Origin of the sequence: Actinoallomurus sp. NPDC050550, from assembly GCF_040655075.1 — a bacterium.
In the GTDB taxonomy this organism is placed as follows: Bacteria; Actinomycetota; Actinomycetes; order Streptosporangiales; family Streptosporangiaceae; genus Actinoallomurus.
In genome coordinates this window covers 1-111,317 of the sequence record NZ_JBFAJC010000027.1, presented here as the reverse complement: position 1 = coordinate 111,317, position 111,317 = coordinate 1, and the positions used below count along the sequence as shown (strand labels likewise).

117 protein-coding genes and 1 pseudogene are annotated in these 111,317 nt (G+C 70.8%); 70 read left to right on the top strand and 48 right to left on the bottom strand.

Translation table 11 applies throughout. From position 1 onward, the window contains the following. Positions 1–53 precede the first annotated feature (53 nt). The 3 genes from AB0I04_RS32045 to AB0I04_RS32035 all read left to right on the top strand — a co-directional run bounded on the left by AB0I04_RS32045 (position 54) and on the right by AB0I04_RS32035 (position 2,351). Positions 54–704, top strand: coding sequence for a Type 1 glutamine amidotransferase-like domain-containing protein (locus AB0I04_RS32045; RefSeq protein ID WP_360892812.1), 651 nt, complete (start codon positions 54–56; stop codon positions 702–704). Positions 705–820: 116 nt separating this feature from the next. Further along, on the top strand, positions 821–1,903 hold the full coding sequence (locus AB0I04_RS32040; protein ID WP_360892809.1) for a DUF6745 domain-containing protein: 1,083 nt from the start codon (positions 821–823) through the stop codon (positions 1,901–1,903). Between the two features lie 10 nt (positions 1,904–1,913). Then, positions 1,914–2,351, top strand: coding sequence for a hypothetical protein (locus tag AB0I04_RS32035; protein ID WP_360892806.1), 438 nt, complete (start codon positions 1,914–1,916; stop codon positions 2,349–2,351). Between the two features lie 20 nt (positions 2,352–2,371). Here the strand turns inward: AB0I04_RS32035 and AB0I04_RS32030 are convergent, their stop codons facing one another. The 9 genes from AB0I04_RS32030 to AB0I04_RS31990 form a co-directional block, all read right to left on the bottom strand. After that, on the bottom strand, positions 2,372–2,536 hold the full coding sequence (locus AB0I04_RS32030) for a hypothetical protein (RefSeq protein WP_360892804.1): 165 nt from the start codon (positions 2,534–2,536) through the stop codon (positions 2,372–2,374). 56 nt (positions 2,537–2,592) lie between these two features. Further along, positions 2,593–2,964 (bottom strand): hypothetical protein, encoded by a 372-nt coding sequence (locus AB0I04_RS32025; protein WP_360892801.1) that lies wholly within the window; start codon positions 2,962–2,964, stop codon positions 2,593–2,595. Positions 2,965–3,003: 39 nt separating this feature from the next. Further along, positions 3,004–3,717 (bottom strand): SDR family oxidoreductase, encoded by a 714-nt coding sequence (locus AB0I04_RS32020; RefSeq protein ID WP_360892799.1) that lies wholly within the window; start codon positions 3,715–3,717, stop codon positions 3,004–3,006. A 235-nt stretch (positions 3,718–3,952) separates the two neighbouring features. Next, positions 3,953–4,318 carry a hypothetical protein gene (locus AB0I04_RS32015; RefSeq protein WP_360892796.1) on the bottom strand — a complete coding sequence of 122 codons (366 nt, stop codon included), beginning with the start codon at positions 4,316–4,318 and terminating at the stop codon, positions 3,953–3,955. A gap of 137 nt (positions 4,319–4,455) precedes the next feature. Then, a complete protein-coding gene (locus AB0I04_RS32010; protein ID WP_360892793.1) occupies positions 4,456–5,625 on the bottom strand; it encodes a lipid-transfer protein in 1,170 nt (389 codons plus the stop codon). Then, positions 5,622–6,950 (bottom strand): OB-fold domain-containing protein, encoded by a 1,329-nt coding sequence (locus AB0I04_RS32005; RefSeq protein WP_360892790.1) that lies wholly within the window; start codon positions 6,948–6,950, stop codon positions 5,622–5,624. Before AB0I04_RS32005 ends, AB0I04_RS32010 begins: the two co-directional genes overlap by 4 nt. A 10-nt stretch (positions 6,951–6,960) precedes the next feature. After that, a complete protein-coding gene (locus AB0I04_RS32000) occupies positions 6,961–8,133 on the bottom strand; it encodes an acyl-CoA dehydrogenase family protein (protein ID WP_360892787.1) in 1,173 nt (390 codons plus the stop codon). Further along, positions 8,133–9,197: an acyl-CoA dehydrogenase family protein gene (locus AB0I04_RS31995; RefSeq protein ID WP_360892784.1), complete on the bottom strand. Its 1,065-nt coding sequence runs from the start codon at positions 9,195–9,197 to the stop codon at positions 8,133–8,135. Before AB0I04_RS31995 ends, AB0I04_RS32000 begins: the two co-directional genes overlap by 1 nt. Before the next feature lie 10 nt (positions 9,198–9,207). Continuing rightward, a complete protein-coding gene (locus AB0I04_RS31990) occupies positions 9,208–11,016 on the bottom strand; it encodes an AMP-binding protein (protein WP_360892781.1) in 1,809 nt (602 codons plus the stop codon). 232 nt (positions 11,017–11,248) lie between these two features. On the opposite strand from AB0I04_RS31990, the gene AB0I04_RS31985 reads away from it, so the two are divergent. After that, complete coding sequence (locus tag AB0I04_RS31985; RefSeq protein WP_360892778.1) at positions 11,249–11,842, top strand: TetR family transcriptional regulator; 594 nt, start codon at positions 11,249–11,251, stop codon at positions 11,840–11,842. Positions 11,843–11,896: 54 nt separating this feature from the next. On the opposite strand, the gene AB0I04_RS31980 is transcribed toward AB0I04_RS31985, so the two are convergent. From AB0I04_RS31980 to AB0I04_RS31970, 3 genes are all read right to left on the bottom strand, one after another. Then, a complete protein-coding gene (locus AB0I04_RS31980; protein WP_360892776.1) occupies positions 11,897–12,019 on the bottom strand; it encodes a hypothetical protein in 123 nt (40 codons plus the stop codon). Positions 12,020–12,121: 102 nt separating this feature from the next. Further along, the gene (locus AB0I04_RS31975) at positions 12,122–16,798 is read right to left on the bottom strand and encodes an HAD-IC family P-type ATPase (protein ID WP_360892773.1); all 4,677 of its coding nucleotides are present in this window, start codon (positions 16,796–16,798) and stop codon (positions 12,122–12,124) included. Positions 16,799–17,113: 315 nt separating this feature from the next. Next, positions 17,114–17,629, bottom strand: coding sequence for a hypothetical protein (locus tag AB0I04_RS31970; RefSeq protein WP_360892770.1), 516 nt, complete (start codon positions 17,627–17,629; stop codon positions 17,114–17,116). Between the two features lie 464 nt (positions 17,630–18,093). On the opposite strand from AB0I04_RS31970, the gene AB0I04_RS31965 reads away from it, so the two are divergent. After that, a complete protein-coding gene (locus AB0I04_RS31965; protein ID WP_360892768.1) occupies positions 18,094–18,441 on the top strand; it encodes a DUF202 domain-containing protein in 348 nt (115 codons plus the stop codon). Continuing rightward, positions 18,438–18,704: a DUF202 domain-containing protein gene (locus tag AB0I04_RS31960; protein ID WP_360892765.1), complete on the top strand. Its 267-nt coding sequence runs from the start codon at positions 18,438–18,440 to the stop codon at positions 18,702–18,704. Before AB0I04_RS31965 ends, AB0I04_RS31960 begins: the two co-directional genes overlap by 4 nt. 33 nt (positions 18,705–18,737) lie before the next feature. Here AB0I04_RS31960 and AB0I04_RS31955 read toward each other — a convergent pair whose 3' ends face one another. Then, a complete protein-coding gene (locus AB0I04_RS31955) occupies positions 18,738–19,250 on the bottom strand; it encodes an ATP-binding protein (RefSeq protein ID WP_360892762.1) in 513 nt (170 codons plus the stop codon). Positions 19,251–19,437: 187 nt separating this feature from the next. On the opposite strand from AB0I04_RS31955, the gene AB0I04_RS31950 reads away from it, so the two are divergent. From AB0I04_RS31950 to AB0I04_RS31905, 10 genes are all read left to right on the top strand, one after another. Then, positions 19,438–20,304 carry a helix-turn-helix transcriptional regulator gene (locus tag AB0I04_RS31950; protein ID WP_360892759.1) on the top strand — a complete coding sequence of 289 codons (867 nt, stop codon included), beginning with the start codon at positions 19,438–19,440 and terminating at the stop codon, positions 20,302–20,304. Further along, positions 20,305–20,544: a DUF397 domain-containing protein gene (locus tag AB0I04_RS31945; RefSeq protein WP_360892757.1), complete on the top strand. Its 240-nt coding sequence runs from the start codon at positions 20,305–20,307 to the stop codon at positions 20,542–20,544. Between the two features lie 205 nt (positions 20,545–20,749). Then, positions 20,750–21,946 (top strand): steroid 3-ketoacyl-CoA thiolase, encoded by a 1,197-nt coding sequence (locus tag AB0I04_RS31940; protein ID WP_360892754.1) that lies wholly within the window; start codon positions 20,750–20,752, stop codon positions 21,944–21,946. Between the two features lie 284 nt (positions 21,947–22,230). Continuing rightward, positions 22,231–23,451, top strand: a complete 1,221-nt coding sequence (locus AB0I04_RS31935) for a cytochrome P450 (protein ID WP_360892752.1) — start codon at positions 22,231–22,233, stop codon at positions 23,449–23,451. A gap of 92 nt (positions 23,452–23,543) precedes the next feature. After that, on the top strand, positions 23,544–24,431 hold the full coding sequence (locus AB0I04_RS31930; protein WP_360892749.1) for an SDR family NAD(P)-dependent oxidoreductase: 888 nt from the start codon (positions 23,544–23,546) through the stop codon (positions 24,429–24,431). A gap of 13 nt (positions 24,432–24,444) precedes the next feature. Continuing rightward, the gene (locus AB0I04_RS31925) at positions 24,445–25,131 is read left to right on the top strand and encodes a hypothetical protein (RefSeq protein WP_360892746.1); all 687 of its coding nucleotides are present in this window, start codon (positions 24,445–24,447) and stop codon (positions 25,129–25,131) included. After that, the gene (locus tag AB0I04_RS31920; RefSeq protein ID WP_360892885.1) at positions 25,026–25,646 is read left to right on the top strand and encodes a cytochrome P450; all 621 of its coding nucleotides are present in this window, start codon (positions 25,026–25,028) and stop codon (positions 25,644–25,646) included. Before AB0I04_RS31925 ends, AB0I04_RS31920 begins: the two co-directional genes overlap by 106 nt. A gap of 128 nt (positions 25,647–25,774) precedes the next feature. After that, positions 25,775–27,040 (top strand): glycosyltransferase family 4 protein, encoded by a 1,266-nt coding sequence (locus AB0I04_RS31915; protein WP_360892743.1) that lies wholly within the window; start codon positions 25,775–25,777, stop codon positions 27,038–27,040. A 2-nt stretch (positions 27,041–27,042) separates the two neighbouring features. Beyond that, entirely contained in the window at positions 27,043–27,798 is a 756-nt protein-coding gene (locus tag AB0I04_RS31910) for a methyltransferase domain-containing protein (RefSeq protein WP_360892882.1), read from the top strand. Further along, positions 27,785–28,888 (top strand): prenyltransferase, encoded by a 1,104-nt coding sequence (locus AB0I04_RS31905; protein WP_360892740.1) that lies wholly within the window; start codon positions 27,785–27,787, stop codon positions 28,886–28,888. Before AB0I04_RS31910 ends, AB0I04_RS31905 begins: the two co-directional genes overlap by 14 nt. A 41-nt stretch (positions 28,889–28,929) precedes the next feature. On the opposite strand, the gene AB0I04_RS31900 is transcribed toward AB0I04_RS31905, so the two are convergent. Further along, positions 28,930–29,412: a hypothetical protein gene (locus AB0I04_RS31900; RefSeq protein ID WP_360892737.1), complete on the bottom strand. Its 483-nt coding sequence runs from the start codon at positions 29,410–29,412 to the stop codon at positions 28,930–28,932. Next, the gene (locus AB0I04_RS31895) at positions 29,409–29,900 is read right to left on the bottom strand and encodes an RNA polymerase sigma factor (protein ID WP_360892734.1); all 492 of its coding nucleotides are present in this window, start codon (positions 29,898–29,900) and stop codon (positions 29,409–29,411) included. Before AB0I04_RS31895 ends, AB0I04_RS31900 begins: the two co-directional genes overlap by 4 nt. Positions 29,901–29,981: 81 nt before the next feature. Here AB0I04_RS31895 and AB0I04_RS31890 point away from each other — a divergent pair, with 81 nt between their 5' ends. Beyond that, positions 29,982–31,154, top strand: a complete 1,173-nt coding sequence (locus AB0I04_RS31890) for an FAD-dependent oxidoreductase (RefSeq protein ID WP_360892731.1) — start codon at positions 29,982–29,984, stop codon at positions 31,152–31,154. Positions 31,155–31,173: 19 nt separating this feature from the next. Here the strand turns inward: AB0I04_RS31890 and AB0I04_RS31885 are convergent, their stop codons facing one another. After that, positions 31,174–32,058 carry an alpha/beta hydrolase gene (locus AB0I04_RS31885; RefSeq protein ID WP_360892728.1) on the bottom strand — a complete coding sequence of 295 codons (885 nt, stop codon included), beginning with the start codon at positions 32,056–32,058 and terminating at the stop codon, positions 31,174–31,176. 11 nt (positions 32,059–32,069) lie between these two features. After that, complete coding sequence (locus tag AB0I04_RS31880; RefSeq protein WP_360892725.1) at positions 32,070–32,501, bottom strand: hypothetical protein; 432 nt, start codon at positions 32,499–32,501, stop codon at positions 32,070–32,072. Between the two features lie 351 nt (positions 32,502–32,852). On the opposite strand from AB0I04_RS31880, the pseudogene AB0I04_RS31875 reads away from it, so the two are divergent. From AB0I04_RS31875 to AB0I04_RS31860, 4 genes and pseudogenes are all read left to right on the top strand, one after another. Next, a pseudogene (locus AB0I04_RS31875) lies at positions 32,853–33,224 on the top strand (ATP-binding cassette domain-containing protein); the annotation flags it as partial. Between the two features lie 94 nt (positions 33,225–33,318). After that, on the top strand, positions 33,319–33,765 hold the full coding sequence (locus tag AB0I04_RS31870) for a hypothetical protein (RefSeq protein ID WP_360892896.1): 447 nt from the start codon (positions 33,319–33,321) through the stop codon (positions 33,763–33,765). A gap of 49 nt (positions 33,766–33,814) precedes the next feature. Then, entirely contained in the window at positions 33,815–34,141 is a 327-nt protein-coding gene (locus AB0I04_RS31865; protein ID WP_360892722.1) for a hypothetical protein, read from the top strand. Next, complete coding sequence (locus AB0I04_RS31860) at positions 34,138–34,836, top strand: hypothetical protein (protein WP_360892719.1); 699 nt, start codon at positions 34,138–34,140, stop codon at positions 34,834–34,836. The genes AB0I04_RS31865 and AB0I04_RS31860 overlap by 4 nt, the downstream gene beginning before the upstream one ends. A gap of 28 nt (positions 34,837–34,864) precedes the next feature. On the opposite strand, the gene AB0I04_RS31855 is transcribed toward AB0I04_RS31860, so the two are convergent. Further along, positions 34,865–35,047 (bottom strand): hypothetical protein, encoded by a 183-nt coding sequence (locus AB0I04_RS31855; protein ID WP_360892717.1) that lies wholly within the window; start codon positions 35,045–35,047, stop codon positions 34,865–34,867. 8 nt (positions 35,048–35,055) lie between these two features. Here AB0I04_RS31855 and AB0I04_RS31850 point away from each other — a divergent pair, with 8 nt between their 5' ends. Together AB0I04_RS31850 and AB0I04_RS31845 are read left to right on the top strand one after the other, a co-directional pair. After that, positions 35,056–35,598 carry an NADAR family protein gene (locus tag AB0I04_RS31850; RefSeq protein ID WP_360892714.1) on the top strand — a complete coding sequence of 181 codons (543 nt, stop codon included), beginning with the start codon at positions 35,056–35,058 and terminating at the stop codon, positions 35,596–35,598. Between the two features lie 135 nt (positions 35,599–35,733). Beyond that, positions 35,734–37,962 carry an MDR family MFS transporter gene (locus AB0I04_RS31845; RefSeq protein ID WP_360892711.1) on the top strand — a complete coding sequence of 743 codons (2,229 nt, stop codon included), beginning with the start codon at positions 35,734–35,736 and terminating at the stop codon, positions 37,960–37,962. A gap of 3 nt (positions 37,963–37,965) precedes the next feature. On the opposite strand, the gene AB0I04_RS31840 is transcribed toward AB0I04_RS31845, so the two are convergent. After that, positions 37,966–38,583 (bottom strand): class I SAM-dependent methyltransferase, encoded by a 618-nt coding sequence (locus AB0I04_RS31840; protein WP_360892879.1) that lies wholly within the window; start codon positions 38,581–38,583, stop codon positions 37,966–37,968. Positions 38,584–38,780: 197 nt separating this feature from the next. On the opposite strand from AB0I04_RS31840, the gene AB0I04_RS31835 reads away from it, so the two are divergent. From AB0I04_RS31835 to AB0I04_RS31790, 10 genes are all read left to right on the top strand, one after another. After that, on the top strand, positions 38,781–39,782 hold the full coding sequence (locus tag AB0I04_RS31835) for a LacI family DNA-binding transcriptional regulator (protein ID WP_360892708.1): 1,002 nt from the start codon (positions 38,781–38,783) through the stop codon (positions 39,780–39,782). Continuing rightward, positions 39,779–41,275 (top strand): sugar ABC transporter ATP-binding protein, encoded by a 1,497-nt coding sequence (locus AB0I04_RS31830; RefSeq protein ID WP_360892705.1) that lies wholly within the window; start codon positions 39,779–39,781, stop codon positions 41,273–41,275. Before AB0I04_RS31835 ends, AB0I04_RS31830 begins: the two co-directional genes overlap by 4 nt. Next, entirely contained in the window at positions 41,272–42,231 is a 960-nt protein-coding gene (locus AB0I04_RS31825) for an ABC transporter permease (protein ID WP_360892702.1), read from the top strand. The genes AB0I04_RS31830 and AB0I04_RS31825 overlap by 4 nt, the downstream gene beginning before the upstream one ends. A 24-nt stretch (positions 42,232–42,255) precedes the next feature. Next, positions 42,256–43,203: a substrate-binding domain-containing protein gene (locus AB0I04_RS31820; protein ID WP_360892699.1), complete on the top strand. Its 948-nt coding sequence runs from the start codon at positions 42,256–42,258 to the stop codon at positions 43,201–43,203. Further along, positions 43,203–44,087, top strand: coding sequence for a ribokinase (locus tag AB0I04_RS31815; RefSeq protein WP_360892696.1), 885 nt, complete (start codon positions 43,203–43,205; stop codon positions 44,085–44,087). Before AB0I04_RS31820 ends, AB0I04_RS31815 begins: the two co-directional genes overlap by 1 nt. Next, positions 44,084–44,473: a D-ribose pyranase gene (gene rbsD, locus AB0I04_RS31810; RefSeq protein ID WP_360892694.1), complete on the top strand. Its 390-nt coding sequence runs from the start codon at positions 44,084–44,086 to the stop codon at positions 44,471–44,473. The genes AB0I04_RS31815 and rbsD overlap by 4 nt, the downstream gene beginning before the upstream one ends. Positions 44,474–44,610: 137 nt before the next feature. After that, complete coding sequence (locus AB0I04_RS31805) at positions 44,611–45,039, top strand: pyridoxamine 5'-phosphate oxidase family protein (RefSeq protein WP_360892691.1); 429 nt, start codon at positions 44,611–44,613, stop codon at positions 45,037–45,039. 11 nt (positions 45,040–45,050) lie between these two features. Further along, complete coding sequence (locus AB0I04_RS31800) at positions 45,051–45,242, top strand: ferredoxin (protein ID WP_252809494.1); 192 nt, start codon at positions 45,051–45,053, stop codon at positions 45,240–45,242. Between the two features lie 95 nt (positions 45,243–45,337). After that, on the top strand, positions 45,338–46,420 hold the full coding sequence (locus AB0I04_RS31795) for a Zn-dependent alcohol dehydrogenase (RefSeq protein ID WP_360892688.1): 1,083 nt from the start codon (positions 45,338–45,340) through the stop codon (positions 46,418–46,420). Between the two features lie 298 nt (positions 46,421–46,718). After that, on the top strand, positions 46,719–46,895 hold the full coding sequence (locus tag AB0I04_RS31790) for a hypothetical protein (protein ID WP_360892686.1): 177 nt from the start codon (positions 46,719–46,721) through the stop codon (positions 46,893–46,895). 89 nt (positions 46,896–46,984) lie between these two features. On the opposite strand, the gene AB0I04_RS31785 is transcribed toward AB0I04_RS31790, so the two are convergent. Further along, positions 46,985–49,768 (bottom strand): hypothetical protein, encoded by a 2,784-nt coding sequence (locus AB0I04_RS31785; RefSeq protein WP_360892683.1) that lies wholly within the window; start codon positions 49,766–49,768, stop codon positions 46,985–46,987. 222 nt (positions 49,769–49,990) lie between these two features. Here AB0I04_RS31785 and AB0I04_RS31780 point away from each other — a divergent pair, with 222 nt between their 5' ends. Then, the gene (locus tag AB0I04_RS31780; protein ID WP_360892680.1) at positions 49,991–50,377 is read left to right on the top strand and encodes an SCO5389 family protein; all 387 of its coding nucleotides are present in this window, start codon (positions 49,991–49,993) and stop codon (positions 50,375–50,377) included. 65 nt (positions 50,378–50,442) lie between these two features. On the opposite strand, the gene AB0I04_RS31775 is transcribed toward AB0I04_RS31780, so the two are convergent. Together AB0I04_RS31775 and AB0I04_RS31770 are read right to left on the bottom strand one after the other, a co-directional pair. Beyond that, on the bottom strand, positions 50,443–51,183 hold the full coding sequence (locus AB0I04_RS31775) for a L,D-transpeptidase family protein (protein WP_360892677.1): 741 nt from the start codon (positions 51,181–51,183) through the stop codon (positions 50,443–50,445). Positions 51,184–51,360: 177 nt separating this feature from the next. Further along, positions 51,361–51,948 carry a DUF1707 domain-containing protein gene (locus tag AB0I04_RS31770; RefSeq protein WP_360892674.1) on the bottom strand — a complete coding sequence of 196 codons (588 nt, stop codon included), beginning with the start codon at positions 51,946–51,948 and terminating at the stop codon, positions 51,361–51,363. Between the two features lie 202 nt (positions 51,949–52,150). Between AB0I04_RS31770 and AB0I04_RS31765 the strand changes: the two genes are divergently transcribed. From AB0I04_RS31765 to AB0I04_RS31755, 3 genes are all read left to right on the top strand, one after another. Next, a complete protein-coding gene (locus AB0I04_RS31765) occupies positions 52,151–54,013 on the top strand; it encodes an FAD/NAD(P)-binding protein (RefSeq protein WP_360892671.1) in 1,863 nt (620 codons plus the stop codon). 156 nt (positions 54,014–54,169) lie between these two features. Next, a complete protein-coding gene (locus AB0I04_RS31760) occupies positions 54,170–55,411 on the top strand; it encodes a putative PEP-binding protein (protein ID WP_360892668.1) in 1,242 nt (413 codons plus the stop codon). Between the two features lie 93 nt (positions 55,412–55,504). Beyond that, positions 55,505–56,176, top strand: a complete 672-nt coding sequence (locus AB0I04_RS31755) for a cupin domain-containing protein (protein ID WP_360892665.1) — start codon at positions 55,505–55,507, stop codon at positions 56,174–56,176. A 156-nt stretch (positions 56,177–56,332) separates the two neighbouring features. Here AB0I04_RS31755 and AB0I04_RS31750 read toward each other — a convergent pair whose 3' ends face one another. The 3 genes from AB0I04_RS31750 to AB0I04_RS31740 form a co-directional block, all read right to left on the bottom strand. After that, positions 56,333–57,232: an SDR family NAD(P)-dependent oxidoreductase gene (locus tag AB0I04_RS31750; RefSeq protein WP_360892662.1), complete on the bottom strand. Its 900-nt coding sequence runs from the start codon at positions 57,230–57,232 to the stop codon at positions 56,333–56,335. A gap of 161 nt (positions 57,233–57,393) precedes the next feature. Beyond that, entirely contained in the window at positions 57,394–57,555 is a 162-nt protein-coding gene (locus tag AB0I04_RS31745) for a hypothetical protein (RefSeq protein WP_360892660.1), read from the bottom strand. 61 nt (positions 57,556–57,616) lie between these two features. Next, a complete protein-coding gene (locus AB0I04_RS31740; RefSeq protein WP_360892657.1) occupies positions 57,617–58,285 on the bottom strand; it encodes a DedA family protein in 669 nt (222 codons plus the stop codon). A gap of 121 nt (positions 58,286–58,406) precedes the next feature. Between AB0I04_RS31740 and AB0I04_RS31735 the strand changes: the two genes are divergently transcribed. The 5 genes from AB0I04_RS31735 (at position 58,407) to AB0I04_RS31715 (ending at position 65,451) form a co-directional block, all read left to right on the top strand. After that, complete coding sequence (locus AB0I04_RS31735) at positions 58,407–59,447, top strand: serpin family protein (RefSeq protein WP_360892654.1); 1,041 nt, start codon at positions 58,407–58,409, stop codon at positions 59,445–59,447. Positions 59,448–59,730: 283 nt separating this feature from the next. After that, positions 59,731–63,399: a multifunctional oxoglutarate decarboxylase/oxoglutarate dehydrogenase thiamine pyrophosphate-binding subunit/dihydrolipoyllysine-residue succinyltransferase subunit gene (locus AB0I04_RS31730; protein WP_360892651.1), complete on the top strand. Its 3,669-nt coding sequence runs from the start codon at positions 59,731–59,733 to the stop codon at positions 63,397–63,399. A gap of 144 nt (positions 63,400–63,543) precedes the next feature. Next, complete coding sequence (locus AB0I04_RS31725; RefSeq protein WP_360892648.1) at positions 63,544–63,723, top strand: DUF6104 family protein; 180 nt, start codon at positions 63,544–63,546, stop codon at positions 63,721–63,723. 127 nt (positions 63,724–63,850) lie between these two features. Next, entirely contained in the window at positions 63,851–64,657 is an 807-nt protein-coding gene (locus AB0I04_RS31720; protein ID WP_360892645.1) for a DUF4097 family beta strand repeat-containing protein, read from the top strand. Between the two features lie 74 nt (positions 64,658–64,731). Then, entirely contained in the window at positions 64,732–65,451 is a 720-nt protein-coding gene (locus AB0I04_RS31715) for a PadR family transcriptional regulator (protein ID WP_360892642.1), read from the top strand. Positions 65,452–65,464: 13 nt separating this feature from the next. Here the strand turns inward: AB0I04_RS31715 and AB0I04_RS31710 are convergent, their stop codons facing one another. The 3 genes from AB0I04_RS31710 to AB0I04_RS31700 form a co-directional block, all read right to left on the bottom strand. Next, positions 65,465–66,433 (bottom strand): zinc-binding dehydrogenase, encoded by a 969-nt coding sequence (locus AB0I04_RS31710; RefSeq protein ID WP_360892639.1) that lies wholly within the window; start codon positions 66,431–66,433, stop codon positions 65,465–65,467. Positions 66,434–66,478: 45 nt separating this feature from the next. Beyond that, complete coding sequence (locus AB0I04_RS31705) at positions 66,479–66,775, bottom strand: hypothetical protein (RefSeq protein ID WP_360892636.1); 297 nt, start codon at positions 66,773–66,775, stop codon at positions 66,479–66,481. Positions 66,776–66,935: 160 nt separating this feature from the next. Further along, positions 66,936–68,120: an NADP-dependent malic enzyme gene (locus AB0I04_RS31700; protein ID WP_360892633.1), complete on the bottom strand. Its 1,185-nt coding sequence runs from the start codon at positions 68,118–68,120 to the stop codon at positions 66,936–66,938. A gap of 299 nt (positions 68,121–68,419) precedes the next feature. Between AB0I04_RS31700 and AB0I04_RS31695 the strand changes: the two genes are divergently transcribed. From AB0I04_RS31695 to AB0I04_RS31680, 4 genes are all read left to right on the top strand, one after another. Then, positions 68,420–69,280 carry an ABC transporter substrate-binding protein gene (locus AB0I04_RS31695; RefSeq protein ID WP_360892630.1) on the top strand — a complete coding sequence of 287 codons (861 nt, stop codon included), beginning with the start codon at positions 68,420–68,422 and terminating at the stop codon, positions 69,278–69,280. Positions 69,281–69,455: 175 nt separating this feature from the next. Further along, complete coding sequence (locus AB0I04_RS31690; RefSeq protein ID WP_360892627.1) at positions 69,456–70,319, top strand: ABC transporter substrate-binding protein; 864 nt, start codon at positions 69,456–69,458, stop codon at positions 70,317–70,319. Beyond that, positions 70,312–71,277 (top strand): amino acid ABC transporter permease, encoded by a 966-nt coding sequence (locus AB0I04_RS31685; RefSeq protein WP_360892624.1) that lies wholly within the window; start codon positions 70,312–70,314, stop codon positions 71,275–71,277. Before AB0I04_RS31690 ends, AB0I04_RS31685 begins: the two co-directional genes overlap by 8 nt. Continuing rightward, the gene (locus AB0I04_RS31680; RefSeq protein ID WP_360892621.1) at positions 71,274–72,056 is read left to right on the top strand and encodes an amino acid ABC transporter ATP-binding protein; all 783 of its coding nucleotides are present in this window, start codon (positions 71,274–71,276) and stop codon (positions 72,054–72,056) included. The genes AB0I04_RS31685 and AB0I04_RS31680 overlap by 4 nt, the downstream gene beginning before the upstream one ends. Positions 72,057–72,063: 7 nt before the next feature. On the opposite strand, the gene sodX is transcribed toward AB0I04_RS31680, so the two are convergent. Continuing rightward, entirely contained in the window at positions 72,064–72,405 is a 342-nt protein-coding gene (gene sodX, locus AB0I04_RS31675) for a nickel-type superoxide dismutase maturation protease (protein ID WP_360892618.1), read from the bottom strand. Positions 72,406–72,493: 88 nt separating this feature from the next. Here sodX and sodN point away from each other — a divergent pair, with 88 nt between their 5' ends. The 3 genes from sodN (at position 72,494) to AB0I04_RS31660 (ending at position 74,621) form a co-directional block, all read left to right on the top strand. Further along, a complete protein-coding gene (sodN, locus tag AB0I04_RS31670) occupies positions 72,494–72,895 on the top strand; it encodes a superoxide dismutase, Ni (protein WP_360892615.1) in 402 nt (133 codons plus the stop codon). A gap of 441 nt (positions 72,896–73,336) precedes the next feature. Then, positions 73,337–73,756 (top strand): anti-sigma factor, encoded by a 420-nt coding sequence (locus tag AB0I04_RS31665; protein ID WP_360892613.1) that lies wholly within the window; start codon positions 73,337–73,339, stop codon positions 73,754–73,756. 67 nt (positions 73,757–73,823) lie between these two features. Then, positions 73,824–74,621 carry an RNA polymerase sigma factor SigF gene (locus AB0I04_RS31660; protein ID WP_360892610.1) on the top strand — a complete coding sequence of 266 codons (798 nt, stop codon included), beginning with the start codon at positions 73,824–73,826 and terminating at the stop codon, positions 74,619–74,621. Between the two features lie 52 nt (positions 74,622–74,673). On the opposite strand, the gene AB0I04_RS31655 is transcribed toward AB0I04_RS31660, so the two are convergent. Continuing rightward, positions 74,674–75,051, bottom strand: a complete 378-nt coding sequence (locus AB0I04_RS31655) for a hypothetical protein (protein WP_360892607.1) — start codon at positions 75,049–75,051, stop codon at positions 74,674–74,676. An 84-nt stretch (positions 75,052–75,135) separates the two neighbouring features. Here AB0I04_RS31655 and AB0I04_RS31650 point away from each other — a divergent pair, with 84 nt between their 5' ends. Further along, positions 75,136–76,062 carry a diacylglycerol kinase family protein gene (locus AB0I04_RS31650; protein WP_360892604.1) on the top strand — a complete coding sequence of 309 codons (927 nt, stop codon included), beginning with the start codon at positions 75,136–75,138 and terminating at the stop codon, positions 76,060–76,062. 259 nt (positions 76,063–76,321) lie between these two features. After that, a complete protein-coding gene (locus AB0I04_RS31645; RefSeq protein ID WP_360892601.1) occupies positions 76,322–76,576 on the top strand; it encodes a WhiB family transcriptional regulator in 255 nt (84 codons plus the stop codon). A 123-nt stretch (positions 76,577–76,699) separates the two neighbouring features. On the opposite strand, the gene AB0I04_RS31640 is transcribed toward AB0I04_RS31645, so the two are convergent. Beyond that, positions 76,700–78,202, bottom strand: coding sequence for a histidine kinase N-terminal domain-containing protein (locus AB0I04_RS31640; protein ID WP_360892598.1), 1,503 nt, complete (start codon positions 78,200–78,202; stop codon positions 76,700–76,702). A gap of 38 nt (positions 78,203–78,240) precedes the next feature. Between AB0I04_RS31640 and AB0I04_RS31635 the strand changes: the two genes are divergently transcribed. The 4 genes from AB0I04_RS31635 to bioD all read left to right on the top strand — a co-directional run bounded on the left by AB0I04_RS31635 (position 78,241) and on the right by bioD (position 81,807). Beyond that, positions 78,241–79,407 (top strand): 8-amino-7-oxononanoate synthase, encoded by a 1,167-nt coding sequence (locus tag AB0I04_RS31635; protein WP_360892595.1) that lies wholly within the window; start codon positions 78,241–78,243, stop codon positions 79,405–79,407. Between the two features lie 15 nt (positions 79,408–79,422). Continuing rightward, complete coding sequence (locus AB0I04_RS31630) at positions 79,423–80,175, top strand: GntR family transcriptional regulator (RefSeq protein WP_360892592.1); 753 nt, start codon at positions 79,423–79,425, stop codon at positions 80,173–80,175. A gap of 107 nt (positions 80,176–80,282) precedes the next feature. After that, a complete protein-coding gene (locus AB0I04_RS31625; RefSeq protein ID WP_360892589.1) occupies positions 80,283–80,945 on the top strand; it encodes a Uma2 family endonuclease in 663 nt (220 codons plus the stop codon). A gap of 124 nt (positions 80,946–81,069) precedes the next feature. Next, positions 81,070–81,807, top strand: coding sequence for a dethiobiotin synthase (gene bioD / locus AB0I04_RS31620; protein ID WP_360892586.1), 738 nt, complete (start codon positions 81,070–81,072; stop codon positions 81,805–81,807). Between the two features lie 87 nt (positions 81,808–81,894). Here the strand turns inward: bioD and AB0I04_RS31615 are convergent, their stop codons facing one another. Then, the gene (locus tag AB0I04_RS31615; RefSeq protein ID WP_360892583.1) at positions 81,895–82,263 is read right to left on the bottom strand and encodes a DoxX family protein; all 369 of its coding nucleotides are present in this window, start codon (positions 82,261–82,263) and stop codon (positions 81,895–81,897) included. A gap of 172 nt (positions 82,264–82,435) precedes the next feature. Then, positions 82,436–82,918 (bottom strand): carboxymuconolactone decarboxylase family protein, encoded by a 483-nt coding sequence (locus tag AB0I04_RS31610; protein ID WP_360892581.1) that lies wholly within the window; start codon positions 82,916–82,918, stop codon positions 82,436–82,438. 310 nt (positions 82,919–83,228) lie between these two features. On the opposite strand from AB0I04_RS31610, the gene AB0I04_RS31605 reads away from it, so the two are divergent. After that, the gene (locus AB0I04_RS31605; RefSeq protein ID WP_360892578.1) at positions 83,229–83,999 is read left to right on the top strand and encodes a hypothetical protein; all 771 of its coding nucleotides are present in this window, start codon (positions 83,229–83,231) and stop codon (positions 83,997–83,999) included. Between the two features lie 322 nt (positions 84,000–84,321). On the opposite strand, the gene AB0I04_RS31600 is transcribed toward AB0I04_RS31605, so the two are convergent. After that, complete coding sequence (locus tag AB0I04_RS31600) at positions 84,322–86,379, bottom strand: transglycosylase domain-containing protein (RefSeq protein WP_360892575.1); 2,058 nt, start codon at positions 86,377–86,379, stop codon at positions 84,322–84,324. Between the two features lie 120 nt (positions 86,380–86,499). Here AB0I04_RS31600 and AB0I04_RS31595 point away from each other — a divergent pair, with 120 nt between their 5' ends. The 7 genes from AB0I04_RS31595 to AB0I04_RS31565 all read left to right on the top strand — a co-directional run bounded on the left by AB0I04_RS31595 (position 86,500) and on the right by AB0I04_RS31565 (position 92,774). Further along, positions 86,500–87,174, top strand: a complete 675-nt coding sequence (locus AB0I04_RS31595; RefSeq protein WP_360892572.1) for a response regulator transcription factor — start codon at positions 86,500–86,502, stop codon at positions 87,172–87,174. Further along, the gene (locus AB0I04_RS31590; protein ID WP_360892570.1) at positions 87,171–88,541 is read left to right on the top strand and encodes a HAMP domain-containing sensor histidine kinase; all 1,371 of its coding nucleotides are present in this window, start codon (positions 87,171–87,173) and stop codon (positions 88,539–88,541) included. Before AB0I04_RS31595 ends, AB0I04_RS31590 begins: the two co-directional genes overlap by 4 nt. Then, positions 88,538–89,221, top strand: a complete 684-nt coding sequence (locus AB0I04_RS31585) for a hypothetical protein (protein ID WP_360892568.1) — start codon at positions 88,538–88,540, stop codon at positions 89,219–89,221. Before AB0I04_RS31590 ends, AB0I04_RS31585 begins: the two co-directional genes overlap by 4 nt. A gap of 115 nt (positions 89,222–89,336) precedes the next feature. Further along, the gene (locus AB0I04_RS31580; protein WP_360892565.1) at positions 89,337–89,603 is read left to right on the top strand and encodes a DUF3311 domain-containing protein; all 267 of its coding nucleotides are present in this window, start codon (positions 89,337–89,339) and stop codon (positions 89,601–89,603) included. Between the two features lie 7 nt (positions 89,604–89,610). Then, positions 89,611–91,230, top strand: coding sequence for a monocarboxylate uptake permease MctP (gene mctP, locus AB0I04_RS31575; protein ID WP_360892562.1), 1,620 nt, complete (start codon positions 89,611–89,613; stop codon positions 91,228–91,230). Positions 91,231–91,309: 79 nt separating this feature from the next. Next, entirely contained in the window at positions 91,310–91,861 is a 552-nt protein-coding gene (locus AB0I04_RS31570) for a GNAT family N-acetyltransferase (protein WP_360892559.1), read from the top strand. Between the two features lie 190 nt (positions 91,862–92,051). Further along, positions 92,052–92,774 (top strand): hypothetical protein, encoded by a 723-nt coding sequence (locus tag AB0I04_RS31565; RefSeq protein ID WP_360892556.1) that lies wholly within the window; start codon positions 92,052–92,054, stop codon positions 92,772–92,774. Positions 92,775–92,832: 58 nt separating this feature from the next. Here AB0I04_RS31565 and AB0I04_RS31560 read toward each other — a convergent pair whose 3' ends face one another. From AB0I04_RS31560 to AB0I04_RS31535, 6 genes are all read right to left on the bottom strand, one after another. Further along, entirely contained in the window at positions 92,833–93,045 is a 213-nt protein-coding gene (locus AB0I04_RS31560) for a biotin/lipoyl-binding carrier protein (RefSeq protein WP_360892553.1), read from the bottom strand. 103 nt (positions 93,046–93,148) lie between these two features. Continuing rightward, the gene (locus AB0I04_RS31555; RefSeq protein ID WP_360892550.1) at positions 93,149–94,480 is read right to left on the bottom strand and encodes a biotin carboxylase N-terminal domain-containing protein; all 1,332 of its coding nucleotides are present in this window, start codon (positions 94,478–94,480) and stop codon (positions 93,149–93,151) included. 95 nt (positions 94,481–94,575) lie between these two features. Continuing rightward, positions 94,576–95,847: an HD domain-containing phosphohydrolase gene (locus AB0I04_RS31550; RefSeq protein WP_360892547.1), complete on the bottom strand. Its 1,272-nt coding sequence runs from the start codon at positions 95,845–95,847 to the stop codon at positions 94,576–94,578. Between the two features lie 139 nt (positions 95,848–95,986). Then, positions 95,987–97,327, bottom strand: a complete 1,341-nt coding sequence (locus AB0I04_RS31545) for an HD-GYP domain-containing protein (RefSeq protein WP_360892544.1) — start codon at positions 97,325–97,327, stop codon at positions 95,987–95,989. Positions 97,328–97,554: 227 nt separating this feature from the next. Continuing rightward, complete coding sequence (gene rsrA / locus AB0I04_RS31540) at positions 97,555–97,821, bottom strand: mycothiol system anti-sigma-R factor (protein ID WP_360892541.1); 267 nt, start codon at positions 97,819–97,821, stop codon at positions 97,555–97,557. Continuing rightward, positions 97,818–98,537, bottom strand: coding sequence for a sigma-70 family RNA polymerase sigma factor (locus tag AB0I04_RS31535; RefSeq protein ID WP_360892877.1), 720 nt, complete (start codon positions 98,535–98,537; stop codon positions 97,818–97,820). The genes rsrA and AB0I04_RS31535 overlap by 4 nt, the downstream gene beginning before the upstream one ends. A 145-nt stretch (positions 98,538–98,682) precedes the next feature. Here AB0I04_RS31535 and AB0I04_RS31530 point away from each other — a divergent pair, with 145 nt between their 5' ends. Next, complete coding sequence (locus tag AB0I04_RS31530) at positions 98,683–99,444, top strand: methyltransferase domain-containing protein (RefSeq protein ID WP_360892538.1); 762 nt, start codon at positions 98,683–98,685, stop codon at positions 99,442–99,444. 61 nt (positions 99,445–99,505) lie between these two features. On the opposite strand, the gene AB0I04_RS31525 is transcribed toward AB0I04_RS31530, so the two are convergent. Beyond that, a complete protein-coding gene (locus tag AB0I04_RS31525) occupies positions 99,506–99,838 on the bottom strand; it encodes a TraR/DksA family transcriptional regulator (RefSeq protein WP_360892535.1) in 333 nt (110 codons plus the stop codon). A 21-nt stretch (positions 99,839–99,859) separates the two neighbouring features. After that, the gene (locus AB0I04_RS31520) at positions 99,860–100,654 is read right to left on the bottom strand and encodes an SOS response-associated peptidase (protein WP_360892533.1); all 795 of its coding nucleotides are present in this window, start codon (positions 100,652–100,654) and stop codon (positions 99,860–99,862) included. Positions 100,655–100,760: 106 nt separating this feature from the next. Between AB0I04_RS31520 and AB0I04_RS31515 the strand changes: the two genes are divergently transcribed. Further along, on the top strand, positions 100,761–101,318 hold the full coding sequence (locus AB0I04_RS31515; RefSeq protein ID WP_360892530.1) for a DoxX family membrane protein: 558 nt from the start codon (positions 100,761–100,763) through the stop codon (positions 101,316–101,318). A 9-nt stretch (positions 101,319–101,327) separates the two neighbouring features. Here AB0I04_RS31515 and AB0I04_RS31510 read toward each other — a convergent pair whose 3' ends face one another. Next, positions 101,328–102,056 carry an ATP-binding cassette domain-containing protein gene (locus tag AB0I04_RS31510; RefSeq protein WP_360892527.1) on the bottom strand — a complete coding sequence of 243 codons (729 nt, stop codon included), beginning with the start codon at positions 102,054–102,056 and terminating at the stop codon, positions 101,328–101,330. 279 nt (positions 102,057–102,335) lie between these two features. On the opposite strand from AB0I04_RS31510, the gene aroA reads away from it, so the two are divergent. Together aroA and rsgA are read left to right on the top strand one after the other, a co-directional pair. Beyond that, a complete protein-coding gene (aroA, locus tag AB0I04_RS31505; protein ID WP_360892524.1) occupies positions 102,336–103,592 on the top strand; it encodes a 3-phosphoshikimate 1-carboxyvinyltransferase in 1,257 nt (418 codons plus the stop codon). Positions 103,593–103,595: 3 nt separating this feature from the next. Further along, positions 103,596–104,627, top strand: coding sequence for a ribosome small subunit-dependent GTPase A (rsgA, locus tag AB0I04_RS31500; protein WP_360892521.1), 1,032 nt, complete (start codon positions 103,596–103,598; stop codon positions 104,625–104,627). Positions 104,628–104,641: 14 nt separating this feature from the next. Here rsgA and AB0I04_RS31495 read toward each other — a convergent pair whose 3' ends face one another. Beyond that, positions 104,642–105,397: an SDR family oxidoreductase gene (locus AB0I04_RS31495; RefSeq protein ID WP_360892518.1), complete on the bottom strand. Its 756-nt coding sequence runs from the start codon at positions 105,395–105,397 to the stop codon at positions 104,642–104,644. Between the two features lie 152 nt (positions 105,398–105,549). Here AB0I04_RS31495 and AB0I04_RS31490 point away from each other — a divergent pair, with 152 nt between their 5' ends. After that, positions 105,550–106,395, top strand: coding sequence for a helix-turn-helix transcriptional regulator (locus tag AB0I04_RS31490; protein WP_360892515.1), 846 nt, complete (start codon positions 105,550–105,552; stop codon positions 106,393–106,395). Positions 106,396–106,417: 22 nt separating this feature from the next. Here the strand turns inward: AB0I04_RS31490 and AB0I04_RS31485 are convergent, their stop codons facing one another. Further along, a complete protein-coding gene (locus tag AB0I04_RS31485) occupies positions 106,418–107,113 on the bottom strand; it encodes an HAD family hydrolase (RefSeq protein ID WP_360892512.1) in 696 nt (231 codons plus the stop codon). A gap of 70 nt (positions 107,114–107,183) precedes the next feature. On the opposite strand from AB0I04_RS31485, the gene hisN reads away from it, so the two are divergent. Further along, the gene (gene hisN, locus AB0I04_RS31480; RefSeq protein ID WP_360892509.1) at positions 107,184–107,987 is read left to right on the top strand and encodes a histidinol-phosphatase; all 804 of its coding nucleotides are present in this window, start codon (positions 107,184–107,186) and stop codon (positions 107,985–107,987) included. Positions 107,988–108,062: 75 nt separating this feature from the next. Here the strand turns inward: hisN and AB0I04_RS31475 are convergent, their stop codons facing one another. Further along, positions 108,063–108,695, bottom strand: coding sequence for a LysE family translocator (locus AB0I04_RS31475; RefSeq protein WP_360892506.1), 633 nt, complete (start codon positions 108,693–108,695; stop codon positions 108,063–108,065). A 161-nt stretch (positions 108,696–108,856) separates the two neighbouring features. On the opposite strand from AB0I04_RS31475, the gene AB0I04_RS31470 reads away from it, so the two are divergent. Beyond that, on the top strand, positions 108,857–109,045 hold the full coding sequence (locus tag AB0I04_RS31470; RefSeq protein ID WP_360892503.1) for a hypothetical protein: 189 nt from the start codon (positions 108,857–108,859) through the stop codon (positions 109,043–109,045). Positions 109,046–109,141: 96 nt separating this feature from the next. On the opposite strand, the gene AB0I04_RS31465 is transcribed toward AB0I04_RS31470, so the two are convergent. Both AB0I04_RS31465 and AB0I04_RS31460 read right to left on the bottom strand, forming a co-directional pair. After that, a complete protein-coding gene (locus AB0I04_RS31465; protein ID WP_360892500.1) occupies positions 109,142–110,176 on the bottom strand; it encodes a glycoside hydrolase family 43 protein in 1,035 nt (344 codons plus the stop codon). Between the two features lie 610 nt (positions 110,177–110,786). Further along, complete coding sequence (locus AB0I04_RS31460; RefSeq protein ID WP_345439621.1) at positions 110,787–110,966, bottom strand: DUF397 domain-containing protein; 180 nt, start codon at positions 110,964–110,966, stop codon at positions 110,787–110,789. Positions 110,967–111,317: the final 351 nt, after the last annotated feature.

Genomic DNA, 111,317 nt, shown 5'->3' with positions numbered 1-111,317 from the left:
ACGGGTTGCATCATTGAGGTGATCATCCGACCGCGACATCGAACGGGTGCCTGATGCGCATGTACCTGTCCTCATTCCGTCTGGGCGACCACCCGGAGCGCCTGCGCGCTTTGCTCGGTGACTCCGGACCAACGGACATCGCGGTGATCGCCAACGCGATGGACGCCCAGCCCGACAACGAACGCCGGGCAGGCGTCCGTCGGGAGATCGGCGCGTTGGCCGCGCTGGGATTGCAGCCGGTCGAACTCGATCTCCGCGAGTTCTTCGACCAGCGTGAAGACGACGTCGCGGCGGCACTCGCCCGGTACCCCTCCGTGTGGGTACGGGGCGGGAACGTCTTCATGCTCCGCCACGCCCTCGCCCGTAGCGGCGCGGACACCGCGTTGACCGACCTCCTGCGACGCGACGCGGTGGTGTACGCCGGGTACAGCGCCGGAGCCTGCGTGCTCGCGCCGAGCCTGCGCGGCCTGGAGCACTGCGACGACCCGCAGGTCGTTCCCGGCACCTACGGCGAACCGGTGACCTGGGCGGGACTCGGCGTCCTCGACCACGCCATCGTTCCGCACGTCGACTCCCCCGATCACCCCGAGAGCGAGGCACTGAACGCGGTCGCGGCGTCGTACCGTGCGGACGGCGTCCCGCACCAGGCACTACGCGACGGACAGGTCCTTGTAATCGATGGCGACGACGCGCACGTTCACTGAGGGGCCCCGGCCGCCGCAGCTGACGGCCGGTGGGCGGCCGGCGGGTGGACAGGGGCGCGGTCGATCTGTCACTCTTCAAACATGATCGTTGGAAAGGCGGACGCCGCCTTCATCGGGTGAGCGCGCTGTCGCAGCGGGAAGCTGCCGAAATCCGCGAAGAATGGCTGGGCCGGCTTCTGTCGACGTCGCCCGCCGACCGTCCGGCCGCAGAGGCCGCCATCTCCGAGCTCTACCGCCTGATCGGGCTCGATCCGCCACGGTTCCACTGGGTGTCCTCGCCCGTCGCAGCCCTGACGACGGTTCCGCCGGGAGTTCGTCCCCGGCGTTGCGAGGCGATCGAGAATCTGTCCGAATGGCCCGTACCCTCGCGGATCAAACAGGTCAGGGGGCGATTGCGCCGTGACCTCGACGAACGCTTCCGGTGGACCGACCGATCGACGTACCAGCTGACCTATCGGGCCGTCCAGCTGTCGCTCCGGCAATCCGTCGGCAGGTCACTCGACCTGGCGCTGGGAGCGGCGCACGACTCACGGGACTACCTCAGTAGTCCCTGGCACGACCTGCGGGACGTCTCCTGGGTCGCCCACTATGAGGCGCTGCGCCGCGTGACCGGAACGGTCTTCACGCTTGAGCAGAGACGGCAGGTCGAGCTCTGGAAGACCGTGGCCGGCTCCTGCGGATGGTGGTGGCCGCGCGAAGACGTCTGCGTCGTCGCGGAGCGGCCCGTGGCCCTGCACACCGAGGTCTGGGGTAATGAGGGCGAGGTCCGGCTGCACTGTGCGGACGGCCCGGCCGTGCGGTACGCGGACGGCTGGGACGTGTACGCCTGGCACGGGATGCGGGTGCCCGCCTGGGTCGTCGCGAATCCGACCGTCGCGCGGATCGCCGCCGAGACGAATGTCGAGGTCCGTCGGTGCGCGACCGAGCGCCTGGGCTGGTCCGCCTACATCGACCAGGCCGGGCTGCGCCTGATCGCGACCGCGCCGGACCCGGGGAATCCCGGCTCCGAACTACGGCTGTACGACCTGCGCAGCGACACCCGGGTGCTCCTCGCGGTCAACGGGTCCGTGGAACGCGACGGGCGGCGGCGCAGGTACGGGCTGACCGTGCCCGGTTTCCTCGACGATCCGATCGCCGCCGCCGGCTGGACGTACGGGCTGTCCGCCGAGCAGTACTCCCTCCTTCTTCGACGAACCTGAGGTGATCTCCATGACCGTGACGCTTGCTTCCCTGTCCCAGCAGACCGGACTCGCCGTACTCGACCATCTCGAGACGTCGGTGACCATCCCCGTCGTCGACGGGCTACAGGCCCAGGGCGACCTCATCGTCATTCCCTTCTCCATGGTCGCGGCGGCCATACGCTACTGGCCGGACCCCGCCTGGGCCGATGTGCCGGCCGAGGGTGTCGAGTTGCTGCGCGGCGAGGCCGGCGGCAATCCGCACACGCTCGTGGCCGACCCGGGCACCTGCCGCTGGACCACACGCGTCTTCGACTCCGACGGGCTGGCGATCGGCGTATTCGAAACGTCGGCCGTCGCCTACCTGCTGCATCCGGAGCACGGCGCCACCGGCTGCGCGCCCGGGACGTACGTCGTCCGGCGGCAGCGTGAGCGCGAGGGACGCCGGAGCCGCCTCGTGGCGGACTGACCCGCCTCGAGCCGGATCGATCAGCCTCCGACGGTGGTGGCTTCGCGGAGAGGGTCGTCCGGGGTCAGGACCACCTGCGGCTTGGGCGGCGTCTCCTGTACCGCGACGGTGTCCTGAAGACGCACGCGCGGCGGCAGTGTCGCCCACCGCCCGGCGCCGGGCCGGTCGCCCTGATCGTCGCTCATGGGCCCAGCATGTGGCAGCGCCCGCGCCATGTCCATTGGCGCGGGCGCGACAGATTTCAATCAACCTGGTCGAGGCGGGAGACCTGGTAGTGGGTGATGTACCAGTCGCCTTCCGAGCGCTTCAGCAGTACGCCGAGGTTGACGCTCAGCGTGGGCCGGTCGGTGAACGAGAAGTCGACGGCCAGGTATCCGAGCACGAGGTCGCCGGAAAGACGTCTGCTCTCCAGAATGCGATACGCGGCCGACAGGCCGAGGGGCTGGGATTCGTAGTAGTCGGCGACGCCCTGCCTTCCGACGCTGTACGGGTGCAGCCCCTGGAAGATCGCGTCTTCGGTGAAGAGGGAGGCGACCCGATGCGGCTCATGGGCGTCGACGCCCGACTTCCACTGGTCGAGGACGCCGCGCAGGATCGTTTCGATGTCAGTCATGCCGTCCGTCACGGTTCTCCTGTGGAAACAGACCGGGGTTCAGTGTCCCGCGCTCACGCCGCCGTCGACGTGGAGGATCTCGCCGGTGACGAACGGGGCGTTCTCCAAGTAGATCACCGCGTCCACGATGTCGCTCTGCTCGCCCATCCGGCCGACGGGTTGCAGGGCGGCGAGGGCCCCGTGGGTCTGCTCGGGATGCATCGGGGTCTTGATGGTGCCCGGCGAGACGGCGTTGGCGCGGATGCCGCGGGTGGCGTACTCGATGGCGAGGGACTTGGTGGCGGACTGCAGCCCGCCCTTGGTCAGTGAGGCCAGCACGGAGGGGACGCGGGAGTCGGCGTTGTCGACCAGGCTGGTGGTGATGTTGACGATGTGACCGCCACCCTGGGCGAGCATGCGCTCGACGGCCAGCTGGGTGATCCAGAAGAAGCCGGCGAGGTTCACACCGGTCACGGCGGCGTAGTCGTCCTGGGTGTAGTCGGTGAAGGGCTTGGCGACGAAGATTCCCGCGTTGTTGACGAGGGTGTCGACGCGGCCGAACCGCTCCACAGCGGCGGCGATGACGCGCTCGGCGGTGGCCGGGTCGCCGATGTCGCCCTGGACGGTCAGGATGCCCGCCTCGTCGGAGGGGGCGATGGTGCGCGAGGTGGCGACGACGGCGTAACCGAGCTTGCGGTACGCGCCGACGAGGCCGGCGCCGATGCCCTGTCCCGCGCCGGTGATGATGGCGACCTTCTGGTCCTGAGAGCTCATGATGATCTTCTTTGAGGTAAGGGAATGGATTCCGTGACCGACGCGAGCGATTCCAAGCCGACCGGTCATCTATTCGGAACGTAGGCGGCCGCGCAGGACGAAGTCAAAGGTCAGAGGACCTTTTGGCGGGACTGGTTTCCTCGCAGCTGAGAGGCCTGGCCTTCCAGCGCACGTCACCTATCTCCCGGCCGTGGCCGTCGGTCCCGGCAGAGGACGCCGGGACCGAGCCGAGACGTCAATGGCGCTTGGCCATGGCGCATCCGGCGGAGAAGCCGGAGGGATAGCCGGCCGCGAAGCCCTCGCGGAAGGCGGCGACGCCGGTGGTCGTCTTCTGCCGCTGCGCCGCGATGCCCACAGTGCGGCAGGCCTTCTTGCCGTCGGCGAATCCCTCGGAGTAGCCCTGCCGGAATCCGGCGGCGTACGGCTCGCGGGCGTGTTTCTCGTGCTCGGGTTTCGGCTTCACCGCGGTATTCCGCTGGGCGATCGCCGATGCTGCGTGCGCCGATCCGGTTTGCGCCGATGCCTGCGGAGCCTCAACTGTCCCCATGATCAGACCGGTGCCCAGGACGGGCGTCAGCAGAAGCGGAGCGATGTGACGCATCGAGCCTTCCCCCCGTTGATGAATAAAAGCAGCTATCTCCACTCAAGGCAGTAAGAAGGCGCAGGAACAATGCAATTGCCGTTAATAGCGGGCAATGTAAGATTTACCGCGAAATGCGGTTTCAGCAGCGCGAACACTCACGACCGGCCGAGGATCAGGCCGCTCGTCGGGACGCCCGTTCCGGCGGTCACGATGACGTGCTCGACCCCGGCGACCTGGTTGACCGAGGTGCCGCGGACCTGGCGTACGGCCTCGGCGATGCCGTTCATGCCGTGGATGTACGCCTCGCCGAGCTGGCCGCCGTTCGGGTTGACCGGCAGGCGCCCGTCCAACTCGATGCCGCCGTCCGCGACGAAGTCCTTCGCCTCCCCGCGCCCGCAGAAACCCAGCTCCTCAAGCTGTACGAGGACGAACGGCGTGAAGTGGTCGTACAGGATCGCCGTCCGCACGTCGTCCGGCCCGATCCCGGCCTGCCGCCAGAGCGTGTCCCCCACCCGGCCCATCGCGGGCAGGGTCGTCAGGTCCGTCTCGTAGTACCCGAACATCATCATCTGGTTCGGCCCCGCGCCCTGCGCGGCCGCTCTGACCACGGCGGGCGGGTGGGGCAGGTCGCGGGCGCGTTCGGCGCTCGTCACGACGATCGCGACGCCGCCGTCGGACTCCTGGCAGCAGTCGAGCAGGTGCAGGGGCTCGACGACCCATCGGCTGGCCTGGTGGTCGTCGAGGGTGATCGGCCGCTCGTGGAACCACGCCTTGGGGTTGGTCGCCGCGTGGCGGCGCATGGCGACCGCCACCCGGCCGAAGTCCTCGCTGGTCACGCCGTACTCGTGCATGTAGCGCCGGGCGTACATCGCCACCCAGGCGGCCGGGGTGGCGAAACCGTACGGCAGGTGAAAGGAGAACTCCAGATCGGTGGACGTGGCGGCGTGCTCCGAGCGGGGCGCGGCCTGGCCGAAGCGGTGCCCGGACCGTTCGTTGAACGCCCGGTAGCACACGACCGTCCGGGCCTGCCCGGTCGCCACCGCCATCGCCGCGTGGGCGACGGTGCCGCAGGCCGCGCCGCCGCCGTACTCGACGCGGGAGAAGAAGGACAGACCGGGGATGCCCAGCTCCCGGGCCACCGCGATCTCGGAGTTGGTGTCCGACGAGAACGTCACCAGGCCGTCGACGTCGGACGGCGTCAGCCCGGCGTCCTTGATCGCGTCGATGCACGCCTCGGCGGCGAGCTGGAGCTCCGAGCGCCCCGACTCCTTGGAGAACTCGGTCGCCCCGATCCCGGCGATCGCCGCCTTACCGGAGATCGTCATGCTCGCTCCTTGAGTCGTACGGTCGCGATGGCGTGGTCGCCGAGGCTCACCGCGCCGCGTACCTCGACGGTGCGGTCGTCGACGACGCGGCCGGTCATCGTCAGCGTGTCACCGGCGTACGCGGGGACGCCGAGCCGTACGGAGATGCCCTCCAGGACGGCGTCCGGCAGGCCCTCCAGGACGTAGCGCTGGACCAGGCCGATGGTGGTCAGGATGTTGAGGAAGATGTCCTTCGACCCCTGGGCCCGGGCGAGGGCGGTGTCGTGGTGGACCGGCGTGAAGTCGCGGGTGGCCAGGGCTGTGGAGATGACGAAGGTCGGCGTCAGCTCAACGCTCAGCCCCGGCAGGCCGTCGGCGGCCTCCGCGGCCGGTTCCGGCGCGGCCTTCGACGCCGACGCTGCCGAAGTCGACGCCCCGGACGCCGACGCCGCCGAAGCCGCAGGCGCTCCCGCCGGGCGCCACTGGGGCAGCGTCAGCTCGTCGTCCATCTCCTGGAAGATCAGCTCGACGGGCATGCCGACGCGTACCTGGCCGGGCGGGCAGTCGAGGAGGTTGCCGACCATGCGGACGCCCTCCTCCAGGTCGACGAGGGCGACGACGAACGGCGGCTCGTGCCCGGGGACCGGCGGGTGGTGGTGGACGACGTAGCTGTGGAGCGTGCCACGGCCGCTCGCCGCGACGTGGTCGCGTTTGGTCGCGTGGCAGCTCGGGCACATCGGGCCGGGCGGGTGGCGCAGCCGCCCGCACTCGGCGCAACGCTGGATGCGCAGCTCGCCCTCGCGTACGCCGTCCCAGAAGAAGCGCGTGTCGAGGCCGACGGCGGGCCGCAGCGGGTGGCGTCCCTTCGCCGCGCCCCTCACGCGGGGACGGAACTTCAGCACCCGGAACATCATCTCGGCGACGCGCTCGTCCCCGGAGTACCAGGCCTGGTACCAGGTGACGAAGTAGCCCTCGCCGAGGCCGGTGCGCTTCGGCCCGGTCACGCCCGCGAACCTCATGGTCGAGCGCAGCCGTTCGCCGTGCCGCAGGTACCGGTCGTACGTCTGCTCGCAGTTGGTCGCGACGACGCCGGTGAACCCGGACTCGTTCAGCAGCGTCAGGGGGCGGTCCGCGATCGACGCGGGCTTGTCCCGGTCCAGGCCCGGCATCGACCAGACCTGGATCATCGCCGGGGGCGCGGTCGCCGCCCAGCGGTCGCCGCGGTCGCCGAGCGCCTGGGTCCAGTTGCGGATCATGGCGGCGTTCACCGGGTCCGGGCAGGGGGACGCGGGGCTCTCCCCCGCGGCGGTCAGCTCCTCGGCGAGGGCCATCAACTGGTCGTGCAAAGTGACTCCTTCACCGGGGGGCGCGCGGCAGGCCGAGGCCGATCATCGCGATGAGCTCCCGCTGGATCTCGTTGACGCCGCCGCCGAAGGTCAGCACGATCGCGCCCTTGACCCCGTGGTCGAGGCGGTCGATGAAGTCGCGGGTCTCCTCGTCGCCGGGGTCGCCGTAGCGGGCGAGCGCCTCGCCGACGACGCGGCCGACGTCCTGCATCCGCTCCGACCCGTAGATCTTGGTGGCGGACGCGTCGGGCGCGCCGAGCCAGCCGAGGTCCATGTTGGCGGCGACCTGCCAGTTGAGGAGCTCGTTGACGCGCAGGTACGCGTGGACCTGCGCGACCGCGCGCCGTACGTCGGGCTGTTCGATGAGCGGCCGGCCGTCGCGGCCCTTCTTGGTGCGGGCCCAGCGGACGAAGCGGTCGTAGGTGTGCCCGATGTTCCCGGCCGGGCCGAGGGTGACCCGCTCGTGGTTGAGCTGGTTGACGATGAGGTTCCAGCCCTTGTTCTCCTCGCCGACGAGCAGGTCGGCGGGGACCTTGACGTCCTGGTAGTAGGTGGAGTTCGTGTGGTGGCGGCCGTCCATGGTGACGATCGGCGTCCACGAGAAGCCGGGGTCCTTGCAGTCGACGATGAGCATCGAGATGCCCTTGTGCTTCTTGGCCTCCGGGTCGGTGCGCGCGGCCAGCCAGACGTAGTCGGCGTAGTGCGCGCCCGAGGTGAAGATCTTCTGGCCGTTGACGATGTAGTGGTCGCCGTCCCGGACCGCCGTGGTGCGCAGCGCGGCCAGGTCGGTGCCGGCGCCGGGCTCGCTGTAGCCGATCGCGAAGTGGCACTCCCCGGCGAGGATGCCGGGCAGGAACCTCTTCTTCTGCTCCTCGGTCCCGAACTGCACGAGCGTCGGCGCGACCGTGTTCAGCGTGATGATCGGGTACGGCACCTCGGCGCGGGCGATCTCGTTGGCGAAGATCTGCTGCTCGACGTGGCCGAAGCCGCGGCCGCCGTACTCCTTGGGCAGCGCGATGCCGAGCATGCCGTCGCGGCCGAGCCGTCGGCAGTGCGCCATGTACGAGGTGCCGAACGGATCGTCGGCGATCCCCTCGCGCTGGTCGGGGGTCAGGCAGGAGGCGAAGTACTCGCGCAGCTCGGCGCGGAGCGTCTTCTGCTCGTCGGTCAGGTCGATGAACATCAGGCCACCAGAGCTCCAATCGCGTCGAGCTGCGCCTCGGCGCCGCCCAGCAGGTGGGCGTGGTGCTTGGCCCACGCGAAGTACCGGTGCAGCGGGTAGGTCACGTCCAGGCCGAGCCCGCCGTGCAGGTGCTGGCAGGTGTAGAAGGCCTTCAGCGCCGGGTCGCACACGTTGTACGCGGCGACGGCGAGGACCTCGGCGGCGTCGTCGTACCCCTCCGCGAGCCGCCACGCGCCCGCCCACACCGCCACGTCCAGGGCGCGCTTGGCGATGTAGACGTCGCCGATCTGCATGGTGACGGCCTGGAACTCGGCGAGGGGCCGGTCGAACTGCTCGCGGGTCTTGACGTGCTCGGTGGTGAGCGTGAGGGCGGCGTCGAGCACGCCGGAGACGATCGCGACCGCACCGGCGGTGGCGTACCCCGTGAGGGTGCCGTACGCCCCGGCGTCCAGCAGCGCGTCCGCGCCGACCCGTACGCCCTCCAGGCCGATCCGGGACAGGGGCTCGCCGGTGGCCGACGGCTGCGGGGCGATCGTCAGCTGCCCGGGCTCGACGAGGAAGACGCCGATCCCGTCCACGAGACGCGCCGGAACGAGGATGACGTCGGCCTGCCCGGCGTACGGGACGAAGGTCTTGACCCCGTCGAGGACGTACGCGTCGCCGTCGCGGCGCGCGGTCGTCGTGAGGCCGGAGCCCGGCTCGCGGAAGGCGACGCCGAGGACGGAACCGCCGTCCGCGAAGCCGGCGAGCCGGTCCGCGCGGCCGTGCCGGGCGAGCGTCATCGCCGCGACGAGGGAGGAGTACGCGGGGACCGGGGCGACGCGCGCGCCGATCTCCCGCAGGACGACCGCGAACTCCACCGCCCCCAGCCCGGCGCCGCCCAGGTCCTCGGGCAGGCAGGCGCCGAGCAGCCCGGCGTCGGCGAGGGCCTTCCACAGCGCCGTGTCGTACGGCGCGCCGGATCTCTCGTGCGCCTCCAGGCGCTCGGTCGTGACCTCGCGTTCGAGCAGGCCGGCCGCGAGGTCCCGCAGCTCCCGCGCATTCTCGTCCAGGTCGAAGTCCATTATCCCCTTCTCACTCCGTGGCGCCGGAGGGCCACAGGCGTCCCCGGCCCCGGCTCTCGAACTCGGCGCGCAGCCGGTCGACGTCCTCGGCGGTCATGCGGCGGAACCGCGGCTCCCGGCCGGGCCGCCACCACACCGGGTCGGAGGTGTTCCAGGCCTCCGCCGCGAGCGCGCGCTTGACGACCTTGTTGGAGGCCGTGCACGGGAGCTGGTCGGCGACCCGGACGTAGCGCGGCGTCCACTTGGCACCCAGGTCCGCACGGCCGCGCAGGAACGCGGCGAACCGGTCGGGGTCGAAGGCGCCGACCAGCGCCACCATCACCTGGTCGCCGGCCGCGACGTCCGGCACGCCGTACACCGCGAGCTCCTCCGCGCCGGGCAGCTCGCCGAGCACCCGCTCGACCTGGGCGGCGCCGAAGTTCTCGCCGTCGACGCGCAGCCGGTCGGCGTGCCGCCCGGCGAAGAACACGAAGCCGCCGGCGTCCCGGTAGGCGAGGTCGCCGCTCCAGAACATGCCGTCCCGGAGCCGGTCGTCGGCCTGTTCGTTGTGATAACCGTCGAACAGGCCGAGCCCCTTGGTGTTCACGAGCTCACCGATCGCCTCGCCGCCGTTGGTCACGCGGCCGTCGGCGTCCAGCCGCGCGGGCGGGCACTCCCGGCCGGTCTCCGGGTCGAGGATCTTGATGCCGTCGCCGAGGCGGCCGAGCGCTCCCAGCGGACCGGCCGGGTCGGGCGACAGGGAGATCGCGGTCTCGGTCGAGCCGTACCCGTCGACGACCGCGCAGCCGAACCGCTCACCGAACCGCTTCTGCTCCAGCGGAGCCGCCTCGTTGCCGAACGCGACCCGCAGCGGGTTGTCCGCGTCGTCGGTGCGTTCGGGCGTGGTCAGGACGTACGACAGCGCTTTGCCGACGTAGTGCAGGTACGTGCAGCCGTACCGGCGCACGTCCGGCAGCGTGCCGGAGGCCGAGAACCGCGCGCGGAGCACGAGCTGCGCGCCGGCCGCGAGCGCCGGGGCGTACGCCGCCATGACGGCGCCGGAGTGGAAGAGCGGCATCGGGCAGTAGACGACGTCGTCGGGGCCCAGCAGGCGGCCGGCCAGGATCGTGCCGGGCACGACGACCTTCCGGTGCGTGACCCGCACCGCCCTCGGCCGCCCCGACGTGCCGGACGTGAAGATCAGCATCAGGAGGGTGTCCGGCGCGACCGGCGCGAGTGCCTCGAACGGCGGGGCCGACGCGGGCGTGTCGAGGGGCGGAGCCTGCGTGTGCGCGTCGAGCGTCGGGGCCGACGCGTCCGGAGTGGGGGCGCCGAGGGGCGGGGCCGGGTGGGGTTCGGCGACCGGCAGGCCGGTACGAGAGGCGATCTCGTCCGCGAGGGCCGCGGGTTCGGCGACCGGCAGGCCGGTACGGGAGGCGATCTCGTCCGCGAAGGCCGCGGGTTCGGCGATCGGCAGGCCGGTACGGGAGGCGACCTGGTCCGCGAGGGCGGCGTGGCGCGGTTCGGTGACGATCAGGTCGCAGTCGGCGCGCGTGGCGTCGCCGGCCAGCTCGTCGGCGGTGCGGGTCGTGTTGAGCGCGACGATCACGTTGCCGGACAGGGCCGCGCCGCCGAGCAGGAAGACGAACTCGGGGACGTTGTCGAGCAGCACGCCGACGTGCAACGGGCGCGCGGCTCTGGGCATCGTCGCCATCCAGCCGGCGCGGGCGGCGCACTCGCCGACGACCTCGCGCCAGGTCCAGGCCGCGTCGGCGAACCGCAGGCCCACGCGGTCGTCGGCGGCCTGCGCCCGGAGCAGTTCGGCCACGGTGCCGGACACCGCCTCACCTCCCGGTCGATCTCACCCGGAAGAAAAACTAGAACACATTCTAATATGTGTCCACCACCAAAGATCGACGACCGCATCCGAAGGGATGTCAGACTCCGCTTACCTCGGTGAAATCTCCGCGACTCCGCAACCTACCGGTAATACATAACGTGTTCTCGCCAGCGGTAGTCTGGTGCTCGACACGCGCGGGCGGGGCACCGCGCTCCCAGCCCAAGGAGTCGTCGTGACGGCAGAGTCCGCAGCCGCCAGCCACCAGGGGGTCCGCTCCCGCAGCCAGTACCAGCGCCGCCGCCGCATCGTCCAGGCGGCCGCCGCCCTCGCCTCCCGCGGAGGCGTCGAGGCCATGCAGATGCGCACCGTCGCCGAGCGCGCCGGAGTGGCGCTCGGCACGCTGTACCGCTACTTCCCGTCCAAGATGGACCTGGTCGTCGCCGTCGTCAGCGAGGAGATGGACACCCTCGAGGGCAGCCTCGACCGCCGCCCGCCCCGATCGGCGGCCGCGGCCGGGCGCGCCGTCGAAGTGCTGATGCGCGCCACGCGCGGGCTGATGCGCGAGCCGGAGCTCGCCGACGCGCTGATCCGGTCGCTGCTGCTGTCGGACGTCAAGACCGACTTCGGCGACCGCATGGCGGGCCTGCTCGCCCGGGTGACGGCGACCGACGCAGAGAGGGGGACCGACGAGAGCCGGGTTCTGCTGCGGTCGCTGAGCAGCGTATGGGTGATGGAGATGCTGGAGATGCTCCGCGGCCACACCACGAACGATGAGATCCAGGTGCGGCTGGAGATCGCCGCGGCCCGCCTGCTCGCCGACTTCTGACGCCGACGAGGCGGGCCACGCCCTGGGGGCGGGTTCACGACCCGCCCCGGGCGGTCAGGCGGTCACGAGCTGCTTGTACATCCCAGTGCGGATCAGGTAGAGGGCCACCCGAGTGAGGAGGGCCTGGAGGAGCATGACGAGCGCCTTCGCGAGGATCGTCGACACGATGTCAGGCATGGGGCACCTACGGGGTAGAGGGGTACCGTCGCGTGAATTATGCCTTCTTGTCCGAATCAAAGCGACCCGCAGAGGTGGCCGCGGAGTGAATATTTTCCCAAGTCAGGCGCTGTTTCGCCGCAGGCGCGTCAACAGCACCGCGGCCACGGCGAAGGCCAGGGCCGAGCCCAGCGCGATCGCCCAGCAGTGCGGCCACAGGGGCCGGCTGCCGAAGAAGTGACTGAGACCCGGCACCTGCACGATGATCCCCAGCGCGGCGATCGACACGAGGCCTGAGCCGAGCACCAGCGGGTCGCGCCCGCCGGCCGCGATCGTCTGCGCCAGCTGCGTGGTGACGAGCGCGACCAGACCGGTGGTGTCGGCCTGGCCGCGGGTGCCGCTCGCCCGCGCCAGCACCCACGCGGCCAGCGCGGCGCCCGCCGTGGCGCCCGCGCGCACCGTCACGTCGCGGGTGAGCGCGCCGCCCAGCGACCGGTCCGGACCCTCCTCGAGGAGCTCCTCGTGCGTCACGCCGGACGGCGGGCGGGCCGCCAGGGCGATCGCGGGGAGCATGTCGGTGAGCAGGTTGACCAGGAGCAACTGGCGCACGTTGAGCGGGCTGCGCCCGCTGAGCAGGCCCGTGCCCACCGTGAAGGCGATCTCGCCGAGGTTGCCGCCGAGCAGCACGGCCAGGGCGTCGCGCGTGGACCGCCACATCGCCCGGCAGTCGGCGATCGCGTCGGTGATCGTCTCGATCCGGTCGTCGGTGACGACGACGTCCGCGGTCTCACGGGCGGCGGGCGTGGCCCGCTCGCCGAGCGCGATGCCGACGTCGGCCAGTCGGATGGCGGGGGCGTCGTTGGCGCCGTCGCCGGTGACGGCGACCACCCTGCCGGCCGCCCGGAGGGCCTGGACGACGCGGGCCTTCTGCGCGGGGCTGACCCGTGCGAAGACCGATACCCCGGCCAGCGCGTCGGTCAGTTCCTCATCGCGCAGGGCGTCGAGGTCGGGCCCGGTCATGATCCGGCCGTTCAGCAGGCACAATTCGGCGGCGATGGCCTCCGCGGTCGTCGGGTGATCACCGGTGATCATGACGACGTCGACGCCCGCCTTGCGCAGCCGTTCCACGGCCTCGGCCGCGGTCGGCCGAACCGGGTCGGCGATGCAGGCCAGGCCGAGGAAGCCCAGCCGGTCGATGCGCGACTCGGTCAGGTCACGACGCCCCGACGCCCGGCGCTCGGCGACCGCCAGCACCCGGTACCCCAGATGCGCCAGCCGGTCCACCTCCTGCTCGACCTTCTCCCGCGCCTTCTGGTCGAACGGGACAGATCCGTCGTCCCGAATCCAGGTGTCACACCGCTCCAGGACGATCTCCGGTGCGCCCTTCACGCTCAGCAGCTGACGGCCGTCCGTCCGGCCGAGGACGGCGTGGTAGCCGCGCCCGGGTTCGAACGGCAGCTCGTCGACCCGCTCCCAGGACTTCAGGCCCTCCGCCGCGTCCATCTCCAGCTTCCGGGCCGCCCTCGTGATCGCCCGGTCGGTCGGGTGCGGCAGCCGACCGCCGCCGGGGTCCGGGGTCGCGCGGACGGCGGCCGCGATGACCTTCCGGTGGAACGGCGACAGTTTCTTCCTCTTGACCGGAGCGGCCGCCAGGCCGTCGGACACCTGCCGCAGCCGCAGCCTGCCCTCGGTCAGCGTGCCCGTCTTGTCGAAACAGAGCACGTCGATGCGGCCGAGCGCCTCGATCGTGCGCGGGTTGCGGACGAGCACGCCACGCCGGGACATCCGGCGCGCGGTCGCCAGCTCGGCCGCCGTGGCCACGAAGGGCAGCCCCTCCGGTACGGCGGCGACGGCGAGGCTGACCGCCGGGCCGAGCGCCTGCGCCATCGACTGCCCTCGCAGCAGGTCCGACAGGAAGAGGACCGCCCCCGACCCGAGCGCGACCGGCAGCGTCACCTCCGTCAGCGCGCGCAGGCGCGTCTCGACCCCGCCCGGACGCCGTTCGTCGCCGCCCTCCCGCATCGTGCGCCCGACCTCGGTCTGGGCGCCCGTGGCGACGACGACGCCGGTCGCGTTCCCCGCCGCGATGACCGTGCCCTGGTACAGCATCGAGTGCCGCTCGGCGACCGACCGGGACAAGCTGGGCCGGGGGCTCTTCGTGACCAGCTGCGACTCCCCGGTGAGGCTGGACTCGTCGACCTCCAGGTCCTCCGCGGCCAGCAGGCGCAGGTCGGCCGGCACGGCGTCCCCGGCGGTCAGCACGACGACGTCGCCGGGGACGAGCTCGTCGGCCGTGGCCCGCGGTTCCTCGTCCTCCTCGCCGGGCCGCCGGAGCCGGACGCGTACCGCGCTCAGGTCGACGAGCCGCCGCAACGCGCGGTCGGCGCGGACCCGCTGGAAGCCGGACATCACGGCGTTGCCCCCCAGAACCGCGCTGATCAGGGCCGCGTCCATGATCGATCCCATGACCGCTGAGACCCCGGCGCCCGCCGCGAGCGCCGGAGTGAGCGGGTTGTCGAGCTCCTCGATGGTGACGTGGGCCAGGCCCGGCGGCCGCGTCTCCTCCCCGAGGTCGATGCGCCGCCGGTCGGCCTCGGCCTCGCCGATGCCGGACATCGACGATTGCAGCCGGTTCAGCACGGCCATGGCCGGCCACGCGTGCCACGGCGTACGGTCCTTGGGCACGGGGGCGGGCCGCCGGGCCAGGACCCGGCCCGACCAGGTGCCGACCCCGAACGCCGCGATGGTGGCGAAGTCGACCGCCAGCTGGGCACGCCGCGCCGCTCCGGCGGACGGCCCCGCCGCGGCCAGCAGCGCTCCCGACACCGACCCGACGGCGGCGGTCTGCGCAGCCCGCGCGCTGGTCTGCTTCGCCGCCGGCATCGTCTCCAGCAGCAGGCACGCCTCGGCCAGGCCGGGGCCGCACAGCAGCTGCGCGCCCCACGCCGGCCGGTGGCCGTGGGCCAGCACGCCGATGCCGACGTCCGCCGCCGCGAGGGACTCACCGCCGTGCGCGGCGACGAGCGCGACGACACGCCCCTCTTCCTGGCACCGCCGTACGGAGGCGAGCAGCCGGTTCCCGCCCGCGACGGTGCGGTCCACGTTCAGCCGCTGCGCCAGCGGCGCGGCACCGGCCACCGCGACCGACCCGACTCCCCGCGCGGCGGCGATCAGCGCCTCGGCCAGGGGATCCAACTCGGGGACCACGGAGACGAGGGCGGCCAGATCACCGTCGCGGGTCAGGAGGAGCACGGTCGCACCCCGCTTCCGCAACCCGGCCGCGCGCTCGCGCGCGGCCGCCGGGAGGCCGGATTCGGTCACGAAGTCGCCCGCGCCACGGCGGCCGGTGCGTGCCCTGGCCGGCCGCACCGGAGTGACGGCCCAGGCGTCCTCCTCCCGCCGGGCGTCCGGCCGTTCCAGGTCGACCAGCGCGTGGGCGCGTTCGTAAGCCTCCTCCGCGCCGACCTCCGGCGACAGGAGGACGACGTCCTCGATCACCAGATCGCCGGTGCGCAGCACCGAGGCGTCGACGATGACATGGTCGATCCGGTCGAACCGGCGCAGGCTCTCCGGATTCAGCACGACGATGTCCCGGTCGGCGGCGATCCGGCCGACCTGGGTGGCGAAGGCCTCGCGGCCCATCCGTGCCGCGCGCGGCACGCCCGCGGCGAGCACTCCCTGCGCCCGCGCGCCGTCGCGCGTGAAGAAGTACGTGCCCACCGCGGCCGTGATCGCCGTCGGTATCGTCCAGGCCACCCGCTCCACGGGGCCGTGCGGCAGCGGCACGGGCCGCTCCGGGACGTGCAGGGCCGGGGCTTCGAAGGCGCCTTCGTGCCGGATCAGGTGCTCGACGCGCCGGTGCCAGGTCGACCGGTGCCCGCGCATCTCCCCCACCCGGACGCTCCGGTGCACGGAGCCGATGAGGAGGCCGACCGGCTGCTGCGCCAGCGCCTGCAGGGTCGCGAGGCCACTGCCGACGACCACGTCGGTGGCCGACTGCCCGATCAACCGCACCAGCCGGTCCCGCACCTGAGGCGTCGAGTCGACCATCGCGATCGCGGTGGCCATGGCCGGGGGGATGGGGACGGTGCGCAGCACCAGCCGGCTCGTGATCGCGGTGCCGGCGCCGGCCAGGTACGCGGCCACGAGGGCCGTCTCCCGCAGGATCGCCTGCCGGTGCGTCGGGTCGGGATGCCGGGTGAACGGGTCGTCGGCGGCGCCGTGGCGGTCCTCGATCATCTCGACCACGTCGATGAGCTCGTCGACGGGCACCTCTCCGTCCTCGATCACCAAGACGGTCCCGAGAACGGCGTTGACCTCCGCCCGCGCCACGCCCGCGACGTTCAGCATCTCACCGACGAGGTCCGCCGCCATGTCCTCACGGCCGGGGCGGTGCACGCCGCGGACCCGGATGCTGGTCCGGCCGTCCGCCCGGTGCACCCGTCGTTGCTCGACCGCCTCCACGACGGCGCGCACCGCGGTCTCCGAGGCTCGTACGGCGGTCTCGGGGAGCCGGGCGACCGCCCCCGGAAGGCGCGCGACGTCCTCCGACGCCCGCACGGCGGCACCCGGAAGGCGCCCCACCGCGGCCACGGCCTCCTCCGACGCCCGCGCGGCGGCACCGGGAAGGCGCGCCATCACGCCCGCGACGTCCCCCGAGACCCGCGCGGCGACGCCCGGAAGGCGCCCCGCCGCACCCGCGGCCTCACCCGACGCTCGTACGGCGGTCCCCGAGAGGCGCGTCGCCGCTCCTGCAGCCTCGCCTGAGGCGCGTACGGCGGCGCCCGGAAGGCGCCCCACCGCACCCGCGGCCTCGCTAGAAGCCCGTACGGCGGTCCCCGAAAGACGTGTCGCCGCCCCAGCGGCGTCGCTTGAGGCCCGTACGGCGGCGCCCGGAAGGCGCCCCACCGCACCCGCGGCCTCGCTAGAAGCCCGTACGGCGGCAGCCCCTGAAAGGCGCGCGGCCTCACCCGACGCGCGCGCCAGCAGTCCTGGGACCCCTGTCGTTCCGTTCGACGCCCGAGCGACGGTACCGGGCAGAGTCGTCGTCGCCTGGAGCAGACCGGTCGCGGTCTGGAGGAGGCGTAGCAGCGGCATCGGTCAGGGGCCCGGCCGTCATGCGCCCTGGGTCGCCCTCGACCGGCCGGTCGCGCTGGACGACCCGCCGGACTGGCCCTGACTCGCCGTCGTACCCTGGCTCGCCGTCGCGGTCCTGCTCGCGGCCGTCCGGCCTGTCGTCGACCGGCCGGCGGTCGTCCTGCCGGTGGTCGACCTGCTCGCGGCGGTCCTGCTCGTGGTCGACCTGCCGGCGGTCGTCCGGCCCCTGGTCGTGGTCCGGCTCCTGCTCGCCGCCGTCCGCCTCGTGGCGGCCGGCTCGCCCGCCGTCTCTCCGGCGGCCGGTTCCCGCGCGGCTCGGCTGGGCCGGGCCGCTCCGCGTCGGCCACCGAAGGCACGGCGTGCCACTATGGTGCCGAGGCCGACGGCGGCGGCCACCGGCCAGTCGATGATCCCGAAGATCGCCGCGGCACCCAGACCCCCGTAGAACGCCAGCCGTTCCGCGGGCGGCAGGTGGGAGGCGGCGGCCTTTCCGGCGTCGCCGACGTAGGAGACCCCGGGTACAGGGACCTTCATGACCTTCACGCGCGGCATGACCACGGGTACCGGGACCTTCGCCCCGTGCTCCGCACCCCGCGACGTCCGGGTCGTGGTCTCCGATCGGCCGCCTCTGGCGGCGGCCGTCGTCCGCTTCGTCGTTCTCGACGACGCGGGCTTCGCTTTCGTGGCTTTCTTCTGCACGGCCATGCCGACCATCCCCCGCTCGTGCCGGAACACCGTTTCCGCTCTCGAAGGTCCACGTTGCTCCGCAGAAGGCCTCGACACAAGCCCACAAGAGGAGATCCGGACAGACCTTTTCCCTGGTCGAGGTCATACGGAAGGCAAGTTCAGGCGATTTGCCCCAAACGCCAGACTCGTTCCGAGTCGGGGTCGGGGAAGCACGCCGGTGCGCCGTCGCGTGGAGGCCTGCGGCGAGCCCGGACAGCGGGTACGTGCATCATCGACTCTCGTGAAGGAGTTCGGCTGTCGTGAGGAGGAACATGTCGGACGACGAACCCGGGCACGAGCCCGACTACCGGTTCTCGCTCGCCAACGAACGGACCCTGCTGGCCTGGGTGCGGACGTCCTTCGGGCTGGCCGCGCTCGGCATACCGCTGGCCGGCGGCATCCACGGCGTGGTGCTTCCGGCCTGGCACCGCGAGATCGGACTGGGCGCGATCGCCTTGAGCGTTCTGATCGCGCCGATCGCCTACGTCCGGTGGCGGCGGGCGCAGGAGGCCATGCGGCTGGGCGTGTGCCTGCCGCGTGACCCGCTTCCCGCCGTCCTGACGGCGGGCGTGGCGATCCTGTTCGCCCTCACGCTGGTGAGCGGGATCGTGACCCGGTGAGCTCCGGCCTGCAGGCCCAGCGAACGGAACTCGCATGGCTGCGCACGACGCTGTCCTGCTGGGCGGTCGGCCTGCTCGCCTTCAAGATTGCTTTTCCGGTCGGGGCGGTGGCTCTGCTCGCCCCGGTGACCCTGACGGTCGTCGCGTACCGCAGGCGGCGGCTGCTGCGCACGGACGTACCGCCATCGATGTCGCGCGTTCAGGGCGTTCTCGCGGTCGGCACCTGCCTGGTGATCGCGATCGCCGGCGCGGTACTGCTGTGAGCGGGAGCGTGGGGGTGGAAGCGCCTGAGCCGGTCAGTACCCGCGCCTGATGGTGAAGATCGCCCAGACGACCTTTCCCTGGCCGTACAGCGGCGTCCAGTTCCAGGAGTCGCTGAACGCGTCGACGAGATAGAGGCCGCGCCCGCTCTGCGAGATGAAGTCGGCCTCCCCCTGGGTCGGCACCTCATCGCTGGGATCGGCGACCGCGCACGTCAACCGGCCGTCGGCGCGCACGAGGCCGAGGGTGATCGGCGTGTCGCCGAAGGAACGGGCCGCCCCTCTGACGGCGTGCCGCAGGGCGTTGGTGACGAGTTCGGAGACGACGAGCCCGACGTCGTCGTACATGGCTGCCAGGCCCCAGCCCGCCAGTCCCTTACGCGCGAAATCCCGAGCTTCCCGGACGCATTCGGGCACTGCGGCGAGGTCAAGCGTGATCGCGTTCGCTTCGAGACTCATGGCGGACAGGGCGCGGTCGGCCCAGGGTTCACCCCTCGCGATCGCCGACCACAGCCACGCATGCGCTTCGTCGACTCTCTCACCAGTCATCCAGCGCGCTCCGTGTGCTGTCATCGCGATCCTCTGGGAAGCAGTGATCCGCGTGCCTCGCGCGCTATCCTGCTCGACATGCCTTGCAGATGCAAGGCCCGATGCACGTGCAGACGATCGTGCAAGCTCTGACATAGACGGAAGGGAGTGGCAGACTGTGCGCTGACCGATGCTCATGGAGGTAGGGGTGGACACGACGCAGCCCGCCGGAGGACCGACCGTTCTTCGCCGGCTCCTCGGTGCTCAGCTGCGCCGGTTGCGGGAGCGGCAGGGCATCACGCGCGAGGAGGCCGGATACGCCATCCGGGCCTCCGGCTCCAAGATGAGCCGCCTGGAATTGGGCCGGGTGGGCTTCAAGGAGCGCGACGTGGCCGACCTGCTCACCCTCTACGGCGTCATGGACGAGCGAGACCGGGAGACCCTTCTCGCCCTGGCCCAGGACGCCAACACTCCTGGCTGGTGGCACAGGTACGGGGACGTTCTGCCGGGCTGGTTCGAGACCTATGTGGGGCTGGAAGAGGCGGCTGCGCTGATCCGTACCTACGAGGTCCAGTTCATCCCCGGTCTGCTACAGACCGAGGAATACGCCCGCGCCGTCATCGCCCTGGGCAACTCGGCCGCGCCTCCAGAAGAGATCGAGCAGAGGGTCAGCCTGCGGATAACTCGTCAGAAGCTGCTCACCCGAGGGGACGGACCCCGACTGTGGGCGGTCGTGGACGAGGCGGCGTTGCGACGCCCGATCGGGGGACGAGAAGTGATGCGCGGCCAGATCGAGCGCCTCATCGAGGCGACGAAGCTGCCGAACGTCATTCTCCAGGTGCTGCCGTTCCGGGTCGGCGGTCATACCGCCGAGGCCGGGGCGTTCACCATTCTGCGGTTTCCCGAATCGGACCTGCCGGACGTGGTCTACGTCGAGCAACTGACCAGTGCGCTGTACCTGGACAGACGCGACGACGTCGACGCCTACATGGAGGCCATGGAACGCCTCTGTGTGGTCAGCGCGCCTCCGGACAACACCGCCGAGATCCTCAGCAGGATTCTCCAGGAGACATGAATGCAGTACCGGGCCTATAACGGCATCCCCGCCACGGATCTGGCCGACGTGCGGTGGCAGAAGAGCCACCGGAGCAACTCGCAGGGTAACTGCGTCGAGCTGGCGCAACTCCCCGACGGGAGTGTCGCCGTCAGAAACTCCCGGCACCCGTCCGGACCCGCGCTGGTCTACACGAGAACGGAGATCGAGGCCCTGATCCAGGGCGCCAAGGCCGGCGACTTCGACACGCTCATCGCCTGACCGACCTCACACAACACCCCCGCCCGGGCACCCTCGGCCGGGGGTCACGGATGGGCCACCACACCGGCCTCCGCGGCCGCGCTCCCCGACTCGAAACCGAACAGGAACAAGTTCTCTCCGACATCGAAAGGTGCGGGCAGGCTTGCAGATCCCGTCTTAGAACGGGTTATAGTTTCGGCGAAGCGTCGTTACCGCAGGAGGCCAAATGGGCTCGCCGGTCATCGTGGAAGCCGTACGCACACCGATCGGCAGGCGCCGCGGATGGCTCGCCGGACTCAAACCCCAGGCCGTGCTGGCCCACGCCCAGCGCGCCGCCGTCGAGCGCGCCGGGATCGACCCGGCCGAAATCGGCCAGGTGTTCGCAGGCTGCGTCACCCAGGCGGGTGAGCAGGGCGGGCACGTCGGGCGCCACGCCTGGCTCTATGCCGGACTCCCCTACCAGGCCGGCGTCACGACGCTCGACGCCCAGTGCGGGTCGAGCCAGCAGGCCGTCCACCTGGCCGCCGCCCTCATCCACGCCGGCGTCGTCGAGGCCGCGATCGGCTGCGGCGTCGAGGTGATGAGCCGCGCACCCCTCGGCGCGAACGTCGCGAGCACGGGCCCCTGCGAGGAGACCGGGGGCCGGCACCCGTACGCCCGCTCCCGCCCGGACGACTGGTCGATCGACCTGCCGGACCAGTTCACCGCCGCCGAGCGCATCGCCGCGCGCCGCGGCCTGACCCGCGCCGACCTCGACGCCTTCGGCCTGCGCTCCCAGCAGCTGGCGGCCAAGGCCCAGGCGGACGGCCGGTTCGAGCGCGAGATCGCGCCGCTCGAGGCGCCGGTGCTCGACGACGGCGGCGCGCCGACCGGCGAGGTCCGCACCGTCACCCGCGACCAGGGGCTGCGCGAGACCACACTCGACGGCCTGTCGAGGCTGCGGTCGGCCGCCGGGGACGGGCTGCACACGGCGGGAACGTCCTCGCAGATCTCCGACGGCGCGGCGGCCGTGCTGGTGATGTCCGAGGAACGGGCGCGGGCGAACGGCCTGCGGCCTCGCGCGCGGATCCGGGCCCAGGCGCTCGTCGGCGCCGAGCCGTACTACCACCTCGACGGCCCGGTCCAGGCGACGTCCACGGTCCTCGCCTCGGCGGGCATGTCCATGCGGGACATCGACCTGTTCGAGGTGAACGAGGCGTTCGCGTCCGTGGTCCTGTCCTGGGCGTCGGTCCACGAGCCGGACCTGGACCGAGTGAACGTCAACGGCGGCGCCATCGCCCTCGGCCATCCGGTCGGCGCCACCGGGGCCCGCCTCATCACCACGGCCCTCCACGAACTGGAGCGCCGCGACGCCTCCACGGCTCTGGTCACGATGTGCGCGGGCGGAGCGCTGTCCACCGCCACGATCCTCGAACGCGTCTGAGACGCGCCCCGCCCCGTCTCTCGCGTTCCGAACCGCACCCGCCCTCCTCACCGGCCCCACCGCGCCGCCCTCGCGGCCGTCCCGGCGCCTCTTCGCCCGGCGCGGTTCACGCTCGTCCGCCGCCGCCCCGAACCTCATTTACGGGCCCCGAACATCTGTGACGAGTCGGCCACGTTGCGCTGATGAGACGCGCGCCACGCCCCCTGCGACCTCCTTCATCTTGACCCGAGCGAGCGCTTGGTTTAGAACGTGTTTCAGAGCCAGCCGCCTCCTGAGGAGCGCCGATGCGGATCGACATCATTTCGCCGGATTTGTACGAGCAAGGGGGCTTTCCGGACGAAGGCTTCCGCCGGCTCCGGCGGGAGGCGCCGGTCTACTGGCACGAGGACCCGAACGAGGACTCCCCCGGCTTCTGGGCGGTGACCAAGTACGACGACGTGGTCCACGTCTCCCGCCACCCGGAGCTGTTCTCCTCACATGCGCGCACATCGATGTTCGACGAGTTCACCGACGACGACATCGCGCTGTACCGGCTGATGATGCTCTTCATGGACCCGCCGCAGCACACCAAGCAGCGGAGTTACGTCAACAAGGGCTTCACACCGCGGATGATCAAACAACTCGAGGAGCACATCCGCGACGTCAGCCATCAGCTCATCGACGACGTGGTCGAGCGCGGCGAGGCGTGCTTCGTGCGCGACATCTCCGCGCCGTTCCCGCTGCACGTCATCTGCGAGCTCATCGGCGCGCCCGTGGAGGACCGGAACAGGCTGTTCGACCTGTCCAACGCCCTGATCGGCTTCGACGACCCGGACTACGGCACCTCGGCCGAGCACGCGCGCGACGTCTCGGCGGAGATCCTCGGCTACGCCCACGATCTGGCGGCGTACCACCGGAAGCACCCGGGCGACGACATCGCCACCAAGCTGCTGCAGCCCGACGCCGACGGCCGGGTGCTCAGCGCGGACGAGTTCGCGATGTTCATCCTCCTGCTGATCATGGCGGGCAACGAGACCACGCGGAACGGCGCGTCCGGCGGCATGCTGACCTTCTTCCAGCACCCCGGCCAGTGGCGGCGGCTGCTGGCCAACCGGGGCCTGATCAAGACGACCGCCGACGAGATCGTGCGCTGGGTCAGCCCCGTCAACCTGTTCCGGCGGACGGCGATGTGCGACACCGAGCTGCGCGGGCGGCAGATCAAGGAAGGCGACAAGGTCGTCATCTTCTACCCGTCGGCCAACCGCGACGAGGACGTCTTCGAGGACCCGTACACCTTCGACGTCGGCCGCGACCCGAACCCGCACATCGGCTTCGGCGGCGGCGGCCCGCACTTCTGCCTCGGCACGCACCTCGCCCGGCTCGAGCTGACCGTGCTGTTCGAGGTGCTCCTGGAGCGGATGCCGGACATCGAGCAGGCGGGCGAGGTCAGCCGGCTGCGGTCGAACTTCATCAACGGCATCAAGGAACTTCCGGTCCGATTCACCCCGTCCAAACCGCGCGTCTAGAACAGGTTTCACTTATATTGGGACACGGCATGTCAGCCATCCGGAAGGCCACCCGGGCGGTTGACATGCCGTCGTCCGGTGGAAGGAGCCGCATGGCCGTCTCGTCCGACGAGAACTCCCACGGGAACGACGTATCACTCGAGGGCCGGGTCGTCGCGATCACCGGTGCCGGTAACGGACTCGGCCGCGCGCACGCGCTCGAGTTCGCCCGCCGCGGAGCTCGGCTGGTCCTCAACGACCTGCCGGGCGAGGCCGTCCGCCGGACCGCCGAGCTTGTCCGCCGGGAAAGCGCCGAAGCGGTGATCGCCGAGGGCGACGTCGCGGACTGGGCGACCGGCGAGGCGCTGCTGAAGACGGCGCTGGAGGCGTACGGGACCTTCGACGTCCTGGTCAACAACGCGGGCATCACCCGCGACCGCATGGTCTTCAACATGTCCGAGGCGGAGTGGGACGCCGTCGTGGGGGTCCACCTCAAGGGCCACTTCGTGATGGCCCGCCACGCGACGACGTACTGGCGGGCCCGGTCGAAGGAACAGGGCGGCCCGATCTACGCCCGGATCGTCAACACCGCGTCCGAGGCGTTCCTGCTCGGCTCGCCCGGCCAGCCGAACTACGCGGCGGCCAAGGGCGGCATCGCCGCGCTCACGGTCGCCATCGCCCAGTCGTGCGGGCGCTACGGCGTGCGCGCCAACGCGATCTGCCCGCGCGCCCGTACGGCGATGACGGCCGGGGTGTTCGGCCCGCCGCCCGGGGACGGCCCCGACCCGCTGGGCCCGGAGCACGTCTCGCCGCTGGTGGCCTACCTCGCCTCGCCCGCCGCCGAGGACGTGACCGGTCAGGTGTTCGTCGTGTACGGCGGCACCGTCTCGGTCATGGCGCCGCCCACGGTGGCGGCGCGGGTGACGGGCTCGACCGCCGAAGCGCTCGCCGAGGCGCTGACCGAGCTTCCCGCCGGAGGATTCAAGACAGCCGAACTGTGACGGAGGTCCGTGAATGGACATCGACCTGGTCGACCCCGACCGGTACGCGAGCGGCGGCATCCCGCACGACCAGTTCCACCGGCTACGCCACCACGACCCCGTCCACCGGCACTCCGGTGACCCGGACTTCTGGGCGGTCACCCGCTACGACGACGTGGTGCACGTCTCCCGCCACCCCGAAATCTTCTCCTCGTACCGCAGGCTCGCGCTGTTCTACGAGCCGACCGACGAGCATCTCGTGATGAACCGGATGATGATGCTCAACCAGGACCCGCCGGAGCACACCCGCAAGCGGAGCATCGTCAACAAGGGGTTCACCCCGCGCACCATCGGGCGGCTCGAAGACCACGTCCGCGAGATCTGCCGGAGCCTCATCGACGAGGTCGCGGGCCGGGGCGAGGCCGACTTCGTGCACGACCTCTCCGCTCCTCTGCCGCTGTACGTGATCTGCGAGCTCATCGGCGCGCCGGTGGAGGACCGGGAGAAGATCTTCGAGTGGTCGAACCGCCTGATCGGCGAGGACGACCGGATCTGCGCTCGACGGAGGAGGAAGAGGGCGCCGCCGCGACCGAGCTGTACGCCTACGCCAACGAACTGGCGGAACGGCGCCGGAAGGAGCCCCGGGACGACATCGTCACGACGCTGCTGCGCCCGCACGACGGCGAGGAGCTCACGGTCGACGAGTTCGACCTGTTCATGATGCTGCTGATCGTCGCCGGCAACGAGACCACCCGCAACGCAGGGTCGGGCGGCATGCTGGCCTTCTTCGAGCACCCCGACCAGTGGCGGCGCCTGGTCGAGGACCGCCGGAACGGCGGCGACCTGGCGCGTACGGCCGCCGACGAGATCGTGCGCTGGGTCAGCCCGGTCAACATGTTCAAGCGCACGGCGATGCGGGACACCGAGCTGGGCGGGCGGGAGATCCGCGAGGGCGACAAGGTCGTGGTGTTCTACGCCTCGGCCAACAGGGACGAGGGCGTCTTCCCCGACCCGTACGAGTTCGACATCGGCCGGGACCCGAACCCGCACATCGGCTTCGGGGGCGGCGGCCCGCACTTCTGCCTGGGCTCCCACCTGGCACGTCTGGAGCTGCGGGCGCTGTTCGAGACGCTCGCCGAGCGGCTCCCGGACATCGCCCTCGCCGGGGAGCCGCGCCGTCTCCGGTCGAACTTCATCAACGGCATCAAGGAGATGCCGGTCCGATTCAGCGGGTGATCCCCTGGTACGCCGAAAGTGGCTTTCGCCACCTTTTTGGACTCCGTGCCTAATACCAACCCGCCAGTAACCCCTGTCAGGCTATGGTCTAACTTCACCAGGAGTGACACTTGCGGGAGGGGCGGCGCGTGGGTGAGGTCGGCAAACCGTTGCGAGTGGCCCTGCTCTCCTACCGCAGCAAGCCGCACTGCGGCGGCCAGGGCGTCTATCTCCGGCACGTGTCCCGGGAACTGGTCGACCTCGGGCATCACGTCGAGGTCTTCTCCGGCCAGCCGTACCCCGAGCTCGACCGCGACGAGATCGTGCTGCACAAGGTCCCGAGCCTGGACCTGTACGCCGACGAGAACCCGTTCCGCACGCCGGCGTTGTCGGAGTACCGCGACTGGATCGACGTGCTGGAGTTCGCGCACATGAAGACCGGCGGCTTTCCCGAGCCGCTGACGTTCAGCCTCCGGGTGCTGCGCGAGCTGCGCAAACGCCGCGACATGTTCGACGTCGTGCACGACAACCAGGTGCTCGGCTACGGCAACCTCGCCATCCCCCGCCTCGGCCTGCCCCTCGTCACCAGCATCCACCACCCGATCAGCGTGGACCGCCGGATCGAGATCGAGGCGGCCAAGGGCCTCAAGGAGCGGTTCGGCAAGCGCCGCTGGTACGGCTTCGTCGCCATGCAGGCGCGGGTCGCCCAGCGCATCGGCCCCATCCTCACCGTCTCCGAGTCGTCCAAGCGCGACATCATCCGCGACTTCCAGGCGCCACCCGAGCAGGTGCACATCCTGCCGCTCGGCGTCGACACCCGCTACTTCCACCCGCGCGGCGAGCGCGTGCCCGGCCGCATCGTCGCCGTGGCCAGCGCCGACTCCCCGCTCAAGGGCGTCGCGACGCTGCTGCGCGCGGTCGCCAAGCTCGCCACCGAACGCGACGTCCACGTGGTGGTCGTCGGCAAGCCCACCCCCGGCGGCCCCACCGACAAGCTCGTCGGCGAACTTTCGCTCGGCGACCGCGTCCGGTTCGTCTCCGGCATCTCCGACGAGGAGCTCGGCGAGCTCCTCGCGAGCGCCGAGATCGCGGTCGTGCCCTCGCTGTACGAGGGCTTCTCCCTGCCCGCCGTCGAGCACATGGCCTCGGGCACCCCGCTCGTCGCCAGCCGTACGGGCGCGCTGCCGGAGGTCGTCGGCGACGCGGCCATCCTCGTCGAGCCCGGCGACGCCGAGGAGCTGGCGGGCGTGCTCGGCCGACTGCACGACTCCCCCGAGGAGCGCGAGCGGGTCGGCGCGGCGGGCTACGCGCGCGTGCAGGAGCGGTTCACCTGGTCCGCCGTCGCGCGGGCCATCGTAGGCCGGTACGAGGCCGCCATCGCCCGCCGACACGGGCACCGCCCGGAAGGAGCATGACCCTGCTGACCGTGGATTTCGACCGGTTCCGCGTGTCGCCCGGCGAGCACGTGCTCGACATGGGCTGCGGCGCCGGGCGGCACGCGTTCGAGCTCTACCGGCGCGGTGCCAACGTCGTCGCGTTCGACCGCGACGAGCGGGAGCTGGCCGAGGTGGCGAAGATGTTCGCCGCGATGGAGCTGAAGGGCGAGCCGCCCGAAGGGGCGTCGGCGCGCACGGTGACCGGCGACGCGCTGAGCCTGCCGTTCCCCGACGACGCCTTCGACAAGATCGTCGCCGCCGAGGTGCTCGAGCACATCCCGGACGACATGTCGGCCATGGCCGAGCTGCTGCGCGTGCTCAAGCCCGGCGGCGAGCTCGCCGTGACCGTGCCCTCGTGGCTGCCCGAACGCATCTGCTGGGCGCTGTCGGAGGACTACCACACCGCCCCGGGCGGGCACGTGCGCATCTACACCCGCGCCGAGCTCGAGGCCAAGCTCAAGGCGACCGGCTTCGAGGTCGGCGGCCACCACCACGCCCACGGCCTGCACGCGCCGTACTGGTGGATCAAGTGCGCGGTCGGCGTCAACAACGACGGCAACCCGCTCGCCAAGGCGTACCACCAGGTGCTCGTCTGGGACATCATGAAGCGCCCCCTCGCGACCCGGCTCGCCGAACGCGTGCTGAACCCGGTCATCGGCAAGAGCGTCGTCGTCTACTTCACCAAGCCCACCGCCCCCGTCACCGAGGAGCAGGAGAAGGCGCATGCGGCGGCCTGAGGCCGTACCAGGAATCCTGACCGCAGACGACATCCTCGCCACCGCCCGCACCATCGCCGCCCAGCAGGAGCCCTCGGGCGCCATCCCGTGGTTCGCGCCCACCGACGGCGTCCCCGGCCACGTCGACGCCTGGAACCACGTCGAGGCCGCCATGGCGCTCTCCGCCACCGGGTTCCGCGCCGAGGCGCGCCGCGCGTACGCGTGGCTGCGCGCGCACCAGCGCGACGACGGCTCCTGGCCCGCCAAGTGGGTGCTGGGCGAGATCACCGAACCGGGCGGCGAGTCCAACCACGCCGCGTACGTCGCCGTCGGCGTCTGGCACGAGCTGACGCTCACCGGGGACATCGCCTTCGCGGAGCGGATGTGGCCCACGGTGCGCCGCGCGATCGAGTTCACGCTCGGCCTGCAGACCGCCCGCGGCGAGATCATCTGGATCCGGCACCCGGACGGCTCCCCCGACGACCACGCGCTGCTCACCGGCTGCTCGTCGATCCACCAGTCGCTGCGCTGCGCCGTCGCCCTCGCCGAACATCTCGGCGAGCCCCAGCCCGACTGGGAGCTCGCCGCCGACCAGCTCGGCCACATCGTCGCCTCCCACCCGGAGGCGTTCGCCGACAAGAACCGGTTCTCGATGGACTGGTACTACCCCGTCCTCGGCGGCCCGCTGCGCGGCCACGCGGCGTACCGCCGGATCGACGAGGGCTGGGAGACGTTCGTCGTCGACGACCTCGGCTGCCGGTGCGTCTCCGACCAGCCGTGGGTGACCGGCGCGGAGTCGAGCGAACTCGTGCTCGCCCTCGACGCGATGGGCGACACCGCCCGCGCCCGCGACCTGTTCGCCGCCATCCAGCACCTCCGGCACGACGACGGCTCGTACTGGACCGGCTGGCAGTTCGCCAACCGGCGGCACTTCCCCGGCGACCGCTCGACCTACACGGCCGCCGCCGTCATCCTCGCCGCCGACGCCCTCGCCGACGCCTCCCCCGCCGCACGCCTGTTCAAAGAGGTCGACGGCCGCCCCCTCGGCCCCTCCGAACCCGCCGACCCGGTCGCCTGCGGCTGCGAGTCGGAGTCCCTGGCGCTGAACTAGGGCCTCACCGGACGCTGGTACCTCGTCGGCGAGAACGTCCACTACCTCTCATCGTGGGTGGCGAGTCTTTCGATTGTGCGGAGCTCCTGGTCGATTTTCGCGAGGGCGGCGCGGCGGTCTTGTGGCCGGCTTCGGCCGGCCGCCGGGGTCTGCGCGCGCCGATGTTCAAGATGGGCCAGCAGGGTCTCGCCGCCCAGGCTGCGCGCGGCGAAGGCGACGACGACGGTGGCGGATTGCATCAGGCACCAGCCTGGCCGGAGCCTGGCGTCCATCGCCTCTTCGCGGTCGGCGGTGTCTCGCACCAGAAGGCGCAGAAACTCGCCGCGCCGCTCGATGACGCGCACGTGGGCGACACCGGGTTCGTAGCTGGGGAGGGCGTGTTCCAGGTCCGCGATGACCTGCCACACAGCGTCGAAGGGGGCGGCGACGCGGCGCTGCCGGACTGCGGCGCCGGGCAGGCCGGCCGCGAGAACGGCGAGGCGGTCGATCGGGTCGATGTCGGGGAGCGCCACGGGTTCGTTCACGATTCCCACTCCTCCCGGAACGCGGCCCTGGCTCGATGCAACCGGGATTTCACGGTTCCCGCCGGGATCCCCAAAGTGGCGGCGATCTCTTGTTCGCTGAGGCCTTCCCGGGTGCGCAGGACCAGCACGACGCGCTGGGAGACCGGCAGACGCGCCAGGGCATCATCGATGTCCACCAGCCCTTCGCGAGAGGAGTCGTGGCGGTCGATGAGCGTTCCCTCCGCAGGCACCTCCAGGTCATGGCGGCGGGTGAGCCGGATCGCCGTCCGGACGGTGACCGACCGTACCCAGGTCATGATCGCCTCAGGGGCGCGCAGCGAAGGCAGGCCCCGGAAGATCTCCAGCAGGGCCTCCTGTGCCGCATCGTCGGCCGCCGCCGGGGCGATCCGTGCGCACAGTCGGCGGACATAGGGGGCCAGCTCGTCGAGAAGCCGGTCCAACGCGAGCGCGTCCCCCTGCTGAGCCGCCGCGACGTTCTCCGGGTCCACGTCAGGAAAGTTAGCCGGAACCTCCCAAAGGTTCCCCGCCACTTTCCCGTTTGGAGGACGCCGCACAGAAGGGACCCTCTTGTGGAACCAGACCTGACGATCATCGGCGCGGGGCTCACCGGGCTCACCGCCGCCATCGAGGCAGCCGAACACGGCTGGCAGGTGACCGTTGCCGAGGCACATTCCCGGCCAGGCGGGCGAGCACGCTCGCTGGCAGCTCCCTACCGGGCCAACGCCGGTCCCCACGCGATCTATGTGGACGGGCCATGGTGGGCGTGGCTGGAACACCGCGGCCTTACGCCGCCCATCGTGGAGGCACCGCGCCTTCCCGGCCTCGTCCGGGCCGGAGGCCGGTTCGGCCCGTGGCCGGCCGAGCTCAGCGAGGCCATCGCCGCCCTGCCCGCCGAGGCACCGCCACAGGAATCGTTCCGCGCATGGCTGCTCCGGCACGTCGACGCGAAGACGGCTGAGGCGATCGTCGGAGTGGCCTTCATCTTCAGCTTCGACCACGACCCCGGGCGGCTTTCGGCCGAGTTCGCCCACCAGCGCCTCCGCCGGACGCTTGCCGGCGGCGCCCGGTACGTGGCCGGGGGATGGTCCACCCTGGTCGATCTTCTTGCCGAGCGAGCCGCCGGTCTCGGCGCGCGGATAAGCACCCGGACACGGGTACCCACCCTGCCCGCGGGCCCGACGATCCTCGCCACCAGCCTCGCCACAGCGCGCCAGTTGACCGGCGACAGCTCGCTCACCTGGCCCAGCGCCCGGGTGGCAACGTTCGACCTGGGCTTGCGGGCCGACGGCGGCCCGGGCTGGTTCCGGGTAATGGACCTGGACGACCGGATCTACGCCGCCCGCTACAGCCTCGCCGACCCCACTCTGGCCCCGCCCGGGCATGAACTCATGCAGATCTCCGCCGCATGCGCCCCAGACGAGCGGAAAACCGACGCCGAACGCCGAGTGCAGCGTCTTCTCGACCAGACCTGGCCTGGCTGGCGCGCCGCGGTGCAGTGGCACCGCGGCACCATACGCACGGACTGCACCGGGGCCATCGACCTGCCCGGGACAACATGGCACGACCGCCCAGCGGTCAGCCGCGGCGATACCCTCACCGTGGCCACAGACCAGTCCGCCGCGCCCGGACTGCTCGCCGAGGTCGGAATCTCCGCTGCGCGACTCGCCCTCCAGCAACTCGGCGAAACCCCCAGGCCGAGCAGCGAGTCCGACTCTCGCCACGTTCAAGGCCGGTCCCGGTGAACGAGCCCCTGGCCCTGAACTAACCCTCGTCCGCGAACGCGCCGATCAGCTTGGCCAGTTCGGCGGGCCGCTCGGCGACCATCGCGTGGCTCGCCCCCTCCACGCGAACGACGCGTACCGCGGGATTCGCCTCCGCCACTGCCCTCAGGCGCTTCTCGAAGCCGCGCCGGTAGGCGGCGTACAGCTCCTGGAACGGCTGCTGCTCCGGCAGGTCCTCCGTGGCGACCGCGACCAGGAGCGGACACCGCACCCGGTCGTAGACCGGGATGACGTCGAGCGTGTCCAACGCCGTACGGAGCCCGTCGAGGACGTCCGGGGAGGGCCGCATCCAGGTCTCCCCGTCCCGGGTGACGAGGTTGCGCCGGACGCCCTCGACCGCCATCTCCTCGGATGCGTTGTGCCGCCGCGCCATGGCCCGCTGTCCTTCCAGGGCCGCGTCGACCTGTTCGGGCGACAGCGGCTGAGAGTACGCTGCGGACACGCCGGCGAACGCGGCCCGCAGCCGGTCGAGCTCCGTCTCCGCCCGCGCGGGGTCGAGGCCGTCGAGCTGGTCCGGGCGGCCCGGCGGCGGGGTGCCGTCGATGCTGACCGCCAGCGGGCACTCCGGGTGGCGGTCGGCCCACAGCGCGGCGAGCATGCCGCCCAGCGACCAGCCGACGACCGCGGGCGCACCAAGGTCGAGGTCGCGGACGACGGTTTCGAGGTCATCGAGCACCGCCGCCCACTCCCACGGCCCGTCACCGGACTCGCCGTGTCCGCGCAGGTCGAGGGTGACCACACGGAAGCGCGCCGACAGCTCACGCGCGAAGGGCTCCATCGTCGCCAGGTTGGCGCCGGCCCCGTGCAGCAGGAGCAGGGGCGTACCCGGCCCGCCGAAGTCGTGGGTCGCGATCGGGACGTGCATGGGGGTTCCTCTCATGAGGTGGGAGACCGCCGGTTCAGGCGATCGCGTACGGACGCGGGCGTCACGCCGCCGTCCGGGTGGCGTTCGAGCTTGCCCCGCGTCACCAGGTCGTGGACGCCCTGCCGGGTGATGCCGAGCATCGCGCCGGCGACCGAGTACGACACCGCCTGCACGGTCGGATGCCCGACCCGCCGGACGACGACCTGACCCAGCGGCGTGCGCCACCACTCGGCGGGCGGATCGAACGGCCCGTCACCGGGGTAGAGCGTCGCGACGACCCGCACGATCGCGTGCGTCGCGGTCTGCTCGTCCCCGTCGAGCATCCGGTCCGCCCAGGCCTCCGCCCGCGCCCGGACCGTACGGCGCAGTGCCTCCACCGCGTCGTCGCCGTCGAGGAGGATCTCCAGCGGATCGAGCAGCCGGACGTCGATGAGGCGGGTCAACTGGTCGATGAGCTCGGTGCGGATGGTCGGCCTCCCGGCAGCTCTGCGCGCCCGACGACTCGGTCACGCCTACTTGACGGACATCGTCCAGTACTTGGCACCCACCGTCAAGTAGCGCCGCTGCCGCGGCGTCCCTGGGAATCGTCGAAGCGCCCTGCCCCGCCTGCACGGATCCCGGCGGCTGGCGACCCCGCCGGCCACGGTCTCATCGGGCGCCGTCGATGGCGCCACTCGCACGGTCTCCATGGCGCGGACGCCGATGGTTCGCGTCGATTAGTACGCGACGAGTACTACGCGACGTGTAGTATCTGGGGCATAGTAGAAAACGAGTCGCCCGTTCTCCTTGCGGGGATGACGAAGAAGTTCGGCACGGCGGTTGCCGTCGATGCCCTGGACTGGGCCCCCAAGCGGGGTCAGGTCACCGCGTTGGTCGGCCTCAACGGCGCCGGCAAATCGACCACCATGCGCGTGTTGACACGGCTGGTCCGTCCCACCGAAGGCTCGGTGACGATGCGGGTCGGCGACGGGAAACGCCCCCTCTCCGCGATGATCGAGGGCCCGGCCCTGTACCCGGGGATGTCGGTGCGCCGCAATCTTGAGATCCAGCGCGTCCTGACCGGCGCGCCCGCCTCCGAATTGAAGGAGGTGGCCGAGCTGATGGAGATCGACGACGTGCTGGGCAAGCGCGTCAAGACGCTCTCCCAGGGCTACCGGCAGCGGGTGGCGATCGGCGCCGCGCTGTTCGCCTCCCCGGCGGTCCTGCTGCTGGACGAGCCGACCAACGCGCTGGATCTGCAACCGAGCCCATCTCCTGCTGATGCTCTTCGGCCTGGCGCTACTGGGCTTCCTGATGTTCAACTACAAGCCGCAGCACCAGACCCCGCTGGGCGGATTCCAGCAGGCCGGAATGGTCGTGGCCTCGATCTTCATGTGCCGCGCCGCAGTGGTCGCCGGGGGCGATTTCAGCGGCGGTACGATCCGGCCCTGGCTCATAGCGCGGCCGAGGCGCAGCGAGGTGTTCCTTGGGAAGCTCGCCGCTTCGCTCACCCTCGGGGTCGTGTTCTGCGTCGTCGCGGGGGTGATGGGATACGTGGCGAGCGCGGTGCAGAGCAAGACCCCGACGGTTTCGCACGACGCCGCCGTGGCCGGCGAGCTTCTGATCGGGATCGGGGCCCTCACCCTCTTCGGCCACGCGTACATCCCCTTCCTGATCCTGGAAATCGGGGCACTGGTGGTCTTCCTGCGCCAGGACGTCAACAGTTAGTGCGTCCCGGAGACCATACGATCCCGATCGCGCACATGGAGTGGTCCACGTGACGGTTGTTGACAGCGAAAGCCTGCCGGTGGGGCATCGGGCGCGGCCGGCGGTACGGACGGCTCTCGCGGCCGCGGTGCTGAACGCGATCCTGTTCGCCGTGTTCGGCTATGTGACCACGCAGGTGAAATCCGTCCGCAACGGCAGCCCCTGGCAGGACGACCCCTACGACGCAGTCGTGACGTTCACGGTCTTCTGTGTGCCGATCCTCGTCCTTCTCGTCCTGCTGCGCATTCCACTGTGCCGGCGCAGCGAACCGCAGCCGCTCTACCGGGTCACCCAGCTGCTCCGCGCCGCCGGCCTCGCCACACTGCTCGTTCGGTGACCTATTCCGCCGACTGGATCGCGTTCGCCACCCGTGCCCAGCGCAGGCTGTGGGATTCAGGGACGCCCTGGCTGATCGGCACCCTCGGTGTGGTCGCCGTACCGACCATTCTCACCTGGTTGTTCCACTCCCGGGCGCGGCGCCTGCTGCCCGACCGGAACGGCGGACAGGACGGCGGCGACTGGCTGGAGGACGCACAACTTCTCGCCGACCTGCTCGGGCAGAGGTTGCCGCGGATGTTCGGGTGGGTTTCCGGCTGGATGGCACGCACCGACGCCCCCGCCTGGGTCCGTCGGCGCTTCACGGTCCTCGTCGTGGTGGCCAGCCTGGTGGGCGGCGTAGGAGTAGCCGGCTCGCAAGCCCAAGAGGATGGGTTCAGCGCGCTGTTCTTCATCGAGACCGCATGGTTCGCGGGCGGCATGTTCGCCTTCGCGGTCATCAGCGACACGCTGCTGTGCCTCACCGGCCGGCCCGCACCGACAGGACCACTGCGGCACGCCGCCTCCGTCGCGGCGACCGCGGGCGCGCTCGCCCTGCCGATCTCGATGGGCCTGCGGCGCACCATCTGGACCGCCCTCGGCTTCACCGGCACGATCGACGCCCCCGCCCAGTACGCGGGGCTGACCTTCACCTGTGCGCTGGTGGCGTTCGCACTGGTATTCGCCACGGTCTTCCTCCGGTCCACCCGGAGGTGAAGGCCGGCCAGCGCCCCCAGCCGAGGGCTCAGGAGGTGCCGGCGTAGCGGCCGAACGACTGGAGGAGCTGGGCCTTGCTCAGGTGGCTGTCCACCGAGGGGTCGCTGTCGCTGAGCGAGACGGTGCCGGGGCAGGTGGGGTCCGCTCGAGGGGTACGACGCGCCGCTTCGCCGGGAATCGGATTGCGGCGGGCGGCCGGGTCCGCCAGCATCGGGCGGTATGCGCGTCGAGGATCTGGTCCGGCTGGAAGAGCAGGGCGAACTACCGGAGCTGTTGCTGTTCTGGGGGCATCGGCCGCCGAAGGGCGGCGGTGTCGGCAAGAGTTGCCTGAGTCAGTGGTATCCGGCGCCGTTCACGGTGGACGGCGTGCGGTATGCCACCGCCGAGCACTACATGATGGCCGGGAAGGCTCGGCTGTTCGGGGATGCCGAGGCGGAGAAGCGCGTGCTCGCCGACGATGACCCGGGCAAGGCCAAGGGCGCAGGGCGCAAGGTGCGCGGGTTCGACGAGGAGACGTGGGCCGAGCAGCGGTACGGCCTGGTCGTCGCGGCCAACGAGGCGAAGTTCGGGCAGAGTTCCGCGCTGCGCGGCTTCCTGCTGGGCACGGGCGACCGTGTGCTCGTGGAGGCCAGCCCGTACGACACCATCTGGGGAATCGGGCTGTCGGCGTCCCAGCCGGAGGCGCTGCGCCCGGCGGAGTGGCGGGGCCTGAACCTGCTCGGTTTCGCGCTGATGGACGTCCGCGCCGCGCTCGGCGCCTGACCGGCGCTCCGGAGCGGCGTCCGGATCCGGTCGGATGCGGAGCGTGCCGATATGGTCGCCGTCGGCCCGTTTCTGATAAAGATCGGATTCGGCCCATGGCCGACGGCCGAACGGCTGACCCCTCCGGAGGACGGAATGACGGCAGCGCTGCTCCCGAGCGATCCCCCACGGCTCGGCGACTACACGCTGACGGCACGCCTCGGGGAGGGCGGCCAAGGCGTGGTCTACCTCGCGGCGGACGCGGCCGGACGCCAGGTGGCGATCAAGCTGCTGCGCGCCCAGCTCAGCGGTGACGCCAAGGCGCGGTCGCGGTTCGTACGGGAGCTGTCGGCCGCCGAGAGGGTCCCCGGGTTCTGCACCGCGCCGGTGGTCGACGCGAACGTCGCCGGCGACCAGCCGTACATCGTGAGCGAGTTCGTACCGGGCCCGGCGCTGCAGGAGCTGGGCCGGCTCGCCGAGCCCGACCTGCTGCGGCTCGCGATCGGCAGCGCGACCGCGCTCGCGGCGATCCACCAGGCCGGGATCGTGCACCGGGATTTCAAGCCCGCGAACGTCATCATGGGGCCGGGCGGTCCCCGCGTCATCGACTTCGGCATCGCGCGGGTACTGGACTCCGACGCGACGATGACGAGCCAGGTCGTCGGCACGCCCGCGTACATGGCGCCGGAGCAGCTGGCGAATGGGGCGATCGGGCCGGCCGCCGACATGTTCGCGTGGGGCCTGACGATGGTGTTCGCGGCGACCGGCCGCCGGGCCTTCGCGGGCGACTCGGTTCCGTCGGTGATGCACGGGATCCTGTACGGCGCCCCGGATCTGAACGGGCTGCCTCCGTGGCTGGCGGGGCTGGTAGCCGCCTGCCTGGAGAAGGACCCGCGGCGGCGGCCGACCGCCGTCCAGGCTCTCATGCACCTGCTGGGCGCGCCGCCCAGCGCGCAGCACGGTGACGTCACGACACTGCTCACCCAGGGGATGACCGCCGCAGGCGGCACCACCCAGGCCGCGGCCCCGTCCCCGGCGGCTTCTCGCGGCGTTCCGTGGGTGGCGCTGATCGGCGTGGTTCTGGGCGTGCTGGCGAACTCGCTGCCCGCGAGCGGGGTGAACCTCGCGCTCCCCGCGATCCAGCGAGACATGCACGTCAGCGTCGGTGAGCTGACCTGGGTCGCGAACGCGCAACTCCTGGGGCTGGCGCTGCCGGTCGTCGTCGGCGGGTGGCTCGCCGACCGGTTCGGGCGCAAGAAACTCTTCGTCATCGGTACGGCCGCGTGCGCGGCGGCCACCTTCCTGGCGGCCCTCTCGCCCGCCGTCGGGGTGCTCATCGCGCTGCGCCTCGTGGCGGGCGTCGCGGCGGGCCTTGCGCTGCCGGCCGGTCTGGGGCTCGTCCGGGAGGCCTTCTCCGGCGTCAGGCTGAACGTCGCCACCGGGATCTGGGGCGCCGTGACCGGCGGCGCGGCGCTCGCCGGCGTGTTCATGGCATGGCCCGTGATCTCCGAGCTCGCGTGGCGGTTCGTGTTCGTCCTCCCGGCGGCGGTGGGCATCCTCGCCGCCCTGATCGTCCTGGTCGCCGGCCGGGAATCGCGCGGCGACACGGCGGCGTCGTTCAGCGGGCCCGGGATGGTCTTCCTGTCGGCTGCGCTGTTCGTGCTGACCTTCGCGGTGATACGTGTCCGCGTGTCGAACGGCGTGGTGACGGGCGTGCTGCTCGTGGGTGCCGTACTGCTGGTGGTCATCTTCTGGATCGTGGAGTCGCAGATGCGGCGCGGCCGTCCTCCGGTCCTGCTGGCCTCCCCGTCGCTCCCGGCGGCGATCGGCCTCACGGCGATCGGCTTCGCCGCGCTGAACGGCCTGTACTTCCTGCTGACGATCTATCTGCAGGTCGTTCTCCACAGGTCACCGGTGTCCACGGCGGTGGGAGTGCTGCCGATGACGCTGGCGTACATCGTCGGCGCGGGCGTGGCGGCCGCCGTCGGCGGGCGGGCCGGGCCGCGGCCTCCGCTCGTCATCGGGCTGCTGCTCACCATGGTCGCGGCCTTCGGCCTGTCCACCCTCGGAGCACACTCGTCCTACACCGCCGTGTGGCCGTGGCTGCCGTTCGCCGGGCTCGGTCTGGGCCTGGTGATCCCCACCGCGGCCGCAGCGGTCCTCGGGCACTCCCCGACACGCCTCGCGGGCACCGCGGGCGGGCTGCACCAGGGCGGGCAGCTCATCGGCAGCGCCGTCGGAACGTCCGTCCTGTACGCCCTGGCCCTTCCCTCTGATGCCAACGGCTCGCTGATCGCCGGGATGCACACCCAGCTCGTCGTCATCGGTGCGATGACGATGGTCACCGCGGTGTTCGCGGTGTTCGTCCGGCGCGCGCAGAGCTGAGGGTCAGGACCGCTCCAGGACGCGGAGGGAGCCCTCGACGCGGCGTTCGGTCCACTGCCCGGTGGCGAGGGCCCGCTGGTAGACGTGGTACGGCGCCTGACCGCCGTCGGCGGGGTCGGGGAAGATGTCGTGGAAGACGAGGGCGCCGCCCGGCATGACGTGCGGCGCCCAGCCGTCGTAGTCGGCCTGGGCGAGATCCTCGGCGTGGCCGCCGTCGATGAACACCATGGCCAGTGGCCGCGCCCACAGCGCCGCGACGGCGCCGGACTCGCCGACGATCGCGATGACGTGGTCCTCGAGGCCGGCGGCGGCGATCGTCCGGCGGAACACCGGGAGGGTGTCCATCCGGCCCGTCGTCGGGTCGACGAGGGCGGGGTCGTGGTGCTCCCAGCCCGACTGGTTCTCCTCCGAGCCGTGGTGGTGGTCGACCGTGACCACCGTGGAGCCGGCCGTACGGGCGGCGGCTCCGAGGTAGACGGCCGACTTCCCGCAGTAGCTGCCGACCTCGAGGATCGGCCCGCGCGCACCGTACTCCAGGGCCGTCTCGTACAGCGCGAGCCCTTCCGGCGCCGGCATGAAGCCCTTGGCGGCCTCGGCGGCGCGGCGCAGGTCGGCCGGCATCGGCACGTCGGTCACGGGCGGCCGCCCGTCGGCTGTCGGCACGTGGTTCGTCGCCTGGCTGGTCACCCCGGGCACCCTATCCGCCGCGACCGTTGGCTCCCCATTCGCCCCTAATGTGAGCCAGGTCACATGTCGATCATGTAATCGTTTCCATATAGTCCGTGTAATCGTTTCCACAGTGCGGATGAGGAGGGCCGATGGCCGGCATCAAGGACGTCGCCGCACACGCCGGCGTCTCCGTCGCCACGGTGTCGCGCGTGCTCAACGACAGTCCGCGCGTCAGCGAGGAGACCCGGGAGAAGGTCGTGGCGGCCATGCGGGCGCTGCGCTACACGCCGAACGGCGTCGCCCGCTCGCTGCGCACCGAGGCCACCCGGACGCTCGGGCTGATCATCGGCGACATCCTCAACCCGTTCTTCGCCGCGATGGCCCGGGCGGTCGAGGACGAGGCGCGGGCGGCCGGGTACACGGTCGTCATCGGCAACGCCGACGAGCGCCCCGAGCAGCAGGACCACTACGTGCGCACGCTCCTCGAGCAGCGGGTCGACGGCCTGCTGATCTGCCCGACCGCGGAGACGACCCCGCTCGTCGAGGACTGCGTCCGCGCGGGCAGTCCCCTCGTCTTCCTCGACCGCACGCTCCCCGGCCTGGACGTGCCGGCCGTGCGCGCCGACGGCACCGCGGCCATCCACGACCTCGTCCGGCACATCCACCGGCTCGGCCACCGCCGGGTCGCGTTCATCTCCGGGCCGGAGCTGCTGTCCACCGGCCGGGAGCGGACGCGGGCGTTCCTGGACGCGATGCGAGAACGCGGTCTCGACATCCGCGACGAGTACCTCGAAGCGGGTGACTTCCAGGCGGCCAGCGGCCGGGCCATCGCGGCCCGCTTCCTCGACCTGCCCGAACCTCCCGAAGTGATCTTCGCGGGAGACAACCTCATGGCGCTCGGCGCCCTGGACGAAATCCGGGCGCGCGGGCTGCGGATCCCGGGCGACGTCGCGCTGGCCTCGTTCGACGACGTGGCCTGGTTCGTGCACCTGGACCCGCCGATCACCGCGATCACCCAGCCCGCCGAAGAGCTCGGACGGCGCGCGGTCCAGGTGCTCCTGAGCCGCGTCGAGCGCCGCCCCGTCGAGTCGGTGGTCCTGCCGGCCCGGCTCGTGATCCGCCGCTCCTGCGGAGAAACGGAGACCCGATGACAGAGGAGATCCTGCGGGTGCGCGGGCTGCGCAAGCGGTTCCCCGGGGTCGTGGCGCTCGACGGCGTCGACTTCGACCTGCGGCCGGGCGAGGTGCACGTCCTCCTCGGCGAGAACGGCGCGGGCAAGAGCACGCTGATCAAGATGCTGTCCGGCGCGTACCATCCGGACGAGGGCACGATCTTCGTGGACGGCCGGGAGACCGCGATCCGCACCGCCGAGGACGCCCAGCGGCTCGGCATCGCCACCATCTACCAGGAGTTCAACCTGGTGCCCCAGCTGACCGTGGCGGAGAACCTCATGCTCGGCCGGCCGCCCCGGCGCTTCGGGTTCGTCGACAAGAAGGCGATGTACGCCCACGCCCAGGAGCTGCTCGACCGGGTCGGCGTGGACGCGGACCCGCGTGCGCCGCTGGAGACCCTCGGCATCGCGCGGATGCAGATGGTGGAGATCGCCAAGGCGCTCGGCCTCGACGCCCGGGTGCTGATCATGGACGAGCCGACCGCCGTGCTCACGACCACCGAGGTGGAGCGGTTGTTCACGATCGTCCGGCAGCTCAAGGAGCAGGGCGTCGCGATCATCTTCATCACCCACCACCTGGAGGAGATCGCCCAGGTCGGCGACCGGGTCACGGTGCTGCGGGACGGTGCGTCGGTCGCCGAGGTACCCGCCGACACGCCCGAGGACGACCTCGTACGCCTGATGGTCGGCCGCTCCATCGACCAGCAGTACCCACGGGAACGTTCCACGCGGGGCGCTCCGCTGCTGGAGGTCCGCGGCCTCACCCGTACGGGCGTCTTCGAGGACGTGTCCTTCGAGGTGCGCGCCGGCGAGGTCGTCGGCCTGGCCGGGCTGGTCGGCGCCGGCCGTACCGAGGTGGTGCGGGCGATCTTCGGCGCGGACCACTACGACTACGGCGAGGTCCTCGTCGACGGGCGGCGGCTCCGCCGCGGCGACGTCACCACCGCCATGGAGGCGGGGCTCGGCCTGGTGCCGGAGGACCGCAAGGGCCAGGGGCTCGTCCTCGGCGCGGACATCCGGGAGAACCTCGGCCTGGTGACGATGCGCCACGCGACGCACGCCGGGTTCGTCGACCGGGCGGGCCAGACCAAGGCCGCCGCCAAGGTCGCCGAGCAGCTCGGCGTGCGGATGAGCGGCCTCACCCAGGAGGTCCGCACGCTGTCCGGCGGCAACCAGCAGAAGATCGTCATCGGCAAGTGGCTGCTGGCCGAGGCGAAGGTCCTCATCCTCGACGAGCCGACGCGCGGCATCGACGTCGGCGCGAAGGTCGAGATCTACCAGCTCATCAACTCGCTCACCGCCGCCGGGCACGCGGTGCTCATGATCTCCAGCGACCTCCCCGAGGTGCTGGGCATGAGCGACCGGGTGCTCGTGATGGCGCGCGGCAGGCTCGCCGGCGAGCTCAGCGCCGCCGACGCGACCCAGGACTCGGTGATGGCGCTCGCCGTCGGCGAATTGGAGGAGACAGCATGACAACGGGAGTCCTGCGCCTGCGCAAGGGCGGTTCCGTACTGAGCGAGAACGGCTCGCTCATCGGCCTCATCGTCCTGGTCGTCGCCCTGACGCTGCTGTCCGGCGACTTCCTCACGGTGACGAACCTGCTCAACGTCGGCGTCCAGGCGGCGGTCACCGCGATCCTCGCCTTCGGGCAGACCTTCGTCATCATCTCGGCCGGCATCGACCTGTCGGTCGGCGCGGTCGCGGCCCTCTCGGCGGTCGTCCTCGCCTGGACCGCCACCAGCAACGGGATGCCCTGGCCGCTGGCCACCGGCTTCGCGCTGCTCGTCGGCATCGCGTGCGGCCTCGTCAACGGCGCGCTGATCACGTACGGGAAGCTGCCGCCGTTCATCGCCACGCTCGCCATGCAGGGCGTGGCGCGCGGCCTCGGCCTCGTCATCTCCCAGGGCAGCCCCATCGCCCTGCCCGACTCGGTGTCGCACCTCGGCGACACGATCGGCAGCTACCTGCCCGTGCCGGTGATCGTGATGCTCGTGATGGGCGTCATCACCGCCGTCGTGCTGAACCGCACGTACGCCGGCCGCGCGATGTACGCGATCGGCGGCAACGAGGAGGCCGCCCGGCTGTCCGGGATCAAGGTCACCCGGCAGAAGCTCATCACGTACGCCCTGGCGGGCGGATTCGCCGCCATCGCCGGCATCGTGCTGGCCAGCCGGCTCGCGTCGGCCCAGCCGCAGGCCGCCCTCGGCTACGAGCTGGACGCGATCGCCGCGGTCGTCATCGGCGGCGCCAGCCTGTCCGGCGGCAAGGGCAAGGCCCTCGGCACCTTCGTCGGCGCTCTCATCCTCGCCGTGCTCCGCAACGGCCTGAACCTCCTGTCGGTCTCCGCCTTCTGGCAGCAGGTCGTGATCGGGGTCGTCATCGCCCTCGCGGTGCTCCTCGACACGCTGCGCCGCCGCCAGACCCGCTGAAGAATCAAGAAAGGTCTCACCATCATGCAGTTCATCAAGCCGGCCGCGGTGGCGGCCGCCGGAGCGGTCCTCGCCCTCGGCCTCACGGCCTGCAACAAGAGCTCCTCCACCGGCGGCGGTGGCGGCGACATCAAGCTCGGCCTGTCCGTCTCCACGCTGAACAACCCGTACTTCGTGCAGCTGCGCCAGGGCGCCGAGGCGGAGGCGAAGAAGGAGGGCGTCAAGATCACGGTCACGGACGCCCAGAACGACGCCTCGCAGCAGGTCAACCAGGTGCAGAACTTCGTCAGCCAGAACATGAAGGCGATCATCATCAACCCGGTCGACTCCTCGGCCGCCGCGCCGGCGGTCAAGGCCGCCGACCGCAGCAAGATCCCCGTGATCGCCGCCGACCGCGGTGTGACCGGCGCGGACGCCGCCCAGACCGTCGCGTCCGACAACGTCGCCGGCGGCAAGCTGGCGGCGCAGGAGCTCGGCAAGGCGCTCGGCGGCAAGGGCAAGGTCGCCGTCCTGCAGGGCACGGCGGGCACCTCCGCCGCCCGGGACCGGCAGCAGGGCTTCGCCGAGGGCATCAAGGCGTTCCCCGGCATCCAGGTCGTCGCGCAGCAGCCCGCCGACTTCGACCGGACCAAGGGCCTCGACGTCATGACCAACCTGATCCAGGCGCACTCCGACATCACCGGCGTGTTCGCGGCCAACGACGAGATGGCGCTGGGCGCGATCAAGGCGCTGGGCGGGAAGGCCGGCAAGCAGGTCAAGGTGGTCGGCTTCGACGGTACGCCGGACGGGATCAAGGCCATCCAGGCGGGCACGCTGACCGCCGACGTCGCCCAGCAGCCGGTGCTCCTGGGTCAGCTGGCCGTACAGTCCGCCGTGAAGGCCGCGAAGGGCGGCAAGATCGACGCTAACGTGGCCGTCCCCGTGAAGGTGGCCACGAAGGACAATGTCGCCCAGTTCACGAACGGAGCCTGATGCCGGACAAGACCTACGACGTGCTGGTCGTCGGCTCGGTCAACGCGGACCTCGTGGTCCGCGTCGACCGGCGCCCGGCGGCCGGGGAGACCGTCCTCGGCTCGGACCTGGCGACCTATCCGGGCGGCAAGGGGGCCAACCAGGCCGTCGCCGCCGCCCGGCTGGGCGGCCGGGTGGCCTTCCTCGGCCGCGCCGGCACCGACGGCCAGGGCGTCTTCCTGCGAGACGCCCTGCGCGAGGACGGCGTGGACATCGCCCACCTCCTCACCACACCGGGCCCGAGCGGGGTCGCGCTGATCACGGTGGACCCCGACGGTGACAACAGCATCATCGTCTCCCCCGGGGCGAACGGCCGGATCACCGAGGATGACGTCACGGCGGCCAGGCCGCTGATCGCCGACGCCTCGGTGGTCTCGCTCCAGCTGGAGATCCCCCTCGAGGCCGTGCTGGCCGCCGCGCTCGCCGCCGACGACGCCGGTGCCCGTGTGGTGGTCAACCTGTCGCCGCCCACCGAGGTCCCGGACGAGCTCCTCGCGCTGTGCGACCCGCTCGTCGTCAACGAGCACGAGGCCGCCTTCCTCGGCGCGAGCGACCCGGCCGGGCTGCTGGCGCGCGGCCCGCGCTCCGTCGTGATCACGAAGGGCGCGGAGGGCGCGGTCGTCGCCGACGACAGCGGCGTGACCGAGGTCCCGAGCCCGCGCGTCGAGGCCGTGGACACGACGGGGGCCGGGGACGCGTTCACCGGGGCCCTGGCGTGGCGGCTGGCGCAGGGCGACGACCTCGCGGAGGCCGCGCGCTTCGCGGCCCGCGTCGGCGCGGCCGCCGTGCGCGTGGCCGGTGCCCAGAGCTCGTTCCCGCGCCTTGGGGACCTGGAGGACATGTGAAGCGCGCGGGAATCCTCAACGGCGCCCTCTCGGGCGCCCTGGCCCGGCTCGGGCACACCGACCAGGTGCTGATCTGCGACAGCGGCATGCCGATCCCGGCCGACGTCGAGGTCGTGGACCTCGCGTTCCTGCCGGGCATCCCCGGCTTCGCCGAGGTGCTCGACGGGATCCTGACGGAGCTGGTCGTCGAGGGCGCGATCGCGGCGGAGGAGGTCGTGGGCGGCAACCCCGAGTGCCACGCCCTCCTCGACGACCGGCTGCCCGCCCTGACGTACGTGCCGCACGAGGAGCTGAAGCTGCTCGCGCACGCCGTCAAGCTCGTGGTCCGGACGGGCGAGGCGACCCCGTACGCGAACGTGATCCTCCGGTGCGGCGTGGCGTTCTGACCCGCCGCACCGGCCGACGGTGCGACCGCTTGGGAGCGCGGTGCGACCGCTTGGGAGCGCGGTCGCACCGCGCCCCTTGCCGCCACTGACTGAAACGTGTTCTACTTTCTGGCGTGAGTCAGCGCTCCCGTGTCGCGATGACGGATGACGAGGTCGCCACGCTCCTCAAGGAGCAGAAGAAACTCCAGCTGGCGACCATCAACCGCGACGGCACCCCACACCTGGTCACCATGTTCTACGGACTGGTCGACGACAAGATCGCGTTCTGGACCTACCGGACCTCGCGGAAGGCGCACAACCTGCGCCGCGACCCTCGGGTGACCTGTCTCATCGAGGCGGGCGAGGAATACTTCGAGCTGTGCGGGCTGATGCTGTACGGCACGGTCCGGGCCCTTACCGAACCGAACGACGTTCGGTATGTTGGCACCGAAGTGGTCCGCAGGATGATGGATCTTGAGGACGACGACGCCATCGCCCCGTTCGTCGAGCAGACCGCGGCCAAGCGCCACGCCTACATCGTCGAGCCGACGAGCGTCGCGTCCTGGGACCATCGCAAGCTCACCTGAGCGAGGGAGCCATGGAAGTACGAGTCGATCCGCTGGTATGCGAGGCCAACGGCGTGTGCGTGGGGCTGGTGCCCGAGGTGTTCGACCTCGATGACGACGATGTCCTGCACATCGTCGAGCCGCACCCACCCGCCGAGCTGCTCGACCGCGTCCGGCACGCCGTACGGTCCTGCCCCAAGGCCGCGCTGACCCTCGAGGAGTAGTCCCGGCGCCCCGACCGGGGGCCACATCGGCGTCCGGCCCGGGCGCCACATCGTCGGCCGGCGCTCCCGTCGGCCCTGCCATGGAGGTGTGCACGGTGCGAGCCGCGGTCCTACGCCAGGTCGGTGACGAGGAGCTCGATCTGCGCGACGACGCCACGACGACCGAGCCCGGTCCCGACCAGGTCAAGGTCAAGGTCAAGGCGACGGGCGTCTGCCACTCCGACCTGTCGGTCCTGTCGGGCGTGCTGCCGATGCCGACGCCATGCGTCCCCGGGCACGAGGGCGCCGGCGAGGTCGTCGAGGTCGGCGACCGGGTCACGAACGTCCAGCCCGGCGACCACGTCGTCATCAACTGGACGCCCGACTGCGGCACCTGCGCCGACTGCCTGCGCGGCGAGCCGTACCTCTGCATGACCTTCCTCGTCGAGGCCTTCGGCGACCCGCGGTTCCGGCTGGGCGACGAACCGGCCTTCGGCATGGTCGGCTGTGGCACCTGGGCGGACGAGCTCGTGGTCCCTCGGCAGGCCGTCATCAAGGTGGCCGACGACGTGCCGTTCGACTACGCCGCGCTGCTCGGCTGCGGCATCCCGACCGGCGTCGGCGCGGTCTTCAACACGGCGAAGGTGCGGCCCGGGTCGAAGGTCGCCGTCGTCGGCGCGGGCGGCGTGGGCCTGTCGGTGATCCAGGGCGCCCGGATCGCCGGCGCGGCGACCATCCTGGCCATCGACCCGAACGAGGCGAAGCACCCCGTCGCAAAGCAGTTCGGCGCGACTCACACCGCGACGCTCGACGATCTCACGGAGACGAACGGCCTGCTGACGGGAGGCCAGGGCTTCGACTACGTCTTCGAGGTGGTCGGGAAGGCCGCGGCCATCCAGACGGCGTGGCAGATCACCCGGCGCGGCGGCGACGTCATCGTGGTCGGCGCGGGCGCGGGCGACGACAACTTCCAGATGAGCGCGTTCTCGCTGCTGTTCGAGGGCAAGACGCTCAAGCCCTCGCTGTACGGCGAGAGCGATCTCAAGCGCGACATCCCGCTCTTCGTCGACCTGTGGCGCGCCGGCAAGCTCGACCTCGAGGGCCTGATCACGCGGCGGATCAGGTTCGAGAACCTCAATGACGCCATCGCCACACTGAAGCGCGGCGACGCGATCCGGCAGGTCGTGCTCTTCGACTAGGGCGTGTCCTAGACCCGGCTTCAGCCGCAGACGTGAAAAAGGGCGGCCGGCGGGCGCTGCCCGGCCGCCGGCCGCCCAGCCGCAGCCCGTGCTCCCTGACCCAGTGAGGGGAGCGCGGGTCACGCCGTGATGATGTCCCGGACCGGGACGCCGGTCACCCGACCTCGGTGACTCGTCCGTACATCGCCGCGCGTGGCGAATTCGCTACACCATTCCCGACGGCCCTCAAGTGGCGAAAGTTTTAATCCCCCCATATCGGGCATCTGGCGGGCGTTCAACCCCGAACCAGGAGGCTCATATGCGGATACGGGGCGGCTTCAGCTTCGTCGGCCTGATTTACATATTGATCGGCATCTTCGTGGCGTGGGACCGCCACTACATCACGATCAGCCTGCTCAAGCACGTCCTGAGCGCGCTTCTCGCCATCTTCCTGTGGGTCCTCCTTCTCCTCGGCGTCGATCTTCACGTGAGCTGACGCCTTCCCCGCAACGTCATTGCGGCCGCCGTTCGACAAGGGCGGCCGCAATGACGTTTTCGCGCGACCGAATCCGGGCCGGGCCGGGCTCAGGGAATGGGCCGGCGCCACAAAGTCGGCACGTCCCCGGACGCGTCACCCGTGAATCCGACGCCGACCAGCGTGCCGCCGGTGACGGTCAGCCCGGTGAGCCGCTGCGTACCGAGCCCGTTCAGCCCCAGACCCGCCGGCCGCGACGACCGCCACGTACGGCCGTCCGCCGAGGTCCACAGCACCACGTCCGAACCGGCCGCGCCGGCGAGCACGAACCCGTGCGCCGTCGCCGTCGCCGCCGTCACAGCCGTGCCCTGTCCCGCCCCGGGCAGCGAGACGGGCTGCCAGGTCCGGCCTCCGTCCGCCGAGACCTCGGCGAAGGCGGCCGTGCCGGGGGCGTCCGCGGCCGGCGGGCCGGTCACGCCTGCGGCGCCGGTCACGCCGGTGGCGACCAGCACGCCGTTCCGCGCCACGACCGACGTCAGCGAACCGGCGGCGGCGCCCTGCGGCAGCGTCGGCGCGGCCGGGGACAGCGTCCACTTCTTGCCGTCCGGTGAGGTCCACACCGCCGGCTGCGCCGTCTTGTTCTTCGTCTGACCGCCGACCGCGACGAACCCGGTGGACCCCGCCGTCACGTCGCCCATCCACCTGGGCGCGTCACCGGTGCCGGGCAGGTCGCCCTTGCCCGCGCTCCCGGCCCCCGCCCAGTTCTTCAGGTCCGTGGAGAACCAGGCGCCCGCTCCGTCGCCGGACCGGCCCACGACGACGTACGCGCCGCCGTTCGCGGCGGCGGCCACCGGCGCGAGGCCGGCCGTGTCGAACGCCTTGCCGCCCTGGACGTTCTGCCAGGAGCCGCCGTCCGCCGACATCAGGACCAGCGGGCGGCCGCCTGCGTGCCCGACCGCGAGCCAGCCCGCGGTCCCGTGAACGGCGTCGAGGATCTGCCGGGGAGGCGCGCCGGCCGGGAGCGTGGCCCGGGTCCACGCCGAGCCGTCCGCCGACGTCCACAGCGCGGCGTCGCCGTTGGAACTGCCGACCGCGAGGACCCGGCCCGCGTCCGCGACCAGCCCGGAGAGCGTACGCTCCGGATGCACGGCGTCCGGGACCGCGGTGAGGTTCACGTCGCCGACCCCCGCCACCGTGAGGTAGGCGTCGGCCGTGCCGATCCGGCCGGTGACCACCGGACCGGCGGTCGCCGGCGCCACGTCGGTGAGGACACGGCCCGGCGGGACGTCGCCGGCGCGCCGCCAGCTCTTGCCGTCCGCGCTGCTGAGCGCGGCGTTCCGGCCGCCGCCCACGGCGGCGAGCGCCGCCAGGCCCCCGTCCGCGCCACGCAGCGCGACGAGGTGGGAGTAGCCGTCCGTGCCGAGCTGACCGACCGGCGCCCAGGTCTGCCCGTCGGCGGAGCCGAAGATCACCGCGTACGCGGTCGTCTTGCGGTTCTTCTTCGAGCCCGTGGTCCGAGACGCCTCACGGGCGGCGAACAGCCCGGAACGCGTCGCCGCCAGCGCCACGACGCTCCCTGACGACCCTTGGGCCTGCGGAATCGTCACCGGCGCCCAGCTGCGCCCGGAGTCCGGCGACCGCCAGAAGGTCTCCCGGTCCGTCGTCTGCTGAACCGTCTTCTTTTTCTTCTTGACCGTCTTCGTGACCGTCGTGGTCGTCCGCAGCGTCCCCTCGGCGACGACCGTGTCGCCGTACGCCGCGACGCTGTAGATCCGCAGCGGCGTGCCCGCCGACGGGGGGCTGAGCTGCTCGGGGCCGATACGTGACCACGTGCGGCCGTCACGGGAGGTCCAGACGATGGGCTGCGTGCCGCCCTTCACCGCCGCCGTGCCGGCCGCGACGAATCCCGAACGCGTGCGGACCAGGCGATCGATCTTGTCACCGGGGCCGAACGCGCCGGCGACCGCGGTGCGCTTCCACGACCGGGCGTCACGGCTCGTCCACGACACGACGCCCGAGGACGTCACGCCGAGCGCCGCCCACGCCCCGCCCCCGCCGGCGACCAGCTGCGGGTACTCCCCCGCCGGCGGATCGCCGCCGTCGTCGCCGCGCACGCGCGCGGCCCGCCAGGTGCGGCCGCCGTCGGACGAGGTCAGGAACTGCGCCCGGGAGTACACGCCGCCCTGCTCGGAGCCGATGGCCACGACGGTGTCACCGGCCGCGGCCACGGCGGCGAGCGCGTGCGCCCGGCCACTGGTCTTGGCCGCCGGATCCAGGGTGAACACGCGGTCCGCGGCCACCGCGGCGGGGATCGCCGGCTTCTTCGGCTTGTCGCCGCCGCCCGTTCCGAACAGGGCGTACGCCCCGCCGCCGAGGACGACGACCGCGGCGGCGGCGATCGCCACGGGCCGGACCGGAATGGAGGGGAGGCGGCGCGCCCGCTGCGGGGGCGTCCACGGCTCCGCGTCCGCCGCCGGCGACTCCGCGGGCGGCGTGGCCGGCGGTGCGGGCGGGGCGGGCGACGCGGGTGGGGGTGCGGGCGAGGCGGGCGGCGCGGGCGGCGCGCCGCTCGGATAGGCCGCGGCGCTCGCCGCGACGGGGACGCTGGCGGGAGGGGACGGGCGGCGCTGCGGCTCGCCTCGGCTCCAGTCGATGCCGGCCCGGTGCCACACTGCGTTGGAACGCTGCCAGGGCGAGGAGGTCGGCACGCCGGGTACGCGGCGGCCGTCCGGCGCGGGCTCCTCCGCCGCCTCCGCGAGCCGCTCGCTGATCCGGCGACGCTCGTCGCGACCGGAGCGCCGGGGGGTGCCCGGCCGGGGATTCTTGGGGTCCGGACGGACGGCACTGCCGCCGAAAGGCTCCCCGGGGGGCGCTCCGCTTCCGGGAGTGGTCACGCTCACCTCTTGTCAAAAGACCGTTCGTGCAGGACCTATCAAACCGCTATTCGGACCGCAATGGGGCCCGGGAGCGGAGCATCCCGGATGGAATCTCACCGCGGAAACGGCCTGTGACCGGCCCATTCCCATCCGTCGACGGCAACGCGGAGACGGTCCTCACCATCAGGCCAATAGACGCCTTCGGCACGGCCCGCCTACCGTCCCGACGGAGGTGGTGACATGTCCCTGACCGTATCCCCCGAGCTGATCGAGCGCGCCCACCGGGACGACGTCGACGACGCGGCCTTCGTCGACTGCGTCCGCACGTCCCTGCCGTACGCCTGGCAGGTCGTCGCCGGGCTGATCGATGAGCTCCGGACGGACGGCGCCGACTTCGCGGCCAACGAGGTGCCGCCGCCCGACGAGACCGCCCGCGGTCAGCTGCTGCGCATGCTGGCCAGTGACGCGATGCGCGGAGCGCTGGAGCGGCACTTCGGGGTGCGCCTGGCATTCCAGAACTGCCACCGCGTCGCGGTGTTCCGGCCGGGTGCCGACGATTCCTACCGGGAGTTCGTCACGCCGCGCGCGCAGATCCTCAACCAGCGTCCCGAGCTCGTCGACTGCTGAGGAAAAAAGCCCCGGAACGGCGAACGGAGCCGTACGCGTCCGCGTACGGCTCCGTTTTATCGAGGTCAGGACGGCGCGTGGCCCCGGAGGTAGACCCTGGTGCCGATCGGCAGCAGGTTGGCGACGATGTCCGCGGTGTGCATCGGCGTCCGCACGCAACCGTGCGAGGCCGGGTACAGCGGCACGTCCGGCTCACCGTGGATGGCGTAGCCGCCGTGGAAGTAGTTGCCCTTGTACAGCTTGCCGAGCGGACCGGTCTCCCAGCCCTTGGCCTTCCGGTAGACGCTGTAGTTGCCGGTCGGCGTCCGCCCGTTGACCTTCTGGCCCTTGTAGTAGTAGTACGCCCGGCCGCTCGAGATGTGGCTGATGAGGGTCAGCCTGCCGCCCTTGTAAATGAAGAGCAGCTGGTGCGTCAGGTCGACCTCGGCGCGGTTCGCCGCGCCACCCTTGACGATGGATTTCGGAGTCCGGGGCTTGGCCAGCGCGGCCCAGGTCTTCGTGCCGACCGGCGCCGCCTGCGTCGGGTGCATTCCCTGGACCTTCTGGAACGCCCAGACGGCGAAGCGGGTCTGACTGCCGTACTGGCCGTCGACCGTCCCCGGGTCGTAGTGGAGGGCGGCCAGGCGCTGCTGCAGACGCGTCACCGCAGGGCCCTTGTCGCCGAAGTGGAGCGTCGGGTTGGCCTGCGCCGAGACGGGGGATGTGGCGGCGACGGCGTACGCCGACGCGGGGGCGGCCACAGCCGGGACGAGGGCCATTGCCGACAACGTCCCTATGACGGCGGCCTTCCCCAGGCTTTTTCGCATACAGGTCTCCCAAACATTGACAGATGGCACAGCCCACCTGTTTTACCTCATGCGGGCAACCTTTACGATGCCTTTCCGGTCGCGGAGGTTCGTTCGGGTTGTGTGGGAGTTGTCACTTCCGCCGGAACGCGGAGGTCAGCACCTGGGAGCGGCGGTCAGTGCTAAGGGCAGAAGACCTCAGCGTTTGGGCATGGTGCGGGTCTCGACCAGGCCTTTATAGGCGAACGCCCGAATGTGCACGATCGGGGCGTCGGCCGCCAGGTCACCCACCCAGTCCTCGTCCCGGGTGACACCGAAACCGTTCACCTCGACGCGGATGCCGGGCGGCACGATGACCTGGATGTCCGACTTGTAGGCGATGGCGAGGATGGTGGTGACCGGCTCCGTCAGCTCCGCGGCCCGCAGGTCGAGCACCCCGCTGCCCTTGTAGACGAGGGCCCGGAACTTCCCGGGTACCCGCCAGCGCCCGGCGTGACGCACGCCGTTCTTGTAGGCGACCGTGTAGCGGCCGGGCTTGGGACCGGCCACCGGGGCCGAGGACCGCTGCACCACGGGAGCGGTGGCCGCCGGCAGGTCGGCGAGCAGCGTGGCGAGCTCGGCATGGGTCCGGGCGGCCAGGGCCCCGCGCATGCGCTCGTCGAACTCCCCGTCGGTGAGGCGTCCCTCGGCGAAGGCCACCTGCAGCCGCTGGACCGTCTCGTCGCGCTCCTGGTCGGAGGCGCGCATGCTCGGCCGGTCCGGCGTCGCCCCGTCGTACGGCTCCATCGATACCCCCTTCAAATCGAGATGTATCGTAACTTATCTTCTCTCTAACTCCGAGGGGGATCGCGGACGCTTTCCGGGCACGAGCGACCCGGGTGCCGGTGCCGCTGTGGCAGCGGTGCATTGAGCGGCATGGTGATCGGCGCTACGCTCGGCCGCCGGTAGACCTTGTCGCGAACGATCGGCGCGTACGGGAGTGGCCACGATGGGCTTCTCAGTGCCTCGCAGGGTGGTCATCGTCGGAGCGGGCTTAGGCGGCACCGCCACCGCCATCCGCCTCTTGCGGTTCGCCCGGGAGCCTTTGCAGGTGGTGGTGATCGAGCGGCGATCCGATCATCGGAGCGCCGGCGTGGCCTACCACCGGGCCGGCAACCACTGGCATCACGTCTTCAACATCCAGGCGGGCCGCATGTCGATGTTCCGGGAGGACGTCGACGATTTCGTGGACTGGGCCAACCATGAGGCCGATCGGGCCGGCTGGCCCCCGGAGTGGAGTGGCTTAACGTTCACCGAGTCCGGACCGGCGCCCCGCCGGATCTACGCCGACTACCTCGCCGCCCGCCTCGCCGAGGCCGCGCGCGAAGCGCCCCACCGCGTGACCCTGCTCGAAGCCGACGGCGAGGTCGTCGACATCGGAGTCGGCACGGGTCGCGTGCACCTCGTCGTCGAGAACTACTCCCTGCCGCACACCGACACCGGGCCACGCCGGATGATTCTCGAGGCCGACCACGTCGTCATCGCGACAGGCCTGGAGGAACGGGACCTTCCGTTCGCGACCGGTGTGACCGACCACCCCGCGTTCGTGCGCCACCCCTACTCCGAAGCCGGAATCGAGCGACTCCTCGGCCTCCGGAAGGATGCCGTGGTCGCCATCATCGGCACGTTGCTGAGCGCGTACGACTCGGCCTCGCTTCTCCTGCGGCGTGGCCATACCGGGAAGCTCCACATGATCTCCCGTTCCGGCCTGACGCTCCGCACCTATCCTCCGGACCACCGGCACCACGTCCTCAGCCTGCCGGCTCCACGGCTGCACGCCGACGGCTACGAAGGCCGCGAGAACCTCGTTCAGCGCTTCAAGGACGAATGGGAACGGGCGTGCGCCATCGTCGCCCGGGAACATCCCGCCGTGGATCGCGCGGTGGTGACCGAACGAGTCGCCAAGTCCTGGGAGCCTCACCTGCCCGAGGCCCTGGCACGCGTCCCCTCGTCCGATCTCCGCGCGCTCCTCGACGGCTACGGGAGCCTGCTGGCCACGCTGCGAGTAGGCGCCATGCCGTACATCACCGAGTTCGTCCACCCGGCGATGGCGGACGGCGGGCAGATCATCCTCACCAGCGGGAGGGTCGACGAGATCGTCGGCACCGAGGCCGGCACTCTGAAGCTGTCCGTGTCCGGGCCGGCGTCGACGCAGACGATCGAAGCAGATCTCGTGATCGCCGGCTTCGGGCGGGAGCCGAACTACGAGCGAGTCGGTTCGGCGCTCTGGACGAACCTGTTGCGGAAGAAGATCGCCGTGCCGCACCAGCGCACCGGGCGCGGCGTCGAGGTGGACGCCTGCGGCAACCTCCTCGGACCGACCGGCGCCCGTTCCGGTCCCATCTCCGTGGTCGGTGGTCCCCGCGAGGGCGACGAGATCGTGCGGTACGGCCGAATGGGCGCGTTCGCGTTCAACCTCGCCGCGATCAAGAACCATTCGGTGGGCGTCGCCGCGACCGTGCTGCGGCAACTCGAGTCCTGCTACGACGAACCGGCCGACGACGCGGCCGCGAGCGTGACCGATGCGGAGGACCCCGAGGTGCGCGCGGCGTTCGCCCGCTCGGTCATGCTCGATGTGCGCCGAATGGCCACTCGGCGTCGTCGCGACCGCGAAGCCGTGACGATCCGGCTCGAGGAGAGCCTTCAGGCCTTTCGCGGCGCCATGACCGGCGACGGCGAAGCCACCGTGACGGACTCTGCGCTGCGGTTCGTCGTGAACAGGGCCGCCATGACGAAACTCAACGACCTGTCCGTGACGCCACGGGACCTCCGTTCCCTGCTCGGGCTCGATGGGCCTCCGGAGTCCGATTAGCCGGAAATCCAACCTCAGCATTCGAGAGGGTGCGCGGTCGTCTCGACGACCGTCAGTCTTTGATCATGCGCTGACCGGATGAGGTGGATCGCGGACCACGTCGAGGCGCGGTCGCCCTCGGTCCGGCCGACCGGGAATCGGTGAGAGAGGACACCCGTGAGCCATCGCGAAGTACAAGGGGTTCTACTGGTCGATTCGCCCGAGCGGAGTGTCCGGGGCACCTGCGATCGCACCGGGAAACCGGTCGACGGTGCCATTCTGGTGGTCGACACGCTCGGCCCGGAACTTTACGACGCCATCGTCACCTCGTCCGCCGTGATCTGCGCGAGAGGCGGCCGGACCGGCCACATGCAGTCCCTCTGCCGTTCGCGCGGAATCCCCGTCCTTCGGATCGACCGGTTCGAGCTGGACACGCTCGTCGGCGAGGTCACGATTCTGCTCGATCGCGAGTCGGTCGTTCTCGGCGAAGCCGAACCCGCGCCGCAGCCGCCGGAGTTCCCGGCCGCCACCTTCGACGACATCGAGTCGATCTGCGTGGTCGTCACCGACGCCACGGACATCCGATCCACGAACGCCCTCGCACCGCGCGTCGAGCGTGTGAACTCCTACTTCATCCGCGAGGAGTTCCTCTGCTTCGCCGCCGGCCTGAGCCCGATCGACGCACTTCGCGCCGGGGTTCACGAGGCCGAGCGCTACGGCGCCGCCGTGGCCTCGGAGCTGTGCTCGATGGTGAACGAACTGCTCCCCGGCCAACGCCTGGTCATGAGGCTGCTCGACCTGCGCTCGGACGACGCCGCCCAGATCACGACCGGTGTGCACGTGGTCGACGAGCCGAACCCCGAACTCGGCCTCCACGGCGCCAGATGGCTGCTGCATGAGCGCCACTACCCCCATGCGTTCCGGGCGCTCCGCGCCCACGTACGGGAACGCCTGGGCGCGGACGCGGGCCGAGTGAGCTTCGCCGTTCCGTTCATCAACGACCGCGATGAGTTCCTGCGACTGCGGCGGTCCCTCGGCTTGAGGGACGACACGCCGCTCGGCGTCTTCGTCGAGACGCCGGCCGCCGTGCATTCGGCGGCAGAGTTCTGCGCCTCTGGAGCCGGCGAACTGTTCGTCGGCACCAAGGACCTGATCCAATTCTACCTCGCAGCCGACCGGGGCAACCACTTGGTCTCCTCCACCTACCAGACCCGGCATCCGGCCGTCCTGGCCGCGCTGCGCCAGACCGTCGAGTCCGGCCGCGACGCCGGGGTTCCGGTGCACGTGTTCGCGCTGGGCGTCGATGTGGACCACTACCTGCGGCACGTCCCGGCACGCAGGCTCATGATGTGCACCGCCGAGTTGCGGCAACGCGCCCGGAAGGTCCGGGCCTCGGCGCCGGCCGCTCTGAAATCGTGACGAGTCGTCGCCGTGCTCGCGGAGGTGCCCTTCCACCGGACGAGGTGAGCGCCGGTCAGAGCGACGGGCCCTCGCCCGCACTACGGTGGAACCGTGCTCCTACTCACGACGCTCGACGCCTGGCGCGCCCGGCCGGACGAGCCGTTCCGCAGCGAGACCGCCGCGTACGCACCGGAGGAGGACGCCGCCGGCCTGGCGACCGACGCCTTCGGCGGCGACCAGCAGGTCATCGCGCTGGTGTTCGACCACCCGCCGCTGACGCTGCCCGGCGCCGTCAACCGATCGACCGTCACGGAGATCCGGTACGCCCGCCGCGAGCCGGGCGGGCGGGTCACCGGCTTCCACACCAGGCCCACGATCGCCGAGGCTCTCGACCTGATGCCGCACCCGGAGGGCGGCTGGTTCCGCGAGACGTGGCGGACGTCCGTACGGGTGGCGGCGCACGGCGGCGAGCGGGCGACCGCCACCGGGATCTACTTCCTGCTCGGGCCGGGCGAGGAGTCGATGTGGCACGCGGTCCGCTCGGACGAGGTGTGGCTGTGGCATCGCGGCGGCCCCCTGGAACTGACGCTGGGCGGGGAGGCCGACACGCCCGGCAGGCAGACCGAGACGATCATCTTGGGGCCGGAGGTCGAGGACGGCCAGCGTCCGCAGGCGCTCGTGCCGGCCGGCGTCTGGCAGGCCGCCCGGCCCGCGTCGGACCGGGAGGTCCTGGTCAGCTGCGTCGTCTCCCCCGGCTTCGACTTCGCCGACTTCCGGGTGTGACCCGGCCGCGCCCGCGACGAGGCCGTCCCCGACCGCGGAGCGACGCGGGACGGCCCGCTCACCACCGGCCCGCGGGTATCGGGGGCGGCAAGGCCGACCACCGGCCCGCGGCTGCCGCGACCAGGCCCTGAGCGCTCGCCGAGCCCGCGGCCGGCCTTACTGCAGCGCCTGGAACAGCGCCGTCGTCTGCTCGCCGATGTTCTTGGGGAGCAGGTACGGCTCGGTCTCGTTGATCTGCTGCCAGTTGTCGCGGACGTCCTCGACGCTCAGCCCGTCCTTCTTGGTGAAGCCGGGGCCCTCGGCGACGAAGACCCGGGACACGCGCCCGCCGCCGACCGAGTAGGTCTCGCCGCTACCGTCGTTGCTCTCGTGGGCCAGCCAGACGACGACCGGCGTGACGTGTTCGACGCTGAGCCGGTCCTGGAACTCGGCGGGGAACAGGTCCTCCGTCATCCGGGTCCACGCGATCGGGGCGATCGCGTTGACCTTGATGCCGTACTTGGCGCCCTCGGCCGCGAGCGTCTTGGTCAGGCCGACGAGGCCCATCTTCGCCGCCGAGTAGTTCGCCTGCCCGAAGTTGCCGAACAGGCCCGCCGGCGACGACGTCATGACCACCCGGCCGTACGCCTGCTCGCGCAGGTGCGGCCAGGCGGCGTGCGTGACGAGGAACGACCCGCGCAGGTGCACGGCGATGACCTGGTCGAACTCCTCCGGAGACATGTTCTTGAACGATTTGTCCCGCAGGATGCCGGCGTTGTTGACGACGATGTCCACGCGGCCGAACGCGTCGAGGGCGGCCCGTACGATCGCCTCCGCGCCCTCCACGGTGGCCACGTTGTCGGGGCTGGCGACGGCCTCGCCGCCGTTCTTCTTGATCTCGGCGACCACGTCGGCGGCCGGGCCCGTGGAGGCGCCGCTGCCGTCGAGCGCACCGCCGAGGTCGTTCACGACGACCTTCGCGCCGCGCGCGGCGAGCTCGAGCGCGTGCTGCCGCCCGAGGCCGTGGCCCGCGCCGGTGACGATGGCCACCCGTCCGTCAAACCGCAGTTCCGCCATTCTCCGTACCCTCCTCGCGACCTGATCTCCTGGACCCTGGGTCCGCCTTGCGGACAGTCTCCATCACTCGACCGAATCCCGCTCGGCCGGGGACGGCCCGGCCGGGTAAAGCGACGGCCCGCGATCCGTGACCGGATCGCGGGCCGTTGAGCGGTGCAGGGTCAGCCGCAGTGCGAGTAGCCGGAGACCCAGACGTTCCAGCCCGGGTCGGACGCGCCGCCCCAGTCGATGCAGTCGTGCGGGGCATTCACCTTGATCGGACCGGCGTAGGTGCTGTACTTGCCCACGTCGTCCGGCGGCGCGGCATCGTGCTGACACCGCACCGTTTGGAACGGGCCAAGGTGATCATGGTCACGGCCGGGGTTCGATCATCCGCGGCGCCCGTCAGGGGCCGAGGTCGGGGACCGGCTTGGGCTCGTCGGCCGTCGCGTTCTCCTCTTCCGTAGCGGCGTTCTCCCGGCGCTTGCGGCGCACCGACCAGACGATGAACGCCGCGACGGCGATGGCCGCCACCGCGATCGCCAGGACCCGCCCCGCCCACTGCGCCGCCTGCTCGAACGCGGCGCCGGCGAGGAAGCCGCCGGTCGTGTAGCCGACCCCCCACGCGATCCCGCCCAGCGCGTTGAACGCCAGGAACCTGCCGTAGGGCATCTTGGCGCTGCCGGCGAGGGCGGGCATCAGCGCCCGGAGCAGGGCGGTGAAACGGCCGAGGAAGACGGCGACCGCGCCGCGCCGGCGCAGCAGCCCGTGCGCCTTGTCGACCTTCGGCCGGTGCTTGTGGAGCACCTTCATGCCCAGCAGCCGGTCGCCGTAGCGACGGCCGATCTCATACCCGACCGAGTCGCCGATCACCGCCGAGAGCACGATGACCACCAGGAGGACGGGGAGGGAGACCCGGTGCTGGCTGGCCAGCACGCCCGCCACGACGATGGCGGTCTCCCCGGGGAACACGAAGCCGAAGAACAGCGCCGCTTCGGCGAAGACCAGCGCCGCGACGACGCCGTAGATGACCGGACCGTGCAGGTTGAGCAGAGCGTTCGTGATGTGGCCCACAGTGCATCAACATCCCGTTTCCGGCGTCGTCATGTCCGTCATCGTATGAGCCCTGCTCACTCCGTGAATCGTCCTCTGGTCTGAGACCGGTCATTACTTTGGATACGGGAGGGAGCCGCACATGGACGACTTCACGCTGAATCTGCACCGCCGCCTGCCACCGGAGGGGAACCTCGTCTGGTCTCCGTACTCGGTGGCGTCGGCCCTCGCGATGGTCGCCGCGGGCGCACGCGGCACGACCCGGGACGAACTGACACGGCTGCTCGGCGCGCCGCCGGAACGGCTCCGTCTCGCCGAGGCCGCCGCACTGGAGGACGCCGAGATCGCGGTGGCCGACATCCTCTGGGCCCGCGAGGGACTCGCGGTCGAGGACTCCTACCAGCGGGCGATCGCGGACCTTCCCGGGGCCGCGGTACGGGTCGCCGACTTCGCCGCCGATCCGGAGGGCGCACGCCGGGCGATCAACGCGGAGGTGGAGAAGGTCACGCGGGACCTGATCCGGGATCTGCTCCAGCCCGGCACCGTCGACCGGCGCACCGCCGCCGTCATCGCCAACGCCCTCTATCTGAAGGCCGCCTGGCGACACGAGTTCGCCGAGCGCGACACCCGGCGGGAGCCGTTCCACGGCGCGCTGGGACGGCGCGAGGTTCCGATGATGCGGCGGACCGGGCGCATGGCGTACGCCGAGGCCGACGGCTGGCGGATGGCGACGCTGCCAGCCGGCGGCGAGGTGGCGGTCGAGGTACTGCTCGGGCCGGGCCCCGAGGCCGCGCCGCCCGGGCCGGACCTCCTGCGGAGACTGCGCGAGTCCGCGCGGTACGTGAGCGTGGCGCTGTCCCTGCCGCGTTTCCGGGTGGAGAGCCGGGCGAGCCTGGGTGACACCCTCGCCGCGCTGGGCGCCGGCACCGCCTTCACCGGTGACGCCGACCTGTCCGGCATGACCGCCGAACCCGTCCGCCTCGACCGGATCGAGCACAAGGCCGTGCTGGACGTGGACGAGAGCGGGTTCGAGGGCGCGGCCGCGACGGCCGTGGTGGTGACCCTGTCGGCCGTCACCGCGGGGCGTCCCGTGGAGTTCCGCGTCGACCGGCCGTTCCTGGTGTTCGTCCGCCATCCCGGCAGCGGGGCCGTCTACTTCGCGGCACGCGTCACCGACCCGTGAGCGGACGCTCGACGCCGGCGCCGCCGAGTATTACCCGACCAGCCCTGCTCTTCCCGACCAACCGGCCCCGACCGACCTCCCGGGAATGAGACGGGTATCACATCACGGGTGCCCAAAAGGACATTCTTACCCTGATTCTGCCGAAATATGCCGTCGGTTTGGACGGAGATCTCCGAAGACCACCCCGCCGGTCCCAGGCTTTGCCCCGCTTCGGCCCTCGGCCCGGTAGCCTTGTCACGGTTACTGATCCACCTGCGAGCCGCGGAAGAGGGCGATCGCCGCCGTGTCGACCCAGTCGTCGCGATCCGCCGCCGACCTGAACACTCCTGACTTCGGTCCCAACGAGTGGCTGGTCGACGAGCTGTACCAAAAATACCTAGAAGACCCCAACTCGGTTGATCGAGCCTGGTGGAATTTCTTCGCCGACTACCAGCCGGACCGGCCCGCCAAGGCGCCCGCCAGCGCCGACGGGACGGCCGCGCCCCCCACGGCGCCCCCCTCTCCCGCCCCCACGCCGAAGCAGACGCCCGCCGCCCCGGCCACCGCCGCCGAGAAGCCGGCCGCGCCCGCGAAGAAGCCCGCGCCCGCCCCGCAGACGCCCGCCGGCGCCGAAGAGGTGCGGCTGCGCGGCGTCGCCGCCCGCACGGTCACCAACATGGAGGCCAGCCTCGCCGTGCCGACCGCGACGAGCGTGCGCGCGGTCCCGGCCAAGCTGCTGATCGACAACCGCATCGTCGTCAACAACCACCTCAAGCGCGGCCGCGGGGGCAAGGTCTCCTTCACGCACCTGATCGGCTACGCCATCGTCCGGGCGCTGCAGGCGATGCCGGAGATGAACGCCTCGTACGCCGAGGTGGACGGCAAGCCCACCCTGATCCGGCCGGAGCACGTCAACTTCGGCCTGGCCATCGACCTGAAGAAGGACGACGGCCAGCGACAGCTCGTCGTGCCCAACCTCAAGGCCGCCGAGACCCTCGACTTCCGCCAGTTCTGGGCGGCGTACGAGGAGCTCATCCGTAAGGCGCGGGCGAACAAGCTCACGATCGACGACTACGCGGGCACCACGATCAGCCTGACCAACCCGGGCACAATCGGCACCGTCCACTCGGTGCCGCGGCTCATGCCCGGCCAGGGCAGCATCATCGGCGTCGGCGCGATGGAGTACCCGGCCGAGTACGCCGGCGCCTCCGAGGAGGCGCTCGCCCGGCTCGGCATCAGCAAGGTCATGACGCTGACGTCGACGTACGACCACCGCATCATCCAGGGCGCCCAGTCGGGCGACTTCCTGCGCATGGTGCACCGGCTGCTGCTCGGCGAGGACGGCTTCTACGACGAGATCTTCGAGGCGCTGCGGATCCCGTACGAGCCGGTCCGCTGGGTGCGCGACATCAGCGCCACGCACGAGGACGACGTCGCCAAGGTCGCCCGCGTGCACGAGCTGATCCACGCCTACCGCGTGCGCGGCCACCTCATGGCCGACACCAACCCGCTGGAGTACACCCAGCGCCGCCACCCCGACCTCGACGTCCTCAAGCACGGCCTCACCCTCTGGGACCTCGAGCGCGAGTTCGCCACCGGCGGCTTCGGCGGCCAGTCGACGATGAAGCTCCGCGACATCCTCGGCGTGCTGCGCAACTCCTACTGCCGCACCGTCGGCATCGAGTACATGCACATCCAGGACCCCGGCGAGCGCGCCTGGATCCAGGCACGGGTCGAGGTCCCGCACGACAAGCCCGACCGCGAGGAGCAGCTGCACATCCTCGGCCGGCTCAACACCGCCGAGGCGTTCGAGACGTTCCTGCAGACGAAGTTCGTCGGGCAGAAGCGGTTCTCCCTCGAGGGCGGCGAGTCGCTGATCCCGCTGCTCGACTCGGTGATCACCGCGGCCGCGCGGGACCACCTCGACGAGGTCGTCGTCGGCATGGCCCACCGCGGCCGGCTCAACGTCCTGGCCAACATCGTCGGCAAGTCCTACGGCCAGATCTTCGGCGAGTTCGAGGGCAACCTCGACCCGCGCAGCGCGCAGGGCTCCGGCGACGTGAAGTACCACCTCGGCGCCGACGGCGACTTCGTGACCCGCGACGGGTCGAAGATCCGCACGTCCCTGGTGGCCAACCCGAGCCACCTGGAGACCGTGGACCCGGTCGCCGAGGGCGTCGTCCGCGCCAAGCAGGACCTGCGCGACGTCGGCGAGGGCGGCTTCACCGTCATGCCGATCCTCATCCACGGCGACGCGGCCTTCGCGGGCCAGGGCGTCGTGGCCGAGACCCTCAACCTCTCGCAGCTGCGCGGCTACCGCACCGGCGGCACCGTGCACATCATCGTCAACAACCAGGTCGGCTTCACGACGGCGCCGGAGTACTCCCGCTCCAGCGTGTACGCCACCGACGTGGCCCGGATGATCCAGGCGCCGATCTTCCACGTCAACGGGGACGACCCCGAGGCGTGCGCGCGCGTGGCCCAGCTGGCGTTCGAGTACCGGCAGGCGTTCAACAAGGACGTCGTCATCGACATGATCTGCTACCGGCGACGGGGTCACAACGAGACCGACAACCCGTCGTTCACGCAGCCGCTGATGTACGACCTCATCGACGCCAAGCGGTCGGTCCGCAAGCTGTACACCGAGGCCCTGATCGGCCGCGGTGACATCACCGTCGAAGAGGCCGAGCAGGCGCTGCGCGACTACCAGCAGCAGCTGGAGCGGGCGTTCAGCGAGACCCGTGAGGCCCTCAAGCAGCAGGAGCCCGCGGGCTTCGACCGGCCCGACGTCGAGCGCATCCCGGTCGACCACGCGGGGGTCGCGACCGCCGTCTCCGACGAGACGATCAAGCGGATCGTCGACACCCAGCTCAACCTGCCGGACGGCTTCACGCCGCACCCGCGCGTCCAGCCGCTGCTGGCCAAGCGCGCCCAGATGGTCGAAGAGAACACGATCGACTGGGCGACCGGCGAGATGTTCGCCTTCGGGTCGCTGCTGATCGACGGCCGCCCGGTGCGCGTCGTCGGCCAGGACACCCAGCGCGGCACCTTCGGCCAGCGGCACGCCGTGCTCTTCGACCGAAGGACCGGCGAGGAGTACACCCCGCTCAAGCAGTTCGGCCAGGGCACCTCGAAGTTCTACGTCCACGACTCGCTGCTCAGCGAGTACGCCGCGATGGGCTTCGAATACGGCTACTCCATGACCCGCCCGGACGCGCTGGTCTGCTGGGAGGCGCAGTTCGGCGACTTCGCCAACGGCGCGCAGTCGATCCTGGACGAGTACATCTCCTCCGGCGAGCAGAAGTGGGGTCAGCGCTCCAGCGTGGTCCTGCTGCTGCCGCACGGCTACGAGGGCCAGGGCCCGGACCACTCGTCGGCGCGCATCGAGCGCTACCTGCAGACCTGCGCGCAGGACAACATGACGGTGGCGCAGCCGAGCACCCCGGCGAACTACTTCCACCTGCTGCGCTGGCAGGCGCTGTCGCCGCGGGAGAAGCCGCTCATCGTCTTCACGCCGAAGTCGATGCTCCGGTTGAAGGCCGCCTCGTCGGCCACATCGGACCTCACCTCGGGGTCCTTCCAGCCGGTGATCGGCGACCCGGCGCAGCCGGGTCAGGTCCGCCGGGTGGTCCTCACGAGCGGCAAGCTCTACTACGACCTGGCCGCCGCCCGGGAGAAGTCCGGCGACACCTCGGTGGCGCTGATCCGCGTGGAGCGGCTCTACCCGCTGCCCGTCGACGAGATCAAGGCGGAGCTGGCGAAGTACCCGGCCGACGCCGAGCTGATCTGGGCGCAGGACGAGCCCGCGAACATGGGGGCCTGGCCCTTCATGGCGCTGAAGCTCCCGCCGTACCTGGAGGGCCGGGAGCTCAAGCGGGTGTCCCGCCGGGCGAGCTCCTCGCCCGCCGTCGGGTCCGCCAAGATCCACACGCTGGAGCAGCAGGGTCTGGTCGCCGCCGTCTTCGGCGACTGACCACCGGGCACTGGGACGTGTCCGGTGGATCTCGTCCGTAGCGAGCGGCACGACGATCCACCGGCGTTACGGCGCTCCGCACGGTCGTGTGCGGGGCGCCGTTCCGCTCCGGGCTCGGCAGACACATCGGACAAGAGGTTGAGCATGTACTTCACCGATCGGGGGATCGAGGAACTGGCCGACCGGCGCGGCGAGGAGGAGGTCTCCTTCGTCTGGCTGGCCGACCGGCTGCGGGAGTTCGTCGATCTCAATCCCGAGTTCGAGACATCCGTCGAACGGCTGGCCACGTGGCTGGCGCGGCTGGGCGACGAAGACGACGACTGACGGATCGGCCCGCCCGTCGACCCTGGCAGGTGGGCTCCCGCCCCATAGACGCGATACATCTTGACTTTCCCCGAACACGACATATCTTGTTATGGGCGAAAGCGTCTTGACGGAAGGGGATCGTGCCGTGGCGCGCTGGACCGTGGATAAGCCCAAAACGATCGACTTCGACGGCGTGGTCGCCCTCCGGGCGAACATCGTGGCCGGCACCGTCTCCATCCTGGCGAGCGACGAGAAGCCCGCACTGCAGGTCGGCGAGATCTCCGGGCAACCGCTCGAGGTGATCCACGAGGCCGGGATGCTGACCATCAACCACAAGAGCGGCGGCTGGGACGGCGTCCTCAAGTGGCTGCAGAACACCCGGGGCCGGGTCGCCCTCACGATCACCGTTCCGCCCGACTGCCCGGTCACCCTCAACCTCGTGACCGCGAACGCGGTCATCACCGGCCTGTCCGGCCGGGTGTCCGTCAAGACCGCGTCGGGCGCCGTCACCCTCGACGGGGTCACCGGGTCGATCGACGCGAACACCGCGGCCGGGGACATCGAGGCGCAGGGCCTCGCCGGCTCGGTGACCTTCAAGTCCGTCTCCGGGGACCTCGCCCTGGCCGGAGGCAGCCTCGACCGCCTCACGGCGCACTCGGTCACCGGCAAGGTCACCACCGACGTCGACCTGCGCGCCGACGGCCGCGCCCAGGTGAACACCGTCTCCGGCGAGGTGACGATACGACTGCCCGCGTCGGCCTCCGCGACGGTGTCCCTGACCTCCCTGACCGGCCGCGTCGACGCGGCTTTCCCGGAGCTCAGCCGACAGGACCGCCCGATGGGCAAGGACGTCACCGGTACGCTCGGCGACGGCGAGGCGTCGCTCACCGTCAACTCGGTCTCCGGCGCCGTCACACTGCTCAGCCGACCGGGTCCGGAGGAGCTGACGTGATCGGCGGGCGAGGAGGATGAGCCGACGATGAGGACGAGACCGGTGGTGAAGCGCGTGAGGATGGGTGGCCAGAGATGAGCCCCGTGTTCGGTCATGGCCGGCTGCGGCTGTACCTGCTGAAGCTGCTCGAAGAGAGCCCACGGCACGGCTATGAGGTCATCCGCCTGCTCCAGGACCGCTTCCTCGGCGTCTACTCCCCCTCCCCCGGAACGATCTATCCGCGGCTGGCGCGCCTCGAAGAGGAGGGCCTGGTCACCCACGAGGTCGTCCAGGGCAAGAAGGTCTACCGCCTGACCGACGCGGGCCGGGCCGAGCTCGAGCGCCGGATGGACGAGCTGGCCGAGCTGGAGGAGGAGCTCACCGAGTCCGTACGCGACATCGCCCGCGAGGTCCAGGAGGACGTACGCGACACGGTGCGATCGCTGCGTGAGGAGCTCACCCAGGCCGCCCGCGAGGTACGCAAGCAGAGCACGGCCGGCGCTGCGCAGAACTTCAAGGAGACGAAGCGGCGCCAGAAGGACGAGTGGCAGCGCCAGAAGGACCACTGGCGGGAGCACAAGCGCGTTATGAAGGAGGAGTGGCGGCAGACCTGGGACGACGCCTGGGCGACCGCCACGGGCACCCCCGAGGACGCGGCGCGCGTCAAGCTCGACCGGGCCCTGCGGAAGTTCGTCGAAGAGATCCGCGGCGCGGCGCAGGACGGCGTCGATGAGGAGCAGGTCGCCGCGGTACGCGCACTGCTCACCGAGACGTCCGCGCGCCTACGCACGGAGATCCTCAACCAAGACGAGTAACAAGCCGCGCCCGTCAGGGGTTAAAGACGATCTTCCCGAAGATGTCTCCGCCGATCATCGCGGCGAACCCGTCCCGAGCCTCCCGCAGCGGGATCGCGCGGTCGATCCGGGGGCGCACGCCGGTCGTGTCGAGGAAGCGGGCGAGCCGCACGAGCTGGTCGCGGGTGCCCATCGTGGAGCCCACGACCGAGAGCTGAAGGAAGAACACGCGGTTCAGCTCGGCCGGCGGCACCTGGCCGCTGGTCGCGCCGGAGACGACGATCCGGCCGCCGGGACGCAGGGACTTCAGCGAGTGCGACCACGTCGCCTGGCCGACGGTCTCCATGACCGCGTCGACCCGCTCGGGCAGCCGTGCCCCGGACTCGAAGGCCTGGTCCGCACCGAGCTCGAGTGCCCGCTTGCGCTTGTCCTCGCCGCGGCTGGTCGCCCAGACGCGGTAGCCGGCGGCCGACCCGAGGGCGATCAGCGCGGTGGCGACGCCGCCGCCCGCCCCCTGGACCAGGATCGTCGACCCGGGCTCCAGCCCGGCCTTGTCGAACAGCATCCGGTAGGCGGTCAGCCACGCGGTCGGCAGGCAGGCCGCCTCCTCGAACGACAGCGACGCCGGCTTGGGCACGAGGTTGCGGCGCGGCACCGCGACCTTCTCCGCGAAGGTCCCGTCGTACGTCTCCGACAGCAGGGAGCGCTTCGGATCGAGCGTCTCGTCGCCGCCGCCCCGCTCCGGATCGCCGATCACCGAGTGGACGATGACCTCGTTGCCGTCCTCATCGACCCCAGCCGCGTCGCAGCCGAGGATGATCGGGAGCCGGTCCTCGCGGATCCCGACGCCGCGGAGCGTCCAGACGTCGTGGTGGTTGAGCGCGGTCGCCCTGACGGTGACGGTCGTCCAGCCCTCGGGAACGGTCGGCTCGGGACGGTCACCGAGCTCCAGCCCGTTCAGCGGATCGTCGGCATCGATGCGTGCGGCAGTGACGGCGAACATGGTTGGCACTCTAACCCGGCGTCCCACAGCCGATCAGTTGAGGACCTACGGAAGGTCCTGATCAGTGCGCTGGCGTCTCGCAGCCTCATCCCGCTGCACCTTGAGAAGACGCTCGATGTCCTCTTCGAGGAGCAGCTCTTTCAGGTACTCCGGCGTCAGCTCGACTCCGGGCAGACCCGCCTCTCCGCCGCACACCGGCAGGTCGATCTTCGGCCGTTCGGCGGCCTCTTTCGCCCGATGCGGCATCAGACGCAGAGCATCCTCTACGACCGAGTCGAGGCTTCGGTCATGTTCGGCCGCGAACGCCTCGGCGTCCGCTAGTAGCTGACCGTCGATCTGCATTCTTCCCCTCCCGCATATCGGCACCGGCAGCGTTACACAAAGCCACGACAGATCACAAAGGGTATTCGCAAATGCCCATTAAGTGCTGCTGGAGGGCAAAAAAATGCGACCGTGGCCCGCACACGCTGAGCGAGTGCGGGCCGCGGATACGACGGTCAGGTCAGAGGCGGGCGACGCCTTCCTTGCGGGCCTGGTCGGCGACCGCCTGGGTGACGGCGGGAGCGACGCGCTCGTCGAAGGGGCTGGGGATCACGTAGTCCTCGGACACGTCGTCGCCGACCACGTCGGCCAGGGCGCCGGCCGCGGCCAGCTTCATGCCCTCCGTGATCGTGTGCGCGCGGACGTCGAGGGCCCCGCGGAACACGCCGGGGAACGCCAGCACGTTGTTGATCTGGTTGGGGAAGTCGCTCCGCCCCGTGGCGACCACGCGGGCGTGGCGGCGGGCGATCGCGGGGTGGATCTCCGGGTCGGGGTTGGACAGCGCGAACACGATGGCGTCGTCGGCCATCACGTCGAGGCAGTCCTCGCGGATGGTGCCGCCCGACAGGCCGATGAAGACGTCCGCGCCGTGGAGGGCGTCCTCGGTCGAGCCCTTGAGCCCGGCGCGGTTGGTGTGGCGCGCGAGCGTCTGCTTGATCGGGTTGAGTCCGTCGCGGCCCTCGTGGATCAGGCCCTTGCTGTCGGAGACGGCGATGTCGCCGATCCCGGCGTTCAGCAGGATGCGGGACACGGCGACTCCGGAGGCGCCGGCGCCGGCCAGGACCGCCCGCATCTTCGCCAGCGGCTTGCCGGTGAGGCGGGACGCGTTGCGCAGCGCCGCCAGCGCGACGATCGCGGTGCCGTGCTGGTCGTCGTGGAACACGGGGATGTCGAGGGCGGCGCGCAGCCGATCCTCGATCTCGAAGCAGCGCGGCGCGCTGATGTCCTCGAGGTTGATGCCGCCGAAGCTGGGCGCGAGCCGGGTGATGGTCTCGACGAGTTCGTCGGTGTCGGTGCAGTCGAGGCAGATGGGGACGGAGTCCACGCCGGCGAACTCCTTGAAGAGGAGGGACTTGCCCTCCATGACGGGCATGGCCGCGGCCGGGCCGATGTCGCCGAGGCCCAGCACGGCGGTGCCGTCGGTGATGACGGCCACGACCTTGGACGTCCAGGTGTAGTCGTAGGCGAGCTCCGGGCTCTCGGCGATCGCGCTGCAGACGCGCGCCACACCCGGGGTGTACGCGAGGGCGAGGTCGTCGTTGTCCCGGACGGGGACGGTCGAGCGGACCTCCAGTTTGCCTCCGCGGTGCAACGCGAAGGCCGGATCGGCATCGTAATCGTGCTGTTCGACAGGCTCAACGGCCACAGCGACCCCTGCTACTAGTGAGAAAACGGGCAGACGACCGCTTTTGCCTCCGGGTCAATGGACAGCGCGCGGTCGTCTCTCGATGTACGGGGGTCACCCGTCGACCAATTATCCCACACGCTCCGGCGGGCGCCAGTCAGGGGGCCGGGCGCCCGCCGTAACGGCCTCGGCCGTTATCCATTCGTATCATTGTTGATCACTTCTCGGCCCGGAGTAGGACAAGATGTCGTCTGACTTCCCCCTTCGTCCCACCTCCGCCCCGAGGAGGACCACTGCGTCCCCGTCCACTCGTCCGCCGCTTGGCCGCGGCGGGCCTCATCGCGCTCACCACGACGTTCGTCCTGCCCGGCTGCCGGGACTCCGACCCGGCCACGGCGCTGGGCCGGGTCAGGGAGGCCGGAAAGATCGTCATTGCCACCGACGCCCTGTACCCGCCGAACGAGTTCAAGCAGGGCGAGCACATCGTGGGCTTCGACGTCGACCTGGGCGATGCGATCGCCCGGAAACTGGGCATCAAGGCCGAGTTCCAGGACGTGAAATTCGAGTCGATCATGCCCGCGCTGAGCGAGGGCAAGTACGACATCAGCCTCTCCTCCTTCACTGACACGACAGAAAGGGAGAGCCGCTTCGATTTCGTCACCTACCTGTCGGCGGGCACCATGTTGCTGGTCCGAAAGGGCAACCCGAAGCATCTGCGGCCCGATGATCTGTCCCTGTGCGGGCGGCGGGTCGCCGTCGAGAAGGGCACGACCCAGGAGGACGAGCTCACGCCGGAGAGCGCGGCGAATCCGAACGCCGGCTCGCGCCTGAGCAGCTGCAAGAACGCCGGCCGGCCGGCCCCCATCCGGCTGTCGTTCGACGACCAGGCCGCCGCCAACGCGGCGCTGGCCAAGGGTCTCGCCGACGGCGTGCTGGCCGACACCCCTTCCGCCGACTACGGCGCGAAGCAGTCCGCCGGCCGCTTCGAAGTGTCCGGGCAGGCCTACGGAACCGCGCTGTACGGGATCGCGGTCCCCAAGCACCACGAGGACCTGCGGGACGCGGTGTTCAAGGCGGTCAAGGAGCTGATGAAGGACGGCTCCTACCAGGGGCTCACCGACAAGTGGGGGATCTCCGCGGGCGCCGTGCGCGAGCCCAGGATCAACGCGGCGAGCGGCTGACCTACCCGGCCAGAGATCATCCGGCCGTTGTGGGATTGTTTCAAGGCAGTAATCGCACTTGAGACGGGGTTGCGCCAAGATGTCGGGAAGCTACCGAGCAATCGACCGGGGCGTAACGCCCTGTCATTAGGAGGAGGACGCCGTGCACAGCGGTCTTCGCCGTCGCACCCTAGGGGTGGGCATCACAGTCCTGGCGACCGCCCTCGCCATGTCCGCCTGTAACGCAAAGACGACGACGCGAGGCAGTAAGAGCGCGCTCGACACGATCAAGAAGAACGGCAAGATCGTGATCGCGACGGACGCGTCGTACGCCCCGAACGAGTTCAAGCAGAACGGCCAGATCGTCGGGTTCGACGTCGACCTCGGCACCGCGATCGCCAAGAAGCTCGGCGTGACGGCGGAGTTCCAGGACGTCAAGTTCGACAACATCCTGCCCGCGCTGCAGAGCAAGAAGTACGACATCAGCCTCTCCTCCTTCACCGACAACAAGCAGCGAGAAGCGGCCTTCGACTTCGTGACGTACTACACGGCGGGCAGCGGCCTGATGGTGAAGGCGGGCAACCCGGAGAAGCTCTCGCCGGACGACCTGTCGCTGTGCGGCAAGAAGATCGCCGTGGAGAAGGGCACCACGCAGGAGGACGAGCTCACGCCCAAGTCGGCGGCCAAGCCCGACGCCGGCGCCCGGCTCGACAAGTGCAAGCAGGGTGGTAAGGCGGCCCCGGTCAAGATCTCGCTGGACGACCAGAACGCCGCCAACCTGGCGCTGGGCAACGGCCGCGCCGACGCGGTCCTGGCCGACTCCCCCGTCGCCGCGTACGCGGCCAAGGAGTCCGGCGGCAAGTTCGTGATCTCCGGTAACGCCTACGACACCGCGCCGTACGGCATCGCGATCCCCAAGAACGAGAACGACCTGCGGGACGGGATCCTGAAGGCCGTGAAGGACCTGATCTCGGACGGCACGTACAAGCAGCTGACCGAGAAGTGGGGCATCTCGGGGGGCGCCATCACCGACCCGAAGGTCAACGGCGCGGGTGGCTGAGGCTGACGTGACGCAGATCGACGACACCACCGGACCGACACCGCCTGAGAGCATCAAGGCGGTGCCGGTCCGGCACCCCGGCAGGTGGGTGAGCGGCGCGGTCATCCTGGTGCTGGCCGCGATGTTCGTCCACATGCTGTTCACCAACAAGCAGCTGGACTGGTCGACGTTCCGGCAGTTCTTCTTCGACGGCGGGATCGTCAAGGGCCTCGTCGCCACCCTGGAACTGACCGTCATCGCGATGGCCATCGGCATCGTGGGCGGCATCGTCCTGGCGCTGATGCGCCTGTCCTCGAACCCGATGCTGTCGTCGGCGGCCTGGCTGTACATCTGGTTCTTCCGCGGCACGCCGGTCCTGGTCCAGCTCATCTTCTGGTTCAACATCAAGTCGCTGATGGGCGACATCTCGCTCGGCATCCCGTTCGGCCCGGTGTTCATCACCTGGGACGTCAACAGCCTGGTCACCACGTTCGTCGCGGCGATCCTTGGCCTCGGCCTGAACGAGGCGGCGTACATGTCGGAGATCGTCCGGGCGGGCATCCTGTCGGTGGACGAGGGCCAGACCGAGGCGTCCCAGGCGCTGGGCATGCGCCGCCTGCAGATCATGCGGCGCATCGTGCTCCCCCAGGCGATGCGGGTGATCATCCCGCCCACCGGCAACGAGACGATCTCGATGCTGAAGACGACGTCGCTCGCCTCGACCGTGGCCTTCACCGAGCTGCTCAAGGCCGGCGAGGACATCTTCAACGCCAACTACAAGACGATCCCGCTGCTGATCGTGGTCAGCGTCTGGTACATCATCGTGACCTCGATCCTCTCGGTCGGGCAGTACTACCTGGAGCGTCACTACGGCCGGGGCTCCTCGCGTGAGCTGCCCCCGACCCCGCTGCAACGCCTGCGGCGGAACCTGACGACCTTCCACGCCAAACCCCCGGCCGTACGGGAGGGGTCCGCATGACCGGCAACGCCCCCGCGAGCGACGTGATGGTCAAGGCCGAGGGCATTCACAAGCTCTTCGGCCGGCTGCACATCCTGCGCGGCATCGACCTGGAGGTCAGGTCCGGCGAGGTGATGTGCGTCATCGGCCCGTCCGGCTCCGGCAAGTCGACGTTCCTGCGCTGCGTCAACCACCTGGAGAAGATCGACTCCGGGCGGCTCTGGGTGGACGGCCACCTCGTCGGCTACCGCCAGCGCGGCGACAAGCTGCACGAGATGCGCGAGAAGGAGGTGGCCGCGCAGCGCCGGGACATCGGCATGGTGTTCCAGCGGTTCAACCTGTTCCCGCACATGACGGCCGTGCAGAACATCATGGAGGCGCCGACCCGGGTCAAGGGCGAGTCCCGCCAGGTCGTACGCGAGCGGGCGCTGAAGCTCCTCGACCAGGTGGGCCTGTCCGAGAAGGTGGACAGCTACCCGGCCCAGCTGTCCGGCGGGCAGCAGCAGCGCGTGGCCATCGCCCGGGCCCTCGCGATGGAGCCCAAGCTCATGCTCTTCGACGAGCCGACCAGCGCGCTCGACCCGGAGCTGGTCGGCGACGTCCTGGACGTCATGCGACAGCTCGCGGTGGACGGCATGACCATGGTCGTGGTAACCCACGAGATGGGCTTCGCCCGCGAGGTGGGCGACTCGCTCGTCTTCATGGACGAGGGCGTCGTCGTGGAGGAGGGCGACCCCCGCGAGGTGCTCACCGACCCGCAGCACCGCCGTACGCAGGACTTCCTGTCGAAGGTGCTCTGAGTCGGGATCACTCCTGTATCCGCGCGCTCCGGCCTCGCCGGGGCGCGCGGAGTCGTACGGAGGGCCGGGGCCAATAACGCGCGATCACCCGCCCGACGATCAGATCGTCGGGTACGGCGCCGAAGTCCCAGCTGTCCTGCCGGCCGGGGGCCCGCTGGTTGTCGCTCTCCAGCCACCACCCGCCGCGCCCGCGCCAGGCCACCCGCTTGACGATCAGCCGGGCCTCGCGCGGATGACGTGCCACCACGATGTGGCCGGGGGCGAGACGGACGCCACGCCGTACGAGCAGCCAGTCCCCGGGCCGGAGCACCGGCAGCATCGACTCCCCCGTCACCTCGACCGTCTGCACGTGGCATACCTCTCTGCGAGTGGGAAGGGGTATCAGGAGTAGTGTCTGCTATCGGAGCATGATCCGAAACAACGGAAGGGACACGCAGGTGCTTGCACGACTTCTGCGCCCCAAGACCACGGTGTCGGCCCACTGCGACCTGCCCTGTGGCGTTTACGACCCGGCACAGGCGCGGATCGAGGCCGAGTCGATCAAGGCCATCGTCGAGAAGTACGAGGCCAACGACGACCCGATCTTCCGCGCCCGGGCTCTGATCATCAAGGAGCAGCGCTCCGAGCTGGTCAAGCACCACCTGTGGGTGCTCTGGACCGACTACTTCAAGCCGCCGCACTTCGAGAAGTACCCGCAGCTGCACCAGCTCTTCAACGAGGCGACCAAGCTCGCGGGCGCCGGCGGCACCAAGGGCAGCCTCGACAAGGCCAAGGCTGAGGAGCTCCTGGCCAAGATCGACGAGATCGCCAAGATCTTCTGGGAGACCAAGAACGCCTGATCCGGCCTGTCCCGTCTGCAGGATCGGACGGTGGCGGGCCGGTCGGTCCTCGCGGGACCGACCGGCCCGCCATTCGCGTTTCCAGGGCTTTGAAGCCTGTCCTAGCCCCACACGCGCTGCGCGACGGACACGACGAGGTCCAGCTTGCGCCGCTGGTCGTCCCAGGTCAGCGGGTTGCCCTGCACCTCCGACGCGAAGCCGCACTGCGGGCTGATCGCCAGGTCCTCCAGGGCGCGCCTCTCTCCCGGTCACTGATGATCTTCCGGTGGACCCAATAACCTACGATCCCTTGACCCTGACGGAAACCTCTTGATCATGACCGAAACCAGGCCGCCTCACCTCTACGATCATCACTTCGACGACCGAGCGCGCCGGATGCGCGCCCAGGTGCGTTGAGGCGGTAGTTTCGACAACAGCGGGTAGCCCCAACGAGGGAGTGACGTGACCGAGGAAACCGCGGCCATGCCGGCGAGTGTGTCCGACGTGCGCGACGTCGTGACCGTGCGGCTGCCGGCCGACAGCGCCTACCTTTCCGTGCTGCGCACGGCCACGGCCGGGCTGGCGGCACGCCTCGACTTCAACCTCGACGAGATCGAGGATCTGCGTATCGCGATCGACGAGGCGTGCGCGATGCTCCTGGCCCAGGCGGTGCCGGGCACGGATCTGACGTGCGAATTCGAGCTCAATGACGATGCGATGAGCATCTCGGTGTCGGTTCTGACCGTCGACGGCCTGGAGCCGAGTCGCGACACCTTCGCCTGGACGGTGCTGAGTTCGCTCGCCGGCGACGTCGACGCCTCGGTGGGCGTCGACGACCGGGTGACCATCGTGATGAACAAACGGCGCGGGAAGACGTCGTGAACGCCGCGATCCCCACGGCTCTCGACCACCGCCCACGCGGCTTCGGGCCGCTGAGCGAGGTGGACGCGTGACCGAGAAGACCACGGTGGCCGGCAACGAGCACGGCGTGCCCGACCGAGCTCGAGCACGTAAGTTGTTCGAGCGCCTCGCCACCCTGCCCGACGGCGACCCGGAGCGGCAGCGCATCCGCGACGAGCTCGTAGAGCTGCACCTGCCGCTCGTCGAGTACCTCGCCCGCCGGTTCCGCAACCGCGGCGAATGGCTGGACGACCTGGTGCAGGTCGCGACGATCGGGCTGATCAAGTCGATCGACCGGTTCGACCTGCAGCGGGGCGTGGAGTTCTCCACGTACGCCACGCCGACGATCGTCGGAGAGATCAAGCGGCACTTCCGCGACAAGGGCTGGGCCGTCCGCGTTCCGCGCCGGCTCCAGGAGCTGAAGCTGTCGCTGACCAAGGCGATCAGCGACCTCGCCCAGCGCGAGGGCCGCGCGCCGACCGTCAGCGAGCTGGCCGAGCACCTGCAGATGAGCGAGGAGGAGGTGCTCGAGGGCCTGGAGTCGGCCAACGCCTACTCCACCGTCTCCCTCGACGCCCCCGACTCCGGCGACGAGGACGCTCCGGCGGTCGCCGACTCCCTGGGCATCGTCGACGAGGCCCTCGAGGGGGTCGAATACCGCGAGTCGCTCAAGCCGCTGCTGGAGAAGCTCCCGGCCCGGGAGAAGCGCATCCTGCTGCTGCGGTTCTTCGGCAACATGACCCAGTCGCAGATCGCCGCCGAGCTCGGCATCTCCCAGATGCACGTGTCCCGGCTCCTGGCCCGTACGCTCGCCCAGCTCCGCGACGGCCTCACCGCCGACGACTGAGCAATGGATCAGCACCCCCTGCCGACGCGGCGGGGGGTGCTTCGTTTTCCGGTCAGTCGTCGATGAGCGCGCGGGTCGTGGGCGGGCTGAGCAGCGCGGCGGCGCCCGCGACGGCCACCACCACGAGGACGACCCCGAGGACCGCCCGGTGGCTCTGGAACATCGACACGGCGATGATCAGAGTGAAGATCTGGGTGAGCAGGGCCGGGGCACGCCCCCAGCGGCGTACCTGCCACAGTCCCCAGCCGACCGCGATGATGCCGGCGCCGCCGAGGACGGCCATGAAGGCGAGGGCGACGGCGCTCGCGAGGTCGTGGGGACGGCCGATGACGGCCTCGATGCCGACGTACAGGCCGACGGCCAGCACGGCGACCCCTTCCAGGGCCTCGACGAGGGCGGCGGCGCTCAGGGTGGCGGGACGTGTGGACACATCCAGGAACACTAGTGGGGCACGCCCGCCCGTGATGCCCAGGCCGCGCCTTCCCCTGTTCTGCGGTGAACTACCCTTTTGGTCGTGCGCGCACTCTTGATCGCCAATCCGAAGGCGACCACCACGTCACGGCGGGCCCGGGACGTGCTCATGCGCGCGTTCGCCGGCGAGGTTCGGCTGGAGCTCGCCGAGACCCAGCGGCGCGGGCACGCGACCGAGCTGGCCGAGCAGGCGGTCGGCGAGGGCTATGACGTGATCATCGCGCTGGGCGGCGACGGCACCGTGAACGAGGCCGTCAACGGGCTGCTCGCGGGCGGACCGTCGGAGGACCTGCCGGCTCTCGCGGTCGTCCCGTCGGGCAGCGCGAACGTCTTCGCGCGTTCGCTGGGCCTGCCCAACAACGCGCTCGACGCCGCGGGCCAGGTACTGGAGGCGCTGCGGGCCGGTCGGCATCGGACCGTGGGGCTCGGCATGGCCGACACCCGTTACTTCACCTTCTGCGCCGGTCTGGGGCTGGACGCGGAGGTCGTCCACGCGGTCGAGCAGCTCCGATCGGCCGGGTCCCGCGCCTACTCCACGCTGTACATCCGGACGGCGCTGCGCCAGTTCTTCGTGCTGACGGACCGCCGGCGTCCGGCGCTCACCCTCGAAGTGCCCGGAAAGCCGCCGCTCGGGCACATCTTCCTGAGCATCGTGTCGAACACCTCGCCGTGGACGTACGCCGGGCCGTGGCCGGTCGACCCGAACCCGCGGGCGGCGTTCGCGACCGGCCTCGACCTGTTCGGGCTGCGACGGCTGGATCTGCTGTCCACGCTGGGCGTGCTGCCGCAGATCCTGCCGCCGCTCAAGCGGCAGCCGCGCGGGGGCCACGTCGTGGGTCTGCACGACCTGCCGGAGTTCACGCTGCGGTCGCACCGGCCGATCGCCTTCCAGGTCGACGGGGACTACCTCGGTCAACGCGAGGCGGTGACCTTCCGCTCCGTTCCCAAGGCGGTTCGCATCGTGATCTGAGTCACGAAGCAACGTTCATGTTTCGGTCATGTGACACACACGACAGCCATACTTTGAGAAAGTTTTCTCAAAGGTCTTGCGCCCTCTCTGACGCCCTGGGAATCTCTAAGTGGCGCGCGGCATTCGGGTATCGCCCCTGGTCGAGACCGCCATGAACACTTCCCGGACCCTCACCCAATGGTCCACGGACTGTTCGCGACATCGTGAAACCGTTCACAAGTGGAGTCGACACTTCACGCGCTACGAAGGAGTGGACCGCATGGACTGGCGCCACCGCGCTGCCTGCCGTGACGTGGACCCCGAGCTGTTCTTCCCGATCGGGAACACCGGCCCCGCACTGGTGCAGATCGAGGAGGCCAAGCAGGTATGCCGTCGCTGCCCGGTGACCGACGCCTGCTTGCGCTGGGCCCTGACTTCCGGTCAGGACGCCGGCGTTTGGGGTGCCCTGAGCGAAGACGAGCGACGCGCCCTGAAGCGCCGGAACGCCCGCGCCCGCGCTCGCGCCCACGCCTGAACACACCTGAACACAGACGACGCCGCATCGTGGTTCGCAGGTCGGTCCACGACAGCGGACGGCACTGACGCCCACGGCCCCACGGCCGCGGGCGTCGGCCGTTTCCGGGCCCCGGACCGCTGATCAGCTCGGCGGCGCGGTGCGCGGCCCCTGGTCCAGCGGGATGTCCAGGACCACCTCAGTGCCCCCGCCCGAACGCGGGCGCAGGTCGATGACCCCGCCCAGCTCTCCCACGATCAACGTCCGCACGATCTGCAGACCCAGGCTCGAGGCCGACTCGACGTCGAAGTCGGCCGGCAGCCCGCTCCCGTCGTCGGCGACGAGGACGCTGAGCCGCTCCTCGCCGCGCGTCACCACCACCTCGAGCGATCCGGGACGGTTGGCCAGCCCGTGTTCCAGGGCGTTCTGCAGCAGCTCGGCCAGGACCATGGCGAGCGGTGTGGCGATCACCGCGGGCAGCACCCCGAAGCCGCCGACCCGCCGCGGGCGTACCCGGGTCTCCGGCGACGAGACCTCCCCCGCCATGGCCATCACCCGGTCCGCGATGTCGTCGAAGTCGACCAGCTCGTCGGGCGTGTGCGACAGCGTCTCGTGGACGATCGCGATCGAACCGACCCGGCGCACCGCCTCCTCCAGCGCCTCCCGGCCCTCCGGCACCCGCAGCCGACGTGCCTGCAGGCGCAGCAGCGCCGCGACCGTCTGCAGGTTGTTCTTCACGCGGTGGTGGATCTCCCGGATCGTCGCGTCCTTGCTCATCAGCGCCCGGTCGCGCCAGCGCAGCTCGGTGACGTCCCGCAGCAGAACCAGCGCGCCGGTCCGTTCGCCGTCGACGATCAGCGGGATGGCGCGGAGCTGGACGATCGCGCCGTTCGCCTCGATCTCGGTCTCGCGGGCGGCGCGCCCGCCGGCGACCACCGCCAGCGAGTCGTCCACCGGGGCGCTGACGAGCAGCGCCGTGGTGTCCCTCAGGAGCGTGCCCTCCAGGTCGGTGGCCAGCCCCAGCCTGCGGTACGCCGACTGGGCGTTGGGACTGGCGTAGAGCACGCGGCCGTCGTGGTCGACCCGGATCAGGCCGTCGCCCACGCGGGGCGACCGCGCGAGGTTCGGCTCCTCGCCCGGGAACGGGAAGCGCCCCTCATTGATCATTTTCGCCAGGTCGCTGGCGCTCTGCAGATACGTCAGCTCCAGGTGGCTGGGCGTACGCGCGGAGCTGAGGTTCGTGCTGCGCTGGATGATGCCGAGGATCCGGCCGCCCCGGCGTACGGGGATGGCCTCCTCCCGGACCGGGATGCCGCTCCCCCACTCGGGGTCGCCCTCCCGCCAGATCCGCTGCTCCGCCCACGCCACGTCGATGAGGCCGCGCGTCCCGGGATCGGCGACCATGCCGACGAGGTCGTCCGGGTATGCCGTCGGGCCCGTCGTCGGCCGGATCTGGGCCACCGCCACCCAGCCCTCCACGGTGCCGTTCTTCCGGGGGCGGCGCGAGGTCAACGGGACCCAGAGCACCAGGTCGGCGAAGGACAGGTCCGCGAGCAGCTGCCAGTCCGACACGAGGGCGTGGATCCATTCGAGGTCCGCCGCGTCGAGATCGGTGTGCTGCCGGGTCAGGTCGGTCAACGTGGGCACCTCTGCATAATCGCAGGCGGGGCTGGAATGATTTCCGGGTGGACCCTCTTCTGCGGCTGACGGCCGCGACACGCGAACGCACGGCCGCTGGCCTGCACCGTACGCTCCGTCCCCGCCCGTCCGTGCCCCGGCTCCTCGACCTGGCCTCCAACGACTATCTGGGCCTGTCCGGCGACGCGCGAGTCATCGAGGGGGCCGTCGAGGCCGTACGGACGTGGGGCGCGGGTTCCACCGGGTCCCGGCTGGTCACCGGGACGACGGAGCTGCACACCGAGCTGGAGCACCGCCTCGCGGAGTTCACCGGCATGCCGTCCGCGCTCGTGTTCTCCTCCGGCTACCTCGCCAACCTCGGGGCCGTCACCGCCCTGCGTCCCCGGGTGATCGTGTCCGACCAGGGCAACCACGCGTCGCTGATCGACGGCTGCCGCCTCTCCCGGGCGGCCGTCGCGGTGTTCCCGCACGGAGACGTCGCGGCCGCCGACGCCGCCCTGGCCGGCGCGCGTGACGCGATCGTCGTCACCGACTCGGTGTTCTCCGTGGACGGCGACATCGCGCCGCTCCGGGAACTGCACCAGGTCGTGCGGCGCCACGGCGCGATCCTCGTGATCGACGAGGCCCACGCACTCGGCGTCGTCGGACCGAACGGCCGCGGCGCCGCGTACGCCGCCGGACTCGCCGGGCAGCCCGACGTCGTCCTCACCGCCACCCTGTCCAAGTCGCTCGGCGCGCAGGGCGGCGTGGTCCTCGGCGCCCCGGAGGTCGTCGAGACCCTCGTCGACACCGCGCGGTCCTTCGCCTTCGACACCGGGCTGGCACCGGCGTGCGCCGGCGCGGCCCTGGCCGCCCTCGACGTGCTCACGGAAGAGCCGGACCGGCCCGAACGCTCCCGCGAACGCGCCCGCCGACTGGCCGGCATCGCACGGGAACTCGGCCTGGAGACCACGTCCCCGGCCGCCGCCGTCGTCCCAGTGATCATCGGCGATCCCCACGACGCCGTCCGCGCCGCGGAGCTGTGCGCCGAGCAAGGGGTGCGGGTCGGCTGCTTCCGGCCACCGTCGGTGCCGGAGGGACGCGCCTGCCTGCGCCTCGCCGCCCGCGCGGACCTGACCGAGGCAGATCTCACAGTAGCCTGCGAGGCCCTGGCTACTGTCAAGGCAGATTCCAGACCGTACCCTGCTCCTAACGCCGGAGCGACGCGGCGATGAACGTTAGGAGAGCGCGTGACGGCTGAACGGGCACCTGAGCTAGGGATCGAACCCCGGGTCCCGAAGTACTACCGGTTGAAGAAGCGCCTCATCGAGCTGACCGAGGCCCTCACCCCCGGTAGCCCCCTGCCGCCCGAACGCGCCCTCGCCGAGAAGTACGGCACCTCCCGCACGACCGTCCGCCAGGCCCTCGCCGAGCTCGTGATCGAAGGACGCCTGCAGCGCATCCAGGGCAAGGGCACGTTCGTCGCCAAGCCGAAGGTCGCCCAGGAACTGCAGCTCGTCAGCTACACCGAGGACATGCGGCACCACGGCCTCAACCCCGAGACCCGCATCCTCGACATCGACTACGTCACCGCCGACGAGCGTGTCGCCGGCCTGCTCGGCATCCGCCCCGGCGGCCGCGCCCTGCGCATCCACCGGCTCCGCCTCGCCGACGGCGAACCCATGTCGATCGACACGTCCCTCCTGCCCGCACGCCGCTTCCCCGGCCTCCGCAAGGAGCTCCCGCGCCACGGCTCGCTGTACGAGACGCTCGCCACCGCGTACGACGTCCACCTCGCCGAGGCCGAGGAGACGATCGAGACCGTGCTGGCCACCCCCGACGACGCCCAACTCCTGGGCGTCGACGTCGGCCTGCCGCTGCTCCTGCTGTCCCGGCACGCCTTCGACCTCGACGGTCACCCCGTCGAATGGGCCCAGTCCTTCTACCGCGGCGACCGCTACAAGTTCATCACCCGCCTCCGCCGCCGCGACCAGACGCCTTAGCCTCACCTCCCGACAGCAGGCGCCGGGGAATGTACGGTTCTGGGTACGGACAGTGAGCAGGTTCCCTACGATGACCGGAGCTGATCGTGAGGGAGGAGTCACACAACGTGAGCGCGGTGGCCCATTACTACACGCTCCCGGACACCCCGTACGACCTATGGGTGCGCGGTGAACTGGCCGGCTTCCTCCACCTCCCTGACGACGGCACCAGGGTCGAGGTCATCGGAGGGGAAATCGTCGTGTCACCGAGTCCGACCTTTGGCCACAACGGCATCGTGCAGGACATCGCCGACTGCATGGTCGAAGCAAGAATCGCGGATCCGACCTTCCGCTGGCGTTGCGTGCAGGTAACCGACCTGAACCTCAGTGATCTCCGCGATGGCTATGTTCCGGATCTCATCATCCTGGACGTCGGCATGTATGACGAGGCACGAAAGGCCGATGTCCGGCGCCTTCTTCCGGACCAGGTGAATCTGGTCGTCGAGATCACCTCACGTTCCAATGCCGCCTGCGACCGTCAGCCGGGGCCGAGGCGTGGGACCGCCACCAAGTGGAGCGGCTACGCCCAGGCCGGAATCCCCAACTATCTTCTGGTCGATCGCGACCCCCGCGCCGCACAGGCCCTGTTCTTCTCCAATCCTGAGCGGAGTAGCGGCATGTACCGGCACCTTCAATCCTGGGAGTTCGGGGAGACCATCCGCCTACCGGATCCATTCGGATTCGCGATCCCTACTGACATGTGGGAGCCCTGGGACGAGATTCCACGTTAAGGGCGGCGGCTCGCCGCATACGTCCGATGATCCCTGGGATCGAACACGGCAGATCTTTGTTCGCCTCTTCGTCGGCCGCAGTGTCGCCGCGGATACGGCGCCGTGACTGGTTAGAGTCACGAGGGTGAGTGTGCTCGTGGTCACCGGGACGGACACCGGCGTGGGCAAGACGGTCGTCACGGCGGCGGTCGCGGCGTTGGCGCGGGCGCGGGGGGCGTCGGTCGCGGTGGTCAAGCCCGCGCAGACCGGGGCGCGGCCGGGCCTGCCGGGGGACCTGGACGAGGTTCGGCGGCTCGCGGGCGTCGGCGACCTGCACGAGTTCGCCCGCTATACCGATGCATTGTCACCGGCCGCAGCCGCCCGGCGGGCCGAGCTGCCGTCCCCTGACCTGGTCGCCGCCGCCGATCGGATCCATGCGCTGGACCGCGACCTGGTCATCGTCGAAGGGGCCGGCGGGCTGCTGGTCCGGTTCGACGATGACGGGGCGACGCTGGCCGACCTCGCGCATTCGCTGCGGGCGCCCGTTCTGGTCGCGGTACGGCCGGGGCTGGGCACGCTGAACCACACGGCGCTGACCCTGGAGGCGATGGCGAACCACGGCCTGGAGCTGGCCGGCGTCGTCATCGGCGCCTGGCCGCACCGGCCCGGCCTGGACGACCTGTGCAACGTCCGGGACCTGGAGACGATCGCCGCCCGTCCGCTGTCCGGTGCGCTGCCCGAGCGGTCGGGGCGACTCGACGGCCCGGAGTTCCTGCTCGCCGCCCGGGACGGTCTCGCCCCGCATCTCGGTGGCGTCTTCGACGCTGCGGCCTTCCGGGAGGACTGCGCCGCCCGGGCCCGCACCTGGGATCTCATTCCGTGATCGTTCCTAAAGACTGAGCATGAGCAGGCCCGCGGCGGCGGTGAGCCGACCCGGAGGATCGGCCGACGCGGGCCGTTCGGGCCGTGCTCAGGTCGCGAGGTGTCCTCCCGCGATGAAGGCCGCGAGCAAGAGATAGACCGAGTTCACCATCACGAGCTTGAACTGGCCAAGGCGGCCATGGGTGACCATCGCTCCGACCATCAGCAGAATCCAGCAGAAGGCGGTCACCGGCACCATGACCGGTGCGATGTCCAGCGCGGCGGGCAGGATCAGGCCCACCGCGGCCAAGAACTCAAGGATCCCAAGGGTCTTGACGAATCCGACGCTGACGTTTTGTATCCACTCGCCGCCATGCTGCGCGGCCAATCTCTCCTTGGGGATGAACGTCTTGGTGATACCGCCGACCAGGGCGACCGCGGCCAGCAGTCCGGCAGCGATCCACAGCGCGAGGTCCATGAGGTTCTCCTATCGAGGAACGAGTCGAATTTGAGGCGCTGGTGCCCCGATCCCAGGCCGGATCTGGCCGCCTGACGACCGGGTCCCCGGAGCCGCGCCGACACATGCGCGGGCCCCGGCCCGGATCGGACGATCCCGGTCCGGGCCGGTCTTACGAACGGGTGATCGAGGGTCAGCCGAGTTGGCCGGGCTGGTAGTCGCCACCGCGCTTGCCGACGATGACGCCCATCCGGTTGGTGGCGTTGATCAGGGCGATCAGCATCACCAGATCCGACAGCTGGTCCTCGTCGTAGTGCTCGGCGGCGTTCGCCCAGGCCTCTTCGGTGACGCCACCGGCCGCGTCGGCGATGCGGGTGCCCTGCTCGGTCAACTCCAGGACGGCGCGCTCGGCGTCGGTGAACACCGTCGACTCGCGCCAGGCCGCGACCAGGTTGACGCGGGTCGCGTCTTCTCCGGCGTGCGCGGCGTTCTTGCTCCACACGTCGGTGGCGTAACCGTCGCCGTTGATCTGACTGGCGCGCAGCAGCACCAGCTTCTGGGTCGCGGCCGGCAGCGTCGACTCCTGGAGGATCGTCTTGCTCGCCGTGCCGAAGTGCCCCGCGGCCTTGGCCGCGGTCGAGGTCGGGTTGCCGAACAGGTTCAGACGAGCAGTCATCGTGCGCTCCTTGCTGTTGTAGCCGGTCGAACAAGAGATGCCGGCGACCCGATCCTTGTGACGGCACGGCCATGTGACCTACGCCACCGAGCGCGGGTGTCACACAGCGGCGGGGGCCGGCGTCCTGGGCGCGCTCACTTCACACTCAGATCGTGAGTAACTACAGATCGTCATGTACACCCTTACACTTAGGCCCCAGCAGTTCACTCCCCCGAACCAGAACCGCTCCCCCCGACCTGTCAGGGAACCGCGCGGCCTCGGAAAACGTCTGACTTCTGGGGACGCGCCACGCACTGAGGAGCGATCACCGATGAAGGCCATGGTCGTGGTGGCATGCGCCGGAGCCGTCCTGATGGCGGCCGGCTGTTCCGGACGTTCGGAGGCCAAGCTCGATCCCTCGTCGACTCCGGGGCCGTCTTCGGCGCCCGTGACGCTGGGGCGGGGGCTGGTCCTGCGGACGAGTACCAGCGGGGGCTTCGCCGGGCTCGGCGGCCCGGGGAGCCTGCCGGACTTCTCGTTGTACGGCGACGGGCGGGCGATCGCCGGATCCGGCCCGCTGACGGAGTACCGGCTGACGCCCCAGGCGCTGCGCGGGCTCGTGGCAGCGGCTCAGGAGGCCGGGCTCGCCACACCGCGGACGGTGGCGAGTCCGCGTATGGCGGATGCCATGTACAAGGTCATCACCTTCGTCGTCGACGGACGGCCGCGTGCGACGAAGGTCGTGCAGCCGGTCACCGACGCCAGGACGGCGGCGTTCCTGGCCCGGCTCGATCCGGCCAAATGGCCGCGTACGGACCTGGCGGCCGCGCCGCGCCCGTACCGCCCGGCCAAGGTCGCGGCGCTGGCGGTCCCCGGGGCCGCGGCCGGGGCGCGGAGCTGGCCGTTCACCGCTCCCCTCGGCTCGGGGACCCGGGTGGGCACGAGGATCTGCACCCTGCTCACGGGTGCGGACGCCCGTACGGCCGTACGGCTGTCCTCGCCGACCGGCCGGTGGAGCGACTGGGAGGACCACGGCCGGCCGTACCGGGTGCAGTTCCGGCCACTCCTTCCCGACGAGGCCGGCTGCTCCGCCCTCGCCTAGACGCCTAGGCGGCCGGCCCCGCCCGAGGGCGGGGCCGGCCGCTGCCAGGTCATTCGGGCTTTACGGCCAGCCGATGTCGAAGCAGGTCATCGCGCACCTCCTCTCGTCACCACGCACACCTGGTCGCTCGATCGCTTGCGGTGTGGCGATGACTTAAGGATCCTGCGAGGTCAGGACCATGATCAACAACTGTATCGGCAACGCAGTGATGAGCGCTGGGTTCACAATCCCGGCCGGCGCACCGCCGCCGAGACCTCGTTGATCCGTGCCCATGCCGCTTCCGGCCTCGGGAGGACGACCGAGGACGAACGCGACCAGGCCCTCAGGGCGATGCCGTTCCGACGGGTGAGCGGGCCTTCTTGGCCGCCTGTTTCTGCTTGCGCACGTCCGGCGGCTCGAAGGGCCGCCGCGGATTGGGCACGACGCCCGCGGGGATCCCCGTGGACGGCTGCGCGGCGGGCGACGAGACGGTCGGCGTGGGGGTCGGGCTGGGTGTCGCGAACCGGCGGGTCTTCCCGACCCAGGCGGGCGCCGGGAACGCTTCGCCGGGATTGGCGACGACGGCGGCCGTCATGAACGCCTGCCAGATCGCGGCCGGCGTGTTCGTGGTCTCGCGCAGGGGCGCGTCACCGTGATTGATCAACGGGAGGTTGCTATCGCGGTACGTGACCACGGCGGTGGCGACGCTCGGCGTGTAGCCGCAGTACCAGGCCGCGGCGTTGTGGTCCGTAGTGCCGATCTTGCCGGCCATCGGCTGTTCGAGCAGGACGGGTTGCGGGTCGCTCTTCTTCGCATCGGCGGGTCGCCCGTCGCCTGCGATCTTGGCGCCGACCCGCAGGGCGAAGGTGACGTCCGCCGCCGCGCCCGCCGAGATCGCCCGGCGGACGCGGGGCCGTACGGTCAGCAGCGGCTTCCCGGAGGAGTCCGCGACGCGAGAGATGATGTGCGGCGCGGCGTACCGGCCGTCGACCAGAGCCGCGTACGCCGCGGCCTGGTCGACGGCGTGCACCCGGGGCGGCGAGGACCGTGCCGGGAGGCCGACGCGGCCCGCCGCGGACGCTCCGGTCCGGGCGCCGAGCCGCGCGAACGCCGTGTTGTACGAGCGGCCGAGGGCCTGCAGGAGGTCCGTCGCGCCCGCCTTGTCATCGTCGTCGTTGAAGACGCCCTTCATCTGCGAGGCGTCGACGGTGCTGCGCAGCCCGATGCCGTTCTCCAGCGCCGTGGCCAGGACGAAGGGGAAGAACGACGACCCGGAGGGCAGGTCGGCGAGGAACGCGTTGTCGTACTGGTGCTTGAGATAGTCCCGCCCGCCGTACGCCGCGAGGATGTCGCCGGTGCCGGGCCGTACCGAGACGAGCCCGGCCTCCAGGTCCTTGTCCTTGCCGAGCGCCCCGGCCACCGCGCGGGGGGCCTCCGCCTGCATCGTGGGGTCGAGGGTCGTGGTCACCCGCAGGCCGCGCCGGTAGATCTGGTCGTCGTCGAAACCGCGGGCGTGCAGTTCGCTGGTGATCCGCTCGATGAGGTAGCCGCGCTGCCCGCCGTACAGCGGGTCGCTGTGGGCGGGCGCGACCTTCGGGAACGCCGGCCGCGGTCCCTTCGGCAGCACGCCCGTGGTCATCATGCCGTCGATGACGTACCGCCAGCGGGCCTGCGTCTGGGCGGTGTGCCCGAGCGCCGGGTCGAGGTACGACGGCGCCTGGATCACCCCGGCCAGCAGCGCGCTCTCGGCGGGCGTGAGCGCGCCGACGTCCTTGCGGAAGTACGCCTGCGCGGCCGCCTGCACCCCGTACGCCCCGCGCCCGAAGTAGACGGTGTTGAGGTACTGCTCGAGGATCCAGTCCTTGGATCGGGACCGGCTCAGCTTGACCGCGATGAACAGCTCTTTGACCTTGCGGGTGAGGGTCTGGCGCGGGTCCAGGTAGGCGACCTTGACGTACTGCTGGGCGATGCCGGATCCGCCCTGGCGTGCGCCGCCGGACATCGCGGCCCACACCGCGCGGCCCGTGCCGACCGGCGAGACGACCGGGTCGCGGTAGAAGCCGCGCTGCTCGGCGGCGAGCACGGCGCCGCGCAGGTGCGCAGGCACGGCGCGCAGCGGCACGGCGACGCGGTTGAGCCGCCCGACCTGGGCGAGCTGAGTGCCGTCCCGGTAGTAGAGGATGCTGGCCTCCGCCCGCGCCGCGGCGCTGACCGGGGGCACCTTGACCTGCGTGTACATCACGCCGATGGCGACCCCGAGAATGAGGAGGAGACCCCCGAACACGTATCCGGTCCGCCGGACCAGGCGCCACCTGCGGCCCTTGCGCGGGACGAGGCTGCGCAGCCCCAGCACCGCATACCGGAGCCACCGGTTCCGTTCGCGTCTTCGCCTTCCCACCATGTCTGACAACCCTGGTCACGGAAGATCATCAAGCTGTCGGGGTGCCGTCTCACTTCCCGGAAAATGTCTTGATTCCGTGACAGGAGCACGCTGCCGGGCCGGTAACTCGATAATGGGCGCGTGGTAGCGATCTTGCTCGTCGAGGACGATCCGTCGGTGCGTACGGGTCTGGAACTGGCCCTGAGCCGCCAGGGGCACTCGGTCACCGCCCGGACGACGGGTGAGGAGGCGCTGGAGTACGCACGGGCGCGCCGCCCGGAGATCGTGGTGCTGGACGTCATGCTGCCCGGGCTCGACGGGGTGGAGGTGTGCCGTCGCCTCCGCAAGGCCGACCAGATCCCGATCATCCTGCTGACCGCGCGCGGGGAGAGCCTGGACGTGGTGGTCGGGCTGGAGGCGGGCGCCGACGACTACGTGGTCAAGCCGGTCGAACCCGCCGTGCTGGACGCGCGGATCCGCGCGGTCCTGCGCCGCGCGGAGAACAGCCCGATGATCCGGTCCACGTTCGGCGACCTGGTCATCGACCGGGCGGCGCTGCGCGTCACGAGGGCCGGCGTGGACGTGCACCTCACCCCGACCGAACTACGGCTGCTGCTGGAGCTGACCCGTCATCCCGGGCAGGCGCTGACCCGCGGGCACCTGCTGCGGGAGGTGTGGGACCACGGCTACGCCGGGGACTCGCGGCTGGTGGACGCCTGCGTGCAGCGACTGCGCGCCAAGATCGAGCCGGACTCTGCCGCGCCGACGCTGATCCAGACGGTGCGAGGCTTCGGCTACCGGTTCGCGGCACCGTGATCAGCGGACTGCGCGGGCGCCTGTTCGTCGCGTTCGTCGCCGCGTGTCTCGCCTCGACCACACTCGTGGCCGGCATCGGCTACGTCTTCGTCCGCCGGGCCGTCCTGCAGCGCGCCCAGGACGCCGTGCTCGTCGACACGCGGGAGACCCTCGCCCACAACGTGCCCGGCGACCTGACCGCTCCGGTACCGGAGAAGACCCTGCGGGACGTGGCCGCCGCGCTGGTCCGCCCCGACCGGTACGTCGTCGTCACCGACGGGACGACGGTGATCGCCACGGGCGAGTTCGGCCTGAGCGACGTCCCCGTCGGCCTGGCGACCCACGTGACCAAAGGGCTGTACTTCCAGCGGGTCGTCCTCCACGGGACTCCGTGGCTGGTCGTCGGCACGCGCATGCAGGCCCGCGGCGGCGGGCCCCTGCCGCTGACCGTCGTCGTGTTCGCCTCGCTGGCCAAGGAGAACGCCGACCTGCACCGCATCCAGAGCGCGCTGACACGCGCGGGGGCGCTGACGATCGTCCTGGCCGTGGTGCTCGCGGCACTGCTCGGGCGCAGCGTCCTGCGGCCCCTGCGCCGGCTGGCCCGGGCCGCCCGGTCGCTCGGCGCGGGAGACCTGGGCGCCCGCGTCCGCGTGCGCGGCCGCGACGAACTGGCCGACGTCGCGCGCATCTTCAACGAGAGCGCGGCCTCCCTCGAGGACACCGTGCGCGAGCTGCGCCGCCTCGAGGCGACCGCGCGGCGGTTCGCGGCCGACGTCTCGCATGAGCTGCGCACCCCGATCGCCGCGATGACCGCGGTCACCGGCCTGCTCGAGGAGGACACGGCCCGGCTCCCGTCCGACACCGGCACGGCGGCCCGGCTGGTGGCCGACCAGACCCGCCGCCTGGGCGCACTCGTGGAGGACCTCCTCGAGATCAGCCGGATGGACGCCGGAACCGCCGACCTCACCCTGGACGACGTGCCGCTCGCCGAGCTCGTCCGCGAGTGCGTCACCACACGCGGCTGGAGCGACCAGGTCGTCATCGAGATCCCGCCCGGCATGCGCGTACGCCTCGACCCCCGGCGGTTCGACGTGATCATCGCGAACCTCGTGGCCAACGCGCTGCGACACGGCGCGCCGCCCGTCCGCATCACTGGCCGGCCCGGACTGGAGGTACGCGTGATCGACCACGGCCCCGGCATCCCCGACGACGTGCTGCCGTACGTCTTCGACCGTTTCTTCAAGGCGGACCCGGCGCGGCCGGCGGGCAAAGGCACCGGGCTCGGCCTGTCGATCGCCCAGGCCAACGCCGCCCTGCACGGCGGCACCATCGAGGCCACGAACGCGCCGGGCGGCGGCGCGGTGTTCATCGTCCGGATCCCGGCATGACCCGGGGTCTGCGCACGGTCGCGCTGGGAGCGGCGCTGTGCGCTCTGGCCGGCTGCGGAGTACGCCCGACCGGCGTGGTGAACGCCGGAGAGGCTCCCAAGGCGACCGCCACCTCGCTGCCGCACGCGCAGGTGTACTTCCTGCTGGACGGCAGACCGACGCCTGTGACGCGGACGGTGGCCCCCTGGGACACCCAGGCGGTGTTCGACGCACTCCTCGCCGGCCCGACCGCCCAGGAACGCGAACGCGGCCTGCGCACGGAGCTGACGCCGGACATGACCATCCGCGTGATCGGATCGAGGGCCGTGTTCGTCGAGTCCACGGCCTTCGCGAAGCAGGCGATGCCCGGGTACTTCCAGGTCTATTGCACGGCGCTCCTCCTGCCCGGCGCACCGATCGTGAGGATGCCCGGAGACCCGGGCCAGTTCCAGGCGGACCTGAAGCAGAAGCTCGCGGCCGGGGCGAACATATGCCCTGGGGCGGACCCGCAATCGGGGGCGAACGGCCTGCCGCCCGTCTCGGACGAGACGCCGACGCCGACGCCGGACTGGCCCTTCGCGAAGGAGACACCGGGGGCGGCCGACTCCGCCCGCGTGAAGCAGCCGCCCCCCGTCATCGGCTCTGATGGCCACCCCGTCAAAACGGCGCGGCCCCGCGTGAAACCGAGCCGATCGGGTTAGTGCGATGTTCCCGGCGTTACCGTTTCGTTACTAATAGGCGTCATGCCGAGATCAGAACGTGACCGTGCGCGTTCACAGTGGCCACCAGCGAAACTTTGTTTCGAAAGGGCCCCACATGCCGCACAAAGCTGCGCAATCGACCCGACCCGTCGTACGGGCCGTGGTCGCCGTCCTCCTCATCGCGCCGTTCGTGATCTACCTCGCCGTCCCGAGCTACGCGAAGATCAAGCCCCGGCTCGCCGGCTTCCCCTTCTTCTACTGGTGGCAACTGCTCTGGGTGATCCTCACCGCGGTCTTCATCGGCATCGCCTACGCGCTCACCCGCAGCGGCGGCGGCCGGACGCCGGCCCGCGGCGACCAGGCCGACGAGAAGGGCGAGTGAGGCTCCCATGGACAACGTCAACGGCATCGAACTCGGCGTCTTCGTCTTCTTCGTCGCCCTGGTCACCGTGGTCGGCTTCGCCGCCGCACGCTGGCGGCGCGGCCAGACCATCCTGCACCTGGACGAGTGGGGCCTCGGCGGGCGCAGCTTCGGCACCTTCGTGACCTGGTTCCTCCTCGGCGGCGACCTCTACACCGCGTACACCTTCATCGCGGTGCCGGCCGCCGTCTTCGCCGGCGGGGCCATGGGATTCTGGGCGCTGCCCTACGCGGCGATCGCGTATCCGATCGTGTTCCTCATCGGCCCTCGCCTGTGGTCGGTGTCGCACGTCCACGGATACGTCACGCCCGCCGACTTCGTCCGGGGCCGCTTCGGTTCCAAGGCGCTCGGCCTGGCCGTCGCGGTCACCGGCATCCTGGCGATGATGCCCTACATCGCCCTGCAACTCGTGGGCATCCAGGCGGTCCTCACCGTCATGGGCGTGAAGGGCTCCGGCCTGGCCAGGGATCTGCCGCTGTTCATCGCCTTCGCCCTCCTGGCCGCCTACACCTACACCTCCGGCCTGCGCGCCCCCGCGCTCATCTCCTTCGTCAAGGACACGCTGATCTACCTCGTGATCATCGTGGCGGTCCTCTACATCCCGACGAAGCTCGGTGGCTGGGGCCACATCTTCGACACCGCGCAGGCGGCCCTCACCAAGACCAACCCGGTCACCCACAAGCCGACCGGCTCGATCATCACCGGCGACCTGAACCACTGGGCGTACGGGACGCTCGCACTGGGATCCTCGCTCGCGCTGTTCATCTACCCGCACACGGTGACGGGAGCGCTCGCCGCCGGCCGCCGCGACGTGATCAAACGCAACGCCGCACTGCTCCCCGCCTACTCGCTGCTGCTCGGCCTGCTCGCCCTCCTCGGCTACATGGCCCTGGCCAAGCCCGACGTCGCCGCCGCCGTCAAGGCCGCCAAGAACCCGCAGCTCGCCGTCCCGACGCTCTTCGACCACGTCTTCCCCAGCTGGTTCACCGGCGTCGCCTTCGCCGCGATCGGCGTCGGCGCCCTCGTCCCGGCGGCGATCATGTCGATCGCGGCCTCGAACCTCTTCACCCGCAACGTCTACAAGGCGTTCTTCCGGCCGGAGGCGTCGCCGGCGGAGGAGACGCGGGTGTCGCAGTTCACGTCCCTGCTGGTCAAGATAGGAGCACTGATCTTCGTCCTGGCCTTCGACAAGTCCCTCGCGATCAACCTGCAGTTGCTCGGAGGCATCTGGATCGTGCAGACCTTCCCGGCGCTCGCGCTGGGACTGTTCACCCGGTGGTTCCACCGCTGGGCGTTGCTCGCCGGCTGGGCCGTGGCCATGGTGTACGGCACCGTCACCGCGTACGACCAGTCGTCCCCGACGCAGAAGCACTTCGGGCAGTCGATCGCGAACATCCCGTTCATCGGCCACACCGGGTACATCGCACTGACCGCCTTCGTGATCAACATGCTCGTCGTGGTCGTCCTCACCGGCCTGCTGAAGGCGCTGAAGGTCCCCGACGGCACCGACGAGACCAGCCCCTCGGACTTCCTCGCCGACGCGGACGACCCGCGAGCCCAGGACATCCCCGAGCTCACCACCGGCTGACCGCCCCGCGGTGGCCTCCCGTTCGACCTGGGAGGCCACCGCAGGCTTCGTCCTTTTTGGGGTGTTCTAAGCTTCCTCCGTGAGCCAGGACACGCCTCCGGCGATCGGTACGCCGGGGCGACCGCCCTCCCGGGGGATACCGGACGACATCGAGATCCGTGTCGCCCGCCCCGAGGAGCTGCGCGCGATCGGCGAACTCACCGCGGCCGTCTACGTCGCCGCCGCGTACATCAGCCCGAACGGCAGCTACAGTTCTCACCTCCGCAACGCCGCGTCACGGTTCCGCGAAGCGGAGCTCATCGTCGCGGTTCAGGATGGCGAGCCCATCGGCACCGTGACCTACTGCCCGTACGGCAGCCCTTTCGCCCAGCTGGCCGGGCCGGGCGAGGCGGAGTTCCGGATGCTCGCGGTCAGCCCCATGGCCCGCGGACGCGGCCTCGGCGAAGCGCTGGTCAGCCTCTGCGTCGACCGCGCCCGCGAGGACGGCTGCACCACCCTCCGGCTCTCGACAGAGCCGGTCATGCACGCGGCCCACCGCATCTACCGCCGCCTCGGCTTCGTCCGCACCCCGGACCGCGACTGGAGCCCCGCCAAAGGCGTCGACCTCCTGACCTACGCCCTGGCGCTCTGACCAGCAGACCCAGAAAGCAGTAACCCCGGCGGCGTACATGGCGGAGGCCGTCCGGGGTGTTCAGCTCAGTCTAATGATTGCGCCACCAAGCTGTCACTGTAGGTAATAGATTGATGACACAAACAGTAACCCCGGTGGCATGCAATGCAGAGGCCATCCGGGGTCTTCACGTCCAAGGATAGCCGAGATCGTGGTCGACGTCACCAGTCCCATTCATCTGAACACGCTTCGTGCCCGCCTTACTCGGGAACGGCTTGCCTCCTACGATGCCGTAGCCCAAGGAAACGATGCTGAAGCGATCGCTCTGTATGAATGGAACACCGCCGCAAGCGCTGCGTTCTTCGCATCTCTGCAGGGATTCGAGGTGGTACTGCGCAACGCCCTACACCGTGAGCTGACCACATGGCACACCGCTCGACGGCTCCCCGGCGAGTGGTATGACGACCCGCAGGACTTGCTTGATGATCGTGGACAGCACGACATCTACGAGGCCCGTCGGCGAGTCTCCGTGCGGAGGCGTCCGATCACGCCGGGACGCGTTGTATCCCAGCTGAGCTTCGGATTCTGGCGCTACCTCCTGACCTCACGGTACGAGCAGAGTCTCTGGACACCTGCGCTTCGGCACGCTTTTCCCGAGCTACGGCCGCAAAGACGCCGTGAGGTCGCCGACCGGGTCGCTCGACTCCATCTCCTCCGGAATCGGCTGGCCCATCACGAGCCGATCCATCGCCGCGACCTGGTGGCCGACCACGCCGACCTCCTGTTCGTGGCGACCGCCATCTGCCAGCACGCCGCCGCATGGATCGAGCGGACCAGCACCGTCCTGGCTGTCATCTCCCAGCGGCCAGGTCCACGACCACCCTCGCCACGGCGGCCGCCGGCGGAGCGCTCGGCAAGGCGGACCACATCATGAGACGTCGGGGCGGTCCCACACGATGACTCGGCGACGGCCGACCAGGCTCGCTGCTCGCCTACTCGATGACGGCGATGAGGTGGCCTTCCTGGATGACGTCGCCCTCGGCGACCTTGAGGCTCGTGATGGTGCCGGAGTCCTCGGTGAGCACCGGGATCTCCATCTTCATCGACTCCAGGATGACGAGGGTGTCGCCGTCCTCGACCTGGTCGCCCTCGTTGACGAGCACCTTCCACACGTTCGCCACCATTTCCGCGCGGACCTCAGCCACTGCGGCTCCTCTCCTCAGACGCCGACGTCGGCCGGCGCGCGTTTCGATCAGTGTGAAGGTTCCGGTCACGCATCATCGCAGCGTGCCGTACGTCGGCCGTCCATCACCGGGCCCGCATCCGGTCCACGAGGCCGGTGTCGTACTCGCCGGAGACGAAGTCCGAGTCTTCCAGCAGCTCGGTGAAGAACGGCAGGTTGGTCTTGAGGCCCTCGACGCGGAACTCCTCGACCGCGCGGCGGGCGGCGGTGAGGGCCTCGGCTCGGTCCGGGCCGTACACGCACAGCTTCGCCAGCAGCGGGTCGTAGAACGGCGTGACCTTGTTGCCCGCGCGGTAGCCGGAGTCGACGCGGACAACGTCGCCGGACGGCTCCTCCCATACGGTGATCTGGCCCGGGCTGGGCAGGAAGCGCTTGGGATCCTCGGCGTACACGCGGAACTCGATGGCGTGCCCGCGGGGCTCGACGGCGGTGAAGGAGACCGGCTCGCCAGCCGCGATCAGCAGCTGCTGTTCGACGAGGTCCAGGCCGGTGACGAGCTCGGTGATCGGGTGCTCGACCTGGAGGCGGGTGTTCATCTCCAGGAAGACGAAATCCTGTGCGACCGGGTCGACCAGGCACTCGACCGTGCCGGCACCGCGGTAGCCGACGGCCTCACCGGCGCGTACGGCGGCGGCGAGCATGCGGGCGCGCAGTTCGGGGCCCACGCCGGGCGACGGGGTCTCTTCGACGACCTTCTGGTGGCGGCGCTGGACGGAGCAGTCACGCTCGCCCAGGGCGACGACGGTGCCGTCGGCCAGGCCGAGGATCTGCACCTCGACGTGGCGGGCGCGTTCGATGTAGCGCTCCAGGAGGATGTCCGGGTTGCCGAAGAACCGCTCGGCGCGGGTGCGGGCCGTCTCGTACGCCTTGCGCAGCTCCGCCTCGTCGTGGGCGACGCTCATGCCGATGCCGCCGCCCCCGCCGGCCGCCTTGACCATGACGGGGTAGCCGATGCCCGCGGCCACCGCCGCGTCGGCGTCGGGGACGGGTTCGCGGGTGCCGGTGGCGACGGGCACGCCCGCCTCCTCCATGAGGTTCCGCGCGTTGATCTTGTCGCCCATCGCGGTGATCGCCTCGGGCGGCGGGCCGATCCAGATCAATCCCTCGGTGATGACCCGCTCGGCGAAGCCGGCGTTCTCGGCCAGGAAGCCGTATCCGGGGTGAATCGCCTGCGCGTTGGTGCGCTTGGCCGCCTCCATCACCGCGTCGATGTCGAGGTAGCTCTGCGTCGGCTGGGCCGGGCCGATGAGGATCGCCTCGTCCGCCTCGTCGACGTACGGCAGATCGGTGTCGGCCTCCGAGTAGACCGCGATGGCCTTGATCCCGAGGGCGCGCACGGTGCGGATCACCCGACGGGCGATCTCGCCACGGTTCACCACCAATACGGACTCGAACACCGATCCTCCTCATTTGCACTCGGCCCAGCGAGAATAACCACGCGATTGCCCGGTGTACCGTCGCGCGCGGCGACAAAAACCCGTGGGTCGACTTGTCAGCGCATGCGGTCGACAACGTGGCCGAGCGCCTCGATCACCGTGGGGTCGTACTCCGCCGCCGAGTCGAGCCGCAGCCGCTCCAGCACGGCCGCCGACCGGTCGCGATCAGGAGAGTCACCGACGAGGTCATCGTAGGCGTTCGCGACCTTGATGACACGGCTCGCGAGCGGTGGCGGCGATCCGTCGCTCACTCGGTACGGGTCGGACTGGCGGCGTACGATCTCGGCGACCTCGTCGAGAACGCCGGTCTTGGTGATCACACCGGCGCCGAGTTCGGCGATGCGCCGCTGTTCCTGGGGCGAGGCGAGGACGGTCGCGCCGCCGGGGATCGGGTCGCGCAGTGACAGCTGCCCGATGTCGTGCATGAGCGCGGCGTACTCGAGCTCGAGGAGCTCCTCCTCGGTCATGCCGAGCTCCCGGCCCATCGCGACGGCGAGGCGGCTGACGCGGCGCGAGTGGCCGGCCTCGACGTACCCGCCGACCTCGGTGACCTGGGACAGGGCGCGGACGGTCTGCAGGTAGGTCGCCCGGATGCCGGCGAAGCGCCGGAAGGCGACCTGGGTGACGAGGATCGGGGCGGTGAAGACGAGCAGCGCGGCCGGGCCCATCACGAACGTGCTGACCGCGAGGAGCATGCCCGTCGCGCCGGAGGCGGCGCACAGCGGCCCCTTGGCCCGGATCTCGTCGCCGAGCGCGATGCCGAACCGCGCGCGTACGGCCTCCGCCCGGATGACCGCCGCGGTGGTGACGTCGATGACGCACGACAGGATGACAGTCAGGACCATCACGGTGATGAGCGCGGGCCAGTGGTCGCGCAGCGCCGAGTGCATGATCGGCCGGAAGATGAACGCCACGATGGAGGGCGTGAGGATCCGCCGGGCCAGCGCGTCGAGCTTGGGCACCCGACCGACCGCGATGTGCGGCAGCGCTCCGGCCAGCGTGCCGCAGGCGGTGACGGTCACGACCTGGAAGGCGGAGTGCGCGGCCGAGTCGGCCCCGACCTTCAACAGGAGCGCGTAGCCGAGGGCCCCCGCGCTGGCGATCGGCGCGACCTCGCGGTTGCCGGGGACGACCATGCGGAGCAGCTCGCCCACCGCGATCAGCGCGCCGAACAGCACCGCCGTACGGGAGTCGACGACCCCGACCGCGGCGACCTGGGTGACCGATCCGATGACGAGCAGCCCCGCCACCGCGATCAGCAGAAGCTGGGCGGAGTCGAGCGACTGGCCGATCGTGCGCCGCCGTGCGGACGCCGGTGCGGCGCTCATTACTCGCTCGCCCTCCTCACTCGCTCCGCGGGCGACGCGTACCTCGCTCGCCGCGTCGGGTCGCTCGCGGTCATGGGCGCCTTCTGGTCATGCGGGCTCTCCCGGTCAGGGGTGCGTTCCGGTCCTCGGGGTCGGCGGCTCACGGGCGGACGCCTTCGCCGGCGACGCGCAGCGGGGCGCTCGGGTCATCGTGGTCCTGCTGTGCCGTCTCCTCGCCCTCGGGCGGGACGACCGGGTCGGGGCGGGTCCAGCCGTTCCGCTCGATCGCGGCGATGAACGCCTCGACCACCGCCGGGTCGAAGTGGGTGCCGGCGCAGCGCCTCAGCTCGGCGATGCCCGCCTCGTTCGGCATGGCGGGCCGGTAGGACCGGGTGGAGGTCATCGAGTCGAAGGCGTCGGCGACGGAGATCACCCGGGCGAACTCCGGGATCTCCGACCCCGCCAGGCCCATGGGGTATCCGGTGCCGTCCATCCGCTCGTGGTGGTGCATGATCCCGGCCAGGGCCTCGTCGAGGAAGCCGATGTCGCGGACGATCTCCAGGCCGCGCATCGGGTGCAGCTGGATGGCGGCGAACTCCTCTTCGCTCAGGGCGCCGGACTTCTGCAGCACCCTCGTCGGCACGCCCAGCTTGCCGACGTCGTGCAGCATGCCGGCGTACCGCACCGCGCCGACCCGCTCGGGCCGCATGCCGATCTCGCGGGCGATCATCGTCGCGCCCCGGGAGACCCGCTCGCTGTGGCCGCGCGTGTAGTAGTCCTTGGTCTCCACCGCCTGGCACAGCGCCGCGATCGTCGCCGCCTGGGCCTCCCGCTGCCGCCGGGTCTGCTCGAGGGCCCACCGGGCGATGAACATCGGCAGCAGCACCAGCACCGCGGAGAACGGGCCGACGACGCGCCACGGGGCGGCGATGAGCAGCCCGAACATGCCGTACGCGAGTTGGCCGACGGTGAGCTGGCCGACCGGCGCCCACCGGAACCCCCACATGGGCGCCTTCTTGGTCAGGATGAGGATGACGGCGACCAGGCCGAGGTTGACCGCGACGTAGGTGATGACCGCCGCGACGTACGGCGGGATGATGCCGGGAAAGGATCCGTCGGTCGGCTTGCCGACCGTGCCGCCGGCCGCCTGGTAGACGACGCCGGCGAGATATCCGGAGAGAGCGAACTGCGCGCTGTTGAACAACCTCTTCACGAGGGCGACGTCGCGCCGGCCGGTTACCACGGCCGACGCGCCCACCAGTGCCGCCCCCACGGGGCCGAGCAGCACGACCGAGGCCAGGCCGGCCGAGTAGCTCAGTGAGACGCGTGCGTTCGCGCTGCTGAGCAGCGCCGGCACCGACTCACAGACCACGGAGAGCACCGCGAGCACCGCGAGCGTCGTCCAATCGATGCCGCCGAAGGACGACAGAGCGATGCACGCGGTCCCGAGCGTGACGACCGTACAGACGTATGCCCATGCGGCCGGGGGTAGTCCACGCATTGCCGCCCCTACGAGGTAATGGGCTAAGCCCAGGACACGCCTTTTCGCATGTGTTTCAGCCTCCCCTGACGAGCCTGGGCACCCAAGCGGTGCGGCGGCTCGCCTCCTGACTCACCGGTCCCCGAATGATCGGGGGTAAGCCTAACCCGACGGGGACAGGTCACGCAGACGAGCGTGGAAACGTGAGCAAAGCGTGAACCAATCGTCACCTACAGTCCTGATCCGCCTTACTCGGTCAGGGAGGCGCGGACCTGTTCGATGCGCCCCATGACCTTCGACCGCAGATCCTGCGGCACCGGGTCGCAGCCGCACGACTTGTGCACGAGCTTCTTCACGGCCTCCTCCAGGCCGTACTCCCGGAGGCAGGGCCCGCACTCATCGAGGTGCTGCCGGATGTCGGAGCACCCGCTCTGGTCCAGCTCACCGTCGAGGTAGTCATAGATCCGGCCGAGCACCTCAGAGCAGGGGGTCTCGTGCGGCTTACCGCAGCTCATGACTGGTCCTCCCTACGCTGGCCGCCGTTCGCGCGGGCGAGGCCGCGCTCGCGCGCGTAGTCCTCGAGCATCGACCGCAGCTGACGCCGTCCCCGGTGCAGCCGGGACATCACCGTACCGATCGGAGTGCCCATGATGTCGGCGATCTCCTTGTACGAGAAGCCCTCCACGTCGGCGAAGTAGACCGCCATGCGGAAGTCCTCGGGAAGCGCCTGCAGGGCCGTCTTGACGTCGGAGTCGGGCAGGTGCTCGAGCGCCTCGGCCTCCGCGGACTTCAGCCCGGTCGAGGTGTGGGACTCGGCCCGCGCCAGCTGCCAGTCCTCGATCTCCTCGGCGGCGGACTGCTTCGGCTCCCGCTGCTTCTTGCGGTAGGAGTTGATGAAGGTGTTCGTGAGGATCCGGTAGAGCCAGGCCTTGAGGTTCGTGCCCTCCTGGAACTGATGGAACGACCCGAACGCCTTGGCGAAGGTCTCCTGAACCAGGTCCTCGGCGTCGGCCGGGTTCCGCGTCATCCGCAGCGCGGCCGAGTAGAGCTGGTCGAGGAACGGCAACACATCGCGCTCGAAGCGCCTGGTCCGATCCTCCAGTGTCTCCACTGCCTCGGGAACCTGACCCACCTCCTCCGTCCGGCCGTCATCGGCATCGAAACCGTACGCACCTGACGATAGCGGGTCCGCCGGCGACACCTGCCGACGGTCCGCGAGCAGAAGGCTCATCATCACCTCGAACTAATCGCTGTCACTGGCCGTTATGACGCAGTGCAACACCTCGCATGGCCGCGTGATTCCCGGGAAAGAGGAATGCTCGGTCACCAGTTACGACGGGTGAAGCGGTGCCGTCAACAGGGAAGGATTGGGATAAATGCATCCCCGAGGAGCCGCCGTGCTGTCGATTCCGGCGAAGCATCCCGCTGTTGGCGAGTCCGAGACGCTCGCGAGCTACTGGACCTTCTACTGGGCCGTCGCCGCCGCCCAACTCTCCCGATGGCTCCCCCACCGGCCGTCCCGCGTCCTCGACCTGTCGGGTCCGCAGGCACGGTGCGCGTCCCAGGTGGCGGCGGCCGGCCACACCGTCGTCGAGGTTCAGGAGACGCCGAGGAGCGGGCCGCGCTCTCGGAGGGTACGGCCGGTGGTCGCCGATCCCGCCTCCCTCGGTTTCCTCGCCGACGGGTGCTTCGACGCGGTGGTCGCCGAGGGCCGCATGCTCTCCCGGCATCTCGTCACCGAGAACGTCGTCGCGGAGATCTCACGAGTGCTCCGGCCGGGCGGCCGGGTGCTCATGTGCGTCGACTCGCTCGTCCTCGGCATGGCCATCCTCGCCGAGCAGAACTTCTGGGCACATCTGTCCGACGTGCCGCGCTCGGAGGTCGTCCTGGTCCCCTGGCCGGACGGGTCGATCACCCGGTGCTTCGGCGCCGAGCAGCTACGCGAGCTGCTCACCGACAGCGGGCTGGAGCTGGAGTGGATCCGGCCGCGCACGACCCTGTCGCCCTCGACGGTCGAGCACGTCCTCACCACGAGCCCGCAGGCGCTCCCGCGGCTGGTCCGCGCCGAGCTGACGGCCCCGCTCGGCGACGAGCCGGTCGGGATCCACCTCGTCGCCAGCGCGATCAAGAGCCGCTGACGCGCGCTCGCCTCCTCCCGGGCCTAGGCCGCCCGGGAGGAGGGGACGCGTCGGCAGGCGCTCAGCGTCGAATTCGGTCGTGCTTCGCCTGGCAGGTGACGCAGCGGGCGGCGGCGGGCCGTGCCTCGAGGCGGCCGTCCGGCACCGGCAGGCCGCAGTCGACGCACTTGCCGAAGGTGCCGGCACGGGCCCGCTCAAGGGCCGCGAGCACCTCCGCGCGCTCGCGGCGCATCGCGTCCAGCGCGGCCTCGGCCCGGTCGGTGGCGAAAAGGCTCGCGCCGGCGTCGGCGGTGTGCTGATCGGCCTCCGGGTGCTCGCTCTGCAGAACCGCGATCGCGCGATCGAGATCGGCGAGCATGTCCTCCAGGCGCCTCTGCGCCGTGTCCACGACCATGCGTACCTCCCGGCGAGGCGGTCAGAACAGCGTGGGGGTTTCGTTGGAGGAGATACCCATTTCCGGCAGTGGTTTTACCAGGTCAGGTCCGTTATTTCGGACCTTGTTCACCGCCGTGGAGACGGGGTAGGCCTCCAGGCTCCCCGCGGCCGCCGGTACCAGCAGTGAGCGGATCTCGTCGGGGCCCGACAGCGCCGGGTCGAGCCACGCGCCGAAGCGCTCCGGCTCCACCAGCATCGGCATCCTCTCGTGGATCCGGCCCACGTCGTCGGTCGCCTCAGTGGTGATGACCGTGCAGGTCAGCACCCACTCCTCCTCGGACTCTTCCGTGTCACTCCCGACCAGTCCATCCCGACCAACCGACCCCGACCGACCTCCCGGCCCACCCCGACCGACCTCCCGGTCCGGCCGCCAGATCTCGTAGAGGCCGGCCATGGCGAGCATGCTCCCGTCGGAGGGCCGGATGAAGAACGGCTGCTTGCCGCCGTCCTCCCGGGCATACCACTCGTAGTAGCCGTCGGCGGGCAGCAGGCAGCGCCGCCGAACGAACGCCCGCCGGAAGGCCGGCTTCTCGTGGACGGTCTCGACCCGCGCGTTGATCATCCGGGCGCCGATCGACAGGTCCTTGGCCCACGAGGGCACCAGGCCCCAGCGCGCCACGTGGAGCTCGCGGACGTCGCGCGTCAGGATGAGCGGCACGGGTTTGGTCGGGGCGACGTTGTAGTCGGGTTCGAGCGCGTCGGTCGTGTCGCGCTCGACGTCGAAGTCGTCGATGATCTCCTGGCGCCCACGCGCCGTGGCATACCGCCCGCACATGCTCCGCGCGTCCCCTTCCGGTCCGTCCGGCGCGCCGCGCGCCGGACGCGCCCAAGCTTGCCAAAGTGGTGGGCTTGTTCGTGCGCGCGGTGGGCATGACGGGTTCATGCGACCCATCAGGACTCTCGCCCGTCCCCTCATGGCCGCGCCGTTCGTGGTGACGGGCATCGAGACGCTGCGCGATCCCGGCGGCCGGGCCGAGCGGATCGCTCCCGTGATCAAACCCCTCGCCGACCGTGTGTCCTGGCTCCCCACCAAGGACCCCGAGACGCTCGTGCGGATGCTGGGAGCGCTGAGCGTGGGTTCCGGCGCTCTCCTGGCCACGGGCCGGTTCGAGCGGCTGTCGACGCTCGTTCTCGCCGGTCAGCTGGTTCCGAGCCTGCTGGCCGAGCACCGGTTCTGGGCCGAGGACGACCCGGAGCGGCGCGCCGAGGAGCGGTCCCAGTTCTTCAAGACCGCCGGGCTGTTCGGGGCGCTGCTCGTCGTCGCGACCGCCCCGAGCCGACACCGCCCGGTCAAGGCCGCCCGCACCAGCGCGCACGAGGCGCGGCTTCAGGCGGCGCTCGCCCGAGCGGAGGCCGGCCGCAAGGCCGAGCGCGCACGGCGCAGGGCCGCCCATCGCGTCGAGGGGGCCCGCCGGAAGGCCGCCAAGATCGGGCACTGAACGCGGCGCTCAGATCTCCAGGACCTCGTCGACGTGGCGGAGGATCGGCGCGGCGCCCGGGACCACCGTCCGGTGCATGATCAGCAGGAGCGTGCGGCCCTCGGCGGCGTCGATCAGTTCGGCCAGCGCGGCGTCCGCGGCGTCCTCGTCCGGCCGGACGTCCGGCTCGTCGACGATCAGGACCGGCAGGTCGGCCAGCAGGGCGCGGGCCAGCGCGATGCGCTGCCGCCCGGGGCCGGCCGCGACGCCGTGATCGTCCACGCGGGTGTCGGGCGAGAGGTCGACCCCCGCCCGGCCCAGCGCACGGGCGACGTCGTCGTCACCGGCGTCCGGGCGGGCCACCCGGACGTTCTCGGCGATCGTCGTGTCGAAGAGGTGGGCGTCGTGCGCGCACAGCCCGATGACCGTACGGACGTCCTCGTCGGCGAGATCGCGCAGTTGCACGTCGTTGAGGGTCGCGACGCCCTGGTAGTCCAGGAACCCGAGGAGCACGGCGGCGAGGGCCGAGGTGCCGACACGGCTGCGCCCCAGCAGCGCGACCCGGCGTCCCTGCGGCAGCACGAGGTCCGTGTCGCCGAAGCCGATGACCTCACCGCCGGGCCACCGGGTGCGCAGGTCCGCGAGGCACAGCTCGTACGGGCCCGGCGGCAGCGGGACCGATCGCCGTCCGTCCGCGGGCGTGGCCGGATCGGCCGGTGCGTGGCGGACCCGGTGCCGTGGCCGTGGCGATGCGTCCACAGTCGTCCCCCTGTCATCTGGTCGCTCGGACCGTCCCCACGACCTCCACGGACGGCCTCCCGGCCGCTCCGGTCGACCCGTCGGGCTCGCTCGTGAGGCTGACGAGGCGATTCCCGGGTCATGTGGTCCGGGAGCCGCAACGGAGCCGAGTGCCGCCAAGGTAGCGACCGATCAGGGCCGTCGCCGGGGGATCTACCGGCGCATTCACGATCCGCGATCGTCTCCGCACCGGCGTTTTACACGCGGTTCGAGCGCCCCTAGGACCGGTACCCTTCAGTCATGCCTCCTCTGTGGTCCGCACCCGCCGCCGACGGGCCGGTCGACGCCGCCGTCGCGCTGCCGGGATCGAAGTCGATGACCAACCGCGCGCTGGTCCTCGCCACGCTGGCCGGCGAGCAGTCGATGATCCGGCGGCCGCTGCGCAGCCGCGACACGCTGCTCATGGCGGGTGCGCTGCGCGCGCTGGGGGTGGCCATCGACGACGCGGACGAGGGCGCCTGGCGCGTCACCCCGGGCGAGTTGCACGGCCCGGCGACGCTCGACGTCGGGCTGGCCGGCACGGTCATGCGGTTCGTGCCCCCGGTCGCCGCCCTGGCGACCGGCGAGATCTCCTTCGACGGCGACCCGCACGCCCGCAAGCGGCCGATGGGCCCCATCCTCGCCGCCCTGCGTGCGCTCGGCGCGGAGGTGGAGGGCGACGCGCTCCCGTTCACGGTGCGCGGCACGGGTGCGGTGGCGGGCGGCTCGGTCACGATCGACGCCTCCGGGTCGTCGCAGTTCGTCTCCGGCCTGCTGCTCGCGGCCCCCCGCTACGCCAAGGGCATCGAGGTGCGCCACGAAGGGCCGCCGGTGCCGTCGGCGGCGCACCTGGCGATGACCATGCGGATGCTGGCCGACGCCGGCGCCTCCGTCGAGAGCGGCCCGGACGTCTGGCGGGTGCAGCCGGGCGCGCTGCGCGGCGGTGAGGTCGACATCGAGCCGGACCTGTCGAACGCCGCGCCGTTCCTGGCGGCGGCCCTGGTGACCGGCGGCCGGGTGACGGTGCGCGGCTGGCCGGCCGAGACCACCCAGCCCGGCGACGCCCTGCGTCACCTGCTCGCCGACATGGGCGGTTCGGCCTCGTACGACGGGGGCGACCTGACCGTACGCGGTGGCGGCACGATTCACGGTATCGACGTCGACCTCGGTGATGTCAGCGAGTTGAGCTGTGTGATCGCCGCGCTGGCCGCCTTGGCCGACGGGCCGTCCCGGCTGCGCGGCATCGCCCACATGCGCGGTCACGAGACCGACCGGCTCGCCGCGCTGACCACGGAGATCAACGGCCTGGGCGGTGACGTGCGCGAGCTGCCCGACGGCCTGGAGATCCGGCCCAGGCCGCTGCGCGGCGGCGTCTTCCACACCTATGACGATCACCGGATGGTGATGGCCGGGGCCGTCCTCGGCCTGGCCGTACCCGGCGTCGAGGTGGAGAACCTCCCGACCGTCGGCAAGACGCTCCCCGAATTCGGCGAGCTCTGGACCGAGATGCTTCGGTAACCGATGGAGCGCGACTGGGGCAGGCTCGACGAAGACGATGTTCGCGTGCGCCCGGGGCGCGGCTCCCGGCCGCGCACCCGTCGGCGCCCCGCCCACGAAGACGCGATCGTCGGGTTCGTCATCGCGGTGGACCGCGGCCGCTACACCTGCCTGATCGGCGCCGAGGGCGCCGGGCGAGCGGCGAAGCGGAAGGGCGAACGGCCCCGCAGGGTCACCGCGATGCGCGCCCGGGAGCTCGGCCGCAAGAGCGTCGTCGTCGGTGATCGGGTGCGTCTCGTCGGTGACGTGTCCGGCCGCGCCGACACCCTCGCACGGGTGGTCGGGATCGAGCCCCGCGCCTCCACCCTCCGCCGTACCGCGGACGACACCGACCCGGTCGAGCGTGTGATCGTCGCCAACGCCAACCAGCTCGTCGTCGTCACGGCCCTGGCCGACCCGCCGCCGCGCTCCGGGATGATCGACCGGTGCCTGGTCGCCGCGTACGACGCGGGCCTGGACCCGCTGCTGTGCCTGACCAAGTCCGACCTCGCGTCCCCGGAGCCCCTGCTGGAGACGTATGCGCCGCTGGACGTCCCGTACGTCGTCACCCGCAAGGACGAACCGGTCGACGACCTCGGCGAGCGGCTGTCCGGGCGGATCAGCGTGCTCGTCGGCCACTCCGGCGTCGGCAAGTCCACCCTGGTGAACGCCCTGGTCCCCGACGCCGAGCGCGCCGTGAGCGAGGTCAACCCGGTGACCGGGCGCGGCCGGCACACCTCGTCCTCGGCGATCGCGCTGGAACTGCCCTCCGGCGACGGCTGGATCATCGACACCCCCGGCGTCCGCAGCTTCGGGCTGGCCCACGTCTCCCCCGAGGACATCCTGGGCGCCTTCCCCGACCTCCTCGAAGGCACCGTCGAGTGCCCGCCGCACTGCACCCACCTGCAGAGCGACTGCGCGCTCGACGCGTGGGTCGCCGCCGGTCACGCGAGCGTAGGTCGCCTCGAGTCGGTGCGACGCCTGCTCGCGGGCCGCGAGAGCGACGACACCGACTAACGCACCGGGCGCGATCAGGCCTGGCGGGTCGGGAGGATGACGATCTGGCGCAGGTTGACGTTGCGGGGCCGGCCGGCGACGTACGCGACGAGGTCGGCGATGTCGTCGGCGGCCAGCGGGCCGAGCGCATCGTGCATCTGGTCGAGCTCGCCGCGCAGGTCGGTGTTGTCGATCTGCTCGCCGAGCTCGCTCTCGGTCAGTCCCGGCTCGATGTTGGTGACCCGGACGTCCTTGGGCCCGAACTCGGTGCGCAGCGAGGCGGACAGCTGCGTCAGCGCCGCCTTGGTCGCCCCGTAGACCGCGTAGTTCGGGAACAGCACGTGCGCGCCGATCGAGGAGATGTTCAGCAGATCCGCCGTGCCGCCTGCGGCGGCCGCCTCGGTCAGGTCGGCGGTGAACGCCCGGATGACGCGCAGGACGCCGGTCACGTTCGTGTCGATCATGCGGGTCCACTCGTCGACGCGCCCGTCCTCGATCGGGTTCGGCAGCATCACGCCGGCGGCGTTGACGACGAGGTCGACCCGGCCGAGGGCCTCGTGGATCCGCTCGGCCGCCGCGGCGACCGACGCGTCGCTCGTCACGTCGGCGGAGACGGCGATCGCCCGCCCGCCGTTCGCCTCGATCTTGCCCGCCAGGTCGGCCAGCCGCTCCTCGCGGCGCGCCAGGAGCGCGACCCGTACGCCCTCGTCGGCGAGGCGGCGGGCGATGGCGGCACCGATCCCGCTGGCGGCTCCGGTGACGACGGCGGTACGGCCCTGAAGCTCGGTCATCGTGTTCTCACTTCCGTGGTGTCCTTCGTGACAACACTGATCCTGGGGCCGGCCGAAGGGGGTACCCAGGGCTGCGTCTTACCGGGGGTACGGCGTTGCCTGGGTCCAGCAGAACCACCCTTAACGCCGCGAACTCCCCAATACTGGGCGGCATGGACAAGCGAGCCGAGCTGACGGAATTCCTGCGCACGAGACGCGCGCGGCTGCAGCCGGAGGACGTGGGCCTGCGCCCGTACGGCGGCCGCCGGCGCGTCCCGGGGCTGCGCAGGGAGGAGCTGGCCCAGCTCGCCGGGGTGAGCGTGGACTACTACGTACGTCTGGAGCAGGGCCGGACCAACAACGTGTCCGGGGAGGTCCTGGAGGCCGTCGCGCAGGCCCTTCGGCTGGACGAGGACGAGCGCGCGTACCTGCGCAACCTGGCCAAGCCGACGCGGTCCCGCCGCCGGCCCCCGCGGACCGAGCGCGTACGACCCGGGGTCCGGCGGCTGCTCGACATGGCCGAGGGCGTCCCCGCGTACCTCCTCGGGCGGCGCGCCGACGTCCTGGCGTGGAACCGCATGGCCGCCGCCGTGTTCACCGACTTCGGCGCCCTCGAACCGGCCCAGCGCAACTGGGGCCGCATGATCTTCTTCAACGAGGACGTGCAGGCGCTGTTCGACGACTGGACGATCAAGGCCCGGGAGACCGCCGCGTTCCTGCGGCTGAGGGCCGGGGAGTACCCCGACGATCCGGAGCTGGCGGCCCTCGTCGGCGAGCTGTCGGTCAAGAGCGAGGACTTCCGCCGATGGTGGGCCGACCACAACGTCAAGGACAAGAGCAACGGCCGCAAGGTCATGCACCACCCGCTGGTCGGCGAGTTGGTCATGGACTACGAGTCGCTGCGATTCCCCGACGACGCCGACCAGGTCCTCGTGACCTACACCGTCGAGGCGGGCTCCCCCTCGGAGGCGAACCTGCGCCTGCTCGCCTCCTGGAACAACGAGGCGCCGGTCCGCTGACCGGCGCCTGCGGAGCCGTGGGTCAGATGGTCTGGCGCAGCCCCAGCTCGTCGATGCGGGTCAGCATGTCGGCGGGGTCGGCGTACACGCGGAAGGCGCCGGTCCGTTCGAGCTCCTCACGGCCGTACCCGCCCGACAGCAAGCCGATGCCCAGCGCGCCCGCGCGGCGCGCCGCCAGGAGGTCCCACACGCTGTCGCCCACCACCATGGCGTGGTTGGGTTCGACCCCGAGCAGCGCCGCGGCGGCGAGGAACAGGTCCGGATCGGGCTTGGCGAACCGCACCATGTCACGAGTGATCATCGGGGTGTCCTCGGGCAGCCCCAGCATCCCCAGGGCGCTGTGCGCCGTCTCCATCCGGCCGCTCGTCGCGATGGCCCACGGCACGCCGCGGTCGGTCAGGAAGCCCAGGAGCTCCGCGGCCCCGGGCAGGGCGCGTACGGATCCGACCTGCTCGAGGTAGGCCCGGGCGTGCAGTTTCTGCAGTTCCTCGACCTCGGCCGGGGTCAGCGACACCCCGGTCTCGCGCAGCAGCGCGGACACGAACAGGCCGCCGCTCATGCCGATCCGGCGATGGATCCGCCACACCGACAGGTCGATGCCCACGACGGTCAGCGCGTTGCGCCAGGCGATCACGTGCTGGTACACGCTGTCGATCAGCGTTCCGTCCAGATCGAACAGCAGAGCAGGCGTCGGCGGCTCTGCCAGAGGCCCGGACACGGAAGATATTGGTGTGTTCACGCCGTCTAGTGTGTCTGCGGTGGGTCCTGTCGCGATACCGTTGCCCTTCGTGGCGGACTATTCGGATGACCTGCGGCTGGCTCACGTGATGGCGGACGCGGCCGACGACGTCTCCACGCGCCGGTTCCGGGCCCTCGATCTCAGTGTCGAGACCAAGCCTGACCTCACCCCGGTCAGCGACGCCGACCGGGCGGTCGAGGAGTCGTTGCGCAACACGCTGAAGCGTGCCCGGCCGCGTGACGCGATCCACGGCGAGGAGTACGGCCGCACGGGCTATGGCCCCCGGTGCTGGGTCATCGACCCGATCGACGCGACCAAGAACTACGTGCGCGGCGTTCCCGTGTGGGCGACCCTCATCGCCCTCATGGAAGGCGATGAGGTCGTCGTCGGCCTGGTGTCCGCGCCGGCCCTCAACCGCCGCTGGTGGGCGGCGCGCGGCGGCGGCGCCTGGACGGGCCGCAGCCTCGCCAAGGCCACCCGCTGCCGCGTCTCGGGCGTGACCGACATGGAGGACGCCTCGTTCTCCTACTCGAGCCTGGGCGGCTGGGAGGCGCAGGGCCGGCTGGACAAGTTCCTCGACCTCAGCCGTACGGTGTGGCGCAGCCGGGCGTACGGCGACTTCTGGTCCCACGTCATGGTCGCCGAGGGCACCGTGGACGTCTCCGCCGAGCCCGAGGTCTCCCTGTGGGACGTCGCCGCCCTCCAGATCATCGTGGAGGAGGCGGGCGGCATCTTCACCGACCTGTCGGGCGTGCCGAGCCCCGACGGCGGCAGCGTCGTCTGCAGCAACGGCCTGCTGCACGCGCAGGCGCTGGAGCAGTTGGGCGGCGGACCGCTGACGCTGCGCGTCTGACGCGCGCGAAACACGGCTCGGCCATCACCGGCCGGGCCGGGCCTCACGGGCCGGGCCGGTCATCGGGGCCTGCCGTCACCGTTCGACGGCGAGGCGTATCCCCAGCCCGATGAAGACGCCGCCGACCGCGACGTCGAGGCGACGACGGGCCGTACGCCGCCGGCGCAGCCACCGCCCGATCCGCCCGGCGAGCAGTCCCACCGTGCCGTCGACGACGAACTCGAAGGCGATGAGGATCGCCCCGAGGATCGCGAATTGCGCCCAGACCGGCCCGACCCGCGGGTCGACGAACTGGGGAAGGAACGCGATCGTGAACGTGACCATCTTCGGGTTGAGGAGGTTGGTCGCGAGACCGTTGAGGTAGGCCCGGCGGCCGGACATCCCTCCGGGCACGCTCGGGACATCGCTCGCATCGTCCCCGCGATGACGGATCGTCCGCACACCGAGGTAGATCAGGTAGGCGGCGCCGACGATCCGTACGACCGTGAAGGCGAGCGGCACCGCCGTGAAGAGCGCGGCGAGGCCCGCGGCCGCGACGGCGACGTGGACGGCCTCGCTCGTCGCCACCCCTGCTGTCGCCAGGAGACCGACACGCGGACCGCCGCGCATTCCGCATCCGAGGACGAACAGCATGTCGGGCCCGGGCACCACCATCGCGACGATCGTGGTCAGGGCGAACAGTGTGAGCAGATGTTCGTTGATGGGCACGCACCGATCATCACACGGCCGATCCGCGCGAGGTGTCGGCAGGGTCGTACACGACCCGACGGCGGCTCTCGCGACACGGAAAGAAGATATATCGCGGTTTGCGGAACACCGGGAGCGCCGATGCGCGTTCTCCTAGCGAGATCCTCGGGATGGAGGCTGCCATGGGACGGACCGGATACGTCGTGGGCGGAGTGGCCGTGGCCCTGATCGCCTGGTGGCTGCTGCCCGGGTGGGTGACCCTCCTGGTCGTGCTCGGCCTCGTGGCCGCGCCGATCGTCGGCTACCTCATGCTCGACCCGTCGCAGCGGCGGCGCGTTCGCGGGCAGGCCCGCAAGCGCCTGGGGAGCTGAGAGCCGGCCCCAGCCCGGACCGCCCGGCGCGGAGGGCTTCCGTGCCGGGCGCTACGGCGGCGCTTTCGTGGAGGTCCAGAGGCGGTTCCGGGCACCCTACGGGACGTACGGCAGGCCGCCCTTGGACCACCGCAGGTCCGCCTCGTACATGCCGCGCTGGAGCTTCTTGGGCTGAGGTGAGGGATCCGGCTTCGGCGGGGGGCCTACCAGGATCGCGCCGTGGAAGAAGATGCGCAAGGATCCGGCGTCCGGCACCACGACGGCGCCACCTGGCCCGTTCACCTTCCGCCCGAAGCCGGCGGTTGTCATCAGCGGCTTCGCCGCCTTCTTGTACGGCCCGCCGAGCGAGGAGGCGACCGCGTACCGCGTCTGGTAGTTGTCCTTGCTGAACACGCCGGCGGAGTAGAACAGCACGTACTTGCCGCCTCGATGGACGAGGTAGGGCGCCTCGACCGTGTACGGCTCATTGGTCTGCTTGAGGATCACCTTGGGCTTGCCCACCCGGTGCAGACCGTCGGAACTCATCCGCTGGAGAGCCAGGAACGACGGCTTGTGGTACTGGTTGTAGCCGACCTTGTAGAGCAGATAGCGCCTGCCGGCCTCTTCGTAACCAGCGGCGTCGATGATCTCCGGGTTGAGCTTGCCCTGTTGGGCCCCGGCCGGAGCGTCGCACACCAACGGCTTGGTGCCGTACGGCGCGAACGGCCCCGCCGGCGACGACGCGACCGCGACACCGACGCATTGCCGGTTGAGCGCCGCGTTGTGGGCCGCGTAATACAGCAGGAATTTGCCGTCCTTGCGGCGTGAGACGTCCGGCGCCCAGGTCTTGCCGGCCTTCGCCCATTTGCCGAGGCGCGGTAGCCCATCCGCGGCCAGGATGCTCCAGGGACCACGAGCGGACCGCGCGGACGCCACCGGCATGTTCTTGCCGTGCGAATTCGTCGCGTAGGCGTAGAAGGTCGTACCCACCTTAATGACGCCCGGGTCTGGGAAATTGGAAGGGATGACGAGCTTCGGTCCGGCGGCCGCCTGCGCCGAAGCGGCCGCGGGTACGGCCGACCCGGCAGAGTCCGAATCGGTGGCCACCCAGACGACCGCGGCACCGATCGCGACGACCGACGCGGCTGCCAAGGACGCGACGACAGGTCTCACCATTTCCTCCCGGGGAGTAAGAGGCCTCGGCGAAGCTAGCAAACCTGGCAATGGGCGTCAAAGCATCGCTCATTGCCATTTGTGCGTACGCCCCAAAAAGGGGACGGAGTGGACAGAAGCCCCTTTTCTGGAACACTGACGACGCCGGCGCTCGCTCCTTGGCGAGGCCGTCGGAACGGGGCCGCTGCGGACGCGCCGGATAAGCCGCCTGTGAGGCAGCCGTCCTTTCGGAGCCCTCCGCGCGGCCCCGGGAGCCGAGCTCCGCACGATTCGTGGCTTCTAGCGTGCGAGATCGCACAAGCGGGGCGTCAACGCGGCGGAGAGAGGACGTAGGGCGCGGGAGTCGAGTGGCGAGACGCGAGACGCTCCCAGCGGTCTGGGGGATGCCGGCGACCGCGTGAGGCACGTCAGCGGGCCGAAACGGACGGCGTCCGGCTGCCACGACCTCGGCTCCTGAGCGTCCTGAGCCCTGGTGTGCACGTCATCGGTGCCGTGGGCCGGCCGTTCAGCCTCTGCTACTGGGACGCGGACGCCTCTAGACGGGCCGCTACGGCGTATCCGTGGTTGTCTGTGCGCTAGGTCGGTCGGCTCAGCGGGCGAAGCGCTCGTCGAGGCCCTCGCGCATGTCCTCCGGCAGATCGTGCTTGCCCGCCTTGATGCGGTCGAGGAAGTCCTTCCACGCGCTCACGCTGAAAAAGAGCTTAGGACCGTCAGGATCCTTGCTGTCGCGAACCGCGATGACGCGCTCGCCCTGGGCCTCGTTGGACACCACGCACCTCAGTTCCCCGGTGGGTCTCACGACCAGTTGTGCGCCGACTGCCGTGCGGCACGACTACAACGTAGCAGCCCTTGACCCTGCACAACTGATTGTTGCAAGTTCCGGACGACCCGGAATCGCGGAATTCAGCGCAGCCTTTGATCAACGCCGCCTGGAGAGGCGCGTTCAGCACGATGCCCAGGTCGGCCCTCGGATCGTCTCCGGAACCGCCTTCTGGCGAGTCAGGGGCTTCCTGAATACATGTCACGAAAAGGGTCCGGAACGCAGGAAAGCCCGCCGGCGTTAGCCTGGCGGGCTTTCCTGATCTATGTGAATGTCCGGCGGTGTCCTACTCTCCCACAC

Bases quoted from the DNA above. Each gene is read 5' to 3' on its own strand.
- AB0I04_RS32045 (WP_360892812.1), top strand. From the start codon at position 54: ATGCGCATGTACCTGTCCTCATTCCGTCTGGGCGACCACCCGGAGCGC.
- AB0I04_RS32035 (WP_360892806.1), top strand. From the start codon at position 1,914: ATGACCGTGACGCTTGCTTCCCTGTCCCAGCAGACCGGACTCGCCGTA.
- AB0I04_RS32030 (WP_360892804.1), bottom strand. From the start codon at position 2,536: ATGAGCGACGATCAGGGCGACCGGCCCGGCGCCGGGCGGTGGGCGACA.
- AB0I04_RS32025 (WP_360892801.1), bottom strand. From the start codon at position 2,964: ATGACTGACATCGAAACGATCCTGCGCGGCGTCCTCGACCAGTGGAAG.
- AB0I04_RS32020 (WP_360892799.1), bottom strand. From the start codon at position 3,717: ATGAGCTCTCAGGACCAGAAGGTCGCCATCATCACCGGCGCGGGACAG.
- AB0I04_RS32015 (WP_360892796.1), bottom strand. From the start codon at position 4,318: ATGCGTCACATCGCTCCGCTTCTGCTGACGCCCGTCCTGGGCACCGGT.
- AB0I04_RS32010 (WP_360892793.1), bottom strand. From the start codon at position 5,625: ATGACGATCTCCGGTAAGGCGGCGATCGCCGGGATCGGGGCGACCGAG.
- AB0I04_RS32000 (WP_360892787.1), bottom strand. From the start codon at position 8,133: ATGTTCATCGACCTGACCGACGAGCAGAAGACGCTCCGCGCCGAGCTG.
- AB0I04_RS31995 (WP_360892784.1), bottom strand. From the start codon at position 9,197: ATGGACTTCGACCTGGACGAGAATGCGCGGGAGCTGCGGGACCTCGCG.
- AB0I04_RS31980 (WP_360892776.1), bottom strand. From the start codon at position 12,019: ATGCCTGACATCGTGTCGACGATCCTCGCGAAGGCGCTCGTCATGCTC.
- AB0I04_RS31970 (WP_360892770.1), bottom strand. From the start codon at position 17,629: ATGAAGGTCCCTGTACCCGGGGTCTCCTACGTCGGCGACGCCGGAAAG.
- AB0I04_RS31965 (WP_360892768.1), top strand. From the start codon at position 18,094: ATGTCGGACGACGAACCCGGGCACGAGCCCGACTACCGGTTCTCGCTC.
- AB0I04_RS31955 (WP_360892762.1), bottom strand. From the start codon at position 19,250: ATGACTGGTGAGAGAGTCGACGAAGCGCATGCGTGGCTGTGGTCGGCG.
- AB0I04_RS31945 (WP_360892757.1), top strand. From the start codon at position 20,305: ATGCAGTACCGGGCCTATAACGGCATCCCCGCCACGGATCTGGCCGAC.
- AB0I04_RS31940 (WP_360892754.1), top strand. From the start codon at position 20,750: ATGGGCTCGCCGGTCATCGTGGAAGCCGTACGCACACCGATCGGCAGG.
- AB0I04_RS31935 (WP_360892752.1), top strand. From the start codon at position 22,231: ATGCGGATCGACATCATTTCGCCGGATTTGTACGAGCAAGGGGGCTTT.
- AB0I04_RS31930 (WP_360892749.1), top strand. From the start codon at position 23,544: ATGGCCGTCTCGTCCGACGAGAACTCCCACGGGAACGACGTATCACTC.
- AB0I04_RS31925 (WP_360892746.1), top strand. From the start codon at position 24,445: ATGGACATCGACCTGGTCGACCCCGACCGGTACGCGAGCGGCGGCATC.
- AB0I04_RS31905 (WP_360892740.1), top strand. From the start codon at position 27,785: ATGCGGCGGCCTGAGGCCGTACCAGGAATCCTGACCGCAGACGACATC.
- AB0I04_RS31885 (WP_360892728.1), bottom strand. From the start codon at position 32,058: ATGCACGTCCCGATCGCGACCCACGACTTCGGCGGGCCGGGTACGCCC.
- AB0I04_RS31870 (WP_360892896.1), top strand. From the start codon at position 33,319: ATGCTCTTCGGCCTGGCGCTACTGGGCTTCCTGATGTTCAACTACAAG.
- AB0I04_RS31855 (WP_360892717.1), bottom strand. From the start codon at position 35,047: ATGCTGGCGGACCCGGCCGCCCGCCGCAATCCGATTCCCGGCGAAGCG.
- AB0I04_RS31850 (WP_360892714.1), top strand. From the start codon at position 35,056: ATGCGCGTCGAGGATCTGGTCCGGCTGGAAGAGCAGGGCGAACTACCG.
- AB0I04_RS31845 (WP_360892711.1), top strand. From the start codon at position 35,734: ATGACGGCAGCGCTGCTCCCGAGCGATCCCCCACGGCTCGGCGACTAC.
- AB0I04_RS31840 (WP_360892879.1), bottom strand. From the start codon at position 38,583: ATGCCGGCCGACCTGCGCCGCGCCGCCGAGGCCGCCAAGGGCTTCATG.
- AB0I04_RS31835 (WP_360892708.1), top strand. From the start codon at position 38,781: ATGGCCGGCATCAAGGACGTCGCCGCACACGCCGGCGTCTCCGTCGCC.
- AB0I04_RS31830 (WP_360892705.1), top strand. From the start codon at position 39,779: ATGACAGAGGAGATCCTGCGGGTGCGCGGGCTGCGCAAGCGGTTCCCC.
- AB0I04_RS31825 (WP_360892702.1), top strand. From the start codon at position 41,272: ATGACAACGGGAGTCCTGCGCCTGCGCAAGGGCGGTTCCGTACTGAGC.
- AB0I04_RS31820 (WP_360892699.1), top strand. From the start codon at position 42,256: ATGCAGTTCATCAAGCCGGCCGCGGTGGCGGCCGCCGGAGCGGTCCTC.
- AB0I04_RS31815 (WP_360892696.1), top strand. From the start codon at position 43,203: ATGCCGGACAAGACCTACGACGTGCTGGTCGTCGGCTCGGTCAACGCG.
- AB0I04_RS31805 (WP_360892691.1), top strand. From the start codon at position 44,611: ATGACGGATGACGAGGTCGCCACGCTCCTCAAGGAGCAGAAGAAACTC.
- AB0I04_RS31800 (WP_252809494.1), top strand. From the start codon at position 45,051: ATGGAAGTACGAGTCGATCCGCTGGTATGCGAGGCCAACGGCGTGTGC.
- AB0I04_RS31790 (WP_360892686.1), top strand. From the start codon at position 46,719: ATGCGGATACGGGGCGGCTTCAGCTTCGTCGGCCTGATTTACATATTG.
- AB0I04_RS31780 (WP_360892680.1), top strand. From the start codon at position 49,991: ATGTCCCTGACCGTATCCCCCGAGCTGATCGAGCGCGCCCACCGGGAC.
- AB0I04_RS31775 (WP_360892677.1), bottom strand. From the start codon at position 51,183: ATGCGAAAAAGCCTGGGGAAGGCCGCCGTCATAGGGACGTTGTCGGCA.
- AB0I04_RS31770 (WP_360892674.1), bottom strand. From the start codon at position 51,948: ATGGAGCCGTACGACGGGGCGACGCCGGACCGGCCGAGCATGCGCGCC.
- AB0I04_RS31765 (WP_360892671.1), top strand. From the start codon at position 52,151: ATGGGCTTCTCAGTGCCTCGCAGGGTGGTCATCGTCGGAGCGGGCTTA.
- AB0I04_RS31750 (WP_360892662.1), bottom strand. From the start codon at position 57,232: ATGGCGGAACTGCGGTTTGACGGACGGGTGGCCATCGTCACCGGCGCG.
- AB0I04_RS31735 (WP_360892654.1), top strand. From the start codon at position 58,407: ATGGACGACTTCACGCTGAATCTGCACCGCCGCCTGCCACCGGAGGGG.
- AB0I04_RS31725 (WP_360892648.1), top strand. From the start codon at position 63,544: ATGTACTTCACCGATCGGGGGATCGAGGAACTGGCCGACCGGCGCGGC.
- AB0I04_RS31715 (WP_360892642.1), top strand. From the start codon at position 64,732: ATGAGCCCCGTGTTCGGTCATGGCCGGCTGCGGCTGTACCTGCTGAAG.
- AB0I04_RS31710 (WP_360892639.1), bottom strand. From the start codon at position 66,433: ATGTTCGCCGTCACTGCCGCACGCATCGATGCCGACGATCCGCTGAAC.
- AB0I04_RS31705 (WP_360892636.1), bottom strand. From the start codon at position 66,775: ATGCAGATCGACGGTCAGCTACTAGCGGACGCCGAGGCGTTCGCGGCC.
- AB0I04_RS31680 (WP_360892621.1), top strand. From the start codon at position 71,274: ATGACCGGCAACGCCCCCGCGAGCGACGTGATGGTCAAGGCCGAGGGC.
- AB0I04_RS31645 (WP_360892601.1), top strand. From the start codon at position 76,322: ATGGACTGGCGCCACCGCGCTGCCTGCCGTGACGTGGACCCCGAGCTG.
- AB0I04_RS31615 (WP_360892583.1), bottom strand. From the start codon at position 82,263: ATGGACCTCGCGCTGTGGATCGCTGCCGGACTGCTGGCCGCGGTCGCC.
- AB0I04_RS31610 (WP_360892581.1), bottom strand. From the start codon at position 82,918: ATGACTGCTCGTCTGAACCTGTTCGGCAACCCGACCTCGACCGCGGCC.
- AB0I04_RS31605 (WP_360892578.1), top strand. From the start codon at position 83,229: ATGAAGGCCATGGTCGTGGTGGCATGCGCCGGAGCCGTCCTGATGGCG.
- AB0I04_RS31600 (WP_360892575.1), bottom strand. From the start codon at position 86,379: ATGGTGGGAAGGCGAAGACGCGAACGGAACCGGTGGCTCCGGTATGCG.
- AB0I04_RS31585 (WP_360892568.1), top strand. From the start codon at position 88,538: ATGACCCGGGGTCTGCGCACGGTCGCGCTGGGAGCGGCGCTGTGCGCT.
- AB0I04_RS31580 (WP_360892565.1), top strand. From the start codon at position 89,337: ATGCCGCACAAAGCTGCGCAATCGACCCGACCCGTCGTACGGGCCGTG.
- mctP (WP_360892562.1), top strand. From the start codon at position 89,611: ATGGACAACGTCAACGGCATCGAACTCGGCGTCTTCGTCTTCTTCGTC.
- AB0I04_RS31550 (WP_360892547.1), bottom strand. From the start codon at position 95,847: ATGAGCGCCGCACCGGCGTCCGCACGGCGGCGCACGATCGGCCAGTCG.
- AB0I04_RS31545 (WP_360892544.1), bottom strand. From the start codon at position 97,327: ATGCGTGGACTACCCCCGGCCGCATGGGCATACGTCTGTACGGTCGTC.
- rsrA (WP_360892541.1), bottom strand. From the start codon at position 97,821: ATGAGCTGCGGTAAGCCGCACGAGACCCCCTGCTCTGAGGTGCTCGGC.
- AB0I04_RS31535 (WP_360892877.1), bottom strand. From the start codon at position 98,537: ATGAGCCTTCTGCTCGCGGACCGTCGGCAGGTGTCGCCGGCGGACCCG.
- AB0I04_RS31530 (WP_360892538.1), top strand. From the start codon at position 98,683: ATGCATCCCCGAGGAGCCGCCGTGCTGTCGATTCCGGCGAAGCATCCC.
- AB0I04_RS31525 (WP_360892535.1), bottom strand. From the start codon at position 99,838: ATGGTCGTGGACACGGCGCAGAGGCGCCTGGAGGACATGCTCGCCGAT.
- AB0I04_RS31520 (WP_360892533.1), bottom strand. From the start codon at position 100,654: ATGTGCGGGCGGTATGCCACGGCGCGTGGGCGCCAGGAGATCATCGAC.
- AB0I04_RS31515 (WP_360892530.1), top strand. From the start codon at position 100,761: ATGCGACCCATCAGGACTCTCGCCCGTCCCCTCATGGCCGCGCCGTTC.
- aroA (WP_360892524.1), top strand. From the start codon at position 102,336: ATGCCTCCTCTGTGGTCCGCACCCGCCGCCGACGGGCCGGTCGACGCC.
- rsgA (WP_360892521.1), top strand. From the start codon at position 103,596: ATGGAGCGCGACTGGGGCAGGCTCGACGAAGACGATGTTCGCGTGCGC.
- AB0I04_RS31495 (WP_360892518.1), bottom strand. From the start codon at position 105,397: ATGACCGAGCTTCAGGGCCGTACCGCCGTCGTCACCGGAGCCGCCAGC.
- AB0I04_RS31490 (WP_360892515.1), top strand. From the start codon at position 105,550: ATGGACAAGCGAGCCGAGCTGACGGAATTCCTGCGCACGAGACGCGCG.
- AB0I04_RS31470 (WP_360892503.1), top strand. From the start codon at position 108,857: ATGGGACGGACCGGATACGTCGTGGGCGGAGTGGCCGTGGCCCTGATC.